Raw genomic sequence first — 115,343 nt, forward strand, 5'->3', positions numbered from 1 at the left:
TCACTGATTAATCCTCAGAAACAACCACCTTTGTAAATATGCCCTCATTACGTAAAACACGACTGAAATTACCTTTTTCATGAACATCAAATACAATAATCGGTAATTCATTATCACGAGCTAAACTTAACGCTGTCGCATCCATAACATTCAATCCTTTTGACAACGCCTCAGTATAAGTCAGGATATCATATCGTTTTGCATCAGGGTTTTTCTTTGGGTCTGAATCATAAACACCATCAACTTGCGTCCCTTTTAACATAAGGTCACAATCCATTTCAATGGCGCGTAATGCTGCTGCTGTATCTGTTGTAAAATAAGGGTTTCCTGTACCTGCTGCAAAGATAACAACATGCCCCTTATCCATATGACGCATGGCTTTATCACGAATATACATTTCAGCAATTTGTGGCATCGAAATTGCAGACATAATATAACTGTCTATATTATGCTGTTGTAAAACACTATTCATCACAACGGCATTAATAACCGTTGCCAACATGCCTGCATAATCACCTTGGACTCTATCCATTCCTTTAGCCGCAGCGGTCATGCCGCGAAAAATATTTCCGCCGCCAATAACCAAGCACACCTCTACTCCAGAATTAGCAACACTTGCCACGTCTTCAGCAATAGCATTCGCAATTTCAGGATCTACACCATACATCCCACGCCCCAACAGGGCCTCTCCGGAAATTTTTAATAACACACGTTTTGGAGTATAGCTTTTTGAAGAAGTCATCATTTTTTCACATCTGGTTTTATATTTGTCGTCGGTAAAGAATATTACAACAGCACAGCTTTTTTTTAAAGTATGAAATCAATTTTATCAAAGTTTCTTACTTAAAAGAAAATTTTAGTCTTCTAAACCAATGGCTTTTAAACGTGCTGTTTCGCTATCCCAGCCCTTACGCTCTTTCACGATCAAGAACAAATGACAATTACGATCTAACAAACGACTTAACTCTTTACGAGCACGCTCTCCGATCATCCGTATTTTTTGCCCTTTGTCCCCAATGATAATGGCTTTATGATTGGCGCGCAAAACATAAATTGTCACATCAATGCGAACTGATCCATCAGGTCTTTCTTTGAAACTTTCTGTTTCAGCTGTTACTGAATAAGGAACCTCTTCATGTGTTTGCATGAAGATTTGCTCTCTAACCAGCTCTGCTGCCAATAAACGATCAGGCAAGTTCGTTAAATCATCTTCTGGATATAACCACGGCCCTTTAGGCAACTCTTCAGCCAAAGAATCTAGCAAATCATCCACACCACTACCTGTTTTGGCGCTTACCATAAAACTCTTTTCAATAGAAAGCATAGAGGTAATTTCTTCAGTTAATGGGAGTAATTTCTGCGGATTAATTTTATCAATTTTATTAAATACCAACCAAATACGACGAGAATTCTCTTTTAAATGATTGATAATATCTCTATTTTCATCTGTCAGCCCAAGGTTTGCATCAATTAATAACAACGTAATATCTGCATCCACAGCACCCGTCCAAGCTGCTGCAACCATAGCTTCATCAAGTTTTCGCTTCGGTTTAAAAATACCAGGGGTATCCATCAACAAAATCTGTGTTTGTTGACGCATCACAATCCCTAAAATACGCATCCGAGTTGTTTGAGCTTTTGGACTGACAATCGATAATTTAGCACCTGCCATTTTATTTAATAAGGTTGACTTACCCGCATTTGGTGCCCCAATCAAAGCCACAAACCCACAATGCATATTTTCTATCCTACTTTATTTTTTGTTTTTAATTGAATCTAATTTAATCAGCAAATCTTTTGCAGCAGCGCTCTCAGCAGCGCGCTTATTACGCCCTTCACCACGCCCCTCGTAATTTTTTGCAACGACTTTAATCACAAAAATTGGTGTATGAGATGGCCCCTCTTGAGAAACCAATTCGTAAACAGGCAAAGGTAACCCTCTAGCTAAAACCCATTCTTGTAATGCTGTTTTTGAATCTTTAGGAGGTAAAGGTTGAGATTCAATAATCTTTGCCCATACTTTATGAACTAATTTTTGAACAGGGTTTAAGCCACCATCCAAATACATCGCTCCTAAGATCGCTTCGACAGCATCTGCCAAAACACTATCTGTATGGTGCACACCAGCCTTTTCTTCATGAGAGGCCACATGAATAGCTTCTGAAATATTTAAGATTTCAGCAATCTGAGCCAACACTGTTTTAGAAACAAGATGTGCATGCCTGGGACCTAAATCCCCTTCTTGCTCATTGGGATAACGCTTTAATAACCATTCAGCCATCACCAATCCCAACACTCTATCACCAATAAACTCTAACCGTTCATTAGAGCTTACTCGCTTTACCTTTTTACGAGGCGTCCGATGCTCATAAATCGCAGAGCGATGGGTTAAAGCCTTTTGCAATAGTGCTTTTGATTGAAATGAATATCCAAGCTTACTTTCTAATGTTTTTTCAGAAAAACCAAGTGTCTTTTTTGTATCTAATGTCATTTTACAGTCTTAAACAATCGATTCCAGCGAATTTCTTGAGGCCAATGCCAAATTTGCCATACAGGATACTTACTATCATAAGAGTAAAAAATAAATTGAACTTTTCCAATTAAATTTTCAATCGGCACAAACCCTAAATAATCAGGACTGTCTGCATTATTAAAACGACTATCTGCACTATGATCCCGATTATCGCCCATAGCAAAAAAATAATCCGCAGGAACATGGTAAGGAATTGTATAATTCGGATTAATCCCACCACTCATAAACGTCACATTAGGATCATAATCACCCGTTTTTTCTTGTAAAATTTTATGCTCTACAATGCTACCATCTTTGCGTGGCAAATACTCAGTATATAAATATTCAGTAATCGGATCTGCACCAGGAGCCTCTTGATAAGTATAAGGCCCATCTAAACGACGCTTAACGGGTTGATCATCAATATAAAGAACACCATCCTTAACTTGAATCGTGTCACCAGGCAAACCAATCAACCTTTTAACGTAATAATCAAACGGCGGTTTTGTACTTCTAAATACGACAACATCTCCTCTTTGAGGAGCCGTATACCAAATACGGCCTTTGAAATCCGGTTGTGAAAAGAAAAAAGAATATTTTGAAAAACCATAACTATATTTACTGACGAAAATATAATCCCCAATTAACAACGTGGGAATCATAGAGCCAGACGGAATATTAAAAGGTGCAAACAAAAAGCAACGGACAACGACAATAATCAATGCTGCCCAAAAAACAGTTGAAACCATCTCCATGATTCCACCAGACTTTTTCTTGATCTCTTCTGGAGTTTTATCCATATTATTATTCATATTCTCTTATCAATCAGGTTACTTAAATACATAAATTAAAATTATAATTGCTAGTCAATTCAATTATAACCTCTTTTATCTATTCCTTGTTTGGCAATAATTCAATCATTACTTGTGCAAATGCATAAGGATGTTCATCAGTCATCGTCAACAAAATATTAGATATATATCCATCTTTTCCAAGGCGTTGCAACTGCTTTAATGCTCCATTCGTTAACTTTAAAGAAGGCTGACCACTTGGTAAATTTATTACTTCAATATCGTGATAAAAAACCTCATCATTAAATCCAGTCCCTAATGCTTTCGCACAAGCTTCTTTCGCAGCCCAACGTTTAGCATAAGTCCCTAAACGCGTTTGACCATAACGCCCTTCAGCTTTTTTTATTTCATTAACTGTAAAAATGCGTTGCATAAAGCGTTCACCATGACGCTCTAACACACCTTCAATCCGCCTCATATCACATAAGTCAGAACCTATTCCAACAATCATACCTATCTTCCTTATGCCATAGACCGCTCTACGTGAATGATTCCTTTAACGCCTTGTAGACCCGAAATAATTGAGTTTAAATGATCTACGTCTTTCACTTCCAAATCGAGTAAAATTTCTATAAAATCAATATGACGATTCAGAATTTTGAGATTTAAAATACTTCCATTATGTTGAGCTGCACGGTTTGTAATACTAGCCAAAATATCCGTAACATTTTCACCCACAACCTTTACACGTCCTACATAGTTTTTCTTTGCATCAACATGAGCTAAAACATCATAATCCCAATCCATACTCATAAAACGTTCAGGCATCGATGCATAATTACTGAGCATCGAACAAGATTTACAATGAACAGTAATCCCTTTACCGGTGGCAACAATTCCCACAACGTCGTCCCCAGGCAAAGGATGACAACAGCCAGCAAAATGAACACTAATTCCTTTGGTCATCCCTTTTAAAGGAATCACATTATGCAGATGCGCACCATTACTCGATAAAGAAGACGACGAAGGTGATTTTTTTTCTGTTAATCCAGTAACGAAACGAGGGGCACGTTTCGTCGGACGCAACTCTGGATAAGCAGTATAAACCACATCTTTCGCTAATAAAGCGTTACTACCCACAGCAACATATAAATCTGTTATAGAAGATTGTTTTAATGGTTTCAAAACCGTTTCTAAGATTTTTTGAGACCCATCAATTCCCTCTTGTCGGAAGGCTTTCGCTAATGCAACTCGCCCCGCCTCAATTTTAATTTCTTTTTGTTGACTACTAACAAAATGGCGAATACGCGCCCTAGCCTTACCAGTAACAACAAATCGTTCCCATGACGGAGAAGGATTCCCCTCTCTTGCTGTCATAATCTCAACTTGAGCACCGTTATGTAATTGCTCTCTTAATGGTACCAAACGACCATTAACCTTAGCTCCAACGCAACGATCACCAACTTGACTATGAACTGCATACGCAAAATCAACAGGCGTTGCACCACGAGGAAGCTGTATCAACTCTCCTCTTGGCGTAAAACAAAAAACTAAATCTTGATAAAGTTCTAATTTCGTATTTTCTAAAAACTCATCAGGCGCCGCAGAATCTTCTAAAATATCCAACAGATCCTGAACCCAACGCAATTTTTTAAATTTAGGCGCTGCCTCTCCGACTTCAGCGTTGGCATCCTTACCCGCAACAGGCAGCTGCTTATAAACCCAATGCGACGCAACCCCATTCTCTGCAATATCATGCATTTCTCGAGTGCGGATTTGAATTTCAATTCGTTGATTACGAGGGTGCCTGAGAGTAACCCCAGTATGAATACTTTGATATCCGTTTGCCTTTGGCGTAGAGATATAGTCTTTAAACCGCCCAGCAACAACGGGATAACTGCTATGCACAACCCCTAGGGCCGCATAACAATCCTCTTTCGTATCCACAATAATACGAAATGCCATAATGTCAGATAATTGTTCAAAAGCGACTTGCCTTCTATTCATTTTTTCCCAAATAGAATAACAAGATTTTTCACGACCTGTCGTTTCAACATTACGCAATCCAGCATCTTCACAGATCTCTTTAAGTTCCTGACAAACTTCTTCAACAATATCTGCTCCTTGCCCACGCAAGAAATTTAATCGAGCACGAATGGATGCATCTGCTTCTGGCTCTAAAACAGAAAAAGCAATATTCTGTAATTCCGTTTTAACATTATCCATACCGATACGTTCGGCCAATGGCGCATAAATATCCATGGTCTCACGTGCAATACGTTGCTTACGATCTAACCTTTGAACATAATGTAACGTTCGCATATTATGCAAACGATCAGCTAACTTTACAATTAAAACACGGATATCTTTTGACATTGCCAAAACAAGCTTACGAAAATTTTCCGCCTGTTTTGTTCGGTCTGATTGCAACTCTAAACGAGTTAACTTGGTAACACCATCAACAAGGTCTGCAACAACAACACCAAACTCTTTTTCTAAGAATTCGCGAGTAACTTCTGTATCCTCAATAGTGTCGTGAAGTAATCCTGTGATAATAGAAGTAATATCCACTCTTAAATGTGCTAGAATATTTGCAACGGCAAGAGGGTGAATAATATACGGGGCACCATTATCACGAAACTGCTGTTCGTGGGCCTTAAATGCGACTTGAAACGCTTTTTCGACAAGTGAAAGGTCTAAATCGGGCTCATATTTTCGAATATGCCGAATTAAACCTTCGCAATCAACGTGATCACTTTCACTTAATGTCGTGGGAAGATAAATATTTTCCACTTAACCCCTGATACTGATTATTACCTTAATTTAATCAATTATAAGCATAAAAACCAATATGAAAAGAAGGTTTTTTAAAAATTATCAGATCCCGAACGACGACGGTCAAGTTCACTCATAATCTCATTAATATTTTCAAATGAATTATGAGACATATTCCGTTTTTCTTCTTCAGCAGTCACATCTTGAAGGCCAAAAATATTTTTTTCAGTTGGAATAATATCAACAACCTCTTCATCAATAGGTTCTGGCTCAGGAGCTCTAGCTAATGAACGAATAATATCTGACTTCACAGACTCCAGATCCACTTTTTCTTCAGCAATTTCACGTAAAGCGACAACAGGATTTTTGTCATCATCACGCTCTACCGTCATTGCCTCTCCTCTTGAAAGGTTACGAGCTCTTTGTGCAGCATAAAGAACGAGGTCAAAACGATTAGGAATTTTTTCAATACAATCTTCGACAGTAACGCGTGCCATAAATCTTTAATCTCCAGATTTTAAATCAATCTTGAATATCTAATATAATTTTATAAAAAAATCAAATTTCTTCTTATTTTTCATCCGAATAAAAAGAAATTTCTTGGTTTTCAGGAAGCTCCGCTATTAATTCATCTACACTTTTATGTGAGATCGGATGCCTCCATTGTGGATCGATATCTCTCAAAGGATATAAAACAAAACCTCGTAAATGCAACCTAGGATGCGGAACAATAAGTCTAGGAGAATCATTTATTATTTCGCCATTTACATCCAAAATGTCCAAATCTAAAGGTCGAGCCTCATTAACTTGTTGACGCTCTCTTCCTGCCTCTTTTTCTAGAGCATTCAAGAGCGTTAATAAGACCAAAGGTTCTATTTTTTTTTCTATTGCAATGACACCATTGATATAAAGAGGTTGAGAAGATGCTGGAATTGGACTAGTTTGGTACCAAGAAGATTGTTTAATGCTACATTGTAACTTTTTTGATAAATGATGTACTGCTTCTTGACACATACCATAAGGAGTGTCAGACCAAACGCCTGAAAGGTTACTTCCAACTGCTATAATAATCATATTTTTACTTACACAAATTCGTCACTTGATTGAAACACTTTAAGATTAGCATTATTATACTATCTATAGTTTGATTAACATTAGTTATACCAAAACTTTTCAGCGTTAATTATTTTATTTAGGATTATTTACATGTTTTTTAGAGAAAATGAAAAAGTTTGTCTATTTATCGATGGTGCGAATTTATATTCAGCCTCTCGAAACTTAGGATTTGATGTAGACTATAGAAATCTGTTAGCATTTTTTAGAAAACACTGTAATGTCTTGCGTGCTTATTACTATTCAGCTGTATTAGATACAGAAGAATACTCTCCTCTAAAGCCTCTTACCGACTGGTTGGCTTATAATGGATTCTTTTTAGTTACAAAAAATGCAAGAGAATTCACAGATCAAAATGGTCGTAGAAGAATTAAAGGAAGCATGGATATCGAACTTGCAGTGGATATGATGGAAATTGCACCTCATATTGATCACGCTGTCTTATTCAGTGGTGATGCTGATCTCCGCCGCTTAGTTGAATCCGTGCAAAAACAAGGTGTGCGTGTTACTGTTATTTCATCTGTAAAGACAAACCCTCCAATGGTTGGAGATGAGTTACGTAGACAAGCTGATCAATTTTTAGACCTTGTTGATATTGCACCAGAATTTACACGAAGAAGTGGCGATAACAATACTCAAAACGATATTCCTAACCCAGTTATTCCTTTTACTGAAGAATAAATCTTTTGATGACAATCAACCTGCAACCTGATGTAAATTGTTCTTTATGCCCTCGTTTAGTAGAATATAGAGAAAATAATAAACAATTATATCCAATAGGATGGAACGCGCCTGTCCCTCCTTGGGGAGATCAACATGCCGAGTTTCTGATTGTTGGTCTTGCACCTGGTGTTAAGGGAGCAAATTTAACAGGAAGACCATTCACAGGCGACTATGCAGGAATATTACTCTATAACACTCTAATAAAATATAACTTCGCTACTGGCACTTATAATGCAGACCCTAATGACGGATTAACACTTAAAAATTGTAGAATTATTAATGCAGTTCGATGCGTCCCACCAGAGAATAAACCAACTTCTCTAGAAGAAAAAACTTGCCGCCCATTTTTACTCAAAGAAATACAGAATATGCCTAAGTTAAAAATAATCTTAACTTTAGGTGTTATTGCCCATAAAAATATTTTAGCCTGCTTTGGGCGCCCAGTAACAAGTATTCCCTTTAAACATGGACAATTTTTTCAAAACAATGAGAAAATAACTATCGTCAACAGCTATCATGTCTCTCGTTACAATACTAGTACAGGAAAACTTACAACAGTAATGTTCGAAGACGTTGTTTTTTCTATCCAAAAATACCTAAAATCTACTTAGTTACTTTTTTAAAATTTTTTTATAAATAATGATACCGACTAAACCTACCATTAACAAAATATATACAATGAATGGTGAGATCGTTAATATTGCTTCTACGGTCATTTACTTCTACTTAAACATAACAAACACAACGTTTCTTTATTCATACCCTGATAATTCATAATTTAACAGTAGATATTTTATAATCTTATTGATAATAATAATCATTATTATTTTTAAGCGACTATATTTTATGAATAAAAAAACACTTTCTTTTTTTAGAATCTGCCATCAATGGATTGGTTTAATTGGGGGATGGTTCTTATTTCTTATCTTTATCTCTGGCACTATTTCTATTTTTGATAAAGAAATAACGCAGTGGATGCAACCAGAGCTGGGACAACACCCCATAGCAAAAACCATCTCCAGCAAGGCGCTTAATCAATCTTTTGCTAGCTGGGAGAAATATAAACATATTCACAAAAACTTAATTGCACTGCCCACTGATAGAGACCCTTATATCAGAGTTCTACATTTTCAAGATAATATGTTACAAGGGGTTGTGATTGATCCACGAGAGGGAAACATCCTTCCTGTTCGTGCAACAGGTGGTGGATATTTTATTGATAGTCTTCATAATAATTTATTTATCGGCCGCTATATCGGTGGCGCCATTGTATTAATCATTGGCATTGCTTTTTTATTAGTCTTAATCAGCGGTGTTATTATTTACCTTCCGACTTTGATCAAAAACGCTTTCTTTATTTATCATAAACCTACAACCTTACGATTTAAATCTGATATTCATACGATTACAGGCTTATTCTTCTTACCTTTTCTTTTTATCGTTTGTATCAGTGGCATCTTATTTTTGGCTCCTCGTTACATGCCAAATGGTGCACCTCCTCCAATATCTACACCTCCAAAACAAGCAGCAATCAAACAACAACCTCCTGAATTACTACCTTTACTAAAAAAAGCTGAAACGCATTTTAATTCGATGCCCAGCTCAATTGTCTTTACAAAAAAAGAAATTAAGTTCTTTGAGGGTGATCAGCAACATATTGCACGCTTTAAAAATTATATTTCTTTTGATAAGAAAACAGGCCAACCAACCTCTTCTTCGACAAACATAACTCCTTTGACTTTACTGAATAAAACACTTTTAAGAATCCATACCGTCAGAGCTGGCGACATCTTACTACGTATAGTTTTTGCGACAATGGGGTTATTTAGCAGCATTTTAATCGCTTATGGCTTATTATTTTACAGTCAGAAAAAAAGGAATAGCCAGCTATCGACACGCTCAATCCCTCGTCTTTATGTCGATAAAACTATTGAAGGGATTAATATTGGGATCATTATGGGTTCTCTTATCGCTATTACCACATTATTATGGCTTAACCGATTACTTCCCGTATCACTTACTGACCGAATGCACTGGGAAATCAGAGGATTCTTTATTACTTTTTTCTTAATTATATGCTGTGGAATTATTGCTTCATTATGCGATAAAATAAAATTAGTATGGATCAGCTTAATGGGCATTCTGTCTAGTTTATGCCTATTTTTACCGTTCCTAGACTATATACAAACAGGCAGATATCTTAACGCTGCAATCAATAATCATAATTATTTATATGTAACGATCGATGCGATTATTTTTCTATTTGGAGTTGTTTTTCTGCGGTTGTATTTTTACATTCAAAAGAAAGGAAAAAACTAATGTTTATCTTGGTTTTTATCATTAATTTCCTCAGTTTATTCTTTCTTATTTGCGCTTTAAATATCATTAGAGCACGTTATAAACTCACAGAGAATTCTTTAATGGAAAGTGTCATCTATAAAAGTGGTTTTACTTTATTTAACGTTATCAGCCTGCTTTTATGTTTATATTACTGGTCTAATCCAGGGTGGTTAATTTGGATTAATTTGACCTCTATTAATGCCCTTATTATGGCTTTATGCTTAGGTTTTTATCCACAATTGTATACTAAATGGATGAAATTATTTCATTGTAATCAAGCACCTAAATAGCGCCTGATTACAATATTAATAACTTAACTATTGTTTCTTAGACGCTTTAGGTGCTTTTAATGCTTTTGGTTCATCTTCATGATCAGGTAACAATTGTGTTTCTAATCCCATTAACTGCCCTAAACGACTAAGACGTCTTGTTACTGCATCACTAATAACAGCATCTAAATGATGAGAGAAATATAACGTTAATTTCTTTTTACCGACTTTTAAACGTGTTCTTAATAATAGACTAGGTAAATTGCCTGATAACGTATAAGCAACACGAAAAGCCATCCCTAAAATAACAGCTTGTTCAAATTGTTTATGCGTCAAGATTTTCTTTGCTGAAGATAAAAATTCTTCTTCCACCCCTGCTTCATAACGCATTGCCGTTGTTAATGCCAAGAATGCACGTGTTGGATGATCAAATGCCATTCCAGCCATACATAAAATGCGTCGATAAGATTCCTCTTTGCGATAGGCTGGATGGTCATGGCAACCTGAGTCAGAGATTAAACAAGCATTCCAACGCAATCTTTTCATTGTAACACTCTCATCTTTAAAAAGACTACTTGTCCATTGCATTAATGCCAAAGGAAACTCTTTAACTCTTCCCAAACGTTCACTAATATCCCTTGCCGCAGATTCTTGAGGATCTTGACTACGCGCAGATTGTGAAACCACATTGCGCATATACCACCCTTCACGCACACCTTCGGCACAAAAAATGATTTTTTCAGGACGCATTCTAGCTAATAATTGCCCCAATACCGTTGCTGCATAAGGTAAATCATTTAAGCGTTTATGAATAAAGGTAGGCATATTATTATTTAAGCCACCCTTTGATTTTTCAATTGTCCATTCAACCATCCTTTTGGCCTCATCATAAGGCAAAGTAAAATAATGAACAATCGAAAGCGGATAAGAGGTATATTCCATATAAAGTTGAGCCATTGCTCTAAAAGCCCCCCCCACTAAATACAGATTTTTCTTCTTGACCTCATCAAGCCATTCTACAGTTTTTAAATCTTTGGTAACGATTGATTTAGCTTTAGAGACTTTACGTTCAGAACGATCCATCAAACGAATCACCCCTAAAGGTAATGTCTGGGCATTAAACCGTTGTTGACCACAAAGTTGTACCAGCTCCATTGATCCCCCACCAATATCCGCAACAACACCATCTGCATTTGGAATACTGCATAATACCCCTGCTGCTGCGTAATCAGCTTCCTCTTCCCCTGTCAAAATATGAATAGGAACATTTGGCATCCACTGATTAAGCTTATTAATAAATTCTGGGCCGTCTGTTGCATCTCTAACTGCCGCGGTTGCTAAAACAACAAAAGGATCTGCGCCCATAGTTGTTGCTACGGCATAAAAACGTTTAAAAACATCTTCTGCCAAAGCAACCCCTTTAGGATTCAATCGTTTACTTGTGTCCAAACCACTCCCCAACCGTAATGTTGCTTTTTCATTAAAAATCATTACGGGATTACGTTCTCTCCCCTCAAAAACGACTAGACGAACAGAATTAGATCCTAAATCAACAATTGCTGAGCGCATCAAGGAGTGAGAATTCATATAAATGATCCTTTATAATTCAAATGTAGCGTAACTGTAGCGTGATGACTTTATAAAAATTATAACTTTTTATCAATCAAAGATGGATTTTCCATAAAATATTCATGCGCAGAAAATGGCTTTTCTGTCACGTCTACTCTTCGCCATTTTTTATCATGGTCTAAATGCCATGACTGTAAATTATCTTTTAAATTAGCAACCATTAATTGGTTCAATACTTTATTATGAATTTCATCTGGAATGATCGGAATCATTTCTTCGATACGACGATCCATGTTTCTTTCCATCCAATCTGCGGAAGACATATATATTTTTGCGTGTTTAGAAGGCAATTCATACCCATTACCAAAGGCAAATACCCGAGCATGCTCTAAAAAACGTCCAACAATGGATTTAACCTGAATATTTTCAGAAAGCCCCGCAACACCAGGTCGTAAACAGCAAATACCACGCACAACAATATTAATCTTTACCCCAGCACAAGACGCCTCATAAAGTCGATCGATCAAACGTGGATCAACCAAAGAGTTAATTTTTAACCAAATAGAACCAGGCTTTCCATCTTTTACAAATTCTATCTCTTGCTCGATTAATTCGTTGAGCGTTTTACGAATAGTCAACGGAGAGAACGCAATGGCTTCCATTTGTGATGGACGTGCATATCCTGTTACATAATTAAATAATTTTGCAGCATCCCGTGTTAATTTCGGATTACAGGTAAAATAAGATAAATCTGTATAAATTTTAGCAGTAATCGGATGATAATTTCCCGTGCCGAAATGCGCATAAGTCCGGATCATATTCCCTTCTCTACGCACCACCAAACTTAATTTTGCATGAGTTTTCCAATCTGCAAACCCAAAGACAACTTGAACACCTGCCGCTTCTAAGTCACGAGATAAACGAATATTTGCCTCTTCATCAAAACGAGCACGTAACTCTACAATAGCGGTAACAGACTTTCCACTTTCCGCAGCTTCAATCAAAGCCCTGACAATCGGACTATTACTAGAGGTGCGATAAAGGGTTTGTTTAATAGCCAAAACTTGAGGATCTTGGGCTGCTTGACGCAAGAACCGAACAACAACATCAAAGCTCTCAAAAGGATGGTAAACCAATAGATCTTTTGAACGTAATGCCGTAAAAGCATCCCCTCCGCATTCTCGAATACGTGCAGGAATTAAAGACTTGTAATATGGGAATAATAAATCTGGCCGATTATCAACAATTAACTGCTTTACATCTACCATTCCTAATAAACCATTATGAACAGTAATATCTTCCGCAGGGACTTCCAAAGCATGAATAACCAAATCAGCTAGCTTAGTTGGAAGTTGGCTATCAATATCCAAATGAATAACCACACCTCTACGGCGACGCTTTAAAGCTGTTTCATAAGAACGAACGAGATCTTCTGCTTCTTCTTCAAACTCAACGTCTGTATCCCGAATAACTCGTAATAAGCCATAATTTCCAATTTTATATCCTGGAAAAATAATCGCGATAAACAAGGTAATAATGTCTTCTAACAGCACAAAACGTTGAGTTTTTGGATATTTTTCAGAAACTGGCAACACCAAAAAACGAGGAAGCTGTGAAGGTAATAAAATCAAAACATATTTACGATTACGATCATTTTTTTGGCTGATCAATCGTAAAGCAAGCGCCATATTTAAATTAGGAATGAAAGGAACTGGATGCGCTGGATCCAATGCAATTGGGGTTAAAATTGGAAAAATTCTTTCCATAAAATAGGTTTTTAACCACGTTAAATCATCATGACCCAAATCTTGAGACTGGCAAACAACGATCCCAGTTTCAGCCAATAATTGCTTTAACTCAGTATAAGTTTGCTGTTGATCTTCAAATAATCCTTTTGCACGCTCTCTGATCGCAGCCATTTGTTGTGCTGGGGTTAACCCATCAGGAGACGTCGTTATTAATTTTTCAAGAACCTGCCCTGCTAGTCCTGCAACACGAACGGAGAAGAATTCATCTAGATTACTTGCACTAATCGATAAAAAACGTAACCGTTCTAACAAAGGGTTCCTAGTGTTCTTTGCCTCTTCGACAACCCTTTGATTAAAATCAAGCCATGACAATTCACGATTGATAAATCGTTCTGGACTTTTTTTAATGGCTGAAACAACCACTTCTGTCTTTGTCGGCGTCGCTATTGCTTTACGAGCACGTACAGTCGTTGGTTTGGTTGCAGTATTTTTTTCTTTGGGCGTCATCGAATCACACTTTGAAGTTAAAAATCAAAAAAGAATAAAGGCTCTTCTGTCTCTTGTAATGATTCTATAGAATCAAAAGAAAGTAAATCTTCTAAAACACGAATAGCTAAATTTCTTGTCACACCACCGCCATCCGCCAACGTTGCTTTATCAAGACGATGCACAGCTTCACGAATCGCACTGGCTGTTCTGGGTAACCGAACCAATAACCAATCAATCATCGAAGAAGAAACAACCAATTGTCGTTCAGCCAACAAGCGCAATAATAAAATACGCAATAAATTATCTTCTGGTTGCTCTATTTTAACGGTTGTCATCGCACGAAGTCGACTGGCTAAGTCTGGTAACCCCACACTCCATCGTGATGGTGGGTTACGACTACTCAACACAATAGGCAAATCTGATTCTTTGGCCAAATTTAGCAAATGTAACAAAGCATGATGATTCGTAATGACATCCGCATCATCAATCACCAGTGCTTTAACCCACTCTTCTTTAATTTTTTGCAACCAATAAATCGAAGCATTCTCAGATAAAATAGATCCTGGTAAAAATAATGCAGATTCCCGATCTGCCCATATTTGTAATAAATGTGTCTTTCCCGTACCAGAATCGCCCCACACTAATAAACGGCGATCTGGCCAACTTGGAATAGAACGAATATGCTGATTAATTCCCAGCCAAGTCCTTGCCCCAGCATTCGATGGCGCACTGATAAATTCTGAATGAATAAAGCGAGGATGATAGGGAAAAGGCAATGCAAGCTGCCTTGGCTGATCCATCAAACACTGTTGTTGACTTTTTTTCTGCATTCTCGCTTTGCCAAAAATCATATCTACCGTAAATATAGGTTTAATATGAAGCAAAAATCATTCATAATCAAATTCAACATCAACCTATCAAGCATAAAGATATAAAGGCTGCTTAAATAATGACTTCAGATTCTTCAGAAATCAAACAACCTTCTAGTGAAAACGGTGCGACCTATGCACAATCTGGCGTTGATATTGCTGCGGGAGATGCTTTAATCGAAGCAATCAAACCAGCGGTTTCAAAAACACGTCAATCTGGTGTTATGGGAAATTTAGGAGGATTTGGCGCCTTATTTGATGTCAAAGCAGCAGGATTTAAAGATCCTATCTTAGTTTCTGGCACAGATGGCGTTGGTACTAAACTTCTCCTCGCGATTGAAACTGGATTATGTGACAATCTTGGTTTCGACTTAGTCGGCATGTGTGTTAACGATTTGATCGTTCAAGGTGCAAAACCTTTATTTTTCCTAGATTATTTTGCTACTGGTAAACTAGAGCTTGAACAAGCAAAACGCGTTATTACAGGAATCAGCAACGCTTGTGAAGCTTGCGGATGTGCGCTAATTGGTGGGGAAACCGCCGAAATGCCTGGCATGTATCAACATGGCCACTATGATTTAGCTGGTTTTTCTGTGGGTGCTGTTGAACGCGATGCTTTGCTTCCTCAAAATATTGCTCCTGGTGAAAAAATTATTGGTCTTGCCTCCAGCGGCCCACACTCCAATGGATTTTCTTTGATTCGCTCTATTGTTAAATCCCAAAATCTTGCTTGGGATGATATTGCACCCTTTGATACAGAACAATTACTAGGCGAAGCCCTATTGGCTCCTACAAAATTATATGTAGAGCCTGTCATTGCTCTTCATAATGCAGGCCTCCTTCATGGTGCAGCACATATTACAGGCGGTGGGATTGTTGGAAATCTACCTCGTGTAATGCCTAAAGGAATGATTGCTACCATCGACGGGGAAAGCTGGCCAATGCCTGCTGTATTCTCTTGGTTAGCACAAGCTGGAAATGTCACCACCGAAGAAATGTTAAAAGTCTTTAACTGTGGTATTGGGATGATCTTGATTGTTTCCGACGTCGCTGCTGTTAATGAGCTTTTAAGCGATACTGATACCGAAGCCTACGTCATTGGACATATCTCTGCCAGTGAAGATCCTAATAGTGAACCAACTGTAGAATTCAGCGATCTTCCGAATTTTACATTTATTTCAGATGCTGATTAATACATATTACAGGAAAGCCATATGTCTTTTAAAGAACGCATTGCTATTCTTATCAGTGGTCGTGGCAGCAATATGGATGCGCTTATTGCTGCATGTGCAAAACCGTCTTTTCCAGCTTCTATTGAGCTGGTCATCAGCAATAATCCCGATGCAGCAGGATTAGATACTGCACGCAATGCAGGAATTGCGACCCAAGTCATTGACCATCATGACTTTGGCAAAGATCGCCAAGCTCACGAACGTCAAATTGATGCAGCATTACAATCTCATCGTATTTCAACCGTTTGTTTGGCTGGATATATGCGTTTGTTAACGCCGTTCCTAATTAATAATTGGGAAGGTAAGATCTTAAACATTCATCCAAGTATTTTACCTTTATTTCCAGGACTTGATACCCATGCCAGAGCTATTAAAGCTGGCATGAAATTACATGGCTGCACCGTGCATATTGTCACCGAAGATATGGATCAAGGCCCTATTCTTGGACAAGCTGTTGTTCCGATCTTACCAAATGATACAGAGCACAAACTCGCACAACGTCTGTTAAAGCAAGAACATCTTCTTTATCCGCAAGTATTAAAACACTTCCTACGTAAAGATGAGCCTGAACATAGTGTTGAGGCACTCATTAACGGTTAAATTTTATATTCTCATCTTAATTTTATCTCGCTAAAATTTAACCTTTACAACTTTTAGCGAGGTCACCAATGATGTGTAGACGACTTTAAGCAATGTTTTTAACTACTTTTATATTATTTTCTTCACTCTTAAAATAAGGGTAAGAGAATTGTATTTGTATAATTAAAGCTCTTTTTTGCTTAACACTTTCAGAAAGATCTAGTTTCGCATAACCGTTTGTCCAACGACAAGGATCTTTCTCTAAGACATCCCATCCAACAAGATCTTTATCTTCTAAATGAGTTTTAATAGTATATGGCGTTATATTATTATCTTCATCAAAGGATAATACAGTAACATTTCCAACCAAGACACCTAACTGACGACGATCATTAACAAATGGCCCTATAACGTCACAAGGACGCGCCACTCTTGAGCACAAATACACTGTGCTAATATTTTCTGATAATACAAAGATATATTTATCTTCTCCATCAAATTGTGGGTAAATAACATCGCCTTGATCTGTACAAAGATGAAAATTAGAATCATTTGTTAATTCTTGTGCTTTAGAAACTACAAAACCCATATCTAACGCACGTTGTAAAAAATACGAATAAACAGGCTCAGCAAATGAACGTTCCACCACTAAAGGTGCAATTGCATCATTTTTCCAATTTTTGAGTCTAGATTTTCTGTCGAAATAAGCTATATGACCATGCTGTTTAAAGCTATTTCGATGCCCTGTATCTAAATAGCTTTCTGTTAACATACCATTTGCCCAAATTACAGAATGCTCTTCTGTCTCAATATGATAATAATCGTAACTGGTAATGGAGTAATCGTAACGAATACTGGCACCATTTACCAACATACGAACAGGAATAAATTTACCATTAAAAAATAAACAATGCTCTGATGTAACAAGTAAATCTTTATAAGGAATACCCTCAATAATCGCACCTTTAGAAATTCTTATAGGATACCCTGCTTCATCGTCATAAAGATCTGGTCTAACAGTAGCACTTTTATATCCTACCCATTTAACTGCACAAATAACTTCTTTTTTATGTATCCAGTCATGTGTACAAACAAAATCTCCAATCGACAACTGTTCAATTGGAATTTCTCCATTTGGGGTCTTAATCATCGAACCTGGCAGAAAACACGGAATCGAAGCATTATCACTATTAGCTATTGCAAGCACAGAACCATCACTTGCCTCACCAATACTAATTCCTGTTTGTTTCACACCTATAATATTAAAAGTCAGACCAGATGCTAAGCCAGTAACAGTATCTTTAATTTGAAAAGTAACATAATTATCGCTAGGATTATTATTAGCATCTACATATTCAACGCCTACAAGATTACTAGATGTAACACCTTGCAATAAAATACGATCAGATCCTGTCTCTCCATCTCCTTTAAATCCTTCAATAGGAATAGAATAGGTTTGGGACAAACCGTCTGACTTTACAATAATATTATGATCACCATTTCCTACTAAATTGATAGAGCCACTTCCTGAAAATTGATTCCCTAGGTTAATAGTTGCACCTTCATTTAAGGTAGTCACTCCCTCTAAATCCACACCATTGGTTATCAATGTTGCACCACTATTAATCGTTGCATCTTGAATGATTGCACCCCAATTATTATCAACACCTTCTAGCGTCGCACCACTATTAACAATTGCAGAGACAGAACTTCCACCATAAGTAACATATTGTATGCCCCCATCTAATACCGCACTGGTAACAGAACCTCCACTAACATATTGTGTTCCTCCACTATAAATAGTTACATGACTAACTACACCTCTCTTATCAGTAGAAGGGTCTCCATATATATACTGAACACCACCGCTATTAATTGTTACATCAGAAGCAAATCCAAGCTCCAATACGTACTGAGTTCCACCACTATTAATAATAACATTACTAACCACTTGTCCTATTGAAACACTTTGCTTTTCACCATCATCAATAATAGTTGAAGTTTCTGCTACAGTTTGTATCTGACTATTTCCGATAATCATTTGACCATCTGGCGCATATTGCACCACAGAACTTACTCCGTTTACTTCTTTCATAACTTTATCTACTCCTCGCCTTACATTTATATATGCTAAATATTAAACCTACTTAATGTTATACGAGCAGTAATTTTATCAAATATCACAAAATAATTACCTTTACTCATATAGTAACAGATAACTAAAGTTTACCTTGGGACTATAAAATTATTTTTATAATTATATCTTAACAACAAAAAAGGACTGAAAGTTTCCTCCCAGCCCTTTTGCATCTCAAAATTAAATCTTTAAAATAAATTAAGCGTTAATTTCAATTTCAGCAAAGAAGAATTTGATTTCATTTGCTGCGTTTTCAGCAGAATCAGAACCATGAACAGAGTTTGCTTCGATTGATTCAGCAAATTGTGCACGGATAGTATGTGCTGCTGCGTCTTTAGGATTGGTTGCACCCATGATTTCACGGTTTTTAGCAACTGCGTCTTCGCCTTCTAATACTTGCACAACCACTGGACCACTGATCATGAAAGATACAAGTTCACCGAAGAAAGGACGTTCTTTATGAACTGCATAAAATCCTTCTGCTTGTGCTTTTGTCAATTGCAAACGTTTTTGACCAACAATTTTAAGACCTGTGCCTTCGATTAATGCATTAATTTTGCCAGTTAAGTTACGACGGGTTGCATCTGGTTTTAAAATTGATAAAGTTCTTTGAATAGCCATGATATATTTTCCTTAGTTACTATAAAAAGCGAATCATTCTTTGTAAATGAAGAGCGTTATTGGTAAATAAAAGAAATTTTATTATTTTGTCGATCATTTTTTACACTATTTTACACGAGCAATGTTGTGAGCACTCTGGTTATCAATAATCTGACCTTAAGAATTTTCGGTCGTCCTCTCTTAGAAAATGCCTCTTTAACCATTGAAAATGGCCAAAAAGTAGGTCTCGTCGGACGAAATGGTGCTGGTAAATCAACACTATTAGCCGCCATTGCTGGTGATATTCCCATTGATGATGGCGAAATCTTGATCCCTAACCGAATCAGAATGGCTCGTGTAAAACAAGAAGCCCCTTCTGGCCCGCTCTCTTTAATTGATACCGTCCTCGCTGCAGACCAAGAACGTGCGACTCTGTTGCATGAGGCTGAAACCATCCAAGATGGATATCGATTGGCCGAAGTGCATGAACGCCTTATCGCGATTAATGCTGACAGCGCCCCTGCCCGAGCAGCAATCATTCTAGCGGGTTTAGGGTTCAGTGAAGAGAATCAAAAACGTCCTGTATCTGACTTTTCTGGTGGATGGCGTATGCGTGTTGCCTTAGCCAGCACATTATTTTTAAACCCAGACCTTTTACTCTTAGATGAGCCAACGAACCATTTGGATTTAGAGGCCACTTTATGGCTTGAATCTTGGTTAGAGTGCTTCTCTGGCAGCGCGTTAATTGTTAGTCATGATCGCAACCTCCTTGACCAATCCGTGAACGCCATAGCGCATCTTAATCAACGTAAGCTCTCATTAACTGTCGGTGGATATGAAGAATTTATCCGTATAAAAAATGAAAAAGCGTTACAGCAAAACAGAGAAGTTGAAAAAATTGCTGCAAAACGTGCGCATATGCAGTCTTTCGTTGACCGTTTCAGAGCAAAAGCAACAAAAGCACGTCAAGCCCAAGCACGCCTAAAAGCGCTGGAAAAACTTCCTCCTTTGCAAGCAATTGTCGAAGAAACATCAGTTCATTTTGAATTTCCACAACCCATTGAACTACCACCACCATTAATTACCTTACAACAAGTCAATGCTGGTTACGGAGACCGCACCATTTTATCTGGTATCTCCTTACGAATTGATCCCGATGATCGGATTGCATTACTGGGTGCCAATGGGAATGGTAAATCAACATTTATTAAGCTGATTGCTGGGCGGTTAGAACCTTTTAGTGGCACTATTCATAATAATCCTAAACTATCTGTTGGGTATTTTGCTCAACATCAGCTAGAAGACCTTGTTCCCGAGCATACACCATTAGAACATATGCAAACGGCTTTGCCAAAATCAACACAGACAGAATTGCGTAGCCAACTCGCAAGATTTGGTCTGGATGCTGATCGTGTTGATACCAAAGTAAACTCTTTATCTGGTGGTGAAAAAGCGCGATTAGTCTTGGCTTTGGCCACACGTCACAACCCAAATATTTTACTCTTAGATGAACCAACGAACCATTTGGACCTGGATGCCAAAGAATCCCTCGTTCACGCATTATCTGCCTTTAATGGCGCCGTTATTTTGATTTCCCATGATGCACGATTAATCGAATTAGTTGCTGATCGTTTATGGCTGGTTAATAATGGCACAGTTGCGCCGTTTGATGGCGATATCAAAGAATATCGTCAATGGTTAGACGATCAACGCAAAGAAGCCAATCAACAATCTAAGGCAGAAAATACTTCTACAACAAGCTCTCAAAAGGAAGCACGTAAAGAAAGAGCTGAAAAACGCAAGTTACTCCAACCTTTGCGCAATAAAATTAAAGATGCAGAAAAAATAATGAGCAAATGTGCCAGCGAAATTCTTAAACTAGAAGAGAAACTGGCTGACACTAATTTTTATAGCTCTGCCAAGCCAGAAGAAATGAAGGCTATTCAAATCAAACTATCTGACTTTCAAAAAAAACAAGAAGAAGCAGAAGAAACATGGTTAGAGCTTCATAGTGAATTAGAAGAGGCTGAAGCAGATAATTCATAAACAAAATTATAAAAAAAGGGCCCTTACGGCCCTTTAAAAATCTATATTCAGTTTATCTTATGGAAACACAGTTCTTTGATAGTCATATTGATCGACTAATTTTCTTAATGCTTCAAATTCTTCATCTGTGCAGCTCTTAAGATATACTTTATTACCAACACTTCCATTAGAGACTTCATAAAAAACTTTATTGTTCCAATCTGCCTGACTAATCCCCAACCATAAAACTAATGTAAAAGGATAAGGTCTTTGATTTTGTGGTTTATCCGCATAATCTTTTAAATCTACATTTTGATTGAAATGGATTTCTACATCGCCAGTAGAAGGCGGATTACGATGCAACGGTCCCCACCCTTTTTCATTCTTGTTAATCCAGTCTTGAACAACTTTCAATTCTTGTGGCGTTAAAGCACGTTTTTTATGCAACGGCCCAACAACCAACTCTGCATTTACGACTGGTGAAAATGCAACGGGGACTAGTTCTTTACGAACCATTAACCACACGCCCAAGACAACCAAAACGCAAAAGGCTAAAACTGACGTTAAAATAATATTTTGTTTACGCATCGAAAAAGCCTTTATCCTTTGATCACATCAATAATTCTTAAAACCTCTTCATCCGTCAGTTCTGGATGAATTGGCAATGCAAATATCTGTTTAGATATTTTTTCTGAAACTGGCAATACACTACCATCATGAGAATTACAATAAGCAGGTTGTAGATGCAAAGGCAAAGGATAATAAATTGCTGATGGAATATTATCCTCTTTCAATTTGTTTTGTAATTTTGCACGCATTTGCTCATTTTCCAGCAAAATAGAATAAATCGCCCATGCACTTTGACTTTGTGGCACTCTGACTGGCACATGCACAAGAGATGCAAGATGCTCGTCATATAAACATGCAATTTCTTCACGTCGTGCAATTTCACCATCAAAATAATCTAATTTAGCCAATAAAATAGCAGCTTGTAAGGTATCTAAACGGCCATTCATTCCCGTTCTCATCACTTGATAACGTGTTTTACCTTCCCCGTGGCTTCTTAATGAACGATATAACTCGGCTTTTTCCTCATCATTAGTAAAAATCGCTCCCCCATCACCATAACCACCAAAAGGTTTTGATGGAAAGAATGAAGTCACCGTCGCATCAGCTTCATTCCCTAATTTATGGCCTTGATAAACACCCCCAAAAGATTGTGCACAGTCATCTAATAAGAACATACGTTCTTGTTTAGCAATTTTACGCAATACATCCCATGGCGCTGGTTGACCAAAAAGATCAACACCAATAATTGCTTTTGGGGTTAACTTTCCTTCATTACGAACTTTTTGAATACATAGTTTTAAATGCGTTGGATCAATTTGAAAGGTTTCTGGATCAATATCCACAAAAACAGGCGTTGCCCCCAATACCAAAGGAACTTCTGCTGTTGCAGTATACGTAAATGCAGGAAGGAAAACAGCATCTCCAGAACCAACATTTTCAGCCATTAACGCAATTTGTATCGCATCTGTTCCAGATGAAACGCCAATACAGAATTTTGCCCCAACATATAAAGCTAATCGCTCTTCTAACTCTTGAACCTCTGGCCCTAAAATAAACTGACAATGAGATAATACATGATCAACACGCTTCTTAACCGCATCACCCAAACGTTGTTGTTGTTTTTTTAAATCAAGAAAGAAGATTGGATTACTCATCATTGTTCTCTTTTTTTAAATAAATTTTTTGGCTTTATTTTTTAATATAAAGCCATTCAAAATATAGCCTATTCAATTAACCTACTAAATAATAACCACAAAGTTTATTTCCATCAGGATCACGTAAATATGCTAAATACATTTTAACCCCACCGTTATCACGCACACCTGGAGGATCTTCAATAGATTTACCTCCATGTTCTACACCAGCCTGGTGCCATGCTTTGACCGCTTCAGCAGAATCTAAAGCAAAACCAATCGTTCCACCATTTGCAAAGGTTGCTGGCTTGCCATCAATAGGTGTCATCACTAAAAGAAACTGATTATCTTTGGCATACATCAAAAGGCCTTTTTGACTATTTTTTGGCCCCTTCACACCCATCACATCAAATAATGCATCATAGAAAATCTTGGACTTATCGATATTATTGCTTCCAACAGTCACATGACTAAATAACATTTAATCCTCCTTTTTTATATTTGATGACAATGTTTGAGCTATAAAGTTATCATCAAGCATTATCTTTGATTAAAGAACTGTATCAGTAAATATTAAATCCTCAAAAGCAAACTTTATTCCTTTTAATTTGCATTTAACTTATGTTGGAATTCTGGCACTAATTGGTGAACAATAGCAAGCGCTTTCTCTATATTTTCTTGCTGACAAGCCTCGGCAATTTGATCAATTAAATCATTAACCTCTTGCAAATTAACAGTTCGAGGTGTTGCCATCATTAGTCCAGCATGATCCGTCGGCATAGGAGCTTCACGACCATGAAACAACTCTTCAAATAATTTTTCACCAGGTCTTAACCCTGTAAATTCAATTTGAATATCCTCATCAGGTTTTAACCCTGCCAAACGAATTAACTGACGGGCTAAATCTAATATTTTAACAGGCTCGCCCATATCTAAAACAAAAATCCCACCGTTTCTTAACATCTGATCAGTCGCGGCATCCCCACCTTTATAAACCGTAGCACGAACACTCGCCTGCAATACTAAACCAACAGCCTCTGGCACAGTCATAAAGTAACGTTTCATTTCAGGGTCAGTGACTGTTAATGGGCCACCATGACGTAATTGTCTTCTAAATAATGGAACAACTGATCCTGTCGATCCCAAAACATTTCCAAAACGTACCGTAACACATCGCATCATACTATTTTGAGGAATATTAACGATTTTTTGTATTTGCTCAGGCTCATGATGAATAGCCATATCCAAAGCCTGACAATACATTTCAGCAATGCGTTTCGATGTTCCCATTAAACTAGATGGATTAACAGCTTTATCCGTAGAGATCATAATCAGTGCTTTAACACCTGCCTCTGCAGCAGCCTTAGCAATAATACGCGTCCCAATAATATTCGTTAAAAATCCTTCAATCGGATTATTTTCAATCATTGGAACATGCTTTAATGCTGCTGCATGAAACACTATTTCTGGTTTATAATGTTGAAACACCGCTTGTATTCTAGCTTCATCACGAATATTCGCTAAAACAAGTTTACGTTCACCTTGTAGCTTCCACTCTGTTAGCTCAACATTAATTCTCCATAACGCATATTCACTATGATCCAATAAGATCAACAGCTTTGGAGAAAGGCGTGCAATTTGTCTCACTAACTCAGAGCCAATACTTCCCCCTGCACCAGTCACAACAACCACACGATCTCGAATCATGAACTCCATACCCTCTTGATCTAAAGGAATCTGAGGTCTATTTAATAATTCTTCTAATGCTATTGGTTGTAATTCAACATTACTTGCAGGTGCAAGATTCGTAAGGCTTGGCGTTCTTTGAACTTGAATTTTCCACTCTTCAGCAATCGACAATAATTGACGTAATTGAGGTCCCCTTAGCTCTCCACCTGTAATTACCAACGTAGAAGGCAATTTCTTTTGCTGATTTAATGTTGCTAAAGCTTCAGGTAACGCTTCTAAATCTCCAAAGATTGGCGCATTATGAATGCGATGCCCTTTACGACTTTGACGAAAAGAAATTAAACCAACAACGCGTAACGAATTTTGCACATCTCTTTTGGTTGCACGAATAAACAGGTCAATATCTTCATCACTACCAAGCAATAATATCTTTTGTTTTTTGTTACGATTAAGCTTAATATTTTCAGAAGTGCATAAACGATAACCTACGCGCCCTCCTCCCATCAAAACTAGCAATACAAGCGCATAAATAATTGGGAATGTAATCGATGGAGAGGAAAAACCTGTAAAATATAAAAGACAAGTAAATAACACAGAACTTGCAACAGAAGCAGCAGCAATATTTAATAAATCAGCAATTCCAGAAAAGCGCCAATATTGTTGTGGAATATGAAAAGGCAAACCACTAACCAATAATGTTAGCACACCACTGGTCAAGAACCATAACGGATGTAACAATCCCCCTTGAGGATCAGACAACCAACGAGCCAAGGGCGCTGCAATCGCTGCTAATATTGCATCCATGAGAATATTAACCACAATTCGATTATATCTCTTTGTTTGCTTTGTTGTCTCGGATAAATTAGACTGTTGCAATGTCATCGTTCCATCTTTATAGCCTATAATACGTCATCCACTCTTATCATTTATTTATAAAAAAAACAATGACCACTTTCTCATTTCATCTATTATTTTTAGCTTGGCTTATCGGAACTACTCTTTTATCGGCTATTATTGTGAAGACAATGGCTCGTATTGGAGTAATGGATAATCCTGTCGAACGCAGTTCTCATACTAAACCGACCCCTAAAGGTGGTGGCGTTGGCGTTATTACTGCATTTTTCATAGGCAGTATAATAATTTTTCCATTACTACATCAACCCTATCTTTTCTCTATTATTGCTTTATTGGGAACCGTTGCATTTCTGTCCATTATTTCATGGCTAGATGACGTAAAACAATGGTCTGCTTTTATAAAACTTGCCGCACAAATTATATGCGCAATAATTGTTACATTGATTATCCCTTCTCTCTCTTTATTACAACAAACGCATTTTTTGTTACTACCTGTTTTCATTATTTGGTTGGTTTATATTACGAATGCATTTAATTTTATGGATGGATTAAATGGATTAGCTGCTGGAGTTGCAACAATTTGCTGTGCGTTCTTTTATTATCAAACACAACAAATTGAATTCGGCCTGATTGCACTAGCTTTACTTTGTGGATTACTAGGTTTCTTACCATTTAACTATCCAAAAGCAGAGATTTTTATGGGGGACGTTGGTAGTCAAGCTTGTGGTCTACTCTTGGCAACACTTGCAATAACCCCATTAAACGATATTAATCATATCAGCATAAACAATATACCAACAGGATCAATATTAATATTTTTCTTATTATTTGGTATTATTTACGATGTTACGTTTACTTTAATTAGACGAGCAAGAGAAAAACAAGCACTCTTACAAGCACATCGCAGCCATTTATATCAAATGGCACATCGTTGCCAAATTAATCCCGCTATTGTGACTTTAATTGAATGGGGATTTTGTACATGGGGTGGCTTACTAATTTTATTTATCCCATTAACAACATTACAAAATACAATCTGTGCTTATAGTTTACTTATTCTACCACAAATTCTTTGGACTATTTTTATTCTTTATAAAACAAGCCAATGTAACATAAAAAAATGGTAGGTCTTACAACCTACCATTTCTTATAACTTACAATTAAAAACTATCGAATACTATTTCTTTAATTTATTTAATTGTTGTTCATTCAAATCTTCTGTTGTTTCATTTGCAGATTTTGCAGATTTTTTTGCTTTTACAGCTTTTCCTTGTGCTTTTACAGCGTTATCACGAGCTTCTACAGCTTTTTGTAATTTAGCATCTGCAAATTTAATAGAAAAACCACCTGGTGCCCCTGCTAAACGACCACCCATTGTTTTAGTATCAATGCTAATTGAAACATTTTTACTATTCTTTAGACTTGCAGCACCAACACCAACGCCTGCAGTTGCTTCACCACTAGCTGCAGCATAGTTTCCGGCAAAATCATAAAGATTTTTCAAATCATATACATGACCAGATGCTTGAGATTTAGAGAAACCAACAGCAACGATATCTCCACCTTTAATCGTGAACTTATAACTTTTACCGTGATACTTTAAAATACCATCACCCCAAGTGTAACCAACACCAACATCAGCAGAATGGAAAGTCATATACACCGTTCCTGATGCTTTATTTGATGTTGCTGCAGGATGATTAACAGCTTTATGCTCAGGTGCAGCAAAAGATTGATTGCTTAATGCTAAAGGTGCACTAATAAATGTTGCTGCTAATAATAAAGAAATTTTTTTCATAATAAAACTCTCAAAATAATTTTAAACTATATTCTTAGATTTATTTAACAATAAATATTTGAATAATTCAAGAGCTTAAAAAAAAACAATATTATTCTACAAGTGTAAAACAATATTGTTCTATAATTAACTTAATGTTAAAATTAAGTTTAATTCGTATTGAAAATTTTTTTATTTTATATCTAAAATTAAATGTGCTTAGTGTATTTTAGCGTTATCTACAGAAGCATTACCCATAATGGATTGAATATTTGCAAGATATTCAGCACCAGCATCCGTACGTTGAACTAAAACTGAGCGACGATCCATAGGATCTGTTTTTCTTGAAAGAAAACCTAGTTCTTCTAAACGATCAAGAGCACGTGTAATTGCAGGTTTAGATACATGCAAATTAGCAGCAAGCCCTCTCACCGTTTGAACTGTATCATTTAGGTAGCAAATCAAAAAAACAGCCAACTGACGTGCTGACAAATCAGGAGCTTCTTGCCGAACCATTGTAGTAATTGTTTCTTTTAAGATAACAATTTGGCGTTCAGAAGAGAAATTTTCATTATTCATATTATTTAAACCATTCATTTTATCAAAACTGTATCAAGATTATTTCTGTATACTCAAGAAGTGAGTACTCTCAGTACAAAAATCAAGATTATGATCAAAATAATGTTTGTTACATCACAATTTTTAAAACATAATTACATACATTATAAATACTCTAAATGTTTTGTACAAATATTGGAATATAATTTTTTAAGTTTTATTAATTTTTTAATAAATTTTGAAATATAAAGGTAAGTTTTATTAAAATAATTCTTACCTCTTCGTAATTATTACGAAAATAATCTTAATTTTTATTTATAGCTTGGTCCAGTAATACTTTCCAATCCTTTTTAACCTCTTGAGGAATCAACAAATAACCGACACTCAATGAAGCAAACCATATCGCTCCTAAATATAAACCGATACGGGTATTGGATTGTAACGTTAATGTTAAAATCGTTAAAATCACAAAAATAATACAAATCCAGCACGTAAAAATACCACCTGGCATTTTAAATAAAGATGCTTGATGACGCTCTGGATATTTTTTGCGATAACGAATATAAGATAATACAATCAAAGACCATGTAAATAAAGTAATAATTGTTGCTACAGATGCAACCAGTGTAAAGGTATCAATAATACTTTTATTTCCAATAGCTAATAAAACAACTGCTGATAGCAAACAAATACAAGAAAAAAGTAGTCCGTTCACAGGAACTGCTGATTTTGATAAATTTGTAAAGAAACGAGGTGCTTTATTTAAGGATGCTAACCCGTACAACATACGGCTACTTGAAAAAATACCACTATTTGTTGAAGACGCCGCTGAAGTCATAACAACGACATAAACAACTGCAGCTGCAGCTGGCAAACCTGCAAACAAAAATAAAACAATAAATGGGCTTTTATTGGGATCAATACTATGCCAAGGAATAACCGCCATAATCACCAAAACAGCCAACACATAAAACATAATAATTCGTAAGGGGATATTATTAATCGCTTTAGGTAAATTCTTAAAAGGATCCTTTGATTCTGCTGCAACTGTTCCTATTAACTCTACCCCAATAAAGGCAAAAGTCGCACTTTGAAATCCTGCTAAGAACCCTCTAAATCCATTTGGGAATAAATCTCCCCCATTTAATACATTGCTTAGAGAGGCAACTTCCCCTGTTGGTGCTTTAAAAGAGACTGCAATAAATGTACCGCCAACAATAATCAAAATACAAACAGCAACTACTTTAATAATTGCAAACCAAAATTCCATTTCACCAAATAACTTCACCGTGAGACTATTTAATGTATAAAATAAAAGAATACATACTAACGCTGGCACCCAAGATGGTAAATTAGGAAAAAACATATTCGTATATCCGGCAATCGCGACTAAATCCGCGATTCCAACAACAACCCAACATAACCAATAAGACCATCCCAACAGAAATCCTGCATAAGGGCCCAGTAGTTCACTGACAAAATCAACGAAAGATTTATAATTTAAATTAGAGAGTAAAAGTTCCCCTAACGCTCGCATAACCAAGAAAACGACAATACCAATCAACATATAAATAAAAACAATTGAAGGTCCTGCAAGTTGAATAGTACTCCCAGATCCTAAGAAAAGACCTGTTCCAATACACCCTCCAATTGCAATTAATTGTATATGACGATTGCTTAAATTCCGTTGCAAACTATCGTTTTGATCCTGATCCATATAAAAGCCTTTATCACCCTATTAATTATAGTCGTAACACCTAAATTATTAAATAAGAGCCATCTATGATATATAGACTCTTAAAGCGAATTTAGTTATGCCATTTCTTTTCCTTATAGAATAGTATTTTTATCTACATTAAAATAAAGTGTTTTTTATGGCGCCTTTACAGACCTCCACGCAATTGATTAAAGCAATTCTTGGCCCCACCAATACAGGAAAGACTCATTTAGCTCTTGAGCGAATGATGGCGCATACTTCTGGAACAATTGGTTTTCCTCTACGCCTACTTGCAAAAGAAAACTATGACAGAATGGTCTTGATTAAAGGAGAACAACACGTCGCGCTCATTACAGGTGAAGAAAAAATCATCCCTCCAAAAGCAAAATGGTTTTCTTGCACTGTGGAAGCTATGCCAACACATATTCCTGTTGATTTTGTCGCAATTGATGAAATTCAACTTTGTGCTGATCCAGATCGTGGCCATATTTTTACGGATAGATTACTGCATTGCAGAGGCAATATTGAAACAATGTTTCTGGGTGCAGATACAATTACTCCTATTTTAAAGCAACTCATTCCTAATATTGAGATTGATTCGCGCCCTCGCCTTTCTAACTTAACCTATACGGGTTTTGATAAGTTTACCAAACTGCCTCCACGCTCCGCAATTGTCGCTTTCTCTGCTAATGAAGTATATGCCATTGCTGAATTCATTAAAAGACGACATGGAGGCTGTGCCATCGTGATGGGAAGATTATCCCCTCGAACGCGCAATGCTCAAATGGAACTTTACCAAAATAAAGAAGTTGATTATTTAGTGGCTACCGATGCCATCGGCATGGGACTTAATATGAATGTCAACCACGTCGCATTTGCAAGCTTATCAAAATATGACGGACGCCAATTACGCAATCTATACCCTTCTGAAATTGCTCAAATTGCAGGACGTGCTGGCAGAGGAATGCAAGATGGAACGTTCGGCACCACAGCAAATTGCTCTAGTATGTCAGAGAAAAATGTCAATGCTGTTGAAAATCATCATTTTGATTCTTTAAAACAGCTCTTTTGGAGGAATCATACACCAGATTTCTCTAACCCATCCAAATTACTTGCATCCTTGAGTAAAGCGCCCCCCCTAAAAACATTAATTACCAGCCAGCATACTGCAGACCTACAAACCTTGATTTATCTTATCCAAGACCCAGAGGTAATGGCCGCATGTACTAATGTTCAAAACACACAATTATTGTGGGAAAATTGTCAGATTCCTGATTTTAAAAAATTAGGAAATGATAATCATGCCAGAATTTGTAAAAAAACTTTTTTATTCTTATTAAAACAAGGACATATCCCTGAAACATGGATGCACCAGCAAATAGAGCAATTAAATCATCCTCATGGAGATATTGATACCTTAATGCAAAGGCTCTCTGGTATTCGTATTTGCTCTTATCTCGCTGCCAAAAATCAATGGTTAGAAAATGCAATCTATTGGCAAGCACAAGCCAGAGAAGTCGAAGACAGTCTTTCTGATGCATTACATACCGCGTTAATGAGTCGTTTTGTCAACCAAAGAGCAACCTCTTTGCTACGCAACCTTAAGAATCAAGGAAAAGATAATTTACTGACCTCTATTACAACATCAGGAACGATTTTAATCGAAGGTCAGGCCATTGGTTCTTTCAAAGGTTTCACGATTGAGTTGCAAGAATCGATCCCTCAAGAAGATTATAAACTGGCCCTTCGCAGTATTCGAAAAAATATTCGCCTATTAATCCCTCAACAAATCCATAAATTTAAGCATGCTACAGAACAGGATTTTCAAATCGATCTAAAAACAGGCAATATTCTATGGGAAAACACCCCTATTGCTCGATTAAAAAAGGGATATGATTTATTACATCCTCAAATTACTCTATTGGATAATGAATTCCTTGATAATGAAATAAAAAATATTCTTCTTAAACGCTTACAAGAATATCTATCAACACAAGTAGAACATTTGTGTTCCAACCTACTCAAAGCGCATAATAATGATAAGCTTTCTCCTATATTACGGGGATTAATCCACCAAATTTATGAAAATGGTGGGATTTTATGGAGAAATCATCAAACACACTTACCCAAAACAAGCAAAAATACCTTATACAAATACGGAATCATTCAGGGTGAGTACGCATTTTATTTAAAAGACCTCTTTAAAGAGAAAAAAGTTAAATTCAGAGCTTTATTATATCATTTGTTCCATCATTCTATCCAAGCTGAAATGATCCCTTTACCTCATCTAATCCATATCAATACAAAAGATGATCATATCGATGATGATTTCTACCAATTTCTTGGATGGATAAAAGCAAGTAATCAATATATCCGTTTAGATGTTGCTGAAAAAATAAATAAAAACTTAAGAAATAAAATTAAAGAGCATCCAAGCACCTTTAAAAAACAAGATGTCACCCCTTTGCCTTATATATCAGAGACTATTCCTAATTTATTAAAAGCACTTGGATTTTTTACTCAGAAACCACAACACCCCTCGAAGAAAAGAATGGGCCCACCTGCTCCTTTACTTGTTGGAACAGCACCATTCCAAGTTGCTAAAAAACATAAAAGCAAATTACAAACAAAGAAAAAAGCACCTTCGATTTCTATTGCTGATTTACAAAAATTCTATAATAAAAACCGACATGATTGATTATGATAGCCATACGCAACGAATAGATCTCTGGATGTGGCATGCCAGAATCTATAAAACACGCAGTATCAGCACAAGATTTACGAAACTTGGATATATTCGGGTTAACTCTTGTTCGATTACAAAATCTGCACAGACCATTAAGGTTAATGATGTTTTAACCTTTCCTTGGAATGAGCAAATCAGAGTGATTAAAATCCTTAATTTAACCAAACAACGTATGGGCGCAAAAAATATCTCACTGATTTATCAAGAAATTCTTGAAAATTCAGAAGCAAAGTAATAAAGGTTATAAATATTTTCTTGTCATAGCTTTAAATAATTACTAAACCTCTATGACAGAGCATTCAAATAAACACTGAGTGCTACGGATTTCTTTATGACTAGGGTATAAATCCCTTTAACAGATATGAATCGGAGAAAGCAATGACCTATGTGGTTACGGAAAACTGCATCCGTTGCAAATATATGGATTGTGTCGAAGTTTGCCCCGTAGATTGTTTCTATGCTGGTGAAAACTTCCTTGTGATTAACCCAGAAGAATGTATTGACTGCGGCGTATGTGAGCCAGAGTGCCCTGCTGAAGCAATTTTCCCAGACAGTGATGACCGTTCAGCTGATTGGTTAGAAATCAATACCGAACTTTCTAAATCATGGCCAAATATGACAAGAAAAGGAACCTCTCCTGTAGATGCAGACGAGTGGAACGGTAAAGAAGACAAAAAAGCTATGCTTTCAAAAGAACCTCATAAAGACTAATTTTTCTTTATAAAGTTTATAAAAAAAGCCCTTAACTTCATAATAAAGTTAAGGGCTTTTTTTATGGTTGGCTTTCACTAAAAATATAATCAAAAGTAAAAACCAAATTATAGGGTGATGTAAACCACCCTATAATATTTAGTATTAAATCGTTGGTCTGGACATCATTAAATGTCCAACATTATACATAACGAATAACGTACCAAAACAGATCACCAAAGCAACAAATATAGAGAATAAGAAAGAAACTACTTCTGTACGTTGTTCTGGAGCAGCACTAACATGTAAGAAGAATGTGACTTGTACAAAAATTTGTAATACAGCCAACACTCCAAGTGCTATTATTGTTGCACTATATGATAAGGCATGTCCTAAAACAGACCAAAATGATGCAACCGTTAAGATAACAGATAGAATGAACCCAACAATATAAGAAACTATAGAGCCGTGTCCATGACCTTCTCCGTGAGAAGAAACAGCTTGATTTTCCATTATTGCACCATACTCAATAGATAAACAAAACTAAATACACAGATCCAGACGATATCCAAGAAATGCCAGAACAAGCTTAAACAAGTTAAGCGTGGCATCATCTTAGAACCAACCCCTTTGGTTGCAACTTGAACCATTAAAACAATCATCCAAATTAAACCTAAAGTCACATGCAAACCATGTGTACCAACAAGGGTAAAGAACGCAGACCAATGTGCACAAGATTCAGGTGTTGCACCTTTAGCAATTAAATGCGTAAATTCCTTAATTTCTAAACCAAGAAATCCTGCACCTAATACTGCAGCCACAACCATCCAAAGCAAAGTCCCGCCTTTGCTGCCTTTATGTGCAGACAACATAGCAAAACCAAAAGATAATGAACTTAACAACAATAAAGCGGTTTCATAAGCTACCGTTTTAAATTCAATATCTCCAGATTTAAGAAGCTCTGAAAATGTTGGTGCACCAAAGAATTGTCCATGTAAAACAGCATAACTGGCAAACAAACATCCAAAGAGAATACAGTCAGACATAAGGTATAGCCAAAAACCAAATGCTGAATGATTTTCATGTTCGTGTTCGTGATGACCACTATTTGCTGTACTTGTAATATTTTCACTCATTATTCAGCCACCTGTGTCATAATATTACGAGAATGTTCTTTCTCAATACGTTCGACTTCTGCAGCAGGAATGACAAATTCTTTATCTTCCTTAAAGCTATACCCTACAGCTGTTAATAAGATAATAACAGCAGCAACAACAACTAACCACCAGATATGCCAAACAGCACCAAAACCTAGAACCAAAGCTAACATACCAATCCAAAAACCTGCAGAGGTATTTTTTGGCATAATAATGTCTTGATATGGTTCAGATGTACGGCGAGTATCAATACCATGTTCTTTGTCATAAGCAAAAGCATCACGAGCCTGAACAACAGGAATATGAGCAAAGTTATAAACAGGAGCTGGTGAAGATGTTGACCATTCTAATGTACGACCATCCCATAGATCACCTGTAACGTCTTTGTGGCCAGGTTTGTCCATATTCCAAATACCAAGGAATAATTGTAACAACTGACATACAACACCGATAAGGATACAGAATGCACCAATACAAGCAATAATCAACCAAATATGCCAATCTGGATTGTCATAGTGATTCAAACGACGGATCATTCCATCGAAACCTGTAATATATAAAGGTACGAATGATAGGAAGAAACCGAAGAACCAGAACCAGAATGCCGCTTTACCAAGTCCTTGGCTCATTTTGAAACCAGTTACTTTTGGAGCCCAGAAATTCATACCAGCAATATAACCAAAATACACACCACCAATAATTGTGTTATGGAAGTGGGCAATCAAGAATTCACTGTTATGTAATACGAAGTCACTTGCTGGAATTGCTAGCATAACACCAGTCATACCACCAATAACAAACACAATCATAAAACCAATTGTCCAATACATAGGCGCCGTAAATTCAATACGACCTCTGTACATTGTGAATAACCAGTTAAAGATTTTAACACCAGTTGGAATCGCGATGATCATCGTCATAATACCAAAGAAGGCATTAACGTTTGCACCCGCACCCATAGTAAAGAAGTGGTGAACCCATACTAACAATGACAAAACAGTAATTGTTAAGGTTGCATAAACCATTGTGGCATAGCCAAAAAGTGGTTTTTTACAAAATACTGGAACCAATTCAGAGAAACAACCAAACGCAGGAATAACAAGAATGTAAACCTCAGGATGTCCCCATGCCCAAATCAGGTTCAAGTATAACATTACGTTACCACCACCATCATTGGTAAAGAAGTGCATGCCTAAATAACGATCAAGTGTTAGTTCTGCAATTGAAACAGTCAAAGCTGGGAAAGTTGTAAAAATCATAATACATGATGCAAACACTGTCCAAGTAAAGACAGGCATACGCATCCATGTCATGCCAGGAGCACGCATTTTACAAATTGTGGTCAAGAAGTTAACCGCGGTTAACACTGTACCAATACCAGAGATCTGAACTGCCCAAATATAGTAATCAACACCAACACCAGGACTAAATTGTAATTCAGATACTGGAGGATAAGCTAACCAACCTGCAGTTGAGAATTCACCAATAAACAAAGAAATGTTTACAAGAATTGCACCAGCTGTTGTTAACCAAAAACTTAAAGAGTTAAGGAATGGAAAAGCAACGTCACGTGCACCAATTTGTAAAGGCACAATCAAGTTGAACAAACCTTGCATAAACGCCATCGCCATGAAGAAAATCATGATAGTGCCGTGTGCTGTAAAGATTTGGTCATAATGGTGTGGTGGTAAGTAGCCAGGGCTGTCAAAAGCAATTGCTTGTTGTGTACGCATCATCAACGCATCACAGAACCCACGGAATAACATCACCAACGCAAGAACGATATACATGATACCGATACGTTTATGATCGACAGAGAAAAGCCAGTTTTTAAACAAAACTGTCCATTTGCCATAATATGTAATAGCAGCAAGAACTGCTAATCCAATAATAGCTACCCCGATAAATGTTCCCACCAAAATGGGTACATTATACGGAATATCTTTAAGAGTTAAAATTCCTAACATCTTTCCTATTCCCCTGAGTGCATATCATTAGATTGAGCAGGATCCATATTCATATTCCCATGGCCTTCTACAGTTGAATGTCCATGATTATATTGTGCAACAATCTCATCAAAGAAATGATGTCCAACAGTACCAAAATATTGTACTGGCTCAGGATTAACGTTTCCTTCGTGTTCTCTTGCATAATCCATTTGATTATCTCTTAAGTGCTTATAGACTTCGCCATCTTTGCTGTCTAATTGCTTTGAAGAAGCTTTCACTTTTTCAACCCACTCATCGAAACCTTTTTGATCTGTTGCAATAGCACGGAATTTCATATCTGAATATCCAGCACCACTATAGTTACTTGAAACGCCTCTAAAACCATCAGCTGGAGAAGGAGAAGTCGCCATCAAATGCAATTGTGTTTGCATACCTGCCATGACATACACTTGAGATCCCAATTGTGGAATCCAAAATGAATTCATCGTCGCATCAGATGTTAAACGGAATGCAATAGGCGTATTCACCGGAATTGCAATTTCATTTACTGTTGCAATTCCATATTCTGGATAAATGAATAACCACTTCCAGTTTAATGCAACAACTTGTATCTTTATAGGTTTTACATTTGGATTATCAGCAGGAGCAGCAATCGGTTTATATGGGTCCAACTCGTGAGAGGATATATATGTATGATATGCAAGGAATGCAATCAAACACATTGGAATACCCCAAACCAAAATTTCAATCGTTGTTGAAAAGTCCCATTTAGGCGCATATGTCGCATTCGTATTTGATTTACGATAGCGATACGCAACCCACAAAGTGGCGATAATAACTGGAATAACAATACACAGCATTGCCGCAGCACACATTAAGATTAAGTGCTTTTCACCTTGTCCAACGGTTCCCTTTGGATCCATTAAAACCATATTACATCCACCTAACATTAAGGTAGACGCTAAACCCACTACCGATAATGTAATTTTCGGTAATATTTTTTTCATTCTATGCCTCGTTGATTCTGACATTGCTCAACTCATCAGCTTGTTCATTTAACAGAACATCTTTCTTTTTTTTGAATTTTTATCAGAATAACAACAAGTATATCTTTGTTATTCCTCAAAAAACATAAACTCATAATAACACCATTATATGCACTTAAAAAAGACACAAATCTTTTAGTCACAATGATATTAATTTAGTGCCTTATTCCTACTATAAATAATTATATGTTACAACCAGCTTTCGCAAAACATCTAAAAACTCTATACATAACATGAATTTTATTAGGTATGACGAGCTATACTACGCCGCATTTTAAATTAAAACGATCCCCAAAAAGCCTAACATATGGATTTATATATAAGTTTAAAGTTCGCGTGATAATTACATCACAATTTATTACATAAAATAACATAACATTATATAAATACAAAAAGTGCACTAAAATATTAGTGCACTTCCGAAAATATAAACCTAATTTTCTTGTAAAAGAAAATAGTTGCTTAATTATTATTACCTGAACGAACGCCCATAAATTGTAATAAAAATTGGAACAGGTTAATAAAGTTCAAATATAGCGTTAATGCATCATAGACACTACGCTTTGCAGCCATTTCTGGACCTTCATATTGATAGAATGATTGATAAGATAATTTAATTCTTTGTGTATCTGTTGCTGCCAAGCCTGTAAAAACAACAACGCCAACCAAACTAATCAAAAAAGACATACCAGAGCTATGAACAAACATATTCACAACCATTGCAATAACCAAACCAAAAAGTCCCATCCCTAAAAATGAACCGATTCCAGTTAAGTCACGTTGCGTAGTATATCCCCACAAAGACATTCCTGCGAACATACTTGCAGCAACAACAAATGTTCTCGCAATAGATTCACCAGTATAGACAAAGAAAATGCTTGCCATACTAATTCCCATCGCAGCACAGAGTGCCCAAAACAATGTTTGTGCTGTTTGTGTAGACAAACGATTAATCCCAAAAGACATGACCAGAACAAATGCTAATGGAGATAACATTGCAATAAAACCAAGCATTGTAGGACTTACACGAGTTACACCATTCACAAAAACCAAATGGTAAAAAATATTTCCCAAAGAGGTATTTGCTACCAAATATGAAACTAGTGCTGTTAATAATAATCCAGAAGCCATCCAGTTATAAACACGAAGCATATAGCTACGTAAGCCAGCATCAAAAGCTACTTGCTCATTAACACTTGATGTATTGTTATATGAATCAGGACGAAATACCATGTAATCTTCTCATAAATATAGTTTTCATTAGCTAATAATATATCGCAATTACTACTTAAATATCAAGTATTCAAAAAAATATGTTGTTTTTATGTTTGATAGCGCTATAAATTTATTGTGATTTTTATTAAGGCAATGGAAAATAATGAGACTTTTTATAGGAATACCCCTTCCCGATCCAATCTCATCACATCTTAACACCTTACGAGGTAGCCTTCCCTCTATTCACTGGAATAATCCAGACACCTATCATCTAACGCTGTCTTTTATCGGAGAAGTAAAAAATTATGATTTTCTCAATGAACTAGAATTATCACTAGAAAAAATTAATACACCACGCTTCGACATGACTATAAGCGAAGTTGGTCACTTCACTTCTCCAACTTATGAAAGTATTTTTTGGGCCTCTATTTCCCCATCTAATTCCCTTATTCAGTTAAAGAAGAAAATTGATCATACGTTACATCAACTCGATATTTCACAAAAAAAACAGCGCTTTATCCCACACATCACTCTTGCCAAAGGGGTTGGACTTAATGAAGAGCAAATTTCAAATTGGATCTATAAATATAATCTTTTTAAAACGGAACCATTTACAGTCTGTGAGTTCTCTCTTTTCAGCTCTTATCCAACAAAAGACGAGCCACATTATATTATAGAATCTTCTTATCTTTTACGTTAACTAATCCCCCCAAAGCTTTGATATTTTTATTTTCTTTTGAATTACTTGATGTAAATAGTTCATATAATATAACTCCCCACAAACATAACGCCCATTTTTCAAATGCATATTTGCCAACCCTAAATCTTGGTAAACCGATAGATATTTTTCACTGACATTCCAAAAAGCAATAGAACGATTTTCTTGAGTTGCTAAATCTCTTAATCTCCAAATCGTATTAATAATCTCGCTTTCCTTACCTACAGGATCAGCCATTCCTATCAACATTCCTTCTCGCCTTAAAAAAGGTGCAACTGTCCCTTCTATTGAACAAATCAAAATACCATTAGGTTTTGTTTCTGCGATAGCCTCAATAGTTGAATTAGACAATACTTCGTAAAGTTTTTTCGTTTCGCCTGACCAGCTAGCAAATTTAATTTTAGCGGGCAACATCATTTTAAATAAAACGAGAATACCAACAATAGTCATGCAAACAATAACCCACTTTGTCTCAAAAGAAACCTTTCTGGATAATAAAATCTCTACAATTCCATGATTAGCTGTATGATGTGGACTGATCCAAACCATAACGTAAACAGTTACCATTAACACTAAAACCTCAATCCCTGTTTTTAACGACAAAGGCGAAGCACTAAAGTTGGCTTTTCGATAATAACAATATCTGAAAGGTGCAATAAAAAAGGCGGACAAAATCAAAATAATTGGAACGAATAGAGGTGCCCCTCTCATAAAAGTAATAGCAACTAAAGCAAATAATGTTATTAAACTTAATCGCCAAGCCATCGTAATTCTGCGGGCTAAAGCAACTGTTAATGTCAACAACAGCATTCCTAATAAAGAAATAATATAATCCCCGACAACCTCAATCACCGTAAAGAAAGAATTAAGCACAATCCATTTTGTAGGGTCAAGCACGGGCAATGCCAGAACCATTAATCCACAAATCGCTACTGCTGCAGCCGCAATATTGACTGAAAAAGCAGCATCACTTTCTCTAACTTTAGCTGTAGATGAAGGCATAGGGCGCAATTTAAAAATAAAAAGTTTTTTCGCATTATTTTGTAGTGCATTACCACCACGTAAAAACACCTCATGACCAGCAAACATAATACCTGCAAAAAATAAGGGAATCAGATAATAAAATAAGCGAAAAAGAATAGTAACACAAAAAATATTCGCCACTGGCATATAAGGTTGTAAAGCATATAACATACTTCCCTCAAATACGCCTGCCCCACCAGGAACACTAGAGACTAAACCCGCAGAATAAGAGGCAATATAAACCCCCAAAAAAGTCCAAAAATCAATCGGCTGATACCCAATAAGGTGAGAATGATCTGGAATAAAACAATAAGGGATTGCTGCCGTTGCGATCACTTCAGCTGTTGCGATTACAATTTGTGCCATTGCCATCATTGGCCTAGGAAAAGAAAAACGATATTTCCAGAGTTTAAGCTCGTTACAATAAAAAGAAATCACCACATAAGCGGCAACGAACAATAAACATAAACTTCCCAACATGACAAAAACATATTCAGGAAGCTCATGACCAATCAAAGGCAGATCAGAGCCTTTAAAAATAAATAATGCCCCGACTATAACTGCGGCACCTAAAAAATAAGTAATCGAGCAAAAAGCGATAACTTGAACAATTTCAATCGCTTGAAGCCCCCAACTGCCATATAATCGAAACCGAACAATGGCACCAGAGACTGCTGAAAACCCGATATTATGCGATAAAACATAAGAGCAAAATGCTGCAAATGCTGTTTTCAAAAAGGACAACCGATGCCCGACTTGAAGCACTGCTAATTTGTCATAAAAAGATAAAATCAGAAATGATAAAAACGTACATCCCGCTGCAGCATATAAAGCAACATTCGGAATTTGTGTTAAAGAAAATTTAATTTCTTTAAGACTGAGGTGTTTAAACTCTTTTTGTACGACATAGATAGCAGCCACAAAAATTACAATACCGAAAATACGAGAGAAAAATTTAAAATAAGTCTTCCAACTTTTATCTTTAAATTGACTTCTCTTTACTTTTGACGTTGTCTCTTCTAAACAAGGATCTTTGGGCTGCATATCTCTACTATATCGTTATTAAAACAAATTGCTTTTAGTGAATGACCAGATTACTCTCTGGTCAACGCTGTTTCGATCAACTCGATGGTTTCTGAAACACCGTAAACAGCAATAAACATCCCAAAACGAGGCCCTTCTTTTTGCCCTAACAAGACTTCGTATAAACATCCAAACCATGCTCTTAATGGCTCAAATTCGAATTCTTTACCCACGGCAAAAACCATATTTTGCAATTCATCTGCGGTTACAGATTGACCTTGAACTGCACGCAACTTATCAGCCAACGATGTCAAAGCCTGTTTTTCTTTGTCATCTGGCCTACGATAATCTTTATTTGGTTTAATAAAATCAGCATAATAGGCCAATGCACAATCCACTAATTTAGACAACATTGGATGAGTTTCTGCGGAAACTGTATCATCATAACGCTTTAAAAAGCCCCATAAGATTTCAGCACGCTCTGCATTCGCCACAGACGCAAGATTTAATAACATTGCAAAGGTAATCGGACTTCCTGCTTTTTCAGGTAATTGCCCTTGATGAATAAACCAAGCAGGATTGTTATAGATTTTTTCTTTTTCTGCATCGTCTAAACGATCTTTATTTTTTTCTAGCTCAGCCCAATCAGAAACATGCTTTAAATATTCATCGGTTGCTTTTGGAATAACATCAAAAAATAGTCTTTTTGCACGTTTAGGCGCATTAAACATATATAACGCCAAACTTTCCTCTGGTGCATACTGCAACCATTCTTCAATAGATAACCCATTACCCTTAGATTTTGAGATTTTTTGTCCTTGATCATCTAAGAACAATTCATAAGTCAGATTGATTGGAGGCTCTCCGCCTAAGATTTTACAAATTCGACTGGATAACTTCACGCTATCAATCAAATCTTTCCCAGACATTTCATAGTCAACACCCAATGCATACCAACGCATTGCCCAATCTGCTTTCCATTGTAATTTAGCATGACCGCCTGTTACCAATGTTTCAAATGCTTTGCCATTTTCATCACGCCATACAACTGTCCCTGCAACAGGATCAATTTTTTCCATTGGCACTTGCATGACAATGCCTGTTTCAGGATGAATAGGCAGTACAGGAGAATAAGTTGCACGTCGCTCTTCTCTTAATGTTTTGCCAACCACAGCAACAATTTCATCATGAACTTCTAAAACGCGCTTTAACGCAGCATCAAATCGTCCTGATGTATAATAATCAGTTGCTGATGCGAATTCATATTCAAAATTAAAATGATCCAAGAAAGAGCAAAGTTGTGCGTTATTATGTGCACCAAAAGAATCATGTGTTCCAAAAGGATCAGGAATACGAGACAACTGCTTACCCAAATGTTGTGCCAGCATTTCTTTGTTCGGAACATTATCAGGAACTTTGCGTAACCCATCCATATCGTCTGAAAACGCCAAGATTTTAATCGGTTGTCCAGTTAATGCTTGATACGCCTGACGCACCCAAGAGGTTCTTGCAACTTCACCAAAAGTACCAATATGAGGCAGACCAGATGGGCCATATCCTGTTTCCAGCAAGGCAGGCTTATCTGACTTCTCTTTCTTACTCTTTATACGATCAGCAAGCTTAACTGCTTCCTCAAAAGGCCAAGATTTTGGTATCGACGTAAAAGAAGAAAAATCATTTTTAGACATCATTTTACAGACATTCCAAAGATGCCTGCCCTCTGTAATAAATTAAATTAACAACAAAACACTCTGTTCAATTGAACAGAGCAAAAAAGTAGAATATCATCAAATATTCTTAAACTGTTAGTGAAAAAATGTTTTTAGACAATTATTCGACACTTACCATCCATCAACATCAATACTCTCTCCTGACTTCTGAAGGGGAAATCCTTGATTTATCAATCTCTCAAGCCATTGAAAAAGTTGGTAAAGAGTCTGCTGTTTTTGTCATTCATGCACCCATTACGTATCGAAAATTACAGTCACCTAAAAACATCAATCCCCATGATTGGTTCGATATCCTCGAATTTGCTGCTTTTATCTATCCCACAAAATCTTTTGGATTTACCCCTCAAGCGATCGCGCGTGCATTAGATATCCCTTGCCCAGAACCTGTCAGTGCTGATTTTCTACTGACAATTATTGACCATTTGGTTCAGCAATTAAAAGACAAACAACTTCACTTTCCTTCTGAAGCATTACAAGCTCAAGCAGCGGCATTATTTTATGCACAATGGAAATGGGCTCCATTAGTATTAGACGTTCTAAACGTCACCATCCCTATTCCACCTAAAAACTTACAACCCAATGATAGTTTAAAAATATGGCGTAGATTACCTAAATGGCAAGAAGAGCCTGCTCGTCCACCACCAAGACAACTGCCTTTACAACGCAAAGACACATTACAACGTTTATCAGAACTCTTAGGGCCAAATGCAGAAACCAGAGTAGGACAAATCGACTTTGCTGATATTTCCCGTGCAGCCTTTGAGCCACGCAATCATCCTGATTGTCCTAACGTTGTTTTAGCAGAAGCTGGAACTGGCACAGGTAAGACACTGGGATATATGGCTCCCGCCACTTTGTGGGCTGACCAAAATGAAGGCACCGTATGGATTAATACCTATACAAAGCACTTACAACGACAAATCGAAGACGAGTTTACAAGGCTTTATCCAGATCCAGAAATCAGAAAAGAACATGTCGTTGTCAGAAAAGGTCGAGAAAATTACTTATGCTTACTTAATTTAGAAGAGCATCTCAATACACTTTCTCAACACCAACATAGAAATAAAATAGCATTAATTTTATTATGCCGTTGGGCTGAAGAAACCAATGATGGGGACTTATTTGGCGGAGACCTTCCTAGCTGGTTTAACGATCTATTTAGCGAACGACTACTTTATCAACTTGCAGAACGTAGAGGCGAATGTATTCACGGAGCCTGCCCCCATTATCAATGTTGTTTTGTCGAGAACTCTATCCATCAAGCACAAAATGCAGATATCGTCATTGCCAATCATGCCCTCGTCATGCAACAGATTTCTTGGTACATGAATAATAACCTCAATGATCAATCTAGCTTTCCCACGCGCTTTATTTTTGACGAAGCACATCATTTACTCGACGCCACAGACAGCGCATATTCCGTCGCATTCTCTTTGTTAGAAACAAGTGAGCTAAGACGCTGGCTATTGGGCAATGAAGGTAACAAAACACGCTCAAAAGGGCTTAAAAAACGTATTCATGACGTTATTGTCGGCGATGCTAAACTAGAGAAATTACTAGAAAGCATTTTACAAGCAACACATGCATTGCCTGTTTTAAACTGGTCTTCTCATTTTTCTACAGAGCCAGACAATAATTTTGTTCCGGATAGCAACCAAACGGAATATTTCTTTTATTTAGTCTACACACAAATACTTGCACGCTCACAAAAGAATATCTCCCCTATTCCTGTTCCAGAATATTATGATCAAAATGAGTGTGATTTATTTCCAATTCTACCAGAGTTACAACAACAAGCATCAATCCTTTCTGAATGTTTTTTACAACTCTTAACACCTTTATTACAGTTTATTCAAACTCTAGAGCATAAACTTAAAACAGATATTGATACACTAGATAAATATTCAAAAGATCGCATTGAAACAACGATTAGCTCTTTGCAAAGACGTGCTGTAAATCCGTTAAGCGTATGGGTTGATCTATTAAACCTCTTGGATCAACCTAAACAAGATCGACAAGAGCCTCAAACCCATGTAACCTTCTTAAAAATTGAAAAGTCAGGCACTCGGATTTTAGATATTGGAATTTTTCATCATTGGCTAGACCCAACACTTCCCTTTATGAAAAGTATCGCCAATTATGCACACGGTATTATCTTAACTTCTGCCACCCTCAGAGACGATAGTCAACATGACACCGAAGCAACATGGCAAGCTGCTGAAAAACGTGTTGGCACACCACATCTTCCACTCGCACCTATTCGTGCCTCTTTAGTCTGTCCATTTGATTATTCAAAACAAGCTCGTATTTATATTATCAATGATATCAATACACCATCGATCAATAATCTTGCGCATGCTTATTTAAATCTATTCCAAGCCTCTAAAGGCGGGGCATTGGGACTGTTTACGGCTATTCAACGGTTAAGAGCTGTGCATCAAAGAATTATTCATCCTTTGGAAGAACAAAACATTTCTTTGTTTGCGCAACATGTTGATCCAATAAATAATAACAGCCTCATTGAACTCTTTAAATCCGAACAACATTCTTGCTTGCTTGGAACGGACGCAATGCGAGATGGCATTAATATTCCAGGAGATGCACTAAGATTGGTTGTCTTTGAGAAAATGCCTTGGCCAAGACCAGATATTCTACATCGTGAAAGACGAAGATATTTTTATCCTGAAAGCCCAAACTTCTATGACGAACAATTGGTTAGATTACGATTAAGACAAGCTTTTGGTCGTTTAATTCGTAGCCAAACAGATAGAGGGATTTTTGTTATTTTAGATCGGAGAACTCCAACAAAAATGCTATCTGCATTCCCACCTGATGCTCCAATTGTAAGAATATCTCTACAAGATGCGATTACATCTATTACAGAGTTCTACAAAGATATTTCATAGTCCATAAAAACACAAAGCCGGTTCTCTTTCAAGAACCGGTTCGCTTACGGTAACGAGCTCACTCTAATACCAGTAATCAATGCTTTAAAGCTTACAAAGGCTTTAAGTTTGCTGCAGCAGCTTTACCGCGCTCTGTCACGATTTCGTAACTTACACGTTGATTTTCTTTCAAATCACGTAAACCAGCTGCCTGAACTGCAGTGATATGAACGAACACGTCTTTACCACCTTCTTCAGGTACAATAAAACCAAATCCTTTTGTAGGATTAAACCATTTCACGGTTCCAGTTTGCATTAACCGCGGATCCTTTATCAATTAGATAACCAAGCCTTTGAAATGGAGACCTGGTATAGAGTTAAAATATCAAAACGAAGCGAACCTCGTTAAACTTAATAGAAAGTATTAAAACTTTCTGATACCATTTGGCACATAAAATGCATAAACTGTCAAATAAAATATTAGAAAAAAAGGTAAAAAACAAAAATGTCACACAATATTCATCTAATTGAAAAAATAATTTTTCTATATATTCAAAATGATTGTAAGTAAAATAATCATTTAATTACAAATAAATATTACTTATTAAATATAAAAAATACTAATATATATTTAAATTGAGCCCTTCATAACATTAAAGAAATAAAAAATAATTAATAATTATAACAATACAAAAATCAAAATGAATATTATTAAATACAAAGCTATTTTTATCGGAATATTATCTGCACTCTTTTTTGCCGTTACCTTTATTATTAATAAATTAATGGCCAACGAAGGGGGCAGTTGGATCTGGTCATCTTCATTAAGATTTTATTGGATGCTTCCATTTTTTCTCGTTATCGTGATTATGAGAAAAAATTTATTCCCTGTATTGTTATCGATTCACCAACGACCCATTCAATGGATCCTATGGAGCACCATTGGTTTTGGAGTCTTTTATGCCCCCCTAACTTACTCTGCAAGTTTTAGCCCCTCATGGCTTGTTGCAAGTAGTTGGCAGTTTACAATTATAGCAGGAATTTTAGTTTCTCCCTTTATTTACAAAGGGATACATATTTCAATCTCGTCTTTTTTATTTTCTGGATTAATTTTCCTAGGTATTCTGACCATGCAAATTGGCCAGATTAATCATATTCAATTCAAAGACCTCCTCACAGGTAGCTTTTGGATCGTTATCGCTGCCTTTGCCTACCCTCTGGGAAACAGAAAAATGATCTTAATGCTACAAGGCAGCCTAGATGTATACCAAAGAATCTTAGGGATGATTATTTGTAGCTTACCTTTTTGGCTCATTTTAAACGTGTATGGAATAACAATTGAACATTCGATACCCAACGATACACAAATTTACCAAACCTTTATTGTCGCCTTATTTTCTGGCGTTATCGCGACTACTTTATTCTTTTACGCGGCTGAGTTAGTGCATCATGATTTAAAAACTCTTGCCAGCGTCGAAGCAACACAATCAGGAGAAGTTTTATTTACTCTGCTAGGAGAAATTATTCTCTTTCATATCGCGCTTCCTGATACACTTTCAATGATTGGGATTGGATTAGTGCTTATTGGAATGATTTTACATAGCACTCATTCCAAATAATTATTTATTTAGCAGGCAGGCCCCATTGGTTTGCTTGCTTTTTCGTATCCGTACAAGCCCATACGAAAAACAAAATATAAATCGGAAAGCATACAAAAAGTTTACCAAAAGGAACAAAAGAAAAAATATAAGTTAAAATAATCAATAAAGACCACCAACCAGATCGTCCAATATCATGCAAACGACGTACTGTTACAGCAAAGCTTGGTATTAGGAAGATAAACCCACATATTATAGAACACATCCAACAAGCTAAAAAAGCTCCTAAAGCTGATATACCAAACATCTGATATATATCAGATGCTCCAAAATCATAATAATAAACATAATTAAAAAATAAATCTTTATTATTGTCTACGATAAGGTAAGCAATAAAACTGATTATAATTGATGGAATAAGTTCAATCAAAAATGTCATTAACGAAAAATACCAAAACTCACTTCGTCTAGCTCTTCCCGAAAAATTAGCATAATTTCTCATACATTTTTTAAACCATGCAATCATTCCATATTTTACTTCTATTTCTAATTGCTTTCTATAAGCATCATTAATTGCTGCTGCTTCTACTTTTAAAGCCCCTCCATAACTAGAGATTTTATAAATCTTTAATACATTACCAGATAAATCAGCTTCAAAATCAACAATATCCCCCTTTTTAGGGGCTGCGTTTTCTTTCCACTCTCTTCCTATAAATGTATAACGTTTTCCATCATCTCCAGAAATATAACCTGTATTTTCCTGTATAGAAAAATCTAAAATATTACCTCTCATAACACCCCCCTTTAATAAAAAATTATTTTGATCCATTAATTATATAAACAAGGGAAGTATTGCCAATTTAAAGCAAATAAAAAACCGCCACTTCTTACAAAGTAGCGGTTTCAAATTCTAAGAGGCGTCCCTCTTTTTATTTTTTAAGCAAATAAGCGTATCAGCGTTGGACTAGAAGCCCATTCCGCCCATACCACCCATTCCGCCCATGCCATCCATACCAGCACCAGCTGCATCAGATTTCTTTTCTGGACGTTCAGCAACCATAGCTTCGGTTGTGATTAATAGACCAGCAACAGATGCTGCATCTTGTAATGCTGTACGAACAACTTTAGTTGGATCGATAATACCAGCTTGAACTAGATCTTTATATGCACCTTCTTGAGCATCGAAACCGAAGCTGTATGTAGTGTTTTCAAGAACTTTACCAGCAATCACTGCACCGTCTTCACCAGCATTTTCAGAGATTTGACGTAAAGGAGCTTGCAATGCGCGACGAACGATTTCAACACCAACGCGTTGATCATCATTTGTATGAGATGCAATTTCAGCAAGTTTCACAGATGCACGAGCTAATGCTGTACCACCACCAGGAACGATACCTTCTTCAACAGCAGCACGAGTTGCATGTAAAGCATCGTCAACGCGATCGCGACGTTCTTTAACTTCAACTTCAGTAGAACCACCAACGCGAATAACAGCAACACCGCCAGCTAATTTAGCCAAACGTTCTTGTAATTTTTCACGGTCATAGTCTGAAGTTGTATCTTCAACTTGCGCACGGATTTGGTTACAACGACCTTTAATTTGTTCAACATCGCCAGCACCTTCAACAATGGTGGTGTTTTCTTTGTCGATATGAACTTTTTTAGCATTACCAAGCATTTTCAAAGTAACGCTTTCTAATTTAATGCCAAGGTCTTCGCTAACCACTTGTCCGCCTGTAAGAATAGCAATATCTTCCAACATTGCTTTACGACGATCACCAAAACCAGGAGCTTTAACAGCAGCGATTTTCAAACCACCACGTAATTTGTTAACAACTAATGTTGCTAATGCTTCACCATCGATATCTTCAGCAATGATCAATAATGGACGACCACTTTGAACAACGCTTTCCAACAATGGTAACATTGGTTGTAAAGAAGATAATTTCTTTTCGTGGATAAGGATTAAAGGATTATCCAAATCTGCTGTCATTTTTTCTGAGTTGGTTACAAAGTATGGAGAGATATATCCACGGTCAAATTGCATACCTTCTACAACGTCTAATTCTGTTTGTAGACCTTTTGCTTCTTCAACAGTGATAACACCTTCTTTACCAACTTTTTCCATAGCTTTGCTGATCATTTCACCGATTTCAGCTTCACCATTTGCAGAAATTGTTCCAACTTGAGCAATTTCAGCTTGTGTAGAAATCTTTTTGGTTTTTGATTGTAGTTCTTCAACCACAACAGCAACAGCTTTATCAATACCGCGTTTTAAATCCATTGGATTCATACCAGCAGCAACTGATTTTAAACCTTCACGCACAATTGCTTGAGCCAAAACAGTTGCTGTGGTTGTACCATCACCAGCAATGTCATTGGTTTTAGAAGCAACTTCACGCACCATTTGTGCGCCCATATTTTCGAACTTATCTGCAAGTTCGATTTCTTTTGCAACAGATACACCGTCTTTTGTAATACGAGGTGCACCAAAACTCTTATCTAATACAACGTTACGTCCTTTTGGACCTAAGGTTACTTTTACTGCATCAGCAAGGATATCAACACCACGTAACATACGTTGACGGGCATCAGCACCAAATCTTACGTCTTTGGCAGCCATAATTTATTTCTCCAAATATAAAGTGTAAGTCAAAAATAAAGCTAATTTAAATAAAAAGAAATTGTGGTATTAACCAACAATTCCCATAATATCGCTTTCTTTCATGATCAGAAGTTCTTCGCCATTTACTTTTACTTCAGTACCTGACCATTTGCCGAATAGGACTTTATCGCCTGCTTTAACATCTAAAGCAACAACTTGACCTTGCTCATTACGAGCACCAGGTCCTACGGCAACGACTTCACCTTCTTGAGGTTTTTCTTTTGCTGTTTCTGGAATAATGATACCACCAGCAGTTTTTTCTTCACCATTTAAACGGCGAACGACCACACGGTCGTGTAGAGGACGAAAATTCGTCATTTGGATCGCTCCATCATTTCTATATAATGCCCTTCTCAAAAGCAGCATTATGGGTTTTAACTACGCGCGTTTTGCCGCGTCACTCCAAGATATATCAATAAAATATATTGATATTTCACTCTCTAATTTATGTACTGCGTGATGGAATGTCAAGAAGATTAAACGTTATTTCAATCAACAAATTTCGATAAAAAACTTCATTTAAAACAAAGAATGGATTAGCTTAACAATAATGTTATTCACATTCCCAATGAAATTAACGAAAGTTTTTACTTTAATGAAAAAAGATATTCAGCTAATCGCTTCTGACGACCATCAATTTAATGCTTATGAACACATACCAGAAAATGCACATGCTGGCTTGGTTGTCTTACAAGAGATTTTTGGCGTCAACGACCATATTCGCTATACAAGCGATCAATTTGCAAACGCTGGTTATCATGTTATCTCGCCTGCTTTATTTGATCGTACTCAAAAAAATGTACAACTAGGCTATACTCATCAAGATGCCTTAGAAGGTGTTGAATTACGCTCTCGTATAGCACCAGAAGAAACATTACTCGATATTATTGCCTCTGCTAAACATTTACCTTACCAAAAAATTGGCATTGTTGGTTATTGCTGGGGTGGTAGCTTAAGTTGGAGAGCTGCCACAGAGACAAAGCTTTTCTCTGCGGCAAGCTGTTGGTATGGGGCTGCAATCCCTTCTCTTTTACAACATCCACATCATTGTCCTGTTCAAATGCATTTTGGCGAAAAGGATCATAGCATTCCTTTGGATGCTATCGAAAAAGTCCGCCAAGCTTATAAAGATGTTGATATTTATGTTTATGAAAATGCTGATCATGGATTTGGCTGCCAAGCACGGGATAGCTTTCATAAAGAAGCATATGAGCTTGCACAAAAACGCACACTAGATTTTTTTGCAAAAAATTTATAAATCATTATATATAGACTAAATAGTGCTATTAATTTTTTGTAGCACTATTCCCCATCCATCATTCAAAGAACAAAGATACCAATGTCTTCTTCAACTAATGATAAAAAAACACATTTACTACAAACTGGGCAAAAAATCTTTGCTGCCAATGGGTTTACCAATGTTGGACTGACAGAGCTATTAAAGAAAGCTGGTATTCCAAAGGGATCTTTTTATTATTATTTTAGTTCCAAGGAAGAATATGGAGTTGAAGTTATTCGGTATTATATGAATAACTATACCGCTCAAATCGCCCTATTATTTAGCGAACCTAATCTGTCTGGAAAAGAACGGTTATTATCCTATTGGGGTAAATGGAATGATACTCAATGCCTCAATGATTATGAAGGGGAATGTTTAGTCGTTAAACTTTGTTCTGAAGTTACTGATTTATCCGAAGCGATGCGTCATGAATTTTGCGTTGGCACTACAAAAATTTTATCTCTGATGACTGATGTTATTCAAGATGGCCAAAAAGATGAATCTATTCCTGCTCATCTTGATCCTGTCTTAACTGCTCAAGAACTTTATCAGCAATGGTTAGGCGCCAGCTTGCTTACGAAAATACAAAGAACAGACTGCCCTTTTAAAACGGCACTTCACTGCACAATGGCGTTGTTAAACATATAAAAAATATTTTTTTATAAAGTTACTAGACGACTGGTCTATTTTTTGTTAGACTAACATCAATTGATTGAAAAAACAAAGGAAATCATCATGCCTACTTTATTTGACCCCATTCAACTGGGCGCCATTCACGCATCGAACCGTATCGTCATGGCGCCGATGACCCGTGGACGTGCAACACGCGATTTTATTCCAACCTCACTGATGGTGGAGTATTATCGTCAACGTGCCTGTGCCGGATTAATTATCTCTGAAGGCACTGGGATTTCACGCGAAGGATTGGGATGGCCTTATGCACCTGGGATTTGGAACAAAGAACAAGTAGAAGCATGGAAACCCGTTAATCAAGCCGTGCATGCAGAAGGTGGAAAAATTATTTGTCAATTATGGCATATGGGCAGAACAGTACATCCTTCTTTTCATCCAGAGCCGATTTCTGCCTCTGATACAACTGCGCCAAGATGGGCTCATACCTATAACGGAAAACAACCTTATGCTCCAGCAAGAGCCCTTCCCATCCAAGAAATCCCAAGATTATTAAAGGATTATGCTCAAGCAGCAAAAAATGCGATGGATGCAGGATTTGATGGCGTGCAAATACATGCTGCGAATGGGTATTTGATTGACGAATTCCTCAGAGATAATTGTAATTTTAGAACCGATGAATATGGTGGCTCTATTGAAAATAGAATTCGTTTATTAGTTGAAGTCACTCAAGCTGTAAATAAAGCCATCGGTGCAGACAGAACCTCTGTCAGACTATCACCAAATGAACTGATCCAAGGGGTGCATGATAGTAACCCAGAAGCTCTATTCGTTGCTGCCGCGCAAGCTCTAAGTAAAGAAAAAATCAACTTCCTTGAAGTTCGTGAACCTAGACCTGGTGAAAACAACTTCATCATGGCCGATTTAACCGATGATGATTTACACGCCCCTATTGCCCCTGCGATGAGAAAGAATTTTAAAGGTCATTTCATCATTAATGGTTCTTATAATGGTCAATCTGCACAACAAGTAATGAAAAATAACGAAGCCGATGCTGTTGCTTTTGGCCGTCCTTATATTTCTAACCCTGATCTTGTTGCTAAAATTAAAAACAATATTCCATTCACTCCAGATGACGCAAATACTTGGTTTACTCAGGGAGAAGAAGGATATAGCAATTATTAAAATTTAATCTTTAAAAGGTTTTAAACTTTTTTGACTTCGATTAATTCTTTTTTGAGATGATTATTCTAAACTATAAATAATCATCTCTTTGTTTATATATCATTCCCGACGATACTAACGATAACCAATGATACACTTTTAGTTTTTCACTAGAATAGTTATAGATACCATTCGAATTGCTTAAACAAAATTATTAAAAATACATTATGGATTTCTAATGCTTTTGAGAAAGGTCTCTATCTTGATCATAAATTTTCTTAAGATTTTGCTGAGCAATTACATCACCTTGATCCGCAGCTTTATTAAAATATTCAATTGTTTTCTGAGAATCTTGCGGAAAGCCTCGACCATAGTAATACATTCTGCCAAGGTTATATTGAGCAGCTTCGTAACCTTGGTTCGCAGCTTTATCCCAATACTCAGCTGCTTTTTGATAGTCCTGAGAAACACCTTGACCTTCAGCGTAAATTACTCCCAGTTGAGTCAAAGCGCTCACATTACCTTGATCTGCGGCTTTATTAAAATATTCAATTGCTTTTTGATCGTCTTGAGGAACGCCTTTTCCATAATAATACATACTTCCAAGATTATATTGAGCAAATGCATTTCCTTGATTCGCAGCTTTATTAAAATATTCAGCTGCTTTTTGATAATCTGCAGAAACACCTTGACCTAGAACATACGTCATTCCTAGCTTAAGTTGAGCATTTACGTTACCCTGATCAGCACGCTCTTTTACCAACATCAAAGAGCTTTTCGTTACAGTTTCATCAGCAAAAGTTTTTGATGAAAAATGTATCAACGTTACCGTTAAAGATAATACCGTAAATAATAAAATATACTTAATTTTTGTCATTACTAATCTTGTTTGTCATAAAACAATTTTACCCTGAGAATTTTGTTAAATTTAAACTAACTTTTATAAAACTCGCCCTGCAATAACTTTTAACTTTTCAACCACTTTAGGATCTCTTTTTTCTGGAGCTGTCATCAACGCATATTCCAAAGAATGATCACATCCAACAGAACAACTTGGGCGTTGATTTCCTAAATTAGGAATAGTTTTTTCCACTAAAGCACGTGCATTGCTGGCATTTTCAGTTAATGTTTTAATGACTGCTTCCACACTAACCGCATCATGATCTTCATGCCAACAATCATAGTCAGTAACCATTGCAACCGTCGCATAACAAATTTCTGCTTCACGAGCCAAAGCAGCTTCTGGCATATTCGTCATCCCAATCACAGACGCTCCCCATGAACGGTATAAATTACTCTCAGCACGGGTTGAGAACTGAGGCCCCTCCATTACAAGGTAAGTTCCGCCTTTTACAACAGACAAGCCAAGCTCTTTGGCATTATCAAATAATACTTGGCCTATTCTTTCACAAAAAGGATCTGCCAAAGAAACATGTGCAACGAGACCTTTACCAAAAAAACTTTTATTTCTTAGTCGTGTACGATCAATCACTTGATCGACAACAACAAAAGTGCCCGGAGGCAGCTCTTCTTTTAAAGACCCTACGGCAGAAACAGAAACAATATCTGTAACGCCTAACATTTTCATTGCAGCAATATTTGCTTGATAATTCACTTCGGTTGGGGAAACCACATGCCCACGACCATGACGAGGTAAAAAGACGCAGGACACGCCATCTAATTTACCAGTCAGTAATTCATCAGATGGATCGCCCCATGGGGTTTCTACTTTAACCCATTTTTGATCGGTTAATCCTGAAATATTATATAACCCAGACCCGCCAATAATCCCAATGACTGGTTGAGTATGTGTTGAAGTTGTATGTTTATTTGACATTTGACCAAACTTTTCGTTTTACAATCAATATTAAAATAGCAATGAACGTCATATAAATGACCATCATAATGCCGATACGATGACGTTCTATCAGATGTGGATGCGCTGTCCAACTTAAAAATGTCGTTACGTCTTTGGCTTGTTGCTCTATCGTTGCGGCTGTTCCGTCTGTATATTTCACACTATCTTGCGTTAATGGTGAACGCATTGCAATTTGATGGCCTGGGAAATAACGATTATAAACCATCCCTACTTGATCTGACTTAAAATCCGCAGGAGGATTTTGATATCCCATCAAAATCGCCATTATATAATCAGCTTGTTGCCCCATCCCCATTCCATAACGAGAAAAATCCAAAGGCACTTTTCCTTCGTTTACAGATTTCGCAATCAGTGTATTCGGATATGGAGATGGCAAATAATCAACAACTGTTGCTGGGCGATAAAAATCTTTACCCTGAGCATCTTTGCCATCTACAATCTGATCTTCTTTAGCAATTTTATCAATTTGATCTAAAGTTAATCCCATTTGCTGCAAATCTGCATAACGCATATATTGCACAGAATGACAAGAGGCGCAGGCTTTCCGATAAACTAAGTATCCTCTTTGCACACTGGACAGATCATACGTTCCAAAAACTCCCGTAAAGCTCCAAGGATAGTGCTTATATGACATTGTTTCTTTTGCATAAGAAAGCATTGGGATAAACAACCCAACTAGCATTAATCCAAATATAAACGGTATTTTTCTAATAATGAGGTTCATCATTTAGCCTCCTTCTCATCTAATAAAGATGTCGGAAGCGTTCTTTTTAACTCAAATTTTTCTGAGAACGGTAGGATAACTAAGAAATGTACATAATAATAAAGCAATGCCAAGCGGCCAAACCATACTAATCCTGTATGTGAATGATATTTCCCCACAATACCTAACATCACAAAAGAAATAACCAATAACAACAAGGCCACTCGATATAAAGGACGATATTTAGCAGATTTAATAGGCGATCTATCCAACCACGGCACTGCGAACAAAAGCAATAACGATCCTACTGACAAAAGTAGTCCTAAAAATTTAAATGGAATAATTTGTAAGATCCCATAAAAAGGCAAAAAGTACCATTCAGGCGCAATATTCGCAGGAGTTTCTAAAGGATTTGCCGGCATATAATTTTCACTATTTGTTAGCCAATCAGGAAAGAAAAATGCCAATACAACCAATACTAAAAGCGCAAAAACAATGACTACGCCATCTTTAGCCACATAATATGGATAAAATGGCAGTGTTTCTTCTTTCGTTTTAGGCTCTATGCCTTTGGGATTATTAGACTTCACCACATGTAAACAAATTACATGAATAAACACCACACCAATAATGAAAAAAGCCATGACAAAATGCAAAACAAAGTAACGATGTAAGGTTAAATCATTTGGTGAGCTGCCTCCCATTAACCAATGAGCTAACCCCTCACCAATCAACGGAACCGAAGAAATTGCCTGAATAACAACATTGGCAGCCCAGTAAGACATCTGCCCCCAAGGTAAAATATACCCAGCAAATGCTGTCATCATCACCATCATCATTAAAAATAAACCAGAGAACCAAACCAACTCTCTAGGATTTTTATAAGAGCCATAATAAAGCCCTCTAAATAAATGCAAATATAAACATGCTAAAAATAAATTAGAGCCCGCCATATGCAAAGCACGGAGTAACCAACCACTCGGCACGCGCCTTTCGATCATCTCAATCGACGCGAATGCTCCCGTTGCAGACGGTGTATAAGACATTGCCAAAAAAATACCTGTTGCCAACATCAACAATAGAATAACGGTTAAAACAGCCCCAAAAGCCCACCAAATATTTAAATTCCTAGGCATTGGAAACTGAATATACTCACGCCGAAAGGTCGAAAAAATAGGCAAACGTTTTTCAATCCATGTTGAAACAGCTTGTTTCTTAGGCGCTTCTTGATCAGGATTCAGTTCAGGACTATGAGTCATTACAACAGCTTTGCATCAAAATATACGATAAGTTGAACTCGTTTTATAAACAAAATTATTTTAATTAAATAATTTTGCCTTTATAATGCTACATTTATATGAAAAATAAAATTAAGTAAAAAAAACCTTTAAACAATATTTAAAATCTTTCATACTTATATATATTTCTCCTTTAAACCTTTATTGTAACAAGAATAACTATCTTATGCCCTCCTCGGTAACAAAACGCCAATTTTTACGCTTACTCTCTCTTGCTGGAGCAAGTATCACCACAGGGGCACTATCTGCTGCCCATGCTGATGAAACGCTTGCCATCAAACCAATACAAACCCGCAAAGATGATGAAGATTTTTCTTTTCTAGTAGGTGGACCAGAAAAAAGTGCTCTTGGAGAATGGGCCACGCAATTTTCTTCTAGTTTTGCAACCAGCCTACAAGAAACCGCACCTTTACCTGTAAAATATACGACGGGATATGATGGGGTTACAGGAGCAAATTTATTCGATACAAGAACCAGCCCTGATGGAAACACCGCACTTGTTACTTCTGGTAGTGCGTTTATTGCTTCAATGGCCGGAGATAAACGTGTACATTTCGATTGCGAACGATGGATTCCGATTTTAACTGGACTTTCACCATCTGTGACGATTGCTCGTCAACCTTTTCATAACTCTATTCCTGATTTACTAAAAAACAGATCCATGAAGGTCGCTGTTACTTCTGTCATCGGTCGAGAGTTGCCAACTCTATTGGGAATCGAACTTTTAAAAATCAATACAATTCCAGTAGACGGCTTTACTGATTATCCAACGGCAATTAATGCACTAAAAAAGGGGGATGTGGACGCGTTACAGCTCAGTACTCATGAAAGTGTTGCCCAAATCCCAGAGTTATTAAAAGACGGCCTACATGTCTTTTTCTCTTTGGATAATTCAACGACTTACGGCCCTCGCTTCAGTGACCTTTACAATCAGTTTCGTCATTATAAAACCGCAAATACGCTATTTGATGCTTGGAATGCAATTGCACTAGCCTCTAGAATGAGTGTTGCAATTATGCTCCCTATGTTGACACCATCTGCTCTCGTATCAAAATGGAAATTACATACAAGTAAAATCTTACAAGATAGCTCTATTATCAATATGGCTAAACAAAATGATACGACCTTACAAGAAAACCCAGTATGTAATGATACAATGAGCAAAATATGCCCCTCTATTATTACAACTATGGCTTTACAACGTTGGTTATCTGCAAAATCATCTAAATGGTCAAATAACTAACCATTAATACTAGCGGTTTCGTTTTAATAAAATTCGAACCGCTCCACCATTCCATTGCGCGGGATAAGTAGTTCCAAGAATTAAAGAGTGTATTGCTGGACGATTTAACCAATATGGTAGCTCTCTTTTTAAAATCCCGCCCTCTTTGTATCCAGTTCCAATCCCTGTAATAATTTCTACACAACGAATATTATTTCGTTGAGATTGAATTAAAAATTCTTCTAAAATAAAAAATGCGCGCTGTGCTGTATGCCCATGAAGATCTAAAATTTTTTCTGGCTGCATTTGTCCTTTATGGAGCTTCTTCCAAGTATTCGTATCCAGACCTGCTTGTTTCTGCCCAATACCTACAAAAGGTTTATACTCAAGAGGTTGTTCTTGCTTTCTCTTAAACAGCTTGTAATACTGAATAAAATTTTCTGTTTGAACTAACCTTTGTGAACGCTGAGAATTGGCTAATAATTTCTTATGATTATCAGGACGCTCATGAAAAGCAACTTTCATGGCAGGAGCCTCACATTGCTTTTCTTTACGAATTCCTCTGATTTGATTGGCAAAATGATCCCATAAAGATTGCTCTTCTTTATTTAATTTTCGTCCTCTTGCCAATTTCATTAACCCTTAAGATTGCATCAAACATATCAAATAAAAAACCTTTCACCAGAAGTCCAGTGAAAGGTTAAAGGATTTAAAATAATCTTTGTTGATTAAGGTGCTAATTTATCAATTGATTGGCCCTGATATTTACCAGTCAATGTTTTTAAGAAAGCAACAATATCATTAACCTCTTGATCTGATAAAGTATGATAAGGGGTTTGATATTTCAACATTTTTTCAACAGCTTCTTTTAATGTTTTTACACTACCATCATGGAAATAAGGACCTGTTAAAGCAATATTCCGTAATAAAGGCACTTTGAAACTATGTTTATCTAGTTCTTGATGAGTTACATTGTAACGTCCCATATCAGCTTCTGTTACTTTACCACCACGATCTGTGAAATAATCACGTTGTAATCCAAGCTCTTCATATGCAGCGCCACCAAGAGCAACACCATTATGACAACTTGCACAACCATTTTCTTTAAAGAGTTGATACCCGCGTTTTTCTTGAGCATTAATTGCCCCATCAACACCTTTTAAATACATATCAAAAGGACTATCTGGTGTAATTAATGTTTTTTCATAAGCAGCAATCGCATCAGTAATAGTTTTTTGATCAATAGTTGGGTTACCAAAAGCTTCTGTAAAATCTTTTTCATAAGAAGGTTCTTGGCGCAATTTATTCGCAACATCTTCCCAGTTTTTTGATCCCATTTCTAATGGATTCATTACTGGACCAGCGGCTTGAGCTTCTAAATCTGCAGCACGACCATCCCAGAATTGGCTGTGATTAAAGACCGAATTATAGACTGTTGGTACATTAATCGGCCCTTTTTGTCCATAAATACCTGTCGCAGTCACCAAACCATCAACGCCACCTTTTTGTAAATCATGACAAGAAGCACAGCTTAATGTGTTATCACCAGACAATCTTTTTTCAAAGAATAGCTTTTTACCCAAAGCAACAAGCTTCGGATCAACCGTTACAGATTCAGGAACGGGCTGCACAGCTTCAGATGCAAAACGATCAGCAACACCTTGAGTTGCATAATATTTTTTACGTTCTTGTTGAACCCATTTAATCACATCATCACGTTGTTGTTGTGAAAGACGAGCATGCCAATGCATTAATAAATATAATGACGGTGGCATCAAATTACGTTGCATCACAAATTCAATACGAGATAATGCAACTAAACCAACAGGTTTTCCTTCGTTAATTGCTTCGATAATGGGTTCCATACGGAAATTACGTAAGCCTTTTTCACGATCTTTTGCCATTAAACTACTGGCAACAGGGAGTTTAAAGTAAAAAGGCAAGTTTACTTTTTCCGCATGACAATAGTCACAACGAGCTTCTTTTAAAACGTCAAACGCAGCCATTGTTGTGGCATCTTGACGTGAAGGAGAGTTTTCTGCCAATGCAGGCGCTGTTTTATGGTCGAAACCATTAATATAAAATATTGTGGCACCATATGCCACCAGCCCAAGAACAATAATGGCTAGGATCAGTTTTTTCATGATCAGCTTTCTTTAGTATATCCAAAAGTTATTTATTCAAAACGATTTAATCGGACAGATACTATCAAAAGCAGTTACAACTGCCTATTTATTTTATGGCTTTGAACGCTATTCATCCTTTGAGTGTAGCATTTTTATTCTTTCTTTGGCAATTTTGACATAGTTTTTATCAATATCGATCCCAATCGCCCTTCCCCCAACTTTGTGCGTTGCCAACAAAGTTGTGCCTGTTCCCATAAAAGGATCAACAACCACAGGTTCAGGAACCCCGTGCAGCTTCAAGCACATTTCAGGTAATGCTTCTGGAAAAGTGCCAGGATGATTAAATTTTTCAGATTTTTTTCGAACGGTATTATAAGGGATAAACCATACATCTCCACGACATCGTAAATCATGCGCATGAGCCCGACGCTTAATATTGGTCTTATCTTTATAAGGAACGCCAACATTCAAACGCTGCAAAGGCACTTTACCCGTTTTCGTCAAATGAAATAAATGTTCATGATTTCGATGCAAAAAGCGACTACCAGACACAGGCTTAAAATGCCCATGACTATCACTACCAATAGAGATCGATTTAATCCACTCAATATGATTTTGTAGGCAAAAATGCTGCCTTAACCGAACCATTAGCTCAAAAGGCAACCAAGGATAAGAAGAGGATCCTGCAATATTTAAGAAAAAAGATCCCTCTTTTTTCATCACTCTTTTAATCTCAACACAAATCGTCTCTAGCCAATTGAGATACTCAATTTCTTCTTTTTGATCTTTATAAGAGCTATACGCAATTCCCAAATTATAAGGAGGCGACGTAATAAAAACATCAACGCTTTCATCACTCATTTTTTGTAAAACAGTTAAACAATCCCCACGCACCAATGTGTGTTGTCCAACTTTAAACCGATAAGGTCGAGAAGCTTCCCCCTCGACCACTGTATGAATAGTTTTAACTTTTTTAGGAGACACCCTAAACCCTCATCATTGAACAGCGGGGGGTTCTGTTGTTGCAACAGATGATGAAGCTTGCTCTATTCGACGAGGCAATAATAAATAAACTTTACCCTGTTCATTCATAAACCCAGCATACCATGCAGCTTGACTACCCCAGCCAGTAAATAAATCCAATCGATTCATTCCTGTAATGCCACCACCAATATCCTGAGCAAATACCATATGTTTCCAAGGCTGTCTAACTTGATTATTAGAAGCGGCAGGCATTGTTGTTTCTAACCACAATGGAACACCCAAAGGAATCCATTTTCTATCCACAGCAACAGAGCGCCCTGCTGTTAAAGGAGAACCTAATGCACCAATGGCTCCACTATTTCCATTTTGGTCAGGTAAACGACGGAAAAAGACATAGTTTCTATTTTGCTCCATCAAAGCAGTTGCTTGCTCTGGATGACTATGTAACCATGCACGCACAGAATACATATTAACAGCCTGTGAATCCATCGCGCCTTGATCGATTAGCAAGCGTCCCAGAGCCGTGTAAGGCTGACCATTTTTACCTGCATATCCTAAACGTAAGACTTGCCCATCAGGTAAAATAATTCTTCCAGCCCCTTGAACTTGCATAAAGAATAAATCAACTGGATCTTTGACCCATGCGATTTCTAAGCCTTTACCACTTAATGCCCCCTGATCAATTTGCTGACGCGTGTAATATGGAATAAACAAGCCTCCTTGCATAAAGCCATATTCAATTTGACCATCTGTGCCTTTTCTTGCAATTAGATCCGCAGGTTTACCATAGACTGGGACTTGAAATTCATCAGAACGTACCGTTGAACCCTCGATTTCTGGTTCATAATATCCTGTAACCTTACCATCCTGACCATCAGCGGTATATTGATACGGTTGCAACCATGTTTCAAAAAACTGCTTTGCTTGACTTGAATCTGCAATATTGACTGTATTTGCTGCATTACAAGCAGCAGACCAATCTTGTGCCTGACCACCATACACCCCAGATACACCTCCTAAATGTTTCTTAGGAGGTAATTTTTCTAAATACTGACAGTTTTGTCGAAATAAAGTGAGTAATTGACTGTAATTTTCTTGATTCCAGCCTGATAATTTTTGATAAGATACAGGATAAAATTCAGAAAGATTTTCCTGACTTTGTACACAAGCAGCTAACCCACCTGTGAGCAGCAAAGCACAAAAACGAACAAACGATTTCATCATAATACCCTTAAATCATATACCGAATTATTTACCACTACGTGCTGACTTTAAACGCCAAGATATGCCACTATTAACACCTAATAAACGTTCAAAAGTCCAAAAATCAATAAATTCTGTTACAGATTCTGTTCCTGTTACAGGATTACCATCCTTATCAAAGGTGCAGTTAATTTGATTCGAAATAAATTGCACTTCTATGACTGCACGATTAACAGAAATATCTTCGATAACTTGCACATTTGTCAGGGTAATTGAATGAATAGATTTAATCTCAATCATTTGTTTCTCTTGCAAATTACGTCGCGCCATAATCGAAGATTCAAATGCATTATAAGCATCAACCACCAACATTGATTTTAAAACAGCTAAATCTTCCGTTGCAAAAGCAGTCAAAACTTTACGAAAAACAATCTCAGACCCATCCACAAATTTCTGAGTTACAAAAGATGGATCTAGCTGAGCTATCCTGCTTAAAGCTTGACCTGCAGGTGTATCCATCGCAGGTAAATTAATTTCTACTTTTGGTTTAACAGGCTCAATTGGTTTTTCAGGATTGTTATTCAATGCCTGAGGACGATTGGCAGAGTTACTAGAAGGTGGCGTAACCATATCCTCTTTATTAAAACCTGTTTTTTTTCCTAACACACTACGTAAGCGTAAGATTAAAAATCCTGCTACTAAAGCGAAAAATATAATGTCGACTGGAAAGTTACCAAAATCCATTTTAAAACCTGTTAACCTAAAATATAGAATTTCTGATAAAAAATTATGTATAAATACACTTACTAATATTAACAATATATTCATACATTGTCACATTACAAAATAAATATTCACTGTAATTTGTATAAAATATTATTAGTTTACAAAAAAAATAAACATAAAAACAAAGTCTTATATATAGTTTTATACGGAAAATATTTTTTATATTAATTTTTATCATTTTTTAATAATATGATATAATAAAGCAATTCAAGATAAATATTATTTTAATAGAAAAGGCTGAATATGTCTGAAACAGTAAATGACGTTCCTGATTCTCATTTTGAAGAAGGCCCTCCACCACTTCCATTGACTTTGAATGCACAATTCACGAAAGATCTTTCTTTTGAAGTTCCCCATGGTGCAACTATTTTCGCAACGTTAGAAGAGGCTCCTCAAATTGCAGTTGCAATTGATGCTGATGCTAATCGTCTTAGCGACGAAGGTATTTACGAAGTTAGTTTAACTATTAAAGTAGAAGCTACAGAAGCACCAAGAGAAGATAAACAACCTTCTCGCACTGTATTTGTAACTGAACTTGTTTATTGTGCTGTTGTTTCTTTAAATAACCCACCAGATGAGTTAATCGAACCTATTTTATTGGTTGAAGTTCCACGTTTAATTTTCCCTTATGCACGTAATATCATTGGTGATGTCACTAGAGACGGTGGATTCCCACCTGTTGTTTTACAACCTATTGACTTTGTGTCTTTATGGCAAAATAAACAAGCTCAACAAGCTGCTCAAACACAAACAGAAGTTGGTCACGCTTAAAATATTTTAGATCAGAAATGCTCTTTTAATAAAAAGAGCATTTCTTCTGTATTAGGGTGTCTTGCAATATCAATACGCTTCCAAGAAACCCTCTCTAATACCCCTTTAGTCTTTTGACTAATTCCAACAGCTTGAATAGTTTTTAAGTATTTCCACAAGTGTTCTGGTAATAATTCTATAAAAAAACGTGCTGTTTCAGACGAGAAAAACAAAATACTATTAATCGTTTCTGATTGTAATTTATCTAAAAACTCATCTGATAATGTTTGTACAGGGATCGCTTGATAGACTTCATATTGTAAAGCTGAAAACCCTGCTTGCTTTAATAATGCATACAATAATTGCCCCTGCCCTTTAGCAAACGGAAAAAGCAATTGCCCTGCATCTGAAGATAATTTATCTTTTATTAACGCAGCTAAAGCAACGGCATCTTTATTAGCACTGAGTATATTTGTAAAACCAGCTTTTTGAGCATCTTGTGCTGTAATATCTCCCACCGTAAACACAGGAAAACAACGATAATCAATATGCTGCTTCGCAAGTTGTTGAATGGTAGGAGCAATCGCCTGCCGACTGGTAAAAACGATTGCTTGAATTGCACTGACGTCAAGATAATCAACAGTTAATGGCTGTATTGTCATGACTGGCATCAACAAAGGCTGCCAGCCTAAAGCGCTAACTTTGTATGCAGTTTCACTTAATCCTGGTTCTGGCCTAGTAAGCACAAGATAAGGTTTTTTACGCAGACTTTGATTATTCATTAAAGATATCAGCAGGACTATCTTTGCGTAATTGTTGTCCTAATTCATGCCCCAATGCCTCTGCATCTTCTGCCGAACCACTAATTTCTTTTTTCAACAAGAAAGAACCATCTTCTCTAGCAACCAAACCAACCAAATGGAGCTCTGGAGCCCCACCTGCCACAACAGGCAAGAGCTGTGCATAACCACCAATAGGTGTACGGCAAGAACCATCTAACTCAGCCAACAACGCACGTTCAGCCGTTGCAACTGCCTTTGCTTCTTGGTCTTCAATGGCTGCCAGCATTTCTCTGAGTTCAACATCAGCTTCACGCACGGTCACACCGACAATCCCTTGACCTGCTGCGGGAACCATAATGGATGGATCTAAAAGAACGTCAATGCGATCCTCCATTCCCAACCGTTGCAAGCCGGCTGCTGCTAAAAATGTTGCATCATATTTATTCGCAGTCACTTGATCTAAACGAGATTGAACGTTACCTCGTAACAAAGCGATTTCTAAATCTGGACGTATATGAAGCAACTGAGCCTGTCTACGCACCGAAGAAGTCCCAATCTTTGCCCCTTGAGGCAAACAATCGAATGGATAATCAGCGTCAACAGGACGGTATTTCGAATTGACAATCAAAGCATCTCGAGCATCTTGACGTTTTAATGTGCAAGCTAAAACTAACCCATCAGGCAATGTTGTTTCTAAATCTTTTAAACTATGAACAGCAAAGTCAATATTTCCAGCACTGAGCTGTTCGTGGATTTCTTTAGAAAAAAGCCCTTTACCACCAATCTCTGCCAAGCGTCGATCTTGTATTTTATCGCCTGACGTACTGATTTGAAACTCTTGAAAAGCACCCAATTCACGCAGCAATGGACAAAATTGTGTTAATCTTGTCAGGAAATTACGAGTCTGAACGAGTGCTAATGGAGACCCTCTGGTGCCTACTCTTAACGGAAGTCCTCTTCTTTGATACGCATCATGATGATCCTGTAACCCTTTATGTGCAGCTTTTTTCGCAACTTCTTGCAAAGCAGAGTTAGAAGAAATATGTAATAGTGTATCCGTGCTCATTTCAGATGTACTTTATTCTTTGATAGTGACTGTTTTTTAACTTAAAGAAATGCTTTATTATGCCATCCATACACCAAAGTGACATAAAAACAAATAAGAACCTGACAATTCTATCGATAGAATCTTCGTGTGATGATACTGCATGTGCCTTGGTTCGATACGATGGAACGGTGCTTGCAGAACAAATTTACTCTCAAAAAGAACATATTCAATTTGGTGGTGTCGTCCCCGAAATTGCTGCCAGAGCTCACCTTTCTCACTTATCCGCGTTAGTGCAAAAAACATTAGCACAAGCACAAATTGACTGGAAAGAGATTGATGCTATTGCTGCAACTTGTGGCCCAGGACTAATTGGTGGCGTTATCGTCGGTAGCAGCTTTGCCAAAGGACTGGCTTTAGCTCAGAACTTGCCTTTTATTGGCATCAATCATATTGAAGCCCATGCGTTAACCGTTCGAATCCCCAATATCTCACCTTTACAAGTAAATTTCCCATATCTCTTATTCCTTACTTCTGGTGGACATTGCCAATGTATTAACGTTACCAATATTGGCGAATATCAACGCCTTGGTGGAACCATTGATGATGCCACTGGGGAGGCATTTGATAAAGTTGCTAAAATGTTAGGGCTTTCTTGGCCTGGTGGCCCTGCCCTAGAAGCTTTGGCAAAAGAAGGCGATGAAAACACGTTTACCCTTCCTCGACCTCTTTACGGTAGACCTGGATGTGATTTTTCTTTTTCAGGATTAAAAACAGCAGTTGCAAACTTACTGACCGACTATGAAACAACAGATGTCTTACCCAGACAATTTGCTGCTGACGTTGCTGCTAGCTTTCAAAAAGCAATTACCACCGCAATCATCAATCGCTTAGAAAATGCAATTAAACTAGCTCCGAACAGCACATTACTCGCCACCGCTGGTGGGGTTGCAGCCAATCAATATCTCAGAAAACATCTACTGGCCTTAGCGGAAAAATATAACCTTCCCTTTATTGCACCACCAATGAAATATTGTACAGATAACGCAGTTATGATCGGTTGGGCAGCAATTGAAATATTGCATCAGGCCAGTAAACACCATAAACTCATGAATGATATTTCAATGTTGCCTCGTCCGCGTTGGCCTTTATCGGAAATGTCTCAACGGTTTGACGTATAAAGGATAAACAATGTCCATGAATGTTGCTGTTATTGGTGCTGGTGCATGGGGAATAGCCCTTTCCCTACAAATGGCCAGAACTGGTGCCAATGTCTATTTATGGAGCCGTAAAGAGTTACCTAATCCAACCAATCGCACGTTATCTCGTCTTGATTGCGTTCCTCTTCCAGAAACGATTACGGTTAGCAATCAGTTTCCCACACAAGCCGATATTACTTTTCTGACTGTTCCATTGCAACATATGCGCTCTATTCTACCACATGTTTCTGGAAACTCTCCTTTGATTGCTTGTTGTAAAGGCGTCGAAACAACAAGCCTTAAATTTCCCTTAGAAATCTTAGAAGAATTTTATCCGCAACGAGAACATGGTGCTTTATCAGGCCCTAATTTTGCACACGAAGTAGCCAAAGGATACCCAACCGCCAGCGTCATTGCCTCAAAACATCCAGAACTTGCTCAAGAATGGGCAAACAAACTTTCAACCTCTACTTTCCGCCTCTATGCCAATCATGATCCGATTGGTGTTGAAATTGGAGGTGCTGCTAAAAATGTATTTGCCATTGCTGCTGGACTTGCCATGGGTGCTGGACTTGGGGAGAATGCTAGAGCCTCTATTATTACACGTGGCATTGCAGAACTCTCTCGCCTCAGTATTGGATTAGGCGGAGAACCGATGACCTTATCAGGATTGGCGGGTGTTGGAGATATGATCCTAACCTGCACAGGACAAGGATCACGAAACTACTCCTTAGGTGTTGAACTGGGGCAAGGCAAGAAACTCCAAGAGATTCTTGCGCAACGCACCACCGTCGCCGAAGGGGTTACAACTGCCCCAGCACTTTTAAAAAGAGCTAAGCAACATCACGTCAATACGCCTATTATTGAAGCAGTTACCCATATCTTAAATGAAGAAATCACCGTTCAGACTGCTCAAAATATTTTAATGTCTAGACCTTTGGGCAATGAGTGATACTCTACACGCTATTAAAACCAGTATATTTGACTTACTAAGGAATACAAATGCCCGACAAAACTATTTATGATTTTGACCTTCCGATGCCATCAGGGGAAGCAATCAGTTTAAATAACTATCGTGGTAAACCTTTATTAATTGTTAATACGGCTTCGCATTGTAAATTTACCCCACAATATGAAGAAATACAGGATTTATGGGAGTTATATCGCCATTGGGGATTAACGATTATTGCTATTCCTTCTGGAGATTTTGGAGAACAAGAGTTTAAAAGCAATGAAGAAATCAATCATTTTTGTAGTAAGCGTTACAATATTAGCTTTATTTTGGCCCAAAAAAGCCATGTAAAAGGTAAAAATGCTATTCCTTTATTCCAATGGTTATCCGAGCAAGGCGGTTTTTTTGGGCGTCCTCGTTGGAATTTTTATAAATATGTTTTGAACCGCCAAGGAAAATTATATAAAACCTTTTCAAGTATAACACGTCCTTCTTCCACACGATTTGTCGATGCGATAGAAAGAATTTGTTATGATTTTTAAAAATAAATTCATATAAACTAAATCCTTTATACGTGCTTTCTTTAGGGTAACGATGTTCAAAAATATTTTAACCGTAGGCAGCTGGACAATGCTCAGCCGCCTGCTTGGGTTGGTCAGAGATCAATTGCTGGCTGCTTTTTTAGGTGCAGGTTCCTTACAAGACGCATATCAAGTCGCTTTCCGCCTACCGAATATGTTCAGACGTTTATTTGGTGAAGGCGCATTTAATGCAGCCTTTGTTCCTTTATTTACTACGACACTCACAAAAAAAAGCTCACAAGAAGCACAACGTTTTGCGAATGAAGCATTCAGCGTTTTAATTACGATATTAGTTATTATTACCCTATTAGCTGAAATCTTTATGCCACAAATTGTCATGGTGATTGCACCTGGTTTTACCGTTGACAAAGCACGTTACCAAGAAGCCATTATTCTAAGCCGTATTACCTTTCCATATATGGTTATGATCTGTGCAGCAGCTTTGGTTGCAGGAGTATTAAATAGTTTACATCGTTTCGGCATTGCAGCTGCAGCTTATGTTAGCTTTAATGTCGTTGGTATTGCTGCTCTTTTATGGCTAACCCCTTTTATGCCCAATGCTGCTTGGGCTGCGGCTTGGGGGGTTACGATCTCTGGCGTTATACAATTAGGTATTTTACTATTTGCGGCTTGGCGAGCAGGTATCCGCATTAAATTTTGCATCCCAAAATTAACCGAGAACATTCGTTTATTATTTAAAAAAATGGCTCCAGGGATTGTAGGCAGTGGAATCACTCAAATTAACCTAACCGTTGATACGATTATTGCAACACTACTACCAACAGGCAGCGTATCCGTCATGTATTTTGCGGATCGTATTAATCAACTCCCTCTGGGTGTATTAGGGGCTGCTGCTGGAACGACACTTTTACCAATTTTAACCAAAGCACTTCATAAAGATGATCCTAATGCTGCTTTTGAAGCACAAAATAAGGCCATTGATTATTCTTTACTATTAACATTACCTGCCGCTTTTGGCTTATTCAGTATTGCAATCCCTATCATTTCAACATTATTTGGACATGGGGAATTTACCATTAAAGATGTCTATGCTTCTGCTCAATCTTTGCAGATGTATACCATTGGACTACCCGCCTTCGTATTAATCAAAGTTCTATCTCCAGGTTTTTTTGCCAGAGGTGATACATCAACCCCCGTTAAAATCGGGATGTTTACGATTTTACTTAATTTTGTTCTTAACTTGCTCTTTATGAAACCTCTTGCTCATATGGGGCCACCATTAGCCAGCAGTTTAGCCGCAATAACTAATGTTATTTTACTTGCCGTCATTCTACGAAAAAGAAATGCATTAGCCTTACCTGCACCTTTAATTAAACGAATCGTATTGATGACTGGTGCATCTATGATCATGTGCTTAACCCTTATCGGAGTCATGCACTTATTTTTCTTAGAAATCTCAGAAAAAAACATTTTCTATCGTTTATATTGTTTGATTCTATTGACCTCTTTGGGTGGATTATTATACGGTATATTATTACATGTTTTCCGAGTCATCGACTTAGGTCAGTTTTTTATTAGACTCAAAAAGAAAATATTAAAAAAATAATATTATAAAATGTAATTAATCATATTCAATTACTCTGTATTTTAAATGGTTGAAGATTATTACTGAGCTAAATGAGTTACCATGACAATTCCTTCTTCGACAGGTGCCACTCCTGTAATGGCACAATGGTTTTCATTAAAAGATCAATTTCCTGATGCGCTTCTTTTTTTTCGCATGGGTGATTTTTTTGAGTTATTTTTTAACGATGCCGAAGCTGCTGCAAATGCTTTGGACATCGCATTAACGGCTAGAGGAAACCATGGGGGGCAACCTATCCCAATGTGTGGGGTGCCTGTTGGTACTGCATCAAATTATTTAGCACGTTTAATTAAAAAAGGCTTTAAAGTTGCTGTTGCAGAACAAACCGAAAGTCCTGCAAATCGACCAAAAGGGCAAAAAGGCCCGTTATCTAGAGATGTTGTTCGTCTAATTACACCTGGCACCTTAACTGAAGATGAGCTATTACAAGCTGGGCAAGAAAACTACGTTTTATCCATTGTTTTTTCGGCAAAACATAAAACTACAAAATTAGGCGTTGCATGGATTGATATCTCAACGGGTTTTTTTGAAACGAGTTCAATTAACAGCTCTAAATTAAATGATTTATTAGGTCGCATTAATCCTTCAGAAATTATATGTTCCAAAGATATTCAACTGAATGATTACGAGAACCGTCGCACTATTCTTCGTGATACACATACCCTTAAAACTGCTGAAAAAGAACTGTCCAGCTTATTTAATGTCAATACATTTGATGCCTTAGGTAATTTCAACGACGAAGAAATTATCGCCGGTTATGAGCTTGTGCACTATATTCAAAAAACACAGGCTGGCAAACTTCCTCAACTCTCTCGGCCTCAATCTCAACAATATGAAACAATTCTAGCGATTGATCCTGCCACCAGAAACAGTTTAGATATTTTACAAAATAGCGATGGTGATCAAAAATTTACGTTATTTTCCAGCGTATCATATACCGTGACCGCCCCTGGTGCGCGAATGTTAGCCAATTGGCTTGCCGCTCCTTTAACGCAAATTAAATATATCCAAACGCGACAAGAAGGATGGATATATTTACAACAAGATGCCCTACTCTTAACGACACTCCGTAAAACGTTAAAAGGTGCACCAGATATTGCTCGTGCGCTTAGCAGGCTTTCATTAGGCAGAGGGCAACCCAGAGATTTAGCTTCTATTCGGAATGGACTGGAAATCGGACGCAATATTGCAGAAGTCCTTAAACAATTTGAAAAAGAAACAGGGCGCTCTTGCTCCTTAATTCAAAATACGTCTGAATATCTTTTATATGGCGAAGAATTATTACTCAGTCTTCGTGCTGCATTAGAAGAAAACCCGCCTTTAAAACTTGAAGAAGGGTTTATTATCAAAGCTGGTTATAATGATGAACTGGATGCTTATCGTCGCCTGAGAGATAATAGCCGTCAAGTCATTGCAAGTTTACAAGAAGATTATAAAAATAAATATAATATCAGCACCCTAAAAATTAAACACCATACGCAACTTGGACATATTATCGAAGTTAGCAATACAGCTGGTAATAAAATTCAAAATCATCCAGATTTAATCTTAAGGCAAGGAACTGCTAATCTTTCTCGTTTTACCACTATAGAACTCAATGAACTGAGTGGAAAAATATTAGAGGCCAATACCTTAGCTGCTGAAAAAGAAAAACAGCTCTTTACAGAGCTTATTCATAAAACATTACAAGAAAGCACTCTCCCTTTATTAGCAAAATCAATTGCCATTATCGATGTCTTGCAATCTTGTGCGACTTTGTATTCAAAACATCATTGGTGTATTCCAACTTTGACCGATGATACTAGCTTTGAACTGATCAACTGTAGACACCCTGTTGTTGAGGCGGCCTTACAACATAAAACAACATTTACCCCTAACTCATGTAATTTATCAAAAAATAATAAAATCATGCTGTTAACAGGGCCAAATATGGCAGGAAAATCAACGTTCCTGCGCCAAGTTGCCTTAAGTGTTATTTTGGCACAAGCTGGGCTTCCTGTTCCTGCTTCAGAAGCAAAAATTGGTATTGTTGACCATCTATTTTCCCGAGTGGGAGCTTCTGATGATTTAGCACATGGACGTTCAACTTTTATGGTTGAAATGACTGAATCTGCCTCAATTTTAAATCAAGCAGGCCCTAGATCCTTAGTCGTTATTGATGAAATCGGACGAGGTACTTCCACACTTGACGGAATGGCCATTGCATGGTCAATGCTAGAAACATTACATAATACTATTCAATGCCGAACTATTTTTGCCACCCATTTCCATGAACTTGTACAATCAACACAACATTTGAAATCCTGCAAACCTTTTACAATGAAGGTTCAAGAATGGAAAGGCAGCATTATATTTCAATATGAAGTTATTCCAGGGGCCGCAGAGCATAGTTGGGGTATTCATGTTGCACAACTCGCAGGCGTTCCTTTGCCGACATTAAAAAGAGCCCAGCAACTTTTACAAAATCTAGAAACACAATATAATGATCCACAAATTACGCTCCCTTTATCATCTCCTTTCATTGAACAAACACCCACAAATCAATCACTACCTTATCAATATGAAGAAATTACAGAGATTTTAAAAATGATTGACCCTGATGAATTAACACCTAAAAAATCGTTAAATATTCTTTATAAACTTAAAAAGCTTATTGATAAATAAACATATCTTCTTAAATATAGACTACGGATATTTTATTAATTTTTATTAAATTCTACTAACTGGTTAAAAAATTGAAGCATCCTATTACTGATTTCTCTCCTGATCCTATAAAAGCCACGGAAATGTTACGAGAACATATCCGCTCTGCCTTTCGTGAAAATCCCAACGTATCAAGAAATGAATTGCTTCAAATTTTTCGTCGACATTTAGGACGTATTCAAACCCAAGTTCGTACTGAATTTGAAGTAAACAGACTCTCTGGATTACAAGCCAGCAAACAACTAACCTCGTTTGTCGATGGTTTAATGAGCATTCTTTTTGAACTGATTTATAACAAACTATTAAGCTCTGATAATCCAAAGAACTTTATTACGTTAATTGCAACAGGCGGATACGGCCGTAAATGCTTGGCCCCTTTCAGTGATTTAGACCTATTATTTTTAACCCCTGAAAACCCATCTAAAGAATTATTAGATACTATTGAACAGCATCTATATTTCCTATGGGATTTAGGAATAAAAATTGGTCATGCCATACGCTCTGTTCCACAATGTTTAATTACAGCCAAGGAAGATATCACCGTTTTAACCGCCTTGCTTGATGTCAGGTTACTAAGTGGACATCAAGATTTATTTAATAATTTTATCGATAAATTCAAAGAATTATGCGAGGACATTGGTGCCCCACGTTATATCTTAGAAAAAAGCAAAGAGCGTGAAGCTCGCCATAAAAAATTTGGGGATACCCCTTATCTAGTAGAGCCGAATATCAAAGAAGGTAAAGGCGGCCTTCGTGATTTACAAACCATCTATTGGGAGTATCGCTTTACGTTAGGATTTGACCAATTCTCTGATTTTATAACACCTAAAATTCGTGAGTTAGAATTACTAACAGAGCAAGAAATTCTACGCCTACAAAGAGCACATAACTTTTTGTGGACGGTTAGATTTCAGCTACACTATATTTCAGGGAGAGCAGAAGATCGTTTAACGTTTGATATGCAACCTGTTGTCGGCGGTCGTATAGGGTATACAAAGCACGGCCAACAAGTCGGCGTTGAACGCTTTATGCGTCATTATTTCTTAACCGCAAGAGAAGTAATGCGTTTAACTCATGTAATTGAATCCGCACTAACGCTTTATACTCAAAAAGTAAAAATCAATAAGTACGAAGCTAGTAAATTTATTCCAAATACAGGTTACACCTTACTAGATGGAAAAATTTTACCAACAGCAGATATTTCCTTTGCAAAAGACCCTATCGAAATGATGCGCCTTTTGAAACTCGCTCAAACACAAAAGCGAGCTATTCATCCACTAGCTGTGCATCAACTCATTCGATGGGAACGTAAGGCTGCCATTTTACGAGGGGACGGTGAAGCTTCTCGTATTTTCCTTGATCTTTTATGTGATACCCCCACACATTTATCTCCTAAAGCACGATATCGGTTACTTCATAATAAAGATCAAAAAGAAGATAGGGCTCCTCTAATTCTTCCTCCACCAGAGGAAAAATATAATGTAAACTGGTTGCATATTTTAAATGAAACTGGAATTTTAGGACAGTTTATGCCTGAATGGCGAAGAATGGTAGGACAAATGCAATTTGATACCTATCATATCTTTACCGTTGATCAGCATAGTATAGAGGCTGTTAAATTACTGGCATTACTAGAGGCCGGTTATTATCAAGACGACCTACAATTTGCACATAAATTATTACAAGGCATTCAATCTAAAAAAGCCTTATATATGGCAACTTTATTGCATGATATGGGCAAAGGTAGAGGTGGCGACCACTCAGAGGTTGGCTCTGAAATGGCGATTACCATTTGCTCTCGCCTTAATATGTCTGCTGAAGAAACAGATACAATCTCTTGGTTAATTTTACATCACTTACTTCTAAGCCACACTGCTTTCCAACGCGATATTGATGATCCGAAAACAATCCTTGACCTTGTAGATACTATTCAATCTCCAGAACGCTTAAGATTATTATTCTTGCTCACCGTTTCAGATATGCGTGCCGTCAATAAAAAAGTTTGGAACGCTTGGAAAGCAACTTTATTAACCGAGCTTTATAATCGTGTTTCTGAAGTTTTAGAAGGTAGCTTAGCCACTCAAGAAAGAGATACACGTGTATATCGCGTTAAAAAACATCTGACACAACAATTCTCTACGCAAAATATTACAAACCAAGATGTCGAATTCTTTATGGGTCTAGGATATGCAAGCTATTGGTTATCTTTTGACGAAAATACACATATGCGTCATGCACGCTTGATTACTGATGCTCATAAAACCGAAGCACCTTTAACTATTCGCACCTATCCTTTACCTGATCGTGGTGTTACAGAAGTAACAGTTTATGCTGGTGATCATCCTGGATTATTCTCAAAAATCTCTGGAGCATTAGCCGTTGCTGGTGCATCTATTGTTGATGCACGCATTCATACACTCACCAATGGGATGGTCTTGGATACATTTTGGATACAAGATGCAGCACAAGATGTATTCGATGATCCTCATCGTTTAGAACGCATTATTGAGCTTATTAACACTGCCTTAGCAGGGACAGTAGATATTGAAAAACGCCTGCAAGAATGTAACCGTCATATGTTATATGGTCGTCGCATGCGTGCTATTCATGTTCCTCCACGGGTTGTGATCGATAATCAAGCCTCTAATGGGTTTACCGTCATTGAGGTTAATGGACGCGATCGTATCGGATTGCTTTACGATGTGACCAAAACAATCAAAGAGCAAAAATTACAAATTAGCTCTGCACATATTACGACTTATGGTATTCGTGCGGTTGATGTCTTCTATGTCAAAGACGTCTTTGGGCTAAAAGTGCAAGATCGAAAAAGGCTATCCATTGTTCGTGAGGCTATCCTCAAAGTATTAGAAGAGGTCGAAGAAAATATTACGGGAATTCAACCCAATAGCACGGCTTCTATCGTTCAAATGGAAGTGACGCCTCCAAAAGAAGAGGAATAGTCCCCTCTTCATTATAAAAGATTAACTAACTCAGCCTTTACTTCCTCTATCAATGCATTCCATGCTTGATCTGGTGGTAAAGGCTGTTCTTGTTTAAAGATCTTTAATGTTGGGTACCATAGACTATTTTTTGTTTCATTTTGATGCGCAGGATACCAACGCCAGTCTCCACCAAAATGATTAAGTAACCACACAGATTTCCCTAACATTCCCGCTAAATGGGCAATCATTGTATCAACGGTGATCACTAAATCTAATTGTTGAATAAATGAAGCTGTTTTGAAGATATCCCCATTGGGTAAAGCGCCAAAAAATCCTTTTGGAAGCTCTGACTTTTTAAGATCCATTTGTAGAGCGTAAAAATCTATATTTGGAATAGTTGAAAGTTTCTTAATCGCTGATTTCGTAATAGATCGCAATGTATCAAAACGGTTATCTCTATTTCCTGACCAACAAACGCCAACTTTCAAATGGCTAGAAGGTATTAGAGTATATTCTTCTTTAAGTGCTTCAATATTAAATTGATAAGAAGGGATTCCTTGCTTTTGAAGGAGATGAGGTAAGCTCATCAACATGACTTGATGCGTTACCTCTTCTGGAATTGGACTTCCTTTTTCAATCACTTCACAGCGATGATCTGAATGACAGGAATTTACAATAACATCAAATAATCGAATTAACCCTTTAGGAACCTCGATAATTACAGAATGTTTTTGCAAAAACTCTGGTAAAAAACGAACAAACTGTAAAGTATCCCCTAACCCTTGCTCTACACGAATCAACAATCTTTCAACAGGATCTATTCCATTCCATATTGGAATTTGATCCATATCGACAAAATGATTCAGCAAAGAATGGCGAGCCTCCATATGCTCCCATCCTTCGACCAATGAACCTTTTGCCAACAAAACCATTGATAGATTATATTGTATCTTATGATAATCTTCTTCTGTCACAGTTACTGACGCAACAGGCTCTAATAAACGACGATATATTCCCTCAGCCTCATCCAATTCTCTGAGTTCAAACAAGACCGTTCCAAGATTTAATCCAATACGTGAATCTGTTGGAGCTTTTTGATAAGCATCTTGCAGTAATGCTTTGGCTGCTAATAACTCTCCAAGCGCCATTTGCACCAGACCTAAATTCACCTGAGTTTCAATGACATCGGGTTCGTGTTCAAAAGCGTAAGTTAAATTTTCTTTCGCCTCTTTTAAACGATTGAGTTTAAAAAGAACGGCTCCTAAATTTGCATATGTTGAAATGCTCTGTGGGTTTAGTCGTATCATTTTACGAAATACACGCTCTGCATCTCCCAACATTCCCATCCGCTCTAATAACAACGCAAGTTCGTGCAAGAATTCAATTTTACCTGTATTATATTTAACAGCATCTTTGGCAATATTAAGTGCTTGATCGAAAGCTTCGCCTTGCCAATAAAACCGAATAAGCGCCTGCCAATAAGTAATAGACGCCGGAACCAACTCTATCGCTTTACGAAAAGAAAGCTCGGCTGCACTATTCTCATCTATCGCTTCTTGCACAAGCGCAAGCGCATGATGGGCTCTGGGGTCATATGCATTTAATAAAACGGCACTTTTTAATGCGGCTTCTGCTTCTGCCACATGGCCTTGTTCATACAAAGATAATCCTAATGGAATATAGTAATAAGAAAGTGATTTCTGTTCTATTGCTTGCCCAGCAAAGGCAATGGCTAAAGCATGATTACCTGAGGCTCTGGCAACGCAAGCTCTGCCATATAATGCCTCTGAAAAATTAGGATCTTTGGTTAGAATATCACAAAAAATTTCATCAGCTTCTTGGATCTGTCCTTTGGATAACAAAGATAATCCATTACTAATTTTTTGATCATAATACATAAAAATAACCCAGATCTATTGATGAAATATTCGTAAATAATAAAAACACTATACAAAAGCTTTACATAAACTCAAAATATTGAATTCTTAAAATGATATTCTCTCGAAAATATCAGCTTTTATCTCAGATATTCCCTATCTTCTTTTCAAAAATTCCCTTATAAATGAAATCTATGTTTTATATCAGGAATAGAATATCGGTTATGATCTTATTAAAACCCTTTACCCGTTCTGTCTCTCTTGCCTTGGCACTGACTTTGCTTCCACCTTCTTTGGCACAGGCAAAACAAAAACTGGATCAACCTGCCCTTTTATCTTCTGATGCATTAAAGCAAGTGGCCTCAGTTAATGGGTATTTACCTGATTATATCGTTGTTGATAACAAAGAACGTATGATTGCTGAATTCCCAAGATTTACAGATGAAGAAGGTCTCTCTTTGGCGATTGTAAAGCCAGATCATACATTGGCTCCATATCCCAACAAAGAATGGAATACCATCAATACCCAAGATCCAAGTAAAAGCTTCATTGGCTTGGCTGGCATGACGTTGACTCCAGATGGAATTTTATGGGTTTTAGATAGCGGAATTCCAAAAGTTGGATCTGCACCGATTAAAAATGCTGCAAAAATTATAAAAATCGATACAAAAACAGATCAAGTTCTTCAAACATATCCTATTCCTGCTTCGGCCTTCAAAGACAAAAGCGCTTTAAACGCCATTGCAGTCTATGGCAATGATATCTATATCGCCGATAAAGGCTCTCCTGCTATTATTGTTTTTGATCTAAAAAATAATACTGCAAGACGTGTCTTAGAAAATTCACCTTCTTTATATTCAAGATTAGAAGTCGTTGTCGATCATAAGGTTATTAAACCCAATCTAGACCAAACATCTCATTTCAATGTGAACCAACTGGCCATTTCTCCGGATGGTAAACGCCTCTATTATCAAGCTGTCAGTGGCCCTTTATACCGTATTGATACGATGTATCTCAAAGATGCGACTTACTCACCCGCAGAGTTAAACGAAGCGATGATGATTTGGTTTAAAACGCCTTCATCTGGAGGTATTGTTTGCGGGCCAGATGGTACTTTATATATTGATGATATTGCCACCAATAGTGTCTATCGTTTTACCACAGGTCGTATTTTAAATAAATTAATCACAGATTCACGTTTGAAATGGCCAGCCCATCCATTCGTGACAAAAAAGAATGTTTTATACATTCCAACGATACAGCTTGATCAAACAAAGCTGTTAAACAAGCAAGACCATTCAACCATACAATGGCCTTTACAAATTTACATTTTAACCCCACCTGCTATACAAAATAAATAAATTCTTAATTGATCATTTTTTATTAGGTTTACAATGCGTTACGTTTCTACCAGAGGGCAAGCCCCTGTTTTAAATTTCTCTAATACTCTTCTTGCTGGCCTTGCCCAAGATGGTGGCTTATATATCCCTGAAACTTGGCCTCAAATTTCTGCTGATGAATTACGTAAAATGAGAGGTCTCAGCTATCCTGAACTAGCTGCAAAGATCGTCCATCTTTTTACAGGAAACGAAATTCCTGAAGCTGTTTTATTAGATCTTTGCCAAAAATCTTATGCTGGTTTTAACCATCAAGCCATTGTCCCTTTAATTCAACTTGACCATAATCTGTTTGTTCAAGAGTTATTTCATGGCCCAACGCTCGCATTTAAAGATATGGCGATGCAATTACTAGGTCATTTATTTGATTATGTATTAAGCCAAAAAGGTGAAAAAATCACTATTGTCGGTGCAACATCTGGTGATACTGGCTCTGCTGCTATTGAAGCATTCAAAGGTAGTAATAATTTAACCGTCACGATTTTACATCCTTACGGCAGGACCTCTGAAGTTCAACGCCGTCAAATGACAACGGTTTTGGAACCAAACATCAATAATATTGCTGTTGAAGGTTCTTTTGATGACTGCCAAGACTTGGTAAAAGCCATGTTTGCAGATGCCCCTTTCCGTGATGAAGTGCAACTCTCTGCAGTGAACTCCATTAACTGGGGTCGTATTGCAGCTCAAGTCCCTTATTATGTTTATGCTGCTTTATTACTAGGGGCTCCTGACCGAGAAGTATCCTTTACTGTTCCGACAGGTAACTTTGGAAATATCTTGGCTGCATGGACAGCTCGCAAAATCGGTGTGCCTATTAACCTACTTTGTGTTGGTTCAAACCACAATGACATCTTAACGCGTTTCTTACTCAATAACGATATGAGCATCCAAGGCGTTCGCCCTAGCCTATCCCCTTCTATGGATATTCAAATTTCGTCTAATTTTGAGCGCTTATTATTTGAATTACTAGACCGTGATGCGGATCAGTGCCGTCAAATTATGCAGAATTTCCGTAAGAATAATAAAATGAATATTCCTGCCTCTATTTGGAACAAAGCAACTGAGAACTTTAAAGGTATGGCACTCAGTGACCACGAAACCGAAAAAGTCATTCAACAATATTACAAAGAATCTGCTTATTTGGCAGATCCTCATACCGCTATTGGCATTGCAACAGCGCAAAAATATCGTAACAAAAATATTCCAATGGTCACTGTTGCGACGGCGCATCCTGCTAAATTCCCAGATGCAATCAAACAAGCAACGGGTATTACCCCTGCTTTGCCTTTAGCCTTAGCAGACTTATATGATCGCAAAGAGAACTATCAAGTTTTACCCGCTGATTTAAAGAAAATCGAAGATTCTGTTCGTGCAACTGCACGTAAAAATAACATTTAATATCACTATTTAATATCACTCTAGGATAAATATGAACCAAGCTATAAAGATCACACGCCTCCCCTCTGGAATGATCGTCGTAACGGAAAAAATGGATCGTGTTGAAACGATTTCTCTTGGTGCGTATGTCAGTGTTGGAACACGTTATGAAACAGCCGAAGAAAATGGGATTTCCCATTTTCTGGAGCATATGGCTTTTAAAGGCACGACAACACGCTCTGCATTAGATATTGCCGAAGCTGTTGAAAATGTTGGTGGCCATATTAACGCATATACAGCCCGTGAAATTACTGCTTATTATATTAAATTATTAAAAGATGATTACGAGCTTGGAATTGATATCTTAGGAGATATTTTAACCCACAGCACCTTTGACCCTACAGAGTTAGAAAGAGAGCGTGGCGTTATCCTTCAAGAAATTGGTCAAGCAAATGATACACCAGATGATATTGTTTTTGATTATTTCCAAGAGACAGCTTATCCCGACCAACCAATGGGACGTCCGACTTTAGGCACAGAAGCACTGATCCGCACGATGAAGCGTGATACGTTACAAGCCTATATGACCCGTCATTACAATACAAGTAATACGATTTTTGCTGCTGCTGGTAATTTAGATCATGACAAAATTGTTGACCTTGTCGAACATTATTTCAAAGATTTACCTCAAACGCCAACGCAATCCGCAATTCCTGCAAATTATCAAGGAGGTGAATTCCGTAAAGAAAAAGAACTTGATCAAGCTCATATTCTATTAGGGTTCCCTTCTGTTAATTATAATCACCCTCAATATTACGCAGCTATTTTACTGTCTATTATTTTGGGTGGCGGCATGTCCTCTCGCCTATTCCAAGAAGTGCGTGAAAAACATGGATTAGTATATTCCGTTTATTCCTATAATACAGCCCATCAAGATGATGGTTTGTTTGGGATTTACGCTGGCACAGGTGAAGAGCAAACCAAAGAGCTCATGCCAATTTTAATTCAAGAACTAAAGAAAATTCAGGAATTTATTAAACCCGAAGAATTACAACGTACCAAAGCACAATTAAAATCTTCTTTGTTAATGTCTATGGAAAGCACAGCTAGTCGTTGTGAGCAAATTGCTCGTCATTTACAGATTTATAACCGTATTATTCCTCCGCAAGAAATGGTTGATAGAATTGACGCTGTGACGATTGAAGATATTTATCAAATTGCAGAATATATTTTCCATGGCAAACCGACATTAACAACATTAGGCCCTATTCGCCATGTACCATCCTTAGCTGAAATTATCGAAAGTCTAAAATCATGACGCAACATCAAAATTTCATCAAAGATTTAATCCATCAAGCTAAAAAAGCTGGGGCAACAGCTGCGGATGCGGTCATGTTGGCTTCGACTTCTGTGGGTGTGCAAGTCAGAAATGGACAACCTGAAGAATTAGAACGCTCAGAGACCAAGACTGTCGGACTACGGGTCTTTATTGACAAACGTTCTGCCACCATTTCAACAACAGACTTACAAAAAGAAAATATCGCAAAGCTCGTTGAACAAGCGATTTCTATGGCAAAGATTTTACCAGAAGATCCTTTTTCTGGCCTTCCTGAGCCTTCTACGAAAGCCTGTATCGATCCTAAAGAACTTGATTTATATGATTCTTCTGAACGCTCTACTCAAGAAATGCTAGAGCAAGCCAAAAGAGCCGAAGCAGCAGCTTTAGCCGTTCACGGTGTTACCAACAGTATCGGTGGCAGTTGTGGTTATGGTAAAACCGAAATGATCTTAGCCAACAGTAATGATTTCTTTGGCACTTATGCACGAACCTCTCATTCTTTGTCTGCATGTGTATTGGCTGGAACAGGCACAGACATGCAACGTGATTATGATTATCACTCCACAGTGCATTTAAAAGATTTAGAAGATGCAGAAGCCATTGGACGCAGTGCTGGTGAAAAAGCAGTTGCAAAATTAAATCCTAAAAAGCCAAAAACAGGCATTCTACCGATTGTGTTTGACCCTAGAGTAGCAAACTCTATTATCGGTCACTTAGCAGGTGCTTTAAACGGGTATTCTATTGCTAGAGGCACTTCTTTCCTTAAAAATGATATGGGTAACTTAATTTTCCCTGAACATATCACCATCATTGACCAACCTTATCAAATTAAAGGCCTAGCCTCTCGTCCGTTCGATGTTGAAGGTTTATATCCTGAAGAGCTTAAATTGGTTGATCAAGGAAAAATTGCGAATTGGTTGTTAGATAGTCGCACTGCTAATCAGCTTGGATTGGTCAGTAACGGTCACGCAACACGTGGCCCTTCTTCTCCTCCTTCTCCGACTACAACCAATTTATATGCTATGGCTGGTCATCAAACGCCTGCAGAATTAATGGCCGATATCAAAGAAGGTATCTATATTACAGAGATGATTGGTTCTTCTGTCAATATGCTAACAGGCGATTATAGCCGTGGTGCCAGTGGTTTCATGATCCGTAATGGACAACTTGCAGAACCTGTGATGGAATTTACTTTGGCTTCAACGCTCAAGGAAATGTTTTCACAAGTACATGTCGCTAATGATCTTAAATTCCGCTATAGTACAAACAGCCCTACCTTACGCATTGACCAAATGAGTGTGGCGGGTAATTAATATACGTTTACCGAAATGGATGAAAGAAATGAATCGTACGACCTTTAATAGCCGTACCCTACTTTGTCTTTTAAGTTTTACTCTGGTTGCTCCTTCTATGCTTGTGGACTTAATTCCTCAAGCAGAAGCAAGAGCAGGTCGAGGATCTTCAATGGGAAGTCGCGGCAGCAGAACATTCAGCGCCCCGTCTTATACCAGAAGTAGCCCAAGTGGCGCACAACCTATGCAACGGACGATGACACGCCCTCCTGCAGCGGCAACATCGGCTCCTTCTTCTAATAGTGGGATGTCTGGTGCTGCACCAGGAATGGCTGGCGGAGCAATGAACCGTCCTGTTCAACAGCAACAAAGTGGTGGGATGAGTAACTTTACAAAAGGACTCGTCGGTGGTGCTATTGGTGCCGCTGGATATCATATGTTGGCTGGTAGTAAAGAAAGCAATGCTCAACAACCAAGCAATCCAGATCAACAAGGTCAAAACACACAACAACAAGCACCACAACGTCAAGGTGGTGGCTTTATGACGTTTGTTACTCGCCTGATTATGATTGGATTAGTCATCTGGTTGGTCATGCGCTTTATTCGTAGACGTCGTGCGGCATCTAATATGGCCAATACAATGTCTGCTGGTCGTATGAATCCTGGAATGAGTGCTGGCGCGCAACCTCAACCTACACAACAAACCAATATTCAATTACAACAAGACGATTATATTGCTTTCCAACAACGCTTGACCGAAGTCCAAGATGCTTGGACAAGACAAGACCTCGGTAGTTTACAAAAAATAACAACACCAGAAATGCTTGCTTATTTTAATGAACAACTGACTGACTTAGCAAGCCGTGGACTGCATAATAGCGTTTCTAATGTACAATTCATTCAAGGCGATTTATCCGAAGCATGGGGTGAAGGAAACAGAGAATACGCAACTGTTGCAATGCGTTACTCTTTAATTGACGTTACGACTGATAATACAGGACGTGTTGTCGAAGGTAATCCAAATCAACCTGAAAATATTGCTGAATTATGGACGTTTGTCAGAGCAGCTAATAATAACTGGTGGCTATTATCCGCTATCCAGCAAGCAAACTAAAATAACAACATCATTAAACGAAAAATAAACCTCGTTTAATCAACTTATATGCAAATAAAAAACCATTCTATTTTATAATAGAATGGTTTTCTTTTATCGTAACAGAAACGACCTTAAATCAGTAATGTCGTTGTAGACAAATTGATTATAACTGAATTAACGCAAGAACATATAAAATCCCACTTAACCCAAGCAATGCAGAAAGTAATGCCATATTCCGTTTACTCTGACGGCGTTCAAATTCTTTCTGTTGTTCCATAGTTAGTGAGATTGCAATCGCTTTTGCTTGTAGTGGTTGCTTTTTCATTGTGGTTTCTTCCCTTTAAACAAAATGGTCGATAATCAAAGCAAGAAATAATAAAAATAAATAAATTAACGAAAAACGAAAAGAATGTCTGGCAGCTTTATCATTATTCAGACTTAACCCCTCTGGAGTTTGCTTTTCTAATAATACTCTAATTGCCATATAAATAAATCCAGCATTTAAAAGAATTGCAGTCCCCATATAGATATAAGAAGTATATCCGCAATAAACAGGGGATAAAGAAAATATTGCCAAAATAATAGTATAAATTAAAATCTGCCAGCGTGTATGCTTTGCCCCTTTAACCACAGGCAACATTGGAATACCAGCCCGGCCATAATCTTTACAAGCATATAAAGCAAGTGACCAAAAGTGCGGTGGTGTCCATAAAAACGTAATAGAAAATAAAATAATAGGGAATAAATCCATACTCCCCGTGACAGAAGTCCAACCTATTAACGGAGGAAATGCCCCAGCAGCACCACCAATAACGATATTCTGTGGTGTAGAGCGCTTTAACCAGATTGTATAAATCACGCTATAAAAAAAGATCGAAAACGCTAAAATCGCCGCAGTTAAAAAATTCGTTGCCAAGAACATTAAAATGACCGACAACACAGAAACGCCAATCCCATAAATCAACGCATCATCAGGATGAACTCTGCCTGCTGGTAAAGGTCTTGTAATTGTTCTTTGCATAACCAAATCAATATCACGATCATACCACATATTAATGGCACCAGCCCCACCAGAAGCCATGCAAATACAAAGAATGCTAATAAGTGCTAGAACGGGATTAATATGACCAGGTGCAAGAATAATCCCCACAACCCCCGTAAATACGACGAGTGAGATCACTCTTGGTTTTAGAAGAGAAAACCAATCTTTGACGTTACTTCCAACTACAGCAGCATCATAACGAATACGCTTTGATCCTACTGCTTCATTAGAGAGTGACTGCCCCATGAATATAAATCCTATTTTATGCGAGAAAATGCAGGGGAAGGAAGTTGCCATTCATACGTTGTTGCCCCTGCCCCCCAATAATTATTAGAAACACTGACTTTACTACACAAAGCATGCACCAAAACGACTAAGAATGTTAATAAAGACAATCCCATAAAGATCGCACCAATTAATATGGACTGACTTCCCATTGAAAACATATCTAATGTAAAGACAACACCGATACAGGTGATTGCAAAATGTAATTTGGCTAAGAATTCTGAATATTGCTTTCCAAGGATTTTCCCCATCCAAAAGTAAAACCCAGCAAATACCGCAAATAAAACCCCGTATGAGATACAAGAGTGGATTAAACCAACTTCACTCATAATCCCTTGTAATGGCCAACCAACACTTAAGAGTGCAATAAATCCAAAAGACCATAAAATTGGTGCAGGATAACGACGCTGCCCAGAGAAGAATAGTTTAAGCGCATAAATGAATAAATATAAAGATAATCCATATAACGCACAGGCATAAAAAATATGCAGCATTAAGCTTTGCTGTAAGCTAATTAAATGACTGCTAAAAATCATTTTATTCCAAGAAAGCAAGATAATAGATGGCACCAATACCATTGCCAAAATGACAGATCGCGTCTGTTTAATACTTTGATCAGAAATCGTGCTAATAATATGAAAAACTAAAGAAATTGCTGGAATAATAAGGATCATTACCATTGGATAGGCAAAACTATGCACGGTTTGCTGTATAGCGACATTTAATTGCCCAGCCCCCCAATAATCTTTAGATAACGCAGCCAGCATGACAGAGGCTGTCGGCAATAATAATGCAGATGCAATCCCTTGTCCCCAAACAAACAACGGTAAAGAAGCATAACTAACATCTAATGCTCTATGATTAATAATCGTAATCAACATATTACTTGAAAATATAATCGCTGATACTGACCAAAAAACTAAGCTAAACAAAGAAAATAATGCATTTTGTGGATATAAAAATGTAAGAAAATTACAAATGAAACCAACGAACAGACACATAAAAGAAAAAGCATTTAATCCTTTAAATGCCATATCTTTGCTTTTAATTAAAATTGGAACAAACCAAGCCCCTAGCCCTAACATTAAGGCTGGTTGCAAAACAAAAAACACCATCATTCGAGCATGCGTTTGTGGTAAATTCTGTATAAAATTAATGGTGCTAAATTGGCCTAAAACAGGAAAAAAAGCACTAAGCTGCACAAATAAAGCCGCAATACCACCGCTAATTCCAGCGAATACCGCTAAAAATAAAGCATTAATTCCAATTTTATAATGTGTCTTCATTACATATTCTATCAAACATACTCGATTAAGATATTCAGAATAAGATAATTCATATGCTGCACATAAACAATGGCAGCATATACGATTTTATCGAGGTAGATGCACCAAGGTAAATAATCCAAAAGGGTGCACAGGCTGTAAACTTGCTTTTTTCAACTCTTCAGGAGGAAGCAAAGATTCTATAGAAAAATCAGGATGCCATCCTAATGACTTTGACGCTGGAGCCATTACGCGTTCAATATAATAACGCAATCCTTTTTGTGCCAAAAAGTGATTAACAAACAGAATATGTCCGCCAGGTTTGACCACACGCTTGAGTTCTGCGAATAAACGATCAGGATGTGGAACAACAGAGGCTACAAACATACCAACCGCAATGTCAAAAGACCCATCTTCAAAATTTGTTGCCTCTGCATCCATTTCAAATAGATTCTCAACATTCAACAAATTTTGACGCTGAACCCTTTGTCGTGCTTTTTTAAGCATATCCGTGGATAAATCAATTCCAGTAATACGTTTATCTATATCATAAGAAGGAAGCGCTAATCCTGTACCGACCCCTACTTCTAATACTCTTTGCCCTGGTAAACGATTAACTTCTGCAACAGCACAACGCCGCCCAAATGAAGAAATACTTCCAAAAACTGCATCATAGACCATCGCCCATCGACGATAGGCTAACTTAACAGCATCTGCGCTTAACGCAGTATGAGGTGAAGGAGGCACGTTATTGCTCCCAATAAACTGTGAACGAATAAGATTATACAAACAAGTGTTATTAACCAAAAAAGAATAAAAATCTAGTTAGTTTTTCTTTTTTTGCGTTTAATTATAAAATGAAATGCTTTAAAACAACATTCCATAATCTATATTATGTTAAATAAAAGGCTATTTGTTGTTTATTATAAAACAAATATATACTATAAACACGCTATGAAATAAATAAATAAAACAGGTGAGTTTAGGAGAAATATTTTTTATGTGGTTATCCATTTTAAATTGGTTTTTAGCTATATTAAGTATTGGTGTCTGGGTAGGTTCCTATATTTTCTATGAAAAAGAAAAATTTATGGCATGGTTTGATAATAAGTTTGGAAAAGATGACCCTATGCCTCCGTCTCCTAAACAACAAAATGATGCTTTAAATTTAGGAGAAGGTAGCACTGTTAGCTTTAATAAGGACACTACTTCAGATAAAGAAGAGTCTTAACTACATCATTTAATATAAGATAAAATACTATCCCAAATAATTCCTGCAGAATTCATCTGATTAAAACGATCTAATTCTTGCAGGCCTGTGGGTGATGTTACATTAATTTCTGTTAAATAATCTCCTAACACATCGATTCCAACAAAGAACAACCCTTGCTCTTTCAAAGCAGGACCAATGATTTTACAAATTTCTTTGTCTCGTGGTGTTAACTCAACTTTTTGTGCGACACCTCCAACATGCATGTTAGAACGCAAGTCTCCCTTTTGCGGAACACGATTAATTGCACCAATCGGTTCACCATTCACCAAAATAACGCGCTTATCTCCTAAACGTACAGCAGGTTCATAACGTTGAATCATTAATGGTTCACGAGAAGCAGCGAATTGCATTTCTAGCAAAGAATTTAAATTCTCATCATCTTCACGAATACGGAAAACACCAATTCCACCATTGCCGTAAAGAGGTTTAATAATAATATCTTTATATTCTGCACGGAATTCACGAATAGCCTGCACATCTCTGGTAATTAATGTTGGTGGCATGATTTCTGGCCACAATGTTGCAAAAATTTTCTCTGGTGCATTACGCACAGATGCAGGGTTATTCACAACAAAAACTTTGTCCTTACCAACACCGTGGATTTGCTCCAATATATGCGTTGCTGTGATATATCCCATATCAAAAGGTGGATCTTGACGCATTAAAAGCACATCAAAATCTTTTAGCTCAACCGTCTTTTCCTCACCAAATTCTGCATGATTGCCTTGCACACGTTGAACTTTAACATTTCTGCCTCTAGCAGTAATCTTTTTAGTATTAGCGTGGCTTTTTAAACTTAGCGTATCTACGGAATAAACAAAAAGCTCATATCCTCTTGCTTGTGCCTCTAACATTAACGCAAATGTTGAATCTCCATTAATATTAACGCTTTCCAGCGGATCCATTTGTACAGCAATCTTTAACATGCTTTTATCCTCTATTGACTAATATTTTCTTTTAAGATGGATAAGAAATTTCAAGAATTTCTAAAAATTTTTCTCCAGCAGGACTTTGAAACTTCACTTCATCTCCTACTTTTGCATTCATTAACGTTCTGGCTATCGGAGAAATCAGACTAATTTGACCATTTTCAGTAATAGCTTCGTCCACCCCCACAATCGTCACTGTATATTCTTGATCATCTTCGGTAACATAAGTCACCGTCGCACCAAAATAAACTTTGTTTTTCTGAGGTTGATCTTTCGGATCGACAACAACCGCATCATCTAAGCGTTTTGATAAGAAACGAACACGCCGATCGATTTCTCTTAAACGCCTTTTCCCATAAATATAATCACCATTCTCAGAACGATCTCCATTCCCTGCAGCCCAAGAAACAATCTCTACGATTTTTGGGCGTTCTTTATAAAGTAATGTATTTAACTCTTCTTGTAAGCGGTGAAACCCTTGAGGTGTTAAATGAGTCGGTAACTTATTGGATATTGCCATAAAATACTCTCAACTAACTCACTGAAAAAGAGTAAAAAATATCGCCTTTTAAGACTTGCCCTGGTTTTAATATCGTTAACCCTCTATCTGAAATATCTGGCATATTAATTGCGTTATTCATATTGCTCGCAGGTTCTAACGTAAAATAAGGAGCACTTTCAGGGTTTGATAAAATAAGATGTTCAAAGACACGACTACTGGTAATCGTTAAGTAAGCATTTGAATATTTCCAACGAATAAACGCAAAACGATCCCATCCGGCATAACAATTATCCAAATGTTCGCTTTTACACAAAGGACGCATTTGATCAAAAGACCACCGGCCATCATTAGACATACGCCCTTGCGGCAAACCATTCTCGTCATTATTCCATAATGTTTTGGCTGAAAATCCAACCTCAACAAAGTTTCTACGAGGAAAATAAGGATGAAACCCTAACCCAACAGGCTGATTACAGCGATCTGTATTTTCAAAACGCATATAAACCGATAACCCATTTTCATATAACGTATATTTTAACTTTGCTTTATAAGAAAATGGCCATTGCTTTTTACCATCTTTAAGGGGGTCATGAACCAAAGATAATGTTGCTTTATTTTCTGCAAAACTTTCCAGATCCCATTCTCTATTCCATGCATTCCCATGGATAGAATCTTTACCATTTGCTGCATTTGGCTCTAATTGATACTTACGCCCTTCAAATTCGAATTTACCCTCTGCAATCCGATTAGAATAAGGAAGCAAAGGATAGGCTGCTATAATCTGATTTTTACACTTGGCTAGGTGAGAATTCACAACAGGGTAAAAAATAGGTGTATCTTGACACAACCAATATCCAATTGCCCCACCTAGGGCAGGATATATGCCAACCTGATTATGTCCTGCTTTAATTTCTAACATTTCTGTTCCCTAGCCTTTCTTAACTCTTTTAGATTTAGGAGCTTTTACAGAAGACTTTTTCTGTTCTTCAGACGAAACACCTATCCCTAATTCTGTTTCTTCTAGCTTTTTTATCTCATCACGTAAATGCGCAGCTTCTTCAAATTCTAAATTTGCAGCCGCAGCATGCATTCTTTTTTCTAATTCCGCAATTGTTTGTTGTAAATTTTTACCAACAAGAGAAAGATCTTCAATGGTTTTACTAGGGGAGATCGTAACATAATCTTGTTCGTAAACAGAGGCCATTAACTCACCAATTTTCTTTTTCACAGAAAATGGCGTAATTCCATGGTCAATATTCCATTGAGTCTGCTTTTCTCGCCTTCTCGCTGTTTCATCAATGGCATATTTTAAGCTCTCTGTCATTTTATCAGCATATAACAAAACACGTCCATCAACATTTCGTGCCGCACGTCCAATAGTTTGCACTAATGACGTTTTAGAACGCAAGAATCCTTCTTTATCCGCATCTAAAATCGCTACCAACTGACATTCTGGGATATCTAAGCCCTCACGAAGCAAGTTAATGCCTACCAAAACATCAAAAACACCTAAACGTAAATCTCGGATAATTTCAATTCGTTCCAATGTATCAATATCAGAGTGTAGATAACGTACTTTTATTCCAGACTCGCTCATATAATCTGTTAGTTTTTCAGACATTTTCTTAGTTAATGTCGTAACCAAAACACGCCCACCTTTTTGAATGACTTTCCGAGACTCTTCTAATAAATCATCCACTTGCAACTCAACAGGACGAACATCTGTAATCGGATCAATCAACCCAGTTGGACGAATAACTTGCTCGACAAAGACCCCTTCTGTTCTACCCATTTCCCAAGGGCCAGGTGTCGCACTCACAAAAATTGTTTGTGGACGATATGCATCCCATTCAGCAAAATTTAAAGGTCGATTATCCATACAAGAAGGCAAACGAAATCCAAAATCAGAGAGTGTTTTCTTACGTGCATAGTCTCCACGTTCCATCCCACCAATTTGAGGAACACTGACATGACTTTCATCAACAATTAACAGTGAATCTTCTGGTAAATATTCAAATAAAGTCGGTGGTGGTTCACCAGGATTACGCCCTGTTAAATAACGAGAGTAATTTTCAATCCCTTTACATAACCCTGTTGTTTCGATCATTTCTAGATCAAACTGAGTGCGTTGCTGTATTCTTTCTGCTTCGAGCAATTTACCCTCAGCAACAAATTGATCTAATCTAAGTTTCAACTCTGATTTAATGGTTTTTACAGCCTGAGTTAATGTCGGACGTGGCGTGACAAAGTGACTGTTCGCATAAACAGTAATGGCTTGTAAATCACCAGTCTTTACCCCTGTCAAAGGATCAAACTCATCAATTTCTTCGACCTCATCACCAAACAAATGTACGCGCCAAGCACGATCTGCATTTTGCACAGGGAAAATATCAATCGTTTCGCCACGAACCCTAAACGTTCCGCGCTGAAATCCTAAATCATTGCGTCGATATTGTTGCTCAACAAGCCCTTTGATAAGCAAATCACGATTAATCTCAGCCCCGACCTCAACCTTAACGACCATTTTTGAATAAGATTCTGGAGAACCAATACCGTAAATACAAGAAACAGAGCCGACAATAATCACATCGTTACGCTCTAACAAAGCTTGCGTTGCAGAGTGACGCATACGATCAATTTGTTCGTTAATTTGGCTGTCTTTTTCAATGTAAGTATCAGAGCGTGCAATATAGGCTTCTGGCTGATAATAATCATAATAGCTAACAAAATATTCTACTGCATTATTTGGAAAAAACTCTTTCATTTCTCCATATAATTGTGCGGCCAATGTTTTATTCGGTGCTAAAATTAATGTTGGCTTTTGAACCGTTTCAATGACTTTTGCCATTGTAAAGGTTTTACCAGAACCTGTTACCCCTAATAAAACCTGATCCCGTTCGCCCTCATTAATCCCATTTGACAAAGCTTTAATCGCTGTGGGTTGATCTCCAGAAGGCTCAAATTCAGACACAACCTGAAAATGTTTCACTTTAGGTTTGGCAGGAATCTTTTCAGGGTGGAAAATAACTTTATAATCAGCCGCGTTTGTTTTTTTCATGGAATTCAAATTATAATATTAAAAGCATATTTTACTACTATAATTTAAATCTCTCCTTAATCAAATATATAGATTTATTTAAAAGAAATAACTTAAACAAAAGGCATGATGTTTTTCATAGCACGATCAATATATTCCTCTTTTTCTGTAATAGGTGCCACGTAATGCAAAGCATTTTTAGCCGCCTCAACACCTTCAAAACGAGCAATAATCCAAGCTGCCAAATAGACTGATGATAAACACCCCCCTGATGTTGCAACATTTCCCTCTGCATAAAACGGTTGATTTAATACCGTAATCCCTTCTTCTTCTACCCAAGGTTTTGTCGTTAAATCAGTGCAAGCCTTTTTACTTTTTAATAACCCTAGTTTAGATAAAAGCAATGTTCCTGAACATTGTGATACTAATAATTGTTTGTCAGCATCCAGTTTAAATTGGCTCATAATGCTATGATCTTCTGCAATTTCACGAGTTTTCATCCCACTACCAAAAACCACAGCATCAGCATGATTAACCTCAGTCAAAGAAATATGAGATTCAACAACAAGACCTTTCATTGAACGAACATGAGCGCGATCACTGGCAATGGACACTCTCCAGTCTGGCTTTTTAATACGGTTAAGTATCCCAAAGGCAATAAAAGAGTCTAACTCGTTATATTCGTCAAAAGTAAGAATAGCGATATGCATGATTTGCTCTCTGTATAAATGTAATTATTTTTTTTCAATATCGTATTTTAATGTAAACGTTATGATTTAAAAGAAAATATTAGTAATCATTAAACAAGATACTCCATCAAAAATAACTCATCACCATATGAATAGTATATTGAATATATTACCAATATAATATTCACCTCTTTTTGCATCTTAATTTAATTACCAGTTAACCTTTTCCTTTTTTAATAATCTATATTAAGATAAATTCTTTAAGAGATTTATTTAAATAACGATTAGGAATATCATGTTTTCTCTAGATCATTTTATGTATACTGCCCCCAATCAAACGGGTTCTGGAAGCAAGAGTGATGAACAACTTCCTTCTTGGGACTTGTCTGATCTTTATCCTTCCCCTGACAGTCCAGAGTTGAAAAATGATCTGGATAGAGCTCGTTCAAAAGTTGAAATATTTGCGACCAATTGGCAAGGCAATCTGGAAAATGCTTCTGGCCAAGAAATTGCAATGGCCATTGATCTTTATCAAGAAGTCAGTGAAATATTAGGGCGTATTGGCTCTTATGCTCAACTTATTTTTGCAACAGATTCAACAGATGCAAAGAACGCTCAATTTTATCAATATATTAATGAACAAATTACCAGCATCAGCACAAAAACCCTTTTCTTTACGCTGGAACTAAACCGTATTTCTGAAGAAAGTATGCAAGAAAAACTAGAAAATTCTGCATTACTTGCTTGGAAACCATTCTTAGACAGTATCCGCGTTTTCCGTCCCTATCAGCTAAGTGACGAAGTCGAAAAAGTCTTACACGAAAAATCTGTTACTGGGCGCACTGCTTGGTCAAGATTATATGATGAAACCTTGGCCTCTATGCAAGTCACCGTGCAAGATGAACAAGTTACTTTGGGAGAAGCCTTAAATAAACTTTCTTCCAATGAGCGTCTAGTCAGAGAAAATGCAGCCAAAGGATTGGGGGAAAGCTTCAATAGTAACTTACGCCTTTTCTCTTTGATTACAAATACGCTTGCCAAAGATAAACATATCACCGATGAATGGCGCAAATTCCCTCGTGTGGATTCAGAACGTAACTGCGACAACATGATCGAAGATGAGGTGGTTGATGCGCTTGTTAATGCCGTTACAGAGGATTACCAACGTCTTTCCCATCGTTATTTCCGTTTAAAAGCCAAATGGTTAGGACTGGAAAAGTTACAACATTGGGATCGTAATGCCCCTTTACCTGATGATAATGACCAAATCATTCCTTGGGAAAAAGCGAAAGAAATCGTTCATACCGCTTATCATGAATTTAACCCAGAAATGGGCGATATGATTAAAGAATTCCTAGACAAACCTTGGATTGACGCGACTTTACGTCCAGGAAAATCTTCTGGTGCTTTTGCACACCCTACCGTTCCAGAAGTTCACCCTTATATTTTATTGAACTATCATGGACGCAATCGTGATGTCATGACTTTAGCCCATGAACTTGGACATGGTATTCACCAAATTTTGGCCGCTGATCAAGGATATATTCAATCCAATACACCTTTAACTTTGGCTGAAACCGCCAGTGTTTTTGGTGAAATGTTAACCTTCCAAAGCTTGCTACGTAATCAAAAAACACCAGAGCAACGTCGTATCATGTTAAGTCGTAAGGTCGAAGACATGTTAAATACGGTTGTGCGTCAAATTGCCTTTTACCAGTTTGAACGCAAAGTTCATGAAGCTCGTCAAACCAATGAACTTTTACCTGAGCAAATAGGACAATTCTGGATAGAAACACAACAAGCAAGCCTTGGGCCTGCTTTTGAATTTACGCCTGAATATCAATCTTATTGGACATATATCCCTCACTTTATTCATTCTCCATTTTACGTCTATGCTTATGCATTCGGAGATTGCTTGGTGAATGCCCTTTACAAAGTCTATCAAGATGGTCATGAAAATTTCCAAGAGAAATATATAGAGATGCTCAAAGCAGGTGGAACAAAAAAACATAAAGAGCTCTTAGCTCCATTTGGACTAGATGCTTCTGACCCTGCATTCTGGCGTAAAGGACTGGATGTCATTTCTCAATTTATCGACGAATTGGAACAAGCATAGTCATGGAAAGAGATGACGATTTAGATAAAACCAGCTTATTTGGTGGCATGAGACGCATGATTAAATCCACAACTGCCGTGGGTGGAATTGCTGCACGATTAGCTGGTCAAAAAATGGGAATTCCTGTTAATAAATCTGCACATGCTGAAGAGCTAAAAAATATCCTCGGCGGGCTGAAGGGCCCCATGATGAAAGTTGCTCAGCTCATCAGCACCATTCCAAATGTGCTGCCCGATGAGTATGCCGATGAGTTAGCACAATTGCAATCTAATGCACCACCAATGGGTTGGTCCTTTGTGCGTCGTCGCATGAAAACAGAGCTAGGCGCAAACTGGGAAAGTAACTTTTCCTCTTTCTCTCAAGAAGCCGCTGCAGCCGCTAGTTTAGGGCAAGTGCATAAAGCTACCCTTCCCGATGGCTGTCAAGTCGCCTGTAAGCTACAATATCCGGATATGGCGAGCACTGTTGAATCCGATTTAAAACAACTACGCCTATTAATTTCATTATATCACCGTTTAGATAATGCAATTAAACAAGATGAAGTTTATAAAGAGCTCGTTACTCGCCTGAAAGAAGAATTAGATTATAAAAGAGAAGCCGCAAACTTACGCTTATTCTCTTTAATGTTAAAAGAAAACAAACGTACTGTTGTTCCTAATATGGTTGAAGAACTCTCTACCGAACGTCTATTAACAATGGATTGGGTTGAGGGGAAAAGCTTAAGCTATATGATTAAAAATGGACTAGACCAAGCCCATCGCAATGATATTGCTCGCTCTTTATTCTGTTCTTGGTATATCCCTTTTTACCAATATGGGGTTATTCATGGCGACCCACATATGGGTAATTTTTTAATCAATAAAGACAATCATTTATGCTTGTTAGACTTTGGCTCTATTCGTGTGTTCCAAGGGAAATTCGTTAAAGGCGTCATTGATCTGTGCAAAGCAATTGAAACTCATGATGATGAGCTGGCACATCATGCTTATACAGCATGGGGCTTTAAAAATATTTCCAAAGAAACAATGGATATCCTAAACGAGTGGGCTCGTTTCTTATATGCACCTTTAACTCAAGATAAAGAACGTTCTATTCAAGATGATAGCGATCCTGATTTAGGACGTAAACTCGCAGCAAAAGTGCATAAAGGACTACAACAAACAGGTGGCATTACCCCACCACGTGAATTTGTTTTAGTTGACCGATCTGCAATTGGATTAGGCAGCCTCTTTACTCGTCTTGGTGCAAAATTAAACTGGCATCACTTATTTCAAGAACTAATTGCAAATTTTGATGCTGATAAACTCGATCAGAGCCAAGCAAAAGCTATGAAAACAGCAAAAGTGCCACCTCCTTTAGAGTAAAATATACTCGTAGCTTAAGTTTTATATACATACGGAATAATGATCTCTGATCTTATTCCGTAACTTTTATTCCCCATAAAATAAAAATATGATAAGCAAAAATCAAATTGAAATAAATTTAAAATCTAATGATAAAAATCAAGTTTTAAAGACCTTACTTTATCTGACTTTTAATATAGATGATTTTAAATGGGCTCAGAAAATGTGTTTAGATACAATAAACACCTCTGCTGATGAAGATGTTATTGGGTTAGCAATTACCTGTATTGGACATATTGCCAGAATATATAAAAAAATTGATACTGCTCTTGTTACCCCTGTCCTTGAAAGAAAACGCCAAGACATCAGATTTTCAGGACGAGTAGAAGATGCCTTGGATGATATAACAATATTTGTAAAAAATAATTCTTACCATTGAAACCTAAATGCCCCTATGACCAACAAACCCTCCTTCAGATATGATATTAATGGCCTCAGAGCTCTGGCTGTTATCGCAGTTTTAATCTTTCACTATAATCATTCCCTATTACAAGGTGGGTTTACTGGGGTTGATGTTTTCTTTGTCATCTCTGGATACTTGATGACCTCTATTATTTTACGAGGATTAAATAATAACTCTTTTTCTTTGCTTCAATTCTATAAAGCTCGTGCAGAGCGTATTATCCCTGCTCTCTTAATTATTTGCCTGATATTAGCATGCATAGGTTATGTGTTCTTTGAACCAATGACATATAAATTAGTGGGCAAACATATTACCTCAAGCTTACTATTTATTTCTGATATTACTTTTTATAATGAAGCAGGATATTTTGATGTTGATTCACAATATAAATTCTTACTACATACATGGTCTTTATCCGTGGAATGGCAGTTTTATATAATATATCCAATATCACTCATTATTCTGCATCGTTTCTTTAGCAAACCCTTGCTTAAAGTAACTATTCTTTCTACTGCCATTATCAGTTTTATTCTAAGTATTTATTTTATCAGCTTCAACCCAACTTTTGCATTTTATATGTTACCTACCCGTATGTGGGAATTACTTATCGGTAGTTTGGCATTTTTATATCCAATAACTCTATCAAAAAACAAAACAATAATAATTGAAGTCCTAGGTCTTATAATCATTATCACCTCTTTTATTTGGATATATGATACTGCACCATGGTCTGGATATTTACTCTTTATCCCTGTCTTTGGGGCTTACTTATGTATTATCGCTAATAATCAAAAAACACCACTACAGAATATAATTGTCCAAAAAATTGGTCTTATTTCCTATTCTCTTTATCTAATACATTGGCCCATTATTGTTTTCTATAAAACGTTAAATATCCCCTTACATTTTTATATATATTTACTTCTCACTTTTACACTTTCTCTATCCCTATATTTCTTTATTGAACGAAAAAGAAATTATAAATATAAAATGATTTGTCTCTATATACTCTTACTTGCTTGCGGATATTTTATTTCTATTAATGGAATAGGTCATAGGGTTCAAAATCCAACTTACCGAGTAGATTATAAGAACTTTTTCCTACAATATTATGGCGGCATGAACATTCCAACCAATGCCAAAATTACTCATTTTAACAATGATAACCACTCTCCTTCTTTTATCTTAACTGGAGATAGTCATGCCAGGCAATATGGCCATTATTTAGTCAACCAACATATTAATTTTATAGGTCTGTTTGATGATGGTTGCATTGCAATGCCTGATTGGTATATCGATGCTATGCAAAGTCCTCATGATAAAACAATTTGCCCTGGCACCTATAAGAAGCTGCAAAAATTATTACAAGAATATCCAACAACTAATCTCGTTCTGATTATGCGATGGGATATTTATAATAACTCGTCTCCAATCTATCATGACGCTAATGCAACACATAAACAAAACACGTTTTTTGAATCTCTTCCCCATGAAATTGAACAGCTTGTTAAAATTGGAGGAAATCAAAGACAATACTTTATTGTGGGTCAAGCATTTGAAAACTATGAAGAAGAAAATATTTTCCAATGCTATGCAAAACAACAACTTTACTTTTTCAAAAAAATTATACCACTCTCTTGTAAAAATCGCGTCATTCAAAACAGCAATTCAGCTACTAAATTATTAAAAAAAATAGCCGCACAATATCAAAACGTTCATTTTATCGACCCAACCCAAGTATTATGTCACAATAATCAATGCTCTTTAGTTGATAAAAATTATAATCCTATTTTATCCGATATAGACCATTTATCAATTTACGGAGCCAAGATTGCAGGAAAATATATTTTAGATATAATTAACTCTGTGAAATAAAATATATCTTTATTTAATCACTATATCTTCATATTTTATTCACAATGACACGATATTGCTAAATAATAAGTAAATTAATTAATAATGAGGAAAAAATGAAAAAATATACTCTACTTGCTTTGTCAATGCTTTTAATTCCATCTGTTTCTTTTGCTCAAGAACAAGATTCTTCTAGCACATCAACATCTACATCAAGCGATAACAACTACTCAAACAATCATAGTGATCGCGGACCTCGTGGTGATAATAACGGACCTGGTAACCGTGGTGATCGCGGACCTCGTGGTGATAATAACGACAATAGCCATGATAATCGTGGAAATAATCACAATGATCGTAGACACCATGATCATGGAAATAACAATAATAACCACAATGATAACGGTAATAACGGATCTCATAAACACGGACATCATCATCACGACTAATTTAAAATTAATCGCTATAAAAAGGCTATCCTAAATAATAGGATAGCCTTTTTTTATTAAAGATTACGTTTATTTCAATATTATACCTTTTTCTCTTCATATTTTATTCATGATTACTTTGTATATTATTATTTAGACAATACGAATATACTTTGTGAGGAAAAAATGAAAAAATATACATTACTTGCTTTATCTTTCTTATTAATTCCATCAATTTCTTTTGCTCAAGGCAGAGATAACGCAATACAGCAAATTACCAAACAAAGAGATATCGCTGATTATAATTGCAAAAATAACCAACCCAATCCTGGTGCTGCAATTGGATATTGCAAAAAAAGAGATAGTTTACAAAGAAAACTAGATAATATGAATAATGGTTCGAATTATAGTAACAACAATAATCGGTATAATAACCATAACAACAGAAATCATAACCATTATAACAACCGTAACAATCATCATCACTATAATCATAACAATCATCATCACTAATCATCTAAAAATAAACATAAAAAAAGCTAACCTTTAATAGGTTAGCTTTTTATTCAGAAACATATTTCTATATCAATTAGAAAACTGGCTTTAATGCTCTATAAACAGCTTTAAACTGCTCATATTTTTCATTGTACAAGGCGCTAATTTCTGGATGAGGATCATAAGATGCTTCAACAGGAGGTTCTGGTAGCAAATCTCCAAATGGTACATTGGGGTTGCTGCTTAACATCGCAAGACGAGCCGCACCTAACGCAGGTCCAACATCCCCACCTTGACGATAATCTAATGTATGACCTGTAATATCAGCAAGCAACTGTCTCCAGAAAGCACTACGTGCACCACCACCAATTAAACTGATATGATCTGGTGTGATCCCTGTAGCATGTAAAACTTCCATACCTTCAGCTAAGCCTAAGCTAACGCCTTCAACGACTGCACGTGCAATGTCTTTTCGGTCATGCTTATGTGTTAATCCAACGAAACATCCTGTTGCTTTTGGATTATTATGCGGTGTACGTTCACCAGAAAGGTAAGGCAGGAATAAAATTGAAGTCGGATCTTGACCTGTTGTTTCTGCAAGTTGCAATAATTCAGGAACAGAACTTACACCTGTAATTTTCGTAGCCCAATCTAAACAAGACGCTGCACTAAGCATCACAGACATTAAATGCCATGTATTTGGTAAAGCATGACAGAAACTATGAACTGCTTTTTCTGGATTACTTAAAAAGCCATCACTAGCAACAAAATAAACCCCTGAAGTTCCCAAAGAAAGCATTGCTTGGCCTTTACGCCAAATACCAACACCAATAGCCCCAGCTGCATTATCACCAGCACCTGCGGTAATAGTTACTTTAGGAGATAAACCCCAACGACTTGCAAGTTCTGGTCTAATTTGACCTGTAGATTCATTACCTTCAAATAATTTAGGCATATTATCTTCAGTTAAACCACATGCATTTAACAAAGGTTTATACCAAGAACGTTTCCCAACATCCATCCACATTGTACCTGCAGCATCAGACATATCAGAGGCAAATACCCCATTAACTAACCAACGCAAGTAATCTTTAGGCAATAAAACTTTATCAATTTGACTGAAAATTTCAGGTTCATATTTACGCACCCAACAGATTTTAGGGGCTGTAAATCCTGGCATCATTAAGTTACCAGTAATTTTTCTAGATTCTGGAACTGCTTCTTCTAACTCTACACATTCTTTATAGCTACGTCCATCATTCCATAAAATTGCTGGGCGTAAAACTTTTCCGTTTTTGTCTAATAAAACAGCACCATGCATTTGACCTGTAAGACCAATAGCTTGCACATCTTTTAATGAAGTTTTTCTACCTAAAGCATAAATAACTTTATCTGTTGCTTCCCACCAAGATTGAGGATCTTGCTCTGACCATAATGGCTGAGGTCTCGAAACCACTAACTTCTCAGTGTGACTGGCAAGTATATGATGGTTATCATCTAACACGATTCCTTTAATGCCAGATGTTCCTATATCAATACCTATATACATGATTAGACTCCTACTTCAAATTTGAAAAGAGATCACTAAAAAATGAACACTATCTTTTATATATAAAAAATCCTTTAATGGCTACTGAATTGATACAGAAATAGTATAATTAATGAATTAATTTTAAGCTTTGACAAGCATTTTGAAATCCCTTATCACAACTCAATTTCAATAAATCTTTGGCATGTTTAACATCTTTTTCAATATGCTGGCCATTTAGGTATAAATTCCCTAAAATAAACATTGCTTCTGGATCTTCGCTTTTTGCAGCGGCTTGTAAATAAGACATTGCAACTTGCACATTAGGATCTTTAACATGCTCATTTAACTCTATTTTTGCAAAAGCGCATTGAGCAGATACAAGCCCTTGTTGAGCTGCTTGCTTAAATAATGTTCTAGCTTGCTCTATATTTTTAGTAACCCCTAACCCTTTTTCATACAATAAACCAACAGCATATTGTAAATCAGGACTATGATTACTCAGACCTTTACTATAAATATCAAACGCTTTTTGATAATTCTGTGCAGTTCCTTTGCCTTGCTCGTAGATCTGTCCAAGCTGTAACATTGCTTGAACATTACTTTGATTAACCGCTTTTTGGTAAAAATCAATCGCTTTAGAATAATCTACAGGAACATTTGTTCCTGTAGAATACATTGACGCCAATTTTAACTGAGCGTCAACATCTCCACCTTCAGCTGCTTCTTGATAATATTTAACCGCTTTAGAAATATCTTTTGGAACATCCAAACCTTGTTCATAAATATTGCCCAATGTATATAAGGCAACTTTATTTTTTTGTTCGGCTGACTTTTGATACCATTCAAGCGCTTTATTATGATCTATAGGGACATTTATTCCTTTGAAATAAATAGAAGCAATTTTTAACTGAGCATCTGCATTACCATTTTGAGCCGCTTGTTCGAGATATTGAAAACCTTTAGTAAAATCTTCACCAACACCTCTACCTTCTAAATACATTTCACCCAAAGCATAAGCTGCATCTATATTTCCTTGTTTTGCAGCTTTCTCATACCAAAAAGCTGCTTTACTACTATCTTGAGGAATTTTATCCCCTAAATCATATAAATTTGCTAACCCATATTGTGCTTGAACGTTATTCCCATTAGCTGCTTTTTTCAAAAGCTCAAATGCAGTATTATAATTAACTTCAACACCTAAACCTTCTTTATACATTTTTGCTAAATTATAAGCTGCAGTCGGATGCGTTTTTGATGATTTTTCGTACCAATAAATTGCTTTTGAATAGTCTTGCTCTACCCCTATGCCATTAGCATACATTAAACCCAAATAAAACTGCGCATCTGTATTCCCTTTATAAGCAGCCTTTTCAAAATAAGGGAATGCTTTCTTCGGATTTTTAGGAAAGCTCTGACCATCATAATATAATGATCCGATATAAAAAATTGCTTTTACATTACCATTATCAGCAGATTTTTGTAAGTATTGCATGCCTTTTTCAATATTTTTGGCTATACCAATCCCTTTAAAATAAGCATATCCTAAAGCATATTCTGCAGATGAGTTATTTTGTTTTGCAGCTTTTTCATACCATTTAATAGCTTCTGCATGATCCTCTGGAACCCCTCTAGCATGATCATACATAGTCCCTAACGCATATTCTGCTTTTGCATGATTTTTCTTTGCAGCTTGTTTATAATATTCCAAAGCCTTTGAAATATCTTGAGGTGCGCCCTGACCTTTTTCATACATAACACCCAACATATATTGAGCATTGTCGCTTCCTGCAGCAGCAGATTGCTCTAGATACTCTCGTGCTTTTTTAAAATCCTGAGAATTTCCATCTCCCTGAATGTACATATTTGCACGATTAAACTGTGCCTCGATAAATCCAGCACGAATTGTTTTGTAAAAACAAATACATAAAACTATAAAAATAAAGCAACAAACACCTGAGATTTTTCCAACAAGTGCAATATGAGATCTAGACATATAAAAACCAATATAACAAAAAAATAATCTAATATTCAGGAACAAACAACACTATACAACGTTTTTTAACCTCATTATATAGAAAAATAACCTTTATATTTTAAGATGTTATCTAACCATCACCTTGAGCAATCAAAGCCATTCCCTTATCATGATCATGAGCAACACCTTGCCCCTCTATATACATCTTTCCAAGAATAAAACTGGATTTTTTATGCCCTTGATCAACAGCTTTTTGGAACCAGACTACTGCCTGCTCATAATTCTGTGGAACACCATCTCCCTTATAGTACATCACACCTAAATTAAATTGAGCTAAGACATAACCATTATCTGCAGCTTTATAAAACCATTCAAATGCTTCAGTTAAATTGAGCTTCACAATTTGACCAGTCAAATAAATATAACCCAAACTATATTGAGCTTGTACATTATGACGTGCTGCAGCTTGTTCATACCAATAAATTGCTAATTTATAATCTTTAGAAACACCTTGCCCTTCAGAATACATATATCCAATCATATTCTGAGCCTCACCATGATCTTGACGTGCGGCTTTTTCATAAAAATATGCCGCTCTTTTATAATCTACGCTAACACCTTGACCATAATAATAAATATTTCCCATAAAATATTCGGCATTCACTTCGCCTTGATACGCAGCTTTCTCACAATATCCTCTAGCTTTAGAATGATCCTCTTCTCCACCTTCACCATTCCAATACATTAATGCCAGCTGATACTCACCTTGCATATTGCCTTGACGCGCAGAAAGTGAGTAATATTCACGCGCTTTTTCCAAATCTTTTTCAACGCCCTTAGCATGAATATACATATAAGCGAGATTATTCTGTGCTTCAGCAGCCCCTTTTTGAGCGGCTTGTTCTAAATATACTCTTGCTTTACTATAATCTTGGGAAACGCCAACACCTTCATAATACATCATTCCAAGATTTAATAAGGCTTCAACTTCTCCTTGACGTGCTGATTGCTCAAAATACTCCCGAGCTTTTTCATAATTTTGTTCTAACAAATGCCCCATAATATAAATACGGCCCAAAGCAAACATTGCTTTGGCGTTTCCTCTTTTTGCAGCATCATCAAAAAGAACTAAAGCCTTTTTATCATCTTGCTCAACCCCTAAGCCTTCATAATAAATAAGTGCTAAATATAAAATAGACTGAACATGCCCCCCAGCAGCAGCTTTTTCAAAAAGCTCTCTCGCTTTCGTATAATTCTGAGGAACACCATCCCCACGAAAATACATTAAGCCCCTTTCCATAGGAGTACTTGCCTCTATAGAATTAATTTCAGCCTCATCCTCTTCTGTCACCAAGTTAGGCTCAACTGGACTGCGATTACGATGACTTTTATATCGACGTGCATATTTACGTAACCATAAACCATACACAAAAAATGCAATACAAATTATACATATGATGATCAGTATAATAAAAATATATTGATACATATAAATCCCATCGTTCCCAGCTAAAAAGATTAATTATTTATTAAAATTAATCAGACTATAACCGGATAATCAACAAGAAAAATAGAATAAATATATTTCTTTTCAACGCTGTTGCTAATTCATACTCGAAACGATCTCACAAGCGGAATTATTATTTTGACGACATGCTTTTAAAAGCCATTCTTTGGCCTCAACCTTACTTGCTTTGGTTCCATGTCCTGTCAAATAATCAATACCAACAGATAACTGTGCTTCAGCTACATTTTGCTTAGCTGCTTGTAAATAATACTCAAAAGATTTTTTATAATCTTTTTTTACACCATTACCGTTATCATATAATACCCCTAACATTGCGTTAGCATGTTTATTTCCCTGTCGAGCTGATTTATCTAGCCATATAAAAGCTTGTTTATAATTTTCAGCCATTCCTTGACCGCTATAATACATCCGCCCTAAAAAATATTGAGCATCACTATTCCCTTTTTGAGCAGCGAGTTCAAAGTATTTTTTTGCATTTGAATATACTCTAGGAACACGTAAACCTTTATAATAAATTAGTCCTAAATAAAAATTCGCTTCTGGCTCATTTTTTTGAGCTGCTTGTTCTAGAAATTTTCTTGCCTGAATATAATCACGTTCTACACCAATGCCTCCACCATAAAAAACACCTAGCGCCAACTCAGCTTTAGCATTGCCGCCTTTTGCTGCTTTTTTAAACCATTCTATGGCTACATTTTGGTCTTGTGTCACACCTTGCCCATGCAAATATCGTAATCCTAAATGATATTCAGCAGCAGCATTCCCAGAAGATGCAAGCTTGGTTAATTGGGCTATGGTTTGTTTAGAATCTGCTTTTTCAAAATTAATCGTATGATCCAATACCTGCAAAGCTTTTGACGGTTCAGGAAAAACCAATGCTATACTAACAGCCAAGCCTATCCCAAAGCTGTAAAATTGCTTACAGATCTTTCTCATTATATACTCTTTAAAATAAAGATTTAAAAAAACAGATTATCAATAAACTGAAAACCTATTACATAACAATACCATATTTATTACAATACAAGGAATTCACAATCATGGCAGACTTTATTCAACAGATTCACTTAAATGATTGTTTAAAATTAAGAAAAGAAGTCTTATGGCCTTCTGCCACACTGCAAGAATGTACGGAAGAAGGCGATGATCAAGCACTTCATTTTGGATATGTTAAAGACCAGCACATCATTAGCTGCTTATCTGTATTTTATCGTACACCAACACGATACCAAATTCGAAAATTTGCAACACAAACAGCTTATCAAAATCAAGGCATTGGCAGTTATTTGTTTAAAAATGTTTTACAAGAATTGATTAACAAACAAATCGAGACTGTTTATTTAAACGCACGAACAACCGCTGTGCGTTTTTACAAGAAATTTCAGTTCCAAGCATTCGATAAAGAATTTTCTAAAAAGAATGTGACTTTTTTACCAATGGAACTTGATTTAACCAAATGGGATATGAAAACACCGACAACAAAGTGATAATTTTAATGCTGGCCAAATAATTCTTTTTGTTGTTGCTTTAAGAAGTTATCTTTTTTTTCTTGAAGCTTTTCAATGGCTTTCTTCTTTTGTTCATCAGCCTCTTGTAATAAATCTTTTGCCTGATCACTTGTTTGATCGACAATATCTTGAAAACGCTCTTGAGCGTTCATTGTACTATTTTTGTTATAAGATTGAATATACATTCCAACCCATATACTGGCCGCCACTGCTAACCCTAAGATAATAATTTTTTGTATCATTTTACATACCACCACAAAATATCAAAGAAAACCATCACTTTATGTAATACAAAATAAAATAAAAAGATATAATTTCAATAGTTATTGACGTTAATTATTCAAAATCAAACACTATAGTTACGATCTGCTGTAGAAGTAAAATTTAGTTGAAAAGCATTCGCCTCTCTGTTATTTGATAACGATTATCACTTTCATTATCAACAAAACTGATTTTTTATATCCATGACTTACCCTCATCGCTCTCTTTTATTTATCAGCTCTGGTCTTGCTTTTTTCGCCTTACAAGACCTTGCTTTTGCACAAACCACAACAACCAATACCGAACAACAATCAACGTCGACTCAAACAGATGATGATTCCGCACCAAGCGAGCAGATTGTTGTAAAAGGTAGTCGAAATTCAATTGTTGCAAAAACCTCTTCTGCTGCAACAAAAACATCTACTCCATTAATTTATACACCAGAATCAGTCTCTGTTGTCACAGCTGCCCAAATGCAAATGCAAAATGCACAGACAATGGCTCAAGCACTCCGTTACAGCTCTGGTATTTCTGCTGAACAACGTGGAGCGAATAGTCGATATGATCTGGTTGATGTTCGTGGTTTTGATGCTGGCCAGTATCTTGATGGGTTATTACTATTTAAAGGCCAATATTATGCTGCTCAACAAGTCGATCCTTATTTATTACAAGAAATAGATGTCGTCAAAGGCCCCTCTTCTGTTGTTTATGGTCAAAGTAGCCCAGGAGGCATCATTGCCTTAACCAGTAAATTTGCCAATGGATCTCGCTATCGCTCTGTTTCTCTTGAAGGTGGAAACAATAATTATGCCCGTGGTACGTTTGATTTAGGGGATAAATTTAAAGGGCTAGATAACTTATCTTGGCGTATTGTCGCAACAGGATTCAGACAAGATAGCAGTCGGGATTGGTATACAAAATCAGAACGTTATGCCATTCAACCCTCTCTTTACTGGGAACCCACTGACGATATTACAATGACCGTTTATGGGCGTTACCAAGCAGACCCTAGCGATACATCATATCAAATGTTTCCCGCCTATGGATCTGTTTTATCAAGCCCTTTTCATTTTCCTTCTGATTTTTATTCAGGTGATAAGAATTTCGAAAAATATAAGCGCACACAAGCCTCCGTTGGATATAAATTTACCTATCAAATCAATCCAGAATGGCAATTTATTTCTATGGCACGTTACACCAATGTAGGAAGCACCTATAACCAAGTTTATGGGACAGGAGGGCCTTATACAAATTCCAGCGCTGGCTATTATCCAGGAAGTCGATATTTATACCGTGCAGCCAATGGCTCTAAAGAACACTTTGATACAGTTACCATTGAAGAGCAATTGCACGGACAAATCCATACTGGCCCTGTGGCTCATGATTTACTGCTAGGGGTAAGTTGGCAGAACATCCGTGACAATTATAATTATGGTTGGGCAGAATCTGTTCCTCTTGATCTATATCATCCAAACTATTCAGCTCCAATTACTATTCCATCCCCCTATTTAGGTGCAGGAATTAGCACCAATCAAGAAGGCATCTTTTTACAAGATAATATGAGTTATAAACGCCTACATGTTCAATTGGGGTTTCGTAATGATTGGTCCAGCATTAGTACCAGAAACCATTATGCCTCTGCCTCCAACTTTACACAAAGTGATCAAGGCTTCACTTTCCGAAGTGGAATCCTTTATAACTTACCCTATAATATCTCTCCTTACTTTAGTTACGCTCAGTCCTTTCAACCTCTCAATCAAGTCAACCAAGCAAACCAAGAACCTTATAAACCTACTCGTGGTGAACAATACGAATTCGGCGTCAAATATCAACCAGAGCATTTCAATGGTTTCTTTACGGCTGCTGTCTATAATCTGGAACAAACCAACGTCTTAACCAGTGACCCTCAAAACGCTAACTTTAGTATTCAAGCTGGAAGAATACGTTCTCGTGGTCTTGAACTGGAAGCACATACCTCCCCAATTGCTGGATTAAATTTAATCGCTGCCTACACACATCAAAATGTAAAATACATGGCTGGAGATTATGCAGGTCAACGTCCAACCCAAATCCCTGCCAACATATTCTCTTTTTGGGCAGACTATACCATTCAATCTGGAACTTTCAAAAACCTAGGCGGTGCTTTCGGGGTCAGGTATAATGGAAATACAAATGGTGATTACGCAACATTCCTACGAACCCAAGCATATACTTTGTTTGATATGCAAGCCCATTATAAATTCGACGATAGTATTCCGACTTTAAAAGGGCTAGATGCACAGTTAACAGCTCAAAACTTAACTAACAAACGCTACTTTACCGCTTGTTACAGCCAATCTTTCGGTTGTGCTATCGGTCAAGGCAGAACCGTTATCGGAAAACTTTCTTACACTTGGTAAGTTCATATGCTTTTATTTTGGATATCATTTAATCCAGAATAAAAGCTTTATTTATTGCCTTTAAGATTATTTTTCTTATTTAAATATCCATAAACAAAAACAAAAGAAATCCCAATCAAGATAAACACGATACTTATCATCGCATAGACAAAATTCTCATTTAAAAATGAGATTAATATTTCTGGAAATAAAATTAGTTTCACAATCGGCATAAAAAGACATAAGCCTGCAAATAACCCAACCTGATGACGCCAAGCCTTCATCACTGTTGAGTAGAAACTATAAAAAATCCCTTCAATAAACGACAAAATAAAGATAATGAAGAAGCTTAATTCCTCCCAAAACGGTTTTGTTATAGCTTGCTTTGGCACCAACATATTCACCCAAAAGACAGCAAGTAATGCCAATAACACCCCCATAATCACACCCACATGCAAACCATCAACGAGCTTATAAAAAAATAATAATCGTGCAGAGATATGCTTCTTATTAAAATGACGCCGTTTATTGGAAAAGAAGAGTAACCCTGTTGCAACGAGTATCGATGATCCAATTCCTGCCAGAAAATACACCCACCGTAAAACATCTCCACCTGCACGCGTTAAATGCAAACCAAACATTAAATTCAAAAAATATCGTCCTGCGCTGGGTTGATTTTCTTGTAAGGATATTTTCTGTGAAGCACGATCTAGCTCTACATAATTACGCATAATCGCTAATTGATCCACATCACTTTGCACGATATGAATTTGCTGTGGTGTAATCATAATAAACCCAGGCATTGCATTAAACGTTGCTTTAGCCTCTTTGACTAACGAAAATAGATTTTGCTCTGTATGATCTTGCTTTGCTTTTCCCTGAAAATCTGTAACCGCAACATAATGATTAGGAGATGCATTTAAAAAAGACATATAATTGGGCGCGTAAAATAAAAAGCCACTAATCACCATCAGTAATAAAAAAGGTAAGAAAAAAACGCCGATCCCTAGATGAATATCCAATACAAACCGTAATGCAGATGCTTTAGGTCGAACTTTAAAAAACTCTTTCCACAAATGCTTTAAATGAATAATAAATCCACTAAGAATAAAAAGAAAAAATGAAATAGAGAGGATAATAATAACGACCTCCCCCACAGGATGTCCCATTAATAAATTATTATGCAAGCTATCAAAAAAATATCCTCCAACAGTTGATTGTGTTGGGATTACTTTTCCTGTGGCAGGATCAATATTTTGCCAATTGAGTAACGCACCTTGACTGTATAAAACATGGATAAAAGGATAACGTTCAGAAGGCAAAACCACAAAGCTAAAGCGTTTTTGCTCTGTATTTTCTTGCCATAACGCATAGGATGTTTCCATTGATTGTTCAGAAAGCGTTTGTGACTGCGCTTGTGTATAGCGCGCCAGCTCTGGTTGCATCCATCTGGAAATCTCCAGATCAAAAATGGAAACCGTTCCTGTAATAACCAAGAAAAAGCAAAACCATCCCCCTATTAAACCGCCCCAGCGATGGATTAACGTTAAAATAGACAGTATTTTTTGGATCATCTGATCATTTTCAAGAAGTTGAGAATAAGAATGAACAACACTATAGAAGATTTAAATGGAATTTCAATTTGTAAATCTTCTATTTATCCAATTACACTCATGAACTGATTAACTATCGGCTTTTAGGATTAAAAGATAGACTTTATAAGTTTAATAAAGTAGCCCTTTATTAAAGAGAAAATAAGTGCAACATAAAATGAAAAAACTCATAACAACAATATATATTCTGGGCTGCTTAACCTATAGCTTTACAAGTCATGCCCAAACTGTGCCGAATGAAGTTATTCAAGGGCCATTTAAAACAGATTTATACCCAGACGGTAAAATTTATTTTGAAAAAGAGAATGATGCGACTAATAACGATCCCTGCCAAACCATTGCATTTATATTGGAATATAAACAAGATAACCATATTAAAAAAGAACAAATTGATGAGTATTCTGAGGATGGGGCTTGTGTAGAACTAGCATCTGTATTTTTTGCTAAGGTCCATAATAAAAGCTATATATTTGTTATGCAAAAATGGGGGCACAACATGCCTTCTGTTGATATTTCTAACGATTTTTATACAACAACGGCTTATACAAAAGATCAAGATGGTAGTCTAATCATAGATTCAAAAATGTTTAACGATCCTAACCTTTCAGGGACAGACGGATATGTTGATGATGGTGTACGTCATAGACGATATTACAAATACAAAACTGCTGCTGCTATCAAAAAATATCTAAAGCAGAAATATCAATAAATAATCTCATTTGCCATACACTTTAATAAATAGACCTAAAAATTAGGTCTTAACTATATAAATAAAAATTAGGTCTTAACTATATAAATACTGTAGCAATCAAAGCACCTTATTCCTTTGAATAATCGTTGCTTTAGCAATGCCATTTTTCTCTAATAAACTACCCACAGCAAATAAAAGCTGTTCTTGATGAGGTTTAGCAATTAATTGCAACCCAATAGGTAGTTTTCCATCACGATGAATAGGTACAGATAAAACAGGACAGTGACTCATACTGAAAGGCTGCGTATAAATTCCCAGATTAACCCGAGCAGACACAGGCTTTCCATCTACAAACACCACTGGATTATCAATTTGAGGGGCAATAGAGCCAACTGCTGGTGCAATTAATAAGTCATATTCTTTAAAAATATTGTCTAAATATTGCTGGAACCAAAATTGTATTTCTTTAGCTTTTAAATAACTGGAGACTGGTAGTAACGCCCCAGCCATCAAACGCTCTCTGGTCGCAGGATCATATTCCATAGGTTTCGTTCTTAAATTCGGTAAATGTAACTTTCCCCCTTCTGAAGCTGTCATTAAATAAGAGGCTGCCCGAACTTGTTCTATATGAGGCAGATCGATTTTCCCTTGTTTAGAAAAACAACGCACAATTTCCTGAATAGCATCTAAAATATCTTGATCGACATCCCGTTCAAACCATCCCGCCAGCTGTCCTATCCGCAAAGAAGATATTGATGGAAAAGATGTGTTTGTTGTGACCTCTGCCATCACATTAAAAACAGTCTTTAGATCCTCTATGCTTTGGCAAAAAGGCCCGATTCTATCGAAACTTTCCGCAAATGGATAAACGCCTTGCATCGGCAGAACTCCATAAGTTGGCCTGATCCCCCACACTCCACAAAAAGAGGCTGGCACACGTATAGACCCATTCGTATCTGATCCCAAAGAAAAAGAGAGTATTCCCCCACCTACTGATGCTGCAGACCCTCCTGAAGAACCACCTGCAAACCTTGAAAAATCATGAGGATTATGTGTCATTCCATGATGCTCATTATCAGTTACAAATCCATAAGCAAACTCATCCATATTTAACGTTGCCACAGGAATAGCCCCAGCAGCACATAATCTTTGAATGACTTTTGCATCTTGGTTCGCAGGATTATTTTGGGATAATAATTTAGACCCTGCGGTTGTCACTTCGCCTTTTACATCAAATAAATCTTTAACACCAAAAGGCACCCCAACCAAAGGCCCTGGATCTTTACCCTCAGCAATCAACGCATCAACCTTTGTCGCTGCATATAAAGCACGGTCCTTTAAAAAACGCGTAACACTATTCATCGACACATCATATCGTTCAATCATTTCTAAATAATGAGACACAACTTCTTGTGCAGAATAACGTTTATTCCGAATATGATGAGCAATCTTTTGAACGGAACTCATTTGACTATTCCTTTTCTTTGATGTCAGGAATTTCAAATTGATGGATCAATTGACTATATTGCATCAAAACTTGAGTATTCTTTTTAACTCCTTCCATACATTCCTGTGGAATAGAAAGTAAAATACTCTCAGACAATAATTCAATAACTTGATCAGAGACTGTTTTCATTAGTTTATTCCTTGTTCACTCTTTCTTTGAATTAAAGCGTAAGATTCAAAATACCCAAAGTAACATTATAAACAGAAAAATTTTTTTCTTTATAAGACTGCCAAAAAAGATAAACTAACATCCATACATCATAAAATAATGAGACCTCTATCATGATATCGAATATCTTTTTCCGATCATCACTTCTTGCTGTCGGTTTGGCAATAACGATCCCCAGTGCCAAAGCTGCTGATATTATTACCACTCAAAAAGCACAAACATTATTAAACACCCAACCACACTCAATCGAAGCCATTTCAGGAAAAATGCTGAATACGCCTTATGTAGCGGATACGTTGATTGGTTCCTCCACTATTCCAGAGAAATTAGTGATTAATGTTAATTCTGTGGATTGCTTTACGTTTATTGATGACGTATTGGCTTTATATCAATCCCATGATTTGAATGATCTGACAAAAAATATGACAAAAATCCGTTATGTTGATGGAAAAGTCAACTTTCTTGATCGTAAACATTTCTTTTCAGATTGGTATAGTCGTTCACCACAAAATGCTAAAGATATCACACAGCAAATCAGCCCTCATGCGGTTACCATTCTCAAGCATCTAAACCGCAAAGCAGACGGTTCAGAATATTTGCCCGGTTTAGGAATTACCGCCAGAGAAATACATTATATCCCTTCTACCTATGTCAATGACGACGTGATCAATCATTTAAAAACAGATGATTTTATTGGAATTTACACACCAAAAGATGGGCTAGATGCTTCTCATGTTGGTATTTTAATCAAAAAAGACAATCAAATTTATTTCCGTAATGCCTCTTCTTTGGCAAAAAATCGTAAAGTCGTTGATAGTCCTTTATTACAATATATTCACAATAAACCTGGAATTATGGTCTTACGCGCTCAATAAGGAATTATACAGACCGTCTGGTTGTTAAAGCCGCTGTCAACGTTCCCTCATCCATAACTTCCAAAGATCCACCCATTGGAATACCTTGACTGACCTTTGTAATTTTGACATCCCAAGGTAACAACTGATCATATAACCAATGCATGGTTGTTACCCCATCGACTGTCGCACCCAAAGCCAAGATAATCTCTTTGACTTCTTGCCGTTCCAAGCGTTGTAATAATGGGAGTATATTTAAATCATCAGGCCATATTCCTGCCAAAGGCGATAAGGAACCGCCCAAAACTTGATATTGCCCTTTGAAAATTCCAGTTTTTTCCAAAGCCCACAAATCACCAACGGTTTCCACGATACAGATTTGGTCTGCATGACGATTAAGATCACTGCAAATTACACAAGGATCAGAACTATCTAAATTTCCACATGAAGAGCAAGTCTTTACATGATCGGCAGCTTGTTGCAACGCGTTTGCCAGCGGGATCATACGAGATTGTGGTTGTTTTAATAATGCCAGCGTGGCTCTGCGTGCAGAGCGTGGCCCCAATCCTGGCAATTTGCTTAACAAAGCAATTAATCGTTCTATTTCAGGGCCACCCATCATGATATCCTTTATCTATATTACTGATACATCAGTCAATAATATATAATCCATTAAAATGGCAAATTTAACCCTTCTGGAAGATTCAATCCACCTGTTACTTTTTGCATTTCTTCTTTAGTTTTTTCATCCAATTGACGACGTGCTTCGGTATAAGCTGCAACGATTAAATCTTGTAACATTTCCATTTCATTCGCATCAGCAAGTTTAGGATCAATTTTAATCGATTTCATTTCCCCTTTACCGGCCAACTCAACGGTTA

The 115,343-nt window shown here is 36.9% G+C and carries 103 protein-coding genes (1 of these 103 only partly in view); 41 read left to right on the forward strand and 62 right to left on the reverse strand.

Going from position 1 to position 115,343, the window contains the following annotated elements:
* Positions 1–7 precede the first annotated feature (7 nt).
* The 8 genes from pyrH to folK form a co-directional block, all read right to left on the reverse strand.
* Positions 8–745 carry a UMP kinase gene (pyrH, locus tag CIN_RS05435; protein WP_008854056.1) on the reverse strand — a complete coding sequence of 246 codons (738 nt, stop codon included), beginning with the start codon at positions 743–745 and terminating at the stop codon, positions 8–10.
* A gap of 111 nt (positions 746–856) precedes the next feature.
* Positions 857–1,738, reverse strand: a complete 882-nt coding sequence (gene era / locus CIN_RS05440; RefSeq protein WP_008854057.1) for a GTPase Era — start codon at positions 1,736–1,738, stop codon at positions 857–859.
* Positions 1,739–1,753: 15 nt separating this feature from the next.
* Complete coding sequence (gene rnc / locus CIN_RS05445; RefSeq protein ID WP_008854058.1) at positions 1,754–2,491, reverse strand: ribonuclease III; 738 nt, start codon at positions 2,489–2,491, stop codon at positions 1,754–1,756.
* Entirely contained in the window at positions 2,488–3,312 is an 825-nt protein-coding gene (gene lepB / locus CIN_RS05450) for a signal peptidase I (RefSeq protein ID WP_008854059.1), read from the reverse strand. The genes rnc and lepB overlap by 4 nt, the downstream gene beginning before the upstream one ends.
* A 91-nt stretch (positions 3,313–3,403) precedes the next feature.
* Positions 3,404–3,814, reverse strand: a complete 411-nt coding sequence (gene acpS / locus CIN_RS05455; RefSeq protein ID WP_008854060.1) for a holo-ACP synthase — start codon at positions 3,812–3,814, stop codon at positions 3,404–3,406.
* 11 nt (positions 3,815–3,825) lie between these two features.
* On the reverse strand, positions 3,826–6,096 hold the full coding sequence (locus CIN_RS05460) for a RelA/SpoT family protein (RefSeq protein ID WP_008854061.1): 2,271 nt from the start codon (positions 6,094–6,096) through the stop codon (positions 3,826–3,828).
* A 74-nt stretch (positions 6,097–6,170) separates the two neighbouring features.
* A complete protein-coding gene (rpoZ, locus tag CIN_RS05465; protein ID WP_008854062.1) occupies positions 6,171–6,575 on the reverse strand; it encodes a DNA-directed RNA polymerase subunit omega in 405 nt (134 codons plus the stop codon).
* Between the two features lie 73 nt (positions 6,576–6,648).
* Positions 6,649–7,152, reverse strand: coding sequence for a 2-amino-4-hydroxy-6-hydroxymethyldihydropteridine diphosphokinase (gene folK, locus CIN_RS05470; RefSeq protein WP_008854063.1), 504 nt, complete (start codon positions 7,150–7,152; stop codon positions 6,649–6,651).
* A gap of 132 nt (positions 7,153–7,284) precedes the next feature.
* Here folK and CIN_RS05475 point away from each other — a divergent pair, with 132 nt between their 5' ends.
* The 4 genes from CIN_RS05475 to CIN_RS05490 all read left to right on the forward strand — a co-directional run bounded on the left by CIN_RS05475 (position 7,285) and on the right by CIN_RS05490 (position 10,544).
* Positions 7,285–7,872 carry a LabA-like NYN domain-containing protein gene (locus CIN_RS05475; protein WP_040364010.1) on the forward strand — a complete coding sequence of 196 codons (588 nt, stop codon included), beginning with the start codon at positions 7,285–7,287 and terminating at the stop codon, positions 7,870–7,872.
* Between the two features lie 8 nt (positions 7,873–7,880).
* A complete protein-coding gene (locus CIN_RS05480) occupies positions 7,881–8,525 on the forward strand; it encodes a uracil-DNA glycosylase (RefSeq protein WP_008854065.1) in 645 nt (214 codons plus the stop codon).
* Between the two features lie 235 nt (positions 8,526–8,760).
* Positions 8,761–10,233, forward strand: coding sequence for a PepSY-associated TM helix domain-containing protein (locus CIN_RS05485; RefSeq protein WP_008854066.1), 1,473 nt, complete (start codon positions 8,761–8,763; stop codon positions 10,231–10,233).
* Positions 10,233–10,544, forward strand: coding sequence for a hypothetical protein (locus tag CIN_RS05490; RefSeq protein WP_040364011.1), 312 nt, complete (start codon positions 10,233–10,235; stop codon positions 10,542–10,544). Before CIN_RS05485 ends, CIN_RS05490 begins: the two co-directional genes overlap by 1 nt.
* 27 nt (positions 10,545–10,571) lie before the next feature.
* Here CIN_RS05490 and CIN_RS05495 read toward each other — a convergent pair whose 3' ends face one another.
* Genes CIN_RS05495 through CIN_RS05505 form a run of 3 tightly spaced genes read right to left on the reverse strand, consistent with a single transcriptional unit; the run spans position 10,572 to position 15,159 of the window.
* Entirely contained in the window at positions 10,572–12,110 is a 1,539-nt protein-coding gene (locus tag CIN_RS05495; RefSeq protein ID WP_050798361.1) for a Ppx/GppA family phosphatase, read from the reverse strand.
* Between the two features lie 59 nt (positions 12,111–12,169).
* Positions 12,170–14,347: an RNA degradosome polyphosphate kinase gene (locus CIN_RS05500; RefSeq protein ID WP_008854068.1), complete on the reverse strand. Its 2,178-nt coding sequence runs from the start codon at positions 14,345–14,347 to the stop codon at positions 12,170–12,172.
* Positions 14,348–14,364: 17 nt separating this feature from the next.
* Complete coding sequence (locus tag CIN_RS05505) at positions 14,365–15,159, reverse strand: P-loop NTPase family protein (RefSeq protein WP_050798386.1); 795 nt, start codon at positions 15,157–15,159, stop codon at positions 14,365–14,367.
* Positions 15,160–15,278: 119 nt separating this feature from the next.
* Here CIN_RS05505 and purM point away from each other — a divergent pair, with 119 nt between their 5' ends.
* Positions 15,279–16,391 carry a phosphoribosylformylglycinamidine cyclo-ligase gene (gene purM / locus CIN_RS05510; protein ID WP_008854070.1) on the forward strand — a complete coding sequence of 371 codons (1,113 nt, stop codon included), beginning with the start codon at positions 15,279–15,281 and terminating at the stop codon, positions 16,389–16,391.
* Between the two features lie 21 nt (positions 16,392–16,412).
* On the forward strand, positions 16,413–17,030 hold the full coding sequence (gene purN, locus CIN_RS05515) for a phosphoribosylglycinamide formyltransferase (protein WP_008854071.1): 618 nt from the start codon (positions 16,413–16,415) through the stop codon (positions 17,028–17,030).
* Positions 17,031–17,115: 85 nt separating this feature from the next.
* Here purN and CIN_RS05520 read toward each other — a convergent pair whose 3' ends face one another.
* Both CIN_RS05520 and ndk read right to left on the reverse strand, forming a co-directional pair.
* A complete protein-coding gene (locus CIN_RS05520; RefSeq protein WP_008854072.1) occupies positions 17,116–19,104 on the reverse strand; it encodes a Hint domain-containing protein in 1,989 nt (662 codons plus the stop codon).
* Between the two features lie 240 nt (positions 19,105–19,344).
* Positions 19,345–19,767, reverse strand: coding sequence for a nucleoside-diphosphate kinase (ndk, locus tag CIN_RS05525; RefSeq protein ID WP_008854073.1), 423 nt, complete (start codon positions 19,765–19,767; stop codon positions 19,345–19,347).
* Positions 19,768–19,893: 126 nt separating this feature from the next.
* Between ndk and CIN_RS05530 the strand changes: the two genes are divergently transcribed.
* Entirely contained in the window at positions 19,894–21,792 is a 1,899-nt protein-coding gene (locus CIN_RS05530; RefSeq protein ID WP_008854074.1) for an ABC-F family ATP-binding cassette domain-containing protein, read from the forward strand.
* A gap of 57 nt (positions 21,793–21,849) precedes the next feature.
* On the opposite strand, the gene CIN_RS05535 is transcribed toward CIN_RS05530, so the two are convergent.
* The 4 genes from CIN_RS05535 to CIN_RS05550 all read right to left on the reverse strand — a co-directional run bounded on the left by CIN_RS05535 (position 21,850) and on the right by CIN_RS05550 (position 26,045).
* On the reverse strand, positions 21,850–22,359 hold the full coding sequence (locus CIN_RS05535) for a hypothetical protein (RefSeq protein WP_008854075.1): 510 nt from the start codon (positions 22,357–22,359) through the stop codon (positions 21,850–21,852).
* A gap of 11 nt (positions 22,360–22,370) precedes the next feature.
* The gene (locus CIN_RS05540; protein ID WP_008854076.1) at positions 22,371–23,498 is read right to left on the reverse strand and encodes a DegT/DnrJ/EryC1/StrS family aminotransferase; all 1,128 of its coding nucleotides are present in this window, start codon (positions 23,496–23,498) and stop codon (positions 22,371–22,373) included.
* Between the two features lie 73 nt (positions 23,499–23,571).
* A complete protein-coding gene (locus CIN_RS05545; RefSeq protein WP_008854077.1) occupies positions 23,572–23,955 on the reverse strand; it encodes a VOC family protein in 384 nt (127 codons plus the stop codon).
* 122 nt (positions 23,956–24,077) lie between these two features.
* On the reverse strand, positions 24,078–26,045 hold the full coding sequence (locus tag CIN_RS05550) for a UDP-N-acetylglucosamine 4,6-dehydratase family protein (protein ID WP_139016953.1): 1,968 nt from the start codon (positions 26,043–26,045) through the stop codon (positions 24,078–24,080).
* A 62-nt stretch (positions 26,046–26,107) separates the two neighbouring features.
* On the opposite strand from CIN_RS05550, the gene CIN_RS05555 reads away from it, so the two are divergent.
* Entirely contained in the window at positions 26,108–27,145 is a 1,038-nt protein-coding gene (locus CIN_RS05555) for a glycosyltransferase family 4 protein (RefSeq protein ID WP_008854079.1), read from the forward strand.
* A gap of 50 nt (positions 27,146–27,195) precedes the next feature.
* Here the strand turns inward: CIN_RS05555 and CIN_RS11775 are convergent, their stop codons facing one another.
* The 3 genes from CIN_RS11775 to CIN_RS05570 all read right to left on the reverse strand — a co-directional run bounded on the left by CIN_RS11775 (position 27,196) and on the right by CIN_RS05570 (position 30,070).
* A complete protein-coding gene (locus CIN_RS11775; protein ID WP_008854080.1) occupies positions 27,196–27,816 on the reverse strand; it encodes a hypothetical protein in 621 nt (206 codons plus the stop codon).
* A 198-nt stretch (positions 27,817–28,014) separates the two neighbouring features.
* Entirely contained in the window at positions 28,015–28,392 is a 378-nt protein-coding gene (locus CIN_RS05565; RefSeq protein ID WP_008854081.1) for a MarR family transcriptional regulator, read from the reverse strand.
* Positions 28,393–28,657: 265 nt separating this feature from the next.
* Positions 28,658–30,070: an amino acid permease gene (locus CIN_RS05570; protein WP_008854082.1), complete on the reverse strand. Its 1,413-nt coding sequence runs from the start codon at positions 30,068–30,070 to the stop codon at positions 28,658–28,660.
* A 157-nt stretch (positions 30,071–30,227) separates the two neighbouring features.
* On the opposite strand from CIN_RS05570, the gene CIN_RS05575 reads away from it, so the two are divergent.
* From CIN_RS05575 to fdxA, 3 genes are all read left to right on the forward strand, one after another.
* Positions 30,228–32,768 (forward strand): helicase-related protein, encoded by a 2,541-nt coding sequence (locus CIN_RS05575; RefSeq protein WP_008854083.1) that lies wholly within the window; start codon positions 30,228–30,230, stop codon positions 32,766–32,768.
* Positions 32,761–33,051, forward strand: a complete 291-nt coding sequence (locus CIN_RS05580; RefSeq protein WP_139016955.1) for an RNA-binding S4 domain-containing protein — start codon at positions 32,761–32,763, stop codon at positions 33,049–33,051. The genes CIN_RS05575 and CIN_RS05580 overlap by 8 nt, the downstream gene beginning before the upstream one ends.
* 143 nt (positions 33,052–33,194) lie before the next feature.
* Positions 33,195–33,527: a ferredoxin FdxA gene (fdxA, locus tag CIN_RS05585; RefSeq protein WP_040364012.1), complete on the forward strand. Its 333-nt coding sequence runs from the start codon at positions 33,195–33,197 to the stop codon at positions 33,525–33,527.
* Between the two features lie 144 nt (positions 33,528–33,671).
* Here the strand turns inward: fdxA and cyoD are convergent, their stop codons facing one another.
* The 5 genes from cyoD to CIN_RS05610 form a co-directional block, all read right to left on the reverse strand.
* Positions 33,672–34,019: a cytochrome o ubiquinol oxidase subunit IV gene (cyoD, locus tag CIN_RS05590; protein WP_008854086.1), complete on the reverse strand. Its 348-nt coding sequence runs from the start codon at positions 34,017–34,019 to the stop codon at positions 33,672–33,674.
* A complete protein-coding gene (gene cyoC, locus CIN_RS05595; RefSeq protein ID WP_040364013.1) occupies positions 34,019–34,642 on the reverse strand; it encodes a cytochrome o ubiquinol oxidase subunit III in 624 nt (207 codons plus the stop codon). The genes cyoD and cyoC overlap by 1 nt, the downstream gene beginning before the upstream one ends.
* The gene (gene cyoB, locus CIN_RS05600; protein ID WP_040364014.1) at positions 34,642–36,630 is read right to left on the reverse strand and encodes a cytochrome o ubiquinol oxidase subunit I; all 1,989 of its coding nucleotides are present in this window, start codon (positions 36,628–36,630) and stop codon (positions 34,642–34,644) included. The genes cyoC and cyoB overlap by 1 nt, the downstream gene beginning before the upstream one ends.
* Positions 36,631–36,635: 5 nt before the next feature.
* The gene (gene cyoA, locus CIN_RS05605) at positions 36,636–37,619 is read right to left on the reverse strand and encodes a ubiquinol oxidase subunit II (protein ID WP_040364015.1); all 984 of its coding nucleotides are present in this window, start codon (positions 37,617–37,619) and stop codon (positions 36,636–36,638) included.
* 501 nt (positions 37,620–38,120) lie between these two features.
* The gene (locus CIN_RS05610) at positions 38,121–38,891 is read right to left on the reverse strand and encodes a Bax inhibitor-1/YccA family protein (protein WP_008854090.1); all 771 of its coding nucleotides are present in this window, start codon (positions 38,889–38,891) and stop codon (positions 38,121–38,123) included.
* Between the two features lie 145 nt (positions 38,892–39,036).
* On the opposite strand from CIN_RS05610, the gene thpR reads away from it, so the two are divergent.
* A complete protein-coding gene (gene thpR, locus CIN_RS05615; RefSeq protein WP_008854091.1) occupies positions 39,037–39,573 on the forward strand; it encodes an RNA 2',3'-cyclic phosphodiesterase in 537 nt (178 codons plus the stop codon).
* Here the strand turns inward: thpR and CIN_RS05620 are convergent, their stop codons facing one another.
* Together CIN_RS05620 and CIN_RS05625 are read right to left on the reverse strand one after the other, a co-directional pair.
* Positions 39,574–41,658, reverse strand: a complete 2,085-nt coding sequence (locus tag CIN_RS05620) for a lysylphosphatidylglycerol synthase domain-containing protein (protein WP_008854092.1) — start codon at positions 41,656–41,658, stop codon at positions 39,574–39,576.
* Between the two features lie 50 nt (positions 41,659–41,708).
* Complete coding sequence (locus CIN_RS05625) at positions 41,709–43,325, reverse strand: lysine--tRNA ligase (RefSeq protein ID WP_008854093.1); 1,617 nt, start codon at positions 43,323–43,325, stop codon at positions 41,709–41,711.
* A gap of 128 nt (positions 43,326–43,453) precedes the next feature.
* On the opposite strand from CIN_RS05625, the gene CIN_RS05630 reads away from it, so the two are divergent.
* Positions 43,454–46,273, forward strand: coding sequence for an ATP-dependent DNA helicase (locus CIN_RS05630; RefSeq protein ID WP_008854094.1), 2,820 nt, complete (start codon positions 43,454–43,456; stop codon positions 46,271–46,273).
* Positions 46,274–46,364: 91 nt separating this feature from the next.
* Here CIN_RS05630 and CIN_RS05635 read toward each other — a convergent pair whose 3' ends face one another.
* Entirely contained in the window at positions 46,365–46,568 is a 204-nt protein-coding gene (locus CIN_RS05635) for a cold-shock protein (RefSeq protein WP_008854095.1), read from the reverse strand.
* 385 nt (positions 46,569–46,953) lie between these two features.
* Here CIN_RS05635 and CIN_RS05640 point away from each other — a divergent pair, with 385 nt between their 5' ends.
* Entirely contained in the window at positions 46,954–47,871 is a 918-nt protein-coding gene (locus CIN_RS05640; RefSeq protein ID WP_008854096.1) for a DMT family transporter, read from the forward strand.
* Positions 47,872–47,875: 4 nt separating this feature from the next.
* On the opposite strand, the gene CIN_RS11400 is transcribed toward CIN_RS05640, so the two are convergent.
* The 3 genes from CIN_RS11400 to groES form a co-directional block, all read right to left on the reverse strand.
* Complete coding sequence (locus tag CIN_RS11400) at positions 47,876–48,643, reverse strand: DUF805 domain-containing protein (protein ID WP_050798363.1); 768 nt, start codon at positions 48,641–48,643, stop codon at positions 47,876–47,878.
* A 171-nt stretch (positions 48,644–48,814) separates the two neighbouring features.
* Complete coding sequence (gene groL / locus CIN_RS05650; RefSeq protein ID WP_008854098.1) at positions 48,815–50,473, reverse strand: chaperonin GroEL; 1,659 nt, start codon at positions 50,471–50,473, stop codon at positions 48,815–48,817.
* Between the two features lie 69 nt (positions 50,474–50,542).
* A complete protein-coding gene (gene groES, locus CIN_RS05655) occupies positions 50,543–50,833 on the reverse strand; it encodes a co-chaperone GroES (RefSeq protein WP_040364016.1) in 291 nt (96 codons plus the stop codon).
* Between the two features lie 277 nt (positions 50,834–51,110).
* Here groES and CIN_RS05660 point away from each other — a divergent pair, with 277 nt between their 5' ends.
* The 3 genes from CIN_RS05660 (at position 51,111) to CIN_RS05670 (ending at position 53,609) form a co-directional block, all read left to right on the forward strand.
* Positions 51,111–51,773, forward strand: coding sequence for a dienelactone hydrolase family protein (locus CIN_RS05660; protein ID WP_040364107.1), 663 nt, complete (start codon positions 51,111–51,113; stop codon positions 51,771–51,773).
* 81 nt (positions 51,774–51,854) lie between these two features.
* Positions 51,855–52,442, forward strand: a complete 588-nt coding sequence (locus CIN_RS05665) for a TetR/AcrR family transcriptional regulator (protein WP_008854101.1) — start codon at positions 51,855–51,857, stop codon at positions 52,440–52,442.
* Between the two features lie 87 nt (positions 52,443–52,529).
* Positions 52,530–53,609: an alkene reductase gene (locus tag CIN_RS05670; RefSeq protein WP_040364017.1), complete on the forward strand. Its 1,080-nt coding sequence runs from the start codon at positions 52,530–52,532 to the stop codon at positions 53,607–53,609.
* 214 nt (positions 53,610–53,823) lie between these two features.
* Here CIN_RS05670 and CIN_RS05675 read toward each other — a convergent pair whose 3' ends face one another.
* From CIN_RS05675 to CIN_RS05690, 4 genes are all read right to left on the reverse strand, one after another.
* Positions 53,824–54,465 carry a tetratricopeptide repeat protein gene (locus tag CIN_RS05675; RefSeq protein ID WP_008854103.1) on the reverse strand — a complete coding sequence of 214 codons (642 nt, stop codon included), beginning with the start codon at positions 54,463–54,465 and terminating at the stop codon, positions 53,824–53,826.
* Between the two features lie 63 nt (positions 54,466–54,528).
* Entirely contained in the window at positions 54,529–55,425 is an 897-nt protein-coding gene (locus CIN_RS05680; protein WP_008854104.1) for an S-methyl-5'-thioadenosine phosphorylase, read from the reverse strand.
* Complete coding sequence (locus CIN_RS05685; RefSeq protein ID WP_083813353.1) at positions 55,415–56,194, reverse strand: cytochrome c1; 780 nt, start codon at positions 56,192–56,194, stop codon at positions 55,415–55,417. The genes CIN_RS05680 and CIN_RS05685 overlap by 11 nt, the downstream gene beginning before the upstream one ends.
* Positions 56,191–57,429, reverse strand: a complete 1,239-nt coding sequence (locus CIN_RS05690) for a cytochrome b (RefSeq protein ID WP_008854106.1) — start codon at positions 57,427–57,429, stop codon at positions 56,191–56,193. Before CIN_RS05690 ends, CIN_RS05685 begins: the two co-directional genes overlap by 4 nt.
* Positions 57,430–57,634: 205 nt before the next feature.
* On the opposite strand from CIN_RS05690, the gene CIN_RS05695 reads away from it, so the two are divergent.
* Positions 57,635–58,711 carry a type 2 periplasmic-binding domain-containing protein gene (locus CIN_RS05695; protein ID WP_008854107.1) on the forward strand — a complete coding sequence of 359 codons (1,077 nt, stop codon included), beginning with the start codon at positions 57,635–57,637 and terminating at the stop codon, positions 58,709–58,711.
* Positions 58,712–58,720: 9 nt separating this feature from the next.
* Here CIN_RS05695 and CIN_RS11405 read toward each other — a convergent pair whose 3' ends face one another.
* From CIN_RS11405 to CIN_RS05720, 5 genes are all read right to left on the reverse strand, one after another.
* The gene (locus CIN_RS11405; protein WP_008854108.1) at positions 58,721–59,326 is read right to left on the reverse strand and encodes a Smr/MutS family protein; all 606 of its coding nucleotides are present in this window, start codon (positions 59,324–59,326) and stop codon (positions 58,721–58,723) included.
* A 92-nt stretch (positions 59,327–59,418) separates the two neighbouring features.
* Positions 59,419–60,834 carry a cytochrome-c peroxidase gene (locus CIN_RS05705; protein ID WP_008854109.1) on the reverse strand — a complete coding sequence of 472 codons (1,416 nt, stop codon included), beginning with the start codon at positions 60,832–60,834 and terminating at the stop codon, positions 59,419–59,421.
* A gap of 108 nt (positions 60,835–60,942) precedes the next feature.
* Complete coding sequence (locus CIN_RS05710) at positions 60,943–61,800, reverse strand: DNA-methyltransferase (protein WP_008854110.1); 858 nt, start codon at positions 61,798–61,800, stop codon at positions 60,943–60,945.
* Between the two features lie 12 nt (positions 61,801–61,812).
* Positions 61,813–63,024, reverse strand: coding sequence for a murein transglycosylase A (gene mltA / locus CIN_RS05715; protein WP_008854111.1), 1,212 nt, complete (start codon positions 63,022–63,024; stop codon positions 61,813–61,815).
* A gap of 24 nt (positions 63,025–63,048) precedes the next feature.
* On the reverse strand, positions 63,049–63,747 hold the full coding sequence (locus tag CIN_RS05720; protein ID WP_008854112.1) for a Tim44/TimA family putative adaptor protein: 699 nt from the start codon (positions 63,745–63,747) through the stop codon (positions 63,049–63,051).
* 285 nt (positions 63,748–64,032) lie between these two features.
* On the opposite strand from CIN_RS05720, the gene secB reads away from it, so the two are divergent.
* Entirely contained in the window at positions 64,033–64,560 is a 528-nt protein-coding gene (gene secB, locus CIN_RS05725) for a protein-export chaperone SecB (protein WP_008854113.1), read from the forward strand.
* Between the two features lie 11 nt (positions 64,561–64,571).
* Here secB and CIN_RS05730 read toward each other — a convergent pair whose 3' ends face one another.
* Positions 64,572–65,321: a uroporphyrinogen-III synthase gene (locus tag CIN_RS05730; RefSeq protein WP_008854114.1), complete on the reverse strand. Its 750-nt coding sequence runs from the start codon at positions 65,319–65,321 to the stop codon at positions 64,572–64,574.
* On the reverse strand, positions 65,314–66,387 hold the full coding sequence (gene hemC / locus CIN_RS05735; RefSeq protein WP_008854115.1) for a hydroxymethylbilane synthase: 1,074 nt from the start codon (positions 66,385–66,387) through the stop codon (positions 65,314–65,316). The genes CIN_RS05730 and hemC overlap by 8 nt, the downstream gene beginning before the upstream one ends.
* A 59-nt stretch (positions 66,388–66,446) precedes the next feature.
* On the opposite strand from hemC, the gene tsaD reads away from it, so the two are divergent.
* The 6 genes from tsaD to CIN_RS05765 all read left to right on the forward strand — a co-directional run bounded on the left by tsaD (position 66,447) and on the right by CIN_RS05765 (position 76,367).
* Entirely contained in the window at positions 66,447–67,547 is a 1,101-nt protein-coding gene (gene tsaD / locus CIN_RS05740; RefSeq protein WP_139016956.1) for a tRNA (adenosine(37)-N6)-threonylcarbamoyltransferase complex transferase subunit TsaD, read from the forward strand.
* A gap of 10 nt (positions 67,548–67,557) precedes the next feature.
* Positions 67,558–68,517, forward strand: a complete 960-nt coding sequence (locus tag CIN_RS05745; RefSeq protein WP_040364018.1) for an NAD(P)H-dependent glycerol-3-phosphate dehydrogenase — start codon at positions 67,558–67,560, stop codon at positions 68,515–68,517.
* Positions 68,518–68,567: 50 nt separating this feature from the next.
* Positions 68,568–69,059 carry a glutathione peroxidase gene (locus CIN_RS05750; protein ID WP_040364019.1) on the forward strand — a complete coding sequence of 164 codons (492 nt, stop codon included), beginning with the start codon at positions 68,568–68,570 and terminating at the stop codon, positions 69,057–69,059.
* A 52-nt stretch (positions 69,060–69,111) separates the two neighbouring features.
* Positions 69,112–70,665 carry a murein biosynthesis integral membrane protein MurJ gene (gene murJ, locus CIN_RS05755; RefSeq protein ID WP_040364020.1) on the forward strand — a complete coding sequence of 518 codons (1,554 nt, stop codon included), beginning with the start codon at positions 69,112–69,114 and terminating at the stop codon, positions 70,663–70,665.
* A gap of 81 nt (positions 70,666–70,746) precedes the next feature.
* A complete protein-coding gene (gene mutS / locus CIN_RS05760; protein WP_008854120.1) occupies positions 70,747–73,368 on the forward strand; it encodes a DNA mismatch repair protein MutS in 2,622 nt (873 codons plus the stop codon).
* Between the two features lie 71 nt (positions 73,369–73,439).
* Positions 73,440–76,367: a [protein-PII] uridylyltransferase gene (locus CIN_RS05765; RefSeq protein ID WP_008854121.1), complete on the forward strand. Its 2,928-nt coding sequence runs from the start codon at positions 73,440–73,442 to the stop codon at positions 76,365–76,367.
* A gap of 11 nt (positions 76,368–76,378) precedes the next feature.
* Here the strand turns inward: CIN_RS05765 and CIN_RS05770 are convergent, their stop codons facing one another.
* Positions 76,379–78,247, reverse strand: coding sequence for a tetratricopeptide repeat protein (locus tag CIN_RS05770; RefSeq protein ID WP_008854122.1), 1,869 nt, complete (start codon positions 78,245–78,247; stop codon positions 76,379–76,381).
* A 203-nt stretch (positions 78,248–78,450) separates the two neighbouring features.
* Here CIN_RS05770 and CIN_RS05775 point away from each other — a divergent pair, with 203 nt between their 5' ends.
* Genes CIN_RS05775 through CIN_RS05795 form a run of 5 tightly spaced genes read left to right on the forward strand, consistent with a single transcriptional unit; the run spans position 78,451 to position 84,745 of the window.
* Positions 78,451–79,587 (forward strand): L-dopachrome tautomerase-related protein, encoded by a 1,137-nt coding sequence (locus CIN_RS05775; protein ID WP_008854123.1) that lies wholly within the window; start codon positions 78,451–78,453, stop codon positions 79,585–79,587.
* Positions 79,588–79,620: 33 nt separating this feature from the next.
* A complete protein-coding gene (gene thrC / locus CIN_RS05780; RefSeq protein WP_008854124.1) occupies positions 79,621–81,021 on the forward strand; it encodes a threonine synthase in 1,401 nt (466 codons plus the stop codon).
* Between the two features lie 31 nt (positions 81,022–81,052).
* Complete coding sequence (locus CIN_RS05785) at positions 81,053–82,318, forward strand: M16 family metallopeptidase (RefSeq protein ID WP_040364021.1); 1,266 nt, start codon at positions 81,053–81,055, stop codon at positions 82,316–82,318.
* Positions 82,315–83,652, forward strand: a complete 1,338-nt coding sequence (locus tag CIN_RS05790; RefSeq protein ID WP_008854126.1) for a TldD/PmbA family protein — start codon at positions 82,315–82,317, stop codon at positions 83,650–83,652. The genes CIN_RS05785 and CIN_RS05790 overlap by 4 nt, the downstream gene beginning before the upstream one ends.
* Positions 83,653–83,680: 28 nt before the next feature.
* On the forward strand, positions 83,681–84,745 hold the full coding sequence (locus CIN_RS05795; protein ID WP_050798365.1) for a Tim44 domain-containing protein: 1,065 nt from the start codon (positions 83,681–83,683) through the stop codon (positions 84,743–84,745).
* Positions 84,746–84,890: 145 nt separating this feature from the next.
* Here CIN_RS05795 and CIN_RS11885 read toward each other — a convergent pair whose 3' ends face one another.
* The 4 genes from CIN_RS11885 to CIN_RS05810 all read right to left on the reverse strand — a co-directional run bounded on the left by CIN_RS11885 (position 84,891) and on the right by CIN_RS05810 (position 88,066).
* Complete coding sequence (locus CIN_RS11885) at positions 84,891–85,052, reverse strand: hypothetical protein (protein ID WP_008854128.1); 162 nt, start codon at positions 85,050–85,052, stop codon at positions 84,891–84,893.
* 15 nt (positions 85,053–85,067) lie between these two features.
* Positions 85,068–86,015, reverse strand: coding sequence for a heme o synthase (gene cyoE / locus CIN_RS05800; protein WP_008854129.1), 948 nt, complete (start codon positions 86,013–86,015; stop codon positions 85,068–85,070).
* A gap of 11 nt (positions 86,016–86,026) precedes the next feature.
* Positions 86,027–87,340, reverse strand: coding sequence for a cbb3-type cytochrome c oxidase subunit I (locus CIN_RS05805; RefSeq protein ID WP_008854130.1), 1,314 nt, complete (start codon positions 87,338–87,340; stop codon positions 86,027–86,029).
* An 87-nt stretch (positions 87,341–87,427) separates the two neighbouring features.
* On the reverse strand, positions 87,428–88,066 hold the full coding sequence (locus tag CIN_RS05810; protein WP_008854131.1) for a class I SAM-dependent methyltransferase: 639 nt from the start codon (positions 88,064–88,066) through the stop codon (positions 87,428–87,430).
* 253 nt (positions 88,067–88,319) lie between these two features.
* Here CIN_RS05810 and CIN_RS05815 point away from each other — a divergent pair, with 253 nt between their 5' ends.
* Positions 88,320–88,550 carry a hypothetical protein gene (locus CIN_RS05815; protein WP_008854132.1) on the forward strand — a complete coding sequence of 77 codons (231 nt, stop codon included), beginning with the start codon at positions 88,320–88,322 and terminating at the stop codon, positions 88,548–88,550.
* 5 nt (positions 88,551–88,555) lie between these two features.
* Here CIN_RS05815 and gshB read toward each other — a convergent pair whose 3' ends face one another.
* The 5 genes from gshB to CIN_RS05840 all read right to left on the reverse strand — a co-directional run bounded on the left by gshB (position 88,556) and on the right by CIN_RS05840 (position 93,770).
* Complete coding sequence (gene gshB / locus CIN_RS05820; RefSeq protein ID WP_008854133.1) at positions 88,556–89,518, reverse strand: glutathione synthase; 963 nt, start codon at positions 89,516–89,518, stop codon at positions 88,556–88,558.
* Positions 89,519–89,549: 31 nt separating this feature from the next.
* On the reverse strand, positions 89,550–90,041 hold the full coding sequence (greB, locus tag CIN_RS05825; protein ID WP_008854134.1) for a transcription elongation factor GreB: 492 nt from the start codon (positions 90,039–90,041) through the stop codon (positions 89,550–89,552).
* 13 nt (positions 90,042–90,054) lie between these two features.
* The gene (locus CIN_RS05830) at positions 90,055–90,942 is read right to left on the reverse strand and encodes an aldose 1-epimerase (protein WP_008854135.1); all 888 of its coding nucleotides are present in this window, start codon (positions 90,940–90,942) and stop codon (positions 90,055–90,057) included.
* Between the two features lie 9 nt (positions 90,943–90,951).
* Positions 90,952–93,081 (reverse strand): excinuclease ABC subunit UvrB, encoded by a 2,130-nt coding sequence (gene uvrB, locus CIN_RS05835; protein ID WP_008854136.1) that lies wholly within the window; start codon positions 93,079–93,081, stop codon positions 90,952–90,954.
* Positions 93,082–93,173: 92 nt separating this feature from the next.
* Entirely contained in the window at positions 93,174–93,770 is a 597-nt protein-coding gene (locus tag CIN_RS05840; RefSeq protein ID WP_040364022.1) for a DJ-1/PfpI family protein, read from the reverse strand.
* A gap of 274 nt (positions 93,771–94,044) precedes the next feature.
* Here CIN_RS05840 and CIN_RS05845 point away from each other — a divergent pair, with 274 nt between their 5' ends.
* From CIN_RS05845 to CIN_RS05870, 6 genes are all read left to right on the forward strand, one after another.
* A complete protein-coding gene (locus tag CIN_RS05845) occupies positions 94,045–95,865 on the forward strand; it encodes a M3 family oligoendopeptidase (RefSeq protein WP_139016957.1) in 1,821 nt (606 codons plus the stop codon).
* 2 nt (positions 95,866–95,867) lie between these two features.
* Complete coding sequence (locus CIN_RS05850) at positions 95,868–97,229, forward strand: ABC1 kinase family protein (protein ID WP_008854139.1); 1,362 nt, start codon at positions 95,868–95,870, stop codon at positions 97,227–97,229.
* An 88-nt stretch (positions 97,230–97,317) separates the two neighbouring features.
* Entirely contained in the window at positions 97,318–97,647 is a 330-nt protein-coding gene (locus CIN_RS05855) for a hypothetical protein (protein WP_040364023.1), read from the forward strand.
* Between the two features lie 15 nt (positions 97,648–97,662).
* On the forward strand, positions 97,663–99,546 hold the full coding sequence (locus tag CIN_RS11410) for an acyltransferase family protein (protein WP_008854141.1): 1,884 nt from the start codon (positions 97,663–97,665) through the stop codon (positions 99,544–99,546).
* A 95-nt stretch (positions 99,547–99,641) separates the two neighbouring features.
* Entirely contained in the window at positions 99,642–99,974 is a 333-nt protein-coding gene (locus CIN_RS05865; protein ID WP_040364024.1) for a hypothetical protein, read from the forward strand.
* Positions 99,975–100,139: 165 nt separating this feature from the next.
* Entirely contained in the window at positions 100,140–100,466 is a 327-nt protein-coding gene (locus tag CIN_RS05870) for a hypothetical protein (protein WP_040364025.1), read from the forward strand.
* Between the two features lie 76 nt (positions 100,467–100,542).
* Here the strand turns inward: CIN_RS05870 and xylB are convergent, their stop codons facing one another.
* The 4 genes from xylB to CIN_RS05890 form a co-directional block, all read right to left on the reverse strand.
* Entirely contained in the window at positions 100,543–101,997 is a 1,455-nt protein-coding gene (xylB, locus tag CIN_RS05875) for a xylulokinase (protein ID WP_040364026.1), read from the reverse strand.
* A 109-nt stretch (positions 101,998–102,106) separates the two neighbouring features.
* A complete protein-coding gene (locus tag CIN_RS11415) occupies positions 102,107–103,972 on the reverse strand; it encodes an SEL1-like repeat protein (RefSeq protein WP_008854145.1) in 1,866 nt (621 codons plus the stop codon).
* 112 nt (positions 103,973–104,084) lie between these two features.
* Complete coding sequence (locus tag CIN_RS05885) at positions 104,085–105,383, reverse strand: tetratricopeptide repeat protein (protein ID WP_008854146.1); 1,299 nt, start codon at positions 105,381–105,383, stop codon at positions 104,085–104,087.
* 174 nt (positions 105,384–105,557) lie between these two features.
* Entirely contained in the window at positions 105,558–106,418 is an 861-nt protein-coding gene (locus CIN_RS05890; RefSeq protein ID WP_050798367.1) for an SEL1-like repeat protein, read from the reverse strand.
* Between the two features lie 104 nt (positions 106,419–106,522).
* Between CIN_RS05890 and CIN_RS05895 the strand changes: the two genes are divergently transcribed.
* Entirely contained in the window at positions 106,523–106,969 is a 447-nt protein-coding gene (locus tag CIN_RS05895) for a GNAT family N-acetyltransferase (protein ID WP_008854148.1), read from the forward strand.
* A gap of 5 nt (positions 106,970–106,974) precedes the next feature.
* On the opposite strand, the gene CIN_RS05900 is transcribed toward CIN_RS05895, so the two are convergent.
* A complete protein-coding gene (locus CIN_RS05900) occupies positions 106,975–107,232 on the reverse strand; it encodes a hypothetical protein (RefSeq protein ID WP_008854149.1) in 258 nt (85 codons plus the stop codon).
* Between the two features lie 222 nt (positions 107,233–107,454).
* Between CIN_RS05900 and CIN_RS05905 the strand changes: the two genes are divergently transcribed.
* Positions 107,455–109,650, forward strand: a complete 2,196-nt coding sequence (locus CIN_RS05905; protein WP_008854150.1) for a TonB-dependent siderophore receptor — start codon at positions 107,455–107,457, stop codon at positions 109,648–109,650.
* 47 nt (positions 109,651–109,697) lie between these two features.
* Here the strand turns inward: CIN_RS05905 and CIN_RS05910 are convergent, their stop codons facing one another.
* Complete coding sequence (locus CIN_RS05910) at positions 109,698–111,203, reverse strand: PepSY-associated TM helix domain-containing protein (protein ID WP_040364027.1); 1,506 nt, start codon at positions 111,201–111,203, stop codon at positions 109,698–109,700.
* Between the two features lie 184 nt (positions 111,204–111,387).
* Between CIN_RS05910 and CIN_RS05915 the strand changes: the two genes are divergently transcribed.
* Complete coding sequence (locus CIN_RS05915) at positions 111,388–111,951, forward strand: hypothetical protein (protein ID WP_040364028.1); 564 nt, start codon at positions 111,388–111,390, stop codon at positions 111,949–111,951.
* 99 nt (positions 111,952–112,050) lie between these two features.
* On the opposite strand, the gene CIN_RS05920 is transcribed toward CIN_RS05915, so the two are convergent.
* Together CIN_RS05920 and CIN_RS11785 are read right to left on the reverse strand one after the other, a co-directional pair.
* On the reverse strand, positions 112,051–113,400 hold the full coding sequence (locus CIN_RS05920) for an AtzE family amidohydrolase (protein WP_008854153.1): 1,350 nt from the start codon (positions 113,398–113,400) through the stop codon (positions 112,051–112,053).
* Between the two features lie 4 nt (positions 113,401–113,404).
* Positions 113,405–113,569, reverse strand: coding sequence for an AtzG-like protein (locus CIN_RS11785; protein ID WP_008854154.1), 165 nt, complete (start codon positions 113,567–113,569; stop codon positions 113,405–113,407).
* A gap of 152 nt (positions 113,570–113,721) precedes the next feature.
* On the opposite strand from CIN_RS11785, the gene CIN_RS05925 reads away from it, so the two are divergent.
* Positions 113,722–114,483: a DUF1460 domain-containing protein gene (locus CIN_RS05925; protein ID WP_139016958.1), complete on the forward strand. Its 762-nt coding sequence runs from the start codon at positions 113,722–113,724 to the stop codon at positions 114,481–114,483.
* A gap of 4 nt (positions 114,484–114,487) precedes the next feature.
* Here the strand turns inward: CIN_RS05925 and recR are convergent, their stop codons facing one another.
* Both recR and CIN_RS05935 read right to left on the reverse strand, forming a co-directional pair.
* Entirely contained in the window at positions 114,488–115,081 is a 594-nt protein-coding gene (gene recR, locus CIN_RS05930; protein WP_008854157.1) for a recombination mediator RecR, read from the reverse strand.
* 53 nt (positions 115,082–115,134) lie between these two features.
* Positions 115,135–115,343 carry the 3' portion of a YbaB/EbfC family nucleoid-associated protein gene (locus tag CIN_RS05935; RefSeq protein WP_008854158.1) on the reverse strand. 115 nt of this gene lie beyond the right edge of the window, so the window shows 209 of its 324 coding nt (coding positions 116–324); its start codon lies beyond the right edge, outside the window; its stop codon occupies positions 115,135–115,137.

The sequence above is a fragment of the Commensalibacter intestini A911 genome (assembly GCF_000231445.1).
In the GTDB taxonomy this organism is placed as follows: domain Bacteria; phylum Pseudomonadota; class Alphaproteobacteria; order Acetobacterales; family Acetobacteraceae; genus Commensalibacter; species Commensalibacter intestini.

Excerpts from the sequence above, each read along its gene's own strand:
- pyrH (WP_008854056.1), bottom strand. The coding sequence starts at position 745 with ATGATGACTTCTTCAAAAAGCTATACTCCAAAACGTGTGTTATTAAAA.
- era (WP_008854057.1), bottom strand. The coding sequence starts at position 1,738 with ATGCATTGTGGGTTTGTGGCTTTGATTGGGGCACCAAATGCGGGTAAG.
- rnc (WP_008854058.1), bottom strand. The coding sequence starts at position 2,491 with ATGACATTAGATACAAAAAAGACACTTGGTTTTTCTGAAAAAACATTA.
- lepB (WP_008854059.1), bottom strand. The coding sequence starts at position 3,312 with ATGGATAAAACTCCAGAAGAGATCAAGAAAAAGTCTGGTGGAATCATG.
- acpS (WP_008854060.1), bottom strand. The coding sequence starts at position 3,814 with ATGATTGTTGGAATAGGTTCTGACTTATGTGATATGAGGCGGATTGAA.
- rpoZ (WP_008854062.1), bottom strand. The coding sequence starts at position 6,575 with ATGGCACGCGTTACTGTCGAAGATTGTATTGAAAAAATTCCTAATCGT.
- folK (WP_008854063.1), bottom strand. The coding sequence starts at position 7,152 with ATGATTATTATAGCAGTTGGAAGTAACCTTTCAGGCGTTTGGTCTGAC.
- CIN_RS05475 (WP_040364010.1), top strand. The coding sequence starts at position 7,285 with ATGTTTTTTAGAGAAAATGAAAAAGTTTGTCTATTTATCGATGGTGCG.
- CIN_RS05480 (WP_008854065.1), top strand. The coding sequence starts at position 7,881 with ATGACAATCAACCTGCAACCTGATGTAAATTGTTCTTTATGCCCTCGT.
- CIN_RS05485 (WP_008854066.1), top strand. The coding sequence starts at position 8,761 with ATGAATAAAAAAACACTTTCTTTTTTTAGAATCTGCCATCAATGGATT.
- CIN_RS05490 (WP_040364011.1), top strand. The coding sequence starts at position 10,233 with ATGTTTATCTTGGTTTTTATCATTAATTTCCTCAGTTTATTCTTTCTT.
- CIN_RS05495 (WP_050798361.1), bottom strand. The coding sequence starts at position 12,110 with ATGAATTCTCACTCCTTGATGCGCTCAGCAATTGTTGATTTAGGATCT.
- CIN_RS05500 (WP_008854068.1), bottom strand. The coding sequence starts at position 14,347 with ATGACGCCCAAAGAAAAAAATACTGCAACCAAACCAACGACTGTACGT.
- CIN_RS05505 (WP_050798386.1), bottom strand. The coding sequence starts at position 15,159 with ATGCAGAAAAAAAGTCAACAACAGTGTTTGATGGATCAGCCAAGGCAG.
- purM (WP_008854070.1), top strand. The coding sequence starts at position 15,279 with ATGACTTCAGATTCTTCAGAAATCAAACAACCTTCTAGTGAAAACGGT.
- purN (WP_008854071.1), top strand. The coding sequence starts at position 16,413 with ATGTCTTTTAAAGAACGCATTGCTATTCTTATCAGTGGTCGTGGCAGC.
- CIN_RS05520 (WP_008854072.1), bottom strand. The coding sequence starts at position 19,104 with ATGAAAGAAGTAAACGGAGTAAGTTCTGTGGTGCAATATGCGCCAGAT.
- ndk (WP_008854073.1), bottom strand. The coding sequence starts at position 19,767 with ATGGCTATTCAAAGAACTTTATCAATTTTAAAACCAGATGCAACCCGT.
- CIN_RS05535 (WP_008854075.1), bottom strand. The coding sequence starts at position 22,359 with ATGCGTAAACAAAATATTATTTTAACGTCAGTTTTAGCCTTTTGCGTT.
- CIN_RS05540 (WP_008854076.1), bottom strand. The coding sequence starts at position 23,498 with ATGATGAGTAATCCAATCTTCTTTCTTGATTTAAAAAAACAACAACAA.
- CIN_RS05545 (WP_008854077.1), bottom strand. The coding sequence starts at position 23,955 with ATGTTATTTAGTCATGTGACTGTTGGAAGCAATAATATCGATAAGTCC.
- CIN_RS05550 (WP_139016953.1), bottom strand. The coding sequence starts at position 26,045 with ATGACATTGCAACAGTCTAATTTATCCGAGACAACAAAGCAAACAAAG.
- CIN_RS05555 (WP_008854079.1), top strand. The coding sequence starts at position 26,108 with ATGACCACTTTCTCATTTCATCTATTATTTTTAGCTTGGCTTATCGGA.
- CIN_RS11775 (WP_008854080.1), bottom strand. The coding sequence starts at position 27,816 with ATGAAAAAAATTTCTTTATTATTAGCAGCAACATTTATTAGTGCACCT.
- CIN_RS05565 (WP_008854081.1), bottom strand. The coding sequence starts at position 28,392 with ATGAATGGTTTAAATAATATGAATAATGAAAATTTCTCTTCTGAACGC.
- CIN_RS05570 (WP_008854082.1), bottom strand. The coding sequence starts at position 30,070 with ATGGATCAGGATCAAAACGATAGTTTGCAACGGAATTTAAGCAATCGT.
- CIN_RS05575 (WP_008854083.1), top strand. The coding sequence starts at position 30,228 with ATGGCGCCTTTACAGACCTCCACGCAATTGATTAAAGCAATTCTTGGC.
- CIN_RS05580 (WP_139016955.1), top strand. The coding sequence starts at position 32,761 with ATGATTGATTATGATAGCCATACGCAACGAATAGATCTCTGGATGTGG.
- fdxA (WP_040364012.1), top strand. The coding sequence starts at position 33,195 with ATGACCTATGTGGTTACGGAAAACTGCATCCGTTGCAAATATATGGAT.
- cyoD (WP_008854086.1), bottom strand. The coding sequence starts at position 34,019 with ATGGAAAATCAAGCTGTTTCTTCTCACGGAGAAGGTCATGGACACGGC.
- cyoC (WP_040364013.1), bottom strand. The coding sequence starts at position 34,642 with ATGAGTGAAAATATTACAAGTACAGCAAATAGTGGTCATCACGAACAC.
- cyoB (WP_040364014.1), bottom strand. The coding sequence starts at position 36,630 with ATGTTAGGAATTTTAACTCTTAAAGATATTCCGTATAATGTACCCATT.
- cyoA (WP_040364015.1), bottom strand. The coding sequence starts at position 37,619 with ATGAAAAAAATATTACCGAAAATTACATTATCGGTAGTGGGTTTAGCG.
- CIN_RS05610 (WP_008854090.1), bottom strand. The coding sequence starts at position 38,891 with ATGGTATTTCGTCCTGATTCATATAACAATACATCAAGTGTTAATGAG.
- thpR (WP_008854091.1), top strand. The coding sequence starts at position 39,037 with ATGAGACTTTTTATAGGAATACCCCTTCCCGATCCAATCTCATCACAT.
- CIN_RS05620 (WP_008854092.1), bottom strand. The coding sequence starts at position 41,658 with ATGCAGCCCAAAGATCCTTGTTTAGAAGAGACAACGTCAAAAGTAAAG.
- CIN_RS05625 (WP_008854093.1), bottom strand. The coding sequence starts at position 43,325 with ATGTCTAAAAATGATTTTTCTTCTTTTACGTCGATACCAAAATCTTGG.
- CIN_RS05630 (WP_008854094.1), top strand. The coding sequence starts at position 43,454 with ATGTTTTTAGACAATTATTCGACACTTACCATCCATCAACATCAATAC.
- CIN_RS05635 (WP_008854095.1), bottom strand. The coding sequence starts at position 46,568 with ATGCAAACTGGAACCGTGAAATGGTTTAATCCTACAAAAGGATTTGGT.
- CIN_RS05640 (WP_008854096.1), top strand. The coding sequence starts at position 46,954 with ATGAATATTATTAAATACAAAGCTATTTTTATCGGAATATTATCTGCA.
- CIN_RS11400 (WP_050798363.1), bottom strand. The coding sequence starts at position 48,643 with ATGAGAGGTAATATTTTAGATTTTTCTATACAGGAAAATACAGGTTAT.
- groL (WP_008854098.1), bottom strand. The coding sequence starts at position 50,473 with ATGGCTGCCAAAGACGTAAGATTTGGTGCTGATGCCCGTCAACGTATG.
- groES (WP_040364016.1), bottom strand. The coding sequence starts at position 50,833 with ATGACGAATTTTCGTCCTCTACACGACCGTGTGGTCGTTCGCCGTTTA.
- CIN_RS05660 (WP_040364107.1), top strand. The coding sequence starts at position 51,111 with ATGAAAAAAGATATTCAGCTAATCGCTTCTGACGACCATCAATTTAAT.
- CIN_RS05665 (WP_008854101.1), top strand. The coding sequence starts at position 51,855 with ATGTCTTCTTCAACTAATGATAAAAAAACACATTTACTACAAACTGGG.
- CIN_RS05670 (WP_040364017.1), top strand. The coding sequence starts at position 52,530 with ATGCCTACTTTATTTGACCCCATTCAACTGGGCGCCATTCACGCATCG.
- CIN_RS05675 (WP_008854103.1), bottom strand. The coding sequence starts at position 54,465 with ATGACAAAAATTAAGTATATTTTATTATTTACGGTATTATCTTTAACG.
- CIN_RS05680 (WP_008854104.1), bottom strand. The coding sequence starts at position 55,425 with ATGTCAAATAAACATACAACTTCAACACATACTCAACCAGTCATTGGG.
- CIN_RS05685 (WP_083813353.1), bottom strand. The coding sequence starts at position 56,194 with ATGATGAACCTCATTATTAGAAAAATACCGTTTATATTTGGATTAATG.
- CIN_RS05690 (WP_008854106.1), bottom strand. The coding sequence starts at position 57,429 with ATGACTCATAGTCCTGAACTGAATCCTGATCAAGAAGCGCCTAAGAAA.
- CIN_RS05695 (WP_008854107.1), top strand. The coding sequence starts at position 57,635 with ATGCCCTCCTCGGTAACAAAACGCCAATTTTTACGCTTACTCTCTCTT.
- CIN_RS11405 (WP_008854108.1), bottom strand. The coding sequence starts at position 59,326 with ATGAAATTGGCAAGAGGACGAAAATTAAATAAAGAAGAGCAATCTTTA.
- CIN_RS05705 (WP_008854109.1), bottom strand. The coding sequence starts at position 60,834 with ATGAAAAAACTGATCCTAGCCATTATTGTTCTTGGGCTGGTGGCATAT.
- mltA (WP_008854111.1), bottom strand. The coding sequence starts at position 63,024 with ATGATGAAATCGTTTGTTCGTTTTTGTGCTTTGCTGCTCACAGGTGGG.
- CIN_RS05720 (WP_008854112.1), bottom strand. The coding sequence starts at position 63,747 with ATGGATTTTGGTAACTTTCCAGTCGACATTATATTTTTCGCTTTAGTA.
- secB (WP_008854113.1), top strand. The coding sequence starts at position 64,033 with ATGTCTGAAACAGTAAATGACGTTCCTGATTCTCATTTTGAAGAAGGC.
- CIN_RS05730 (WP_008854114.1), bottom strand. The coding sequence starts at position 65,321 with ATGAATAATCAAAGTCTGCGTAAAAAACCTTATCTTGTGCTTACTAGG.
- hemC (WP_008854115.1), bottom strand. The coding sequence starts at position 66,387 with ATGAGCACGGATACACTATTACATATTTCTTCTAACTCTGCTTTGCAA.
- tsaD (WP_139016956.1), top strand. The coding sequence starts at position 66,447 with ATGCCATCCATACACCAAAGTGACATAAAAACAAATAAGAACCTGACA.
- CIN_RS05745 (WP_040364018.1), top strand. The coding sequence starts at position 67,558 with ATGTCCATGAATGTTGCTGTTATTGGTGCTGGTGCATGGGGAATAGCC.
- CIN_RS05750 (WP_040364019.1), top strand. The coding sequence starts at position 68,568 with ATGCCCGACAAAACTATTTATGATTTTGACCTTCCGATGCCATCAGGG.
- murJ (WP_040364020.1), top strand. The coding sequence starts at position 69,112 with ATGTTCAAAAATATTTTAACCGTAGGCAGCTGGACAATGCTCAGCCGC.
- mutS (WP_008854120.1), top strand. The coding sequence starts at position 70,747 with ATGACAATTCCTTCTTCGACAGGTGCCACTCCTGTAATGGCACAATGG.
- CIN_RS05770 (WP_008854122.1), bottom strand. The coding sequence starts at position 78,247 with ATGTATTATGATCAAAAAATTAGTAATGGATTATCTTTGTTATCCAAA.
- CIN_RS05775 (WP_008854123.1), top strand. The coding sequence starts at position 78,451 with ATGATCTTATTAAAACCCTTTACCCGTTCTGTCTCTCTTGCCTTGGCA.
- thrC (WP_008854124.1), top strand. The coding sequence starts at position 79,621 with ATGCGTTACGTTTCTACCAGAGGGCAAGCCCCTGTTTTAAATTTCTCT.
- CIN_RS05785 (WP_040364021.1), top strand. The coding sequence starts at position 81,053 with ATGAACCAAGCTATAAAGATCACACGCCTCCCCTCTGGAATGATCGTC.
- CIN_RS05790 (WP_008854126.1), top strand. The coding sequence starts at position 82,315 with ATGACGCAACATCAAAATTTCATCAAAGATTTAATCCATCAAGCTAAA.
- CIN_RS05795 (WP_050798365.1), top strand. The coding sequence starts at position 83,681 with ATGAATCGTACGACCTTTAATAGCCGTACCCTACTTTGTCTTTTAAGT.
- CIN_RS11885 (WP_008854128.1), bottom strand. The coding sequence starts at position 85,052 with ATGAAAAAGCAACCACTACAAGCAAAAGCGATTGCAATCTCACTAACT.
- cyoE (WP_008854129.1), bottom strand. The coding sequence starts at position 86,015 with ATGGGGCAGTCACTCTCTAATGAAGCAGTAGGATCAAAGCGTATTCGT.
- CIN_RS05805 (WP_008854130.1), bottom strand. The coding sequence starts at position 87,340 with ATGAAGACACATTATAAAATTGGAATTAATGCTTTATTTTTAGCGGTA.
- CIN_RS05815 (WP_008854132.1), top strand. The coding sequence starts at position 88,320 with ATGTGGTTATCCATTTTAAATTGGTTTTTAGCTATATTAAGTATTGGT.
- gshB (WP_008854133.1), bottom strand. The coding sequence starts at position 89,518 with ATGTTAAAGATTGCTGTACAAATGGATCCGCTGGAAAGCGTTAATATT.
- greB (WP_008854134.1), bottom strand. The coding sequence starts at position 90,041 with ATGGCAATATCCAATAAGTTACCGACTCATTTAACACCTCAAGGGTTT.
- CIN_RS05830 (WP_008854135.1), bottom strand. The coding sequence starts at position 90,942 with ATGTTAGAAATTAAAGCAGGACATAATCAGGTTGGCATATATCCTGCC.
- uvrB (WP_008854136.1), bottom strand. The coding sequence starts at position 93,081 with ATGAAAAAAACAAACGCGGCTGATTATAAAGTTATTTTCCACCCTGAA.
- CIN_RS05840 (WP_040364022.1), bottom strand. The coding sequence starts at position 93,770 with ATGCATATCGCTATTCTTACTTTTGACGAATATAACGAGTTAGACTCT.
- CIN_RS05845 (WP_139016957.1), top strand. The coding sequence starts at position 94,045 with ATGTTTTCTCTAGATCATTTTATGTATACTGCCCCCAATCAAACGGGT.
- CIN_RS05850 (WP_008854139.1), top strand. The coding sequence starts at position 95,868 with ATGGAAAGAGATGACGATTTAGATAAAACCAGCTTATTTGGTGGCATG.
- CIN_RS05855 (WP_040364023.1), top strand. The coding sequence starts at position 97,318 with ATGATAAGCAAAAATCAAATTGAAATAAATTTAAAATCTAATGATAAA.
- CIN_RS11410 (WP_008854141.1), top strand. The coding sequence starts at position 97,663 with ATGACCAACAAACCCTCCTTCAGATATGATATTAATGGCCTCAGAGCT.
- CIN_RS05865 (WP_040364024.1), top strand. The coding sequence starts at position 99,642 with ATGAAAAAATATACTCTACTTGCTTTGTCAATGCTTTTAATTCCATCT.
- CIN_RS05870 (WP_040364025.1), top strand. The coding sequence starts at position 100,140 with ATGAAAAAATATACATTACTTGCTTTATCTTTCTTATTAATTCCATCA.
- xylB (WP_040364026.1), bottom strand. The coding sequence starts at position 101,997 with ATGTATATAGGTATTGATATAGGAACATCTGGCATTAAAGGAATCGTG.
- CIN_RS11415 (WP_008854145.1), bottom strand. The coding sequence starts at position 103,972 with ATGTCTAGATCTCATATTGCACTTGTTGGAAAAATCTCAGGTGTTTGT.
- CIN_RS05890 (WP_050798367.1), bottom strand. The coding sequence starts at position 106,418 with ATGAGAAAGATCTGTAAGCAATTTTACAGCTTTGGGATAGGCTTGGCT.
- CIN_RS05895 (WP_008854148.1), top strand. The coding sequence starts at position 106,523 with ATGGCAGACTTTATTCAACAGATTCACTTAAATGATTGTTTAAAATTA.
- CIN_RS05900 (WP_008854149.1), bottom strand. The coding sequence starts at position 107,232 with ATGATACAAAAAATTATTATCTTAGGGTTAGCAGTGGCGGCCAGTATA.
- CIN_RS05905 (WP_008854150.1), top strand. The coding sequence starts at position 107,455 with ATGACTTACCCTCATCGCTCTCTTTTATTTATCAGCTCTGGTCTTGCT.
- CIN_RS05910 (WP_040364027.1), bottom strand. The coding sequence starts at position 111,203 with ATGATCCAAAAAATACTGTCTATTTTAACGTTAATCCATCGCTGGGGC.
- CIN_RS05920 (WP_008854153.1), bottom strand. The coding sequence starts at position 113,400 with ATGAGTTCCGTTCAAAAGATTGCTCATCATATTCGGAATAAACGTTAT.
- CIN_RS11785 (WP_008854154.1), bottom strand. The coding sequence starts at position 113,569 with ATGAAAACAGTCTCTGATCAAGTTATTGAATTATTGTCTGAGAGTATT.
- CIN_RS05925 (WP_139016958.1), top strand. The coding sequence starts at position 113,722 with ATGATATCGAATATCTTTTTCCGATCATCACTTCTTGCTGTCGGTTTG.
- recR (WP_008854157.1), bottom strand. The coding sequence starts at position 115,081 with ATGGGTGGCCCTGAAATAGAACGATTAATTGCTTTGTTAAGCAAATTG.